Source organism: Bacillus sp. CPT56D-587-MTF, from assembly GCF_058792335.1.
The window spans coordinates 1-83,506 of sequence record NZ_JBYTEF010000004.1; the positions used below are offsets into that span (position 1 = coordinate 1).

General features: G+C 34.3%; 72 protein-coding genes and 21 pseudogenes. 45 read left to right on the forward strand and 48 right to left on the reverse strand.

Translation table 11 applies throughout. The features are described 5' to 3' along the window. Window positions 1-55 precede the first annotated feature (55 nt). From AC3WVZ_RS32080 to AC3WVZ_RS32090, 3 genes and pseudogenes are all read right to left on the reverse strand, one after another. Window positions 56-481, reverse strand: coding sequence for a GIY-YIG nuclease family protein (locus AC3WVZ_RS32080; protein ID WP_078187649.1), 426 nt, complete (start codon window positions 479-481; stop codon window positions 56-58). Continuing rightward, entirely contained in the window at window positions 456-1,004 is a 549-nt protein-coding gene (locus tag AC3WVZ_RS32085) for a hypothetical protein (protein ID WP_078187648.1), read from the reverse strand. The genes AC3WVZ_RS32080 and AC3WVZ_RS32085 overlap by 26 nt, the downstream gene beginning before the upstream one ends. A 240-nt stretch (window positions 1,005-1,244) precedes the next feature. After that, window positions 1,245-1,826, reverse strand: a pseudogene (locus AC3WVZ_RS32090) (Rpn family recombination-promoting nuclease/putative transposase); the annotation flags it as partial. A gap of 88 nt (window positions 1,827-1,914) precedes the next feature. Here AC3WVZ_RS32090 and AC3WVZ_RS32095 point away from each other — a divergent pair. Continuing rightward, a pseudogene (locus AC3WVZ_RS32095) lies at window positions 1,915-2,622 on the forward strand (IS6 family transposase). Between the two features lie 294 nt (window positions 2,623-2,916). On the opposite strand, the gene AC3WVZ_RS32100 reads toward AC3WVZ_RS32095, so the two are convergent. Next, on the reverse strand, window positions 2,917-3,315 hold the full coding sequence (locus tag AC3WVZ_RS32100; RefSeq protein ID WP_233936978.1) for a hypothetical protein: 399 nt from the start codon (window positions 3,313-3,315) through the stop codon (window positions 2,917-2,919). A 107-nt stretch (window positions 3,316-3,422) separates the two neighbouring features. Then, entirely contained in the window at window positions 3,423-3,722 is a 300-nt protein-coding gene (locus AC3WVZ_RS32105) for a hypothetical protein (RefSeq protein ID WP_233936979.1), read from the reverse strand. Between the two features lie 163 nt (window positions 3,723-3,885). Here AC3WVZ_RS32105 and AC3WVZ_RS32110 point away from each other — a divergent pair, with 163 nt between their 5' ends. From AC3WVZ_RS32110 to AC3WVZ_RS32125, 4 genes and pseudogenes are all read left to right on the forward strand, one after another. Continuing rightward, complete coding sequence (locus AC3WVZ_RS32110; protein ID WP_233936980.1) at window positions 3,886-4,608, forward strand: IS6 family transposase; 723 nt, start codon at window positions 3,886-3,888, stop codon at window positions 4,606-4,608. Between the two features lie 57 nt (window positions 4,609-4,665). Continuing rightward, window positions 4,666-6,069: an IS66 family transposase gene (tnpC, locus tag AC3WVZ_RS32115; protein ID WP_100910632.1), complete on the forward strand. Its 1,404-nt coding sequence runs from the start codon at window positions 4,666-4,668 to the stop codon at window positions 6,067-6,069. Window positions 6,070-6,501: 432 nt separating this feature from the next. Further along, window positions 6,502-6,978: pseudogene (locus AC3WVZ_RS32120) on the forward strand (DUF4158 domain-containing protein); the annotation flags it as partial. Between the two features lie 251 nt (window positions 6,979-7,229). After that, a complete protein-coding gene (locus AC3WVZ_RS32125) occupies window positions 7,230-7,445 on the forward strand; it encodes a hypothetical protein (RefSeq protein ID WP_139362556.1) in 216 nt (71 codons plus the stop codon). Here the strand turns inward: AC3WVZ_RS32125 and AC3WVZ_RS32130 are convergent. From AC3WVZ_RS32130 to tnpC (AC3WVZ_RS32150), 5 genes and pseudogenes are all read right to left on the reverse strand, one after another. Then, window positions 7,442-8,109 (reverse strand): annotated as a pseudogene (locus AC3WVZ_RS32130) (IS6 family transposase). The gene AC3WVZ_RS32125 and the pseudogene AC3WVZ_RS32130 overlap by 4 nt on opposite strands. Before the next feature lie 191 nt (window positions 8,110-8,300). Then, window positions 8,301-9,140, reverse strand: a complete 840-nt coding sequence (locus AC3WVZ_RS32135; protein ID WP_176116703.1) for a PA14 domain-containing protein — start codon at window positions 9,138-9,140, stop codon at window positions 8,301-8,303. A gap of 349 nt (window positions 9,141-9,489) precedes the next feature. Next, window positions 9,490-10,839: pseudogene (locus AC3WVZ_RS32140) on the reverse strand (IS4 family transposase); the annotation flags it as partial. Between the two features lie 53 nt (window positions 10,840-10,892). Further along, window positions 10,893-10,997: pseudogene (locus AC3WVZ_RS32145) on the reverse strand (IS6 family transposase); the annotation flags it as partial. 325 nt (window positions 10,998-11,322) lie between these two features. Continuing rightward, window positions 11,323-12,726, reverse strand: a complete 1,404-nt coding sequence (gene tnpC, locus AC3WVZ_RS32150) for an IS66 family transposase (protein WP_100910632.1) — start codon at window positions 12,724-12,726, stop codon at window positions 11,323-11,325. 373 nt (window positions 12,727-13,099) lie between these two features. Here tnpC (AC3WVZ_RS32150) and AC3WVZ_RS32155 point away from each other — a divergent pair, with 373 nt between their 5' ends. Then, the gene (locus tag AC3WVZ_RS32155) at window positions 13,100-13,201 is read left to right on the forward strand and encodes an SEC-C metal-binding domain-containing protein (RefSeq protein WP_233937012.1); all 102 of its coding nucleotides are present in this window, start codon (window positions 13,100-13,102) and stop codon (window positions 13,199-13,201) included. Between the two features lie 14 nt (window positions 13,202-13,215). Here the strand turns inward: AC3WVZ_RS32155 and AC3WVZ_RS32160 are convergent. Together AC3WVZ_RS32160 and AC3WVZ_RS32165 are read right to left on the reverse strand one after the other, a co-directional pair. Then, a pseudogene (locus AC3WVZ_RS32160) lies at window positions 13,216-14,277 on the reverse strand (DUF4158 domain-containing protein); the annotation flags it as partial. A 92-nt stretch (window positions 14,278-14,369) separates the two neighbouring features. Beyond that, window positions 14,370-14,846, reverse strand: a pseudogene (locus AC3WVZ_RS32165) (DUF4158 domain-containing protein); the annotation flags it as partial. Window positions 14,847-15,107: 261 nt separating this feature from the next. Between AC3WVZ_RS32165 and AC3WVZ_RS32170 the strand changes: the two are divergent. Continuing rightward, on the forward strand, window positions 15,108-15,494 hold the full coding sequence (locus AC3WVZ_RS32170) for a GntR family transcriptional regulator (RefSeq protein WP_233936983.1): 387 nt from the start codon (window positions 15,108-15,110) through the stop codon (window positions 15,492-15,494). 118 nt (window positions 15,495-15,612) lie between these two features. On the opposite strand, the gene yknW is transcribed toward AC3WVZ_RS32170, so the two are convergent. From yknW to AC3WVZ_RS32200, 6 genes are all read right to left on the reverse strand, one after another. Continuing rightward, window positions 15,613-16,287: a YknW family membrane protein gene (gene yknW, locus AC3WVZ_RS32175; RefSeq protein ID WP_233936985.1), complete on the reverse strand. Its 675-nt coding sequence runs from the start codon at window positions 16,285-16,287 to the stop codon at window positions 15,613-15,615. Between the two features lie 70 nt (window positions 16,288-16,357). After that, complete coding sequence (locus AC3WVZ_RS32180; protein ID WP_233936986.1) at window positions 16,358-17,548, reverse strand: ABC transporter permease; 1,191 nt, start codon at window positions 17,546-17,548, stop codon at window positions 16,358-16,360. After that, complete coding sequence (locus AC3WVZ_RS32185) at window positions 17,545-18,225, reverse strand: ABC transporter ATP-binding protein (RefSeq protein ID WP_233936987.1); 681 nt, start codon at window positions 18,223-18,225, stop codon at window positions 17,545-17,547. Before AC3WVZ_RS32185 ends, AC3WVZ_RS32180 begins: the two co-directional genes overlap by 4 nt. Beyond that, complete coding sequence (locus AC3WVZ_RS32190) at window positions 18,222-19,400, reverse strand: efflux RND transporter periplasmic adaptor subunit (protein WP_233936989.1); 1,179 nt, start codon at window positions 19,398-19,400, stop codon at window positions 18,222-18,224. The genes AC3WVZ_RS32185 and AC3WVZ_RS32190 overlap by 4 nt, the downstream gene beginning before the upstream one ends. 63 nt (window positions 19,401-19,463) lie before the next feature. After that, window positions 19,464-20,981: a PH domain-containing protein gene (locus tag AC3WVZ_RS32195; protein WP_233936990.1), complete on the reverse strand. Its 1,518-nt coding sequence runs from the start codon at window positions 20,979-20,981 to the stop codon at window positions 19,464-19,466. 20 nt (window positions 20,982-21,001) lie between these two features. Next, window positions 21,002-21,493: a PH domain-containing protein gene (locus AC3WVZ_RS32200; protein WP_233936991.1), complete on the reverse strand. Its 492-nt coding sequence runs from the start codon at window positions 21,491-21,493 to the stop codon at window positions 21,002-21,004. A 247-nt stretch (window positions 21,494-21,740) separates the two neighbouring features. Between AC3WVZ_RS32200 and AC3WVZ_RS32205 the strand changes: the two genes are divergently transcribed. Genes AC3WVZ_RS32205 through AC3WVZ_RS32215 form a run of 3 tightly spaced genes read left to right on the forward strand, consistent with a single transcriptional unit; the run spans window position 21,741 to window position 22,265 of the window. Next, window positions 21,741-21,887, forward strand: coding sequence for an aureocin A53 family class IId bacteriocin (locus tag AC3WVZ_RS32205; protein ID WP_046945355.1), 147 nt, complete (start codon window positions 21,741-21,743; stop codon window positions 21,885-21,887). 42 nt (window positions 21,888-21,929) lie between these two features. Further along, window positions 21,930-22,076, forward strand: coding sequence for an aureocin A53 family class IId bacteriocin (locus AC3WVZ_RS32210; RefSeq protein WP_046945355.1), 147 nt, complete (start codon window positions 21,930-21,932; stop codon window positions 22,074-22,076). 42 nt (window positions 22,077-22,118) lie between these two features. Next, entirely contained in the window at window positions 22,119-22,265 is a 147-nt protein-coding gene (locus AC3WVZ_RS32215) for an aureocin A53 family class IId bacteriocin (RefSeq protein ID WP_233936993.1), read from the forward strand. Window positions 22,266-22,570: 305 nt separating this feature from the next. Here the strand turns inward: AC3WVZ_RS32215 and AC3WVZ_RS32220 are convergent, their stop codons facing one another. Continuing rightward, window positions 22,571-22,864, reverse strand: a complete 294-nt coding sequence (locus tag AC3WVZ_RS32220) for a hypothetical protein (protein ID WP_233936994.1) — start codon at window positions 22,862-22,864, stop codon at window positions 22,571-22,573. Further along, entirely contained in the window at window positions 22,864-23,163 is a 300-nt protein-coding gene (locus AC3WVZ_RS32225; protein ID WP_046945618.1) for a DUF2089 family protein, read from the reverse strand. The genes AC3WVZ_RS32220 and AC3WVZ_RS32225 overlap by 1 nt, the downstream gene beginning before the upstream one ends. A gap of 184 nt (window positions 23,164-23,347) precedes the next feature. Here AC3WVZ_RS32225 and AC3WVZ_RS32230 point away from each other — a divergent pair. From AC3WVZ_RS32230 to AC3WVZ_RS32240, 3 genes and pseudogenes are all read left to right on the forward strand, one after another. After that, window positions 23,348-23,569, forward strand: a pseudogene (locus AC3WVZ_RS32230) (IS6 family transposase); the annotation flags it as partial. A gap of 357 nt (window positions 23,570-23,926) precedes the next feature. Continuing rightward, complete coding sequence (locus tag AC3WVZ_RS32235) at window positions 23,927-24,634, forward strand: IS6 family transposase (RefSeq protein ID WP_233936150.1); 708 nt, start codon at window positions 23,927-23,929, stop codon at window positions 24,632-24,634. Between the two features lie 381 nt (window positions 24,635-25,015). Then, entirely contained in the window at window positions 25,016-26,029 is a 1,014-nt protein-coding gene (locus AC3WVZ_RS32240; RefSeq protein ID WP_233936996.1) for a Replicase RepFR55, read from the forward strand. Between the two features lie 635 nt (window positions 26,030-26,664). Here AC3WVZ_RS32240 and AC3WVZ_RS32245 read toward each other — a convergent pair. Beyond that, a complete protein-coding gene (locus tag AC3WVZ_RS32245) occupies window positions 26,665-27,276 on the reverse strand; it encodes a MerR family transcriptional regulator (RefSeq protein WP_233936997.1) in 612 nt (203 codons plus the stop codon). Window positions 27,277-27,678: 402 nt separating this feature from the next. On the opposite strand from AC3WVZ_RS32245, the gene AC3WVZ_RS32250 reads away from it, so the two are divergent. Together AC3WVZ_RS32250 and AC3WVZ_RS32255 are read left to right on the forward strand one after the other, a co-directional pair. Then, on the forward strand, window positions 27,679-28,881 hold the full coding sequence (locus AC3WVZ_RS32250; RefSeq protein ID WP_233936998.1) for a ParM/StbA family protein: 1,203 nt from the start codon (window positions 27,679-27,681) through the stop codon (window positions 28,879-28,881). A gap of 9 nt (window positions 28,882-28,890) precedes the next feature. Further along, the gene (locus AC3WVZ_RS32255; protein ID WP_233937000.1) at window positions 28,891-29,361 is read left to right on the forward strand and encodes a hypothetical protein; all 471 of its coding nucleotides are present in this window, start codon (window positions 28,891-28,893) and stop codon (window positions 29,359-29,361) included. A 349-nt stretch (window positions 29,362-29,710) separates the two neighbouring features. Here the strand turns inward: AC3WVZ_RS32255 and AC3WVZ_RS32260 are convergent, their stop codons facing one another. Further along, window positions 29,711-30,418, reverse strand: a complete 708-nt coding sequence (locus AC3WVZ_RS32260) for an IS6 family transposase (protein ID WP_233935413.1) — start codon at window positions 30,416-30,418, stop codon at window positions 29,711-29,713. A gap of 37 nt (window positions 30,419-30,455) precedes the next feature. On the opposite strand from AC3WVZ_RS32260, the gene AC3WVZ_RS32265 reads away from it, so the two are divergent. After that, complete coding sequence (locus AC3WVZ_RS32265; protein WP_233937001.1) at window positions 30,456-31,088, forward strand: tyrosine-type recombinase/integrase; 633 nt, start codon at window positions 30,456-30,458, stop codon at window positions 31,086-31,088. A gap of 72 nt (window positions 31,089-31,160) precedes the next feature. On the opposite strand, the pseudogene AC3WVZ_RS32270 reads toward AC3WVZ_RS32265, so the two are convergent. Then, window positions 31,161-31,562, reverse strand: a pseudogene (locus AC3WVZ_RS32270) (IS4 family transposase); the annotation flags it as partial. Between the two features lie 373 nt (window positions 31,563-31,935). On the opposite strand from AC3WVZ_RS32270, the gene AC3WVZ_RS32275 reads away from it, so the two are divergent. The 3 genes from AC3WVZ_RS32275 to AC3WVZ_RS32285 all read left to right on the forward strand — a co-directional run bounded on the left by AC3WVZ_RS32275 (window position 31,936) and on the right by AC3WVZ_RS32285 (window position 34,987). Beyond that, a complete protein-coding gene (locus AC3WVZ_RS32275; protein ID WP_233937003.1) occupies window positions 31,936-32,709 on the forward strand; it encodes an ABC transporter ATP-binding protein in 774 nt (257 codons plus the stop codon). A 4-nt stretch (window positions 32,710-32,713) separates the two neighbouring features. Further along, window positions 32,714-34,570 carry an FtsX-like permease family protein gene (locus tag AC3WVZ_RS32280; RefSeq protein WP_233937004.1) on the forward strand — a complete coding sequence of 619 codons (1,857 nt, stop codon included), beginning with the start codon at window positions 32,714-32,716 and terminating at the stop codon, window positions 34,568-34,570. A 180-nt stretch (window positions 34,571-34,750) separates the two neighbouring features. Next, window positions 34,751-34,987, forward strand: coding sequence for a YxeA family protein (locus AC3WVZ_RS32285; protein ID WP_233937006.1), 237 nt, complete (start codon window positions 34,751-34,753; stop codon window positions 34,985-34,987). 519 nt (window positions 34,988-35,506) lie between these two features. Here the strand turns inward: AC3WVZ_RS32285 and AC3WVZ_RS32290 are convergent. Continuing rightward, window positions 35,507-36,313: a peptidylprolyl isomerase gene (locus AC3WVZ_RS32290; protein WP_425594325.1), complete on the reverse strand. Its 807-nt coding sequence runs from the start codon at window positions 36,311-36,313 to the stop codon at window positions 35,507-35,509. A gap of 663 nt (window positions 36,314-36,976) precedes the next feature. On the opposite strand from AC3WVZ_RS32290, the gene AC3WVZ_RS32295 reads away from it, so the two are divergent. The 4 genes and pseudogenes from AC3WVZ_RS32295 to AC3WVZ_RS32310 all read left to right on the forward strand — a co-directional run. Then, on the forward strand, window positions 36,977-37,684 hold the full coding sequence (locus tag AC3WVZ_RS32295; protein WP_233937010.1) for an IS6 family transposase: 708 nt from the start codon (window positions 36,977-36,979) through the stop codon (window positions 37,682-37,684). Window positions 37,685-38,127: 443 nt separating this feature from the next. Further along, window positions 38,128-39,531, forward strand: a complete 1,404-nt coding sequence (gene tnpC / locus AC3WVZ_RS32300; protein ID WP_100910632.1) for an IS66 family transposase — start codon at window positions 38,128-38,130, stop codon at window positions 39,529-39,531. A 54-nt stretch (window positions 39,532-39,585) separates the two neighbouring features. Then, window positions 39,586-41,045, forward strand: a pseudogene (locus tag AC3WVZ_RS32305) (IS4 family transposase). 175 nt (window positions 41,046-41,220) lie between these two features. Then, a pseudogene (locus AC3WVZ_RS32310) lies at window positions 41,221-41,520 on the forward strand (ATP-binding protein); the annotation flags it as partial. 54 nt (window positions 41,521-41,574) lie between these two features. Here AC3WVZ_RS32310 and AC3WVZ_RS32315 read toward each other — a convergent pair. Next, entirely contained in the window at window positions 41,575-42,282 is a 708-nt protein-coding gene (locus AC3WVZ_RS32315; protein WP_233935413.1) for an IS6 family transposase, read from the reverse strand. Window positions 42,283-42,497: 215 nt separating this feature from the next. Between AC3WVZ_RS32315 and AC3WVZ_RS32320 the strand changes: the two genes are divergently transcribed. Both AC3WVZ_RS32320 and AC3WVZ_RS32325 read left to right on the forward strand, forming a co-directional pair. Next, the gene (locus tag AC3WVZ_RS32320) at window positions 42,498-43,652 is read left to right on the forward strand and encodes an FtsK/SpoIIIE domain-containing protein (RefSeq protein ID WP_233936966.1); all 1,155 of its coding nucleotides are present in this window, start codon (window positions 42,498-42,500) and stop codon (window positions 43,650-43,652) included. Next, window positions 43,591-44,208 carry a replication-relaxation family protein gene (locus tag AC3WVZ_RS32325; protein ID WP_197263296.1) on the forward strand — a complete coding sequence of 206 codons (618 nt, stop codon included), beginning with the start codon at window positions 43,591-43,593 and terminating at the stop codon, window positions 44,206-44,208. Before AC3WVZ_RS32320 ends, AC3WVZ_RS32325 begins: the two co-directional genes overlap by 62 nt. 9 nt (window positions 44,209-44,217) lie before the next feature. Here the strand turns inward: AC3WVZ_RS32325 and AC3WVZ_RS32330 are convergent, their stop codons facing one another. The 4 genes from AC3WVZ_RS32330 to AC3WVZ_RS32345 form a co-directional block, all read right to left on the reverse strand. Next, on the reverse strand, window positions 44,218-44,448 hold the full coding sequence (locus AC3WVZ_RS32330) for a helix-turn-helix domain-containing protein (RefSeq protein WP_016099630.1): 231 nt from the start codon (window positions 44,446-44,448) through the stop codon (window positions 44,218-44,220). 866 nt (window positions 44,449-45,314) lie between these two features. Then, complete coding sequence (locus AC3WVZ_RS32335) at window positions 45,315-45,536, reverse strand: hypothetical protein (RefSeq protein WP_065486452.1); 222 nt, start codon at window positions 45,534-45,536, stop codon at window positions 45,315-45,317. A 271-nt stretch (window positions 45,537-45,807) separates the two neighbouring features. Then, window positions 45,808-45,936 carry a hypothetical protein gene (locus tag AC3WVZ_RS32340; protein ID WP_282082078.1) on the reverse strand — a complete coding sequence of 43 codons (129 nt, stop codon included), beginning with the start codon at window positions 45,934-45,936 and terminating at the stop codon, window positions 45,808-45,810. A gap of 75 nt (window positions 45,937-46,011) precedes the next feature. Beyond that, window positions 46,012-46,239 carry a helix-turn-helix domain-containing protein gene (locus AC3WVZ_RS32345; RefSeq protein ID WP_000999223.1) on the reverse strand — a complete coding sequence of 76 codons (228 nt, stop codon included), beginning with the start codon at window positions 46,237-46,239 and terminating at the stop codon, window positions 46,012-46,014. 401 nt (window positions 46,240-46,640) lie between these two features. On the opposite strand from AC3WVZ_RS32345, the gene AC3WVZ_RS32350 reads away from it, so the two are divergent. After that, a complete protein-coding gene (locus AC3WVZ_RS32350; protein WP_065486456.1) occupies window positions 46,641-46,970 on the forward strand; it encodes a hypothetical protein in 330 nt (109 codons plus the stop codon). A 189-nt stretch (window positions 46,971-47,159) separates the two neighbouring features. Here AC3WVZ_RS32350 and AC3WVZ_RS32355 read toward each other — a convergent pair whose 3' ends face one another. Further along, window positions 47,160-47,702 (reverse strand): hypothetical protein, encoded by a 543-nt coding sequence (locus AC3WVZ_RS32355; RefSeq protein ID WP_000136353.1) that lies wholly within the window; start codon window positions 47,700-47,702, stop codon window positions 47,160-47,162. Between the two features lie 241 nt (window positions 47,703-47,943). Between AC3WVZ_RS32355 and AC3WVZ_RS32360 the strand changes: the two genes are divergently transcribed. Further along, on the forward strand, window positions 47,944-48,537 hold the full coding sequence (locus tag AC3WVZ_RS32360) for a methyltransferase (RefSeq protein WP_233937013.1): 594 nt from the start codon (window positions 47,944-47,946) through the stop codon (window positions 48,535-48,537). Window positions 48,538-49,126: 589 nt separating this feature from the next. On the opposite strand, the pseudogene AC3WVZ_RS32365 reads toward AC3WVZ_RS32360, so the two are convergent. Both AC3WVZ_RS32365 and AC3WVZ_RS32370 read right to left on the reverse strand, forming a co-directional pair. Then, window positions 49,127-49,414 (reverse strand): annotated as a pseudogene (locus AC3WVZ_RS32365) (recombinase family protein); the annotation flags it as partial. A 129-nt stretch (window positions 49,415-49,543) separates the two neighbouring features. Beyond that, window positions 49,544-50,062: pseudogene (locus tag AC3WVZ_RS32370) on the reverse strand (transposase); the annotation flags it as partial. A 103-nt stretch (window positions 50,063-50,165) separates the two neighbouring features. Between AC3WVZ_RS32370 and tnpC (AC3WVZ_RS32375) the strand changes: the two are divergent. After that, on the forward strand, window positions 50,166-51,569 hold the full coding sequence (gene tnpC, locus AC3WVZ_RS32375; RefSeq protein ID WP_100910632.1) for an IS66 family transposase: 1,404 nt from the start codon (window positions 50,166-50,168) through the stop codon (window positions 51,567-51,569). 70 nt (window positions 51,570-51,639) lie between these two features. Here the strand turns inward: tnpC (AC3WVZ_RS32375) and AC3WVZ_RS32380 are convergent. Then, window positions 51,640-52,608: pseudogene (locus AC3WVZ_RS32380) on the reverse strand (IS4 family transposase); the annotation flags it as partial. A gap of 164 nt (window positions 52,609-52,772) precedes the next feature. Between AC3WVZ_RS32380 and AC3WVZ_RS32385 the strand changes: the two are divergent. From AC3WVZ_RS32385 to AC3WVZ_RS32410, 6 genes and pseudogenes are all read left to right on the forward strand, one after another. Next, window positions 52,773-53,024: pseudogene (locus AC3WVZ_RS32385) on the forward strand (transposase domain-containing protein); the annotation flags it as partial. A gap of 412 nt (window positions 53,025-53,436) precedes the next feature. After that, the gene (locus AC3WVZ_RS32390; protein WP_233936967.1) at window positions 53,437-56,292 is read left to right on the forward strand and encodes a TOTE conflict system archaeo-eukaryotic primase domain-containing protein; all 2,856 of its coding nucleotides are present in this window, start codon (window positions 53,437-53,439) and stop codon (window positions 56,290-56,292) included. A gap of 412 nt (window positions 56,293-56,704) precedes the next feature. Then, complete coding sequence (locus AC3WVZ_RS32395) at window positions 56,705-57,271, forward strand: plasmid pRiA4b ORF-3 family protein (protein ID WP_100910717.1); 567 nt, start codon at window positions 56,705-56,707, stop codon at window positions 57,269-57,271. A gap of 233 nt (window positions 57,272-57,504) precedes the next feature. Then, on the forward strand, window positions 57,505-58,056 hold the full coding sequence (locus AC3WVZ_RS32400) for a recombinase family protein (RefSeq protein ID WP_006923900.1): 552 nt from the start codon (window positions 57,505-57,507) through the stop codon (window positions 58,054-58,056). Window positions 58,057-58,068: 12 nt separating this feature from the next. Continuing rightward, window positions 58,069-61,050 (forward strand): Tn3 family transposase, encoded by a 2,982-nt coding sequence (locus AC3WVZ_RS32405; protein ID WP_233936968.1) that lies wholly within the window; start codon window positions 58,069-58,071, stop codon window positions 61,048-61,050. 96 nt (window positions 61,051-61,146) lie between these two features. Beyond that, window positions 61,147-61,608, forward strand: a pseudogene (locus AC3WVZ_RS32410) (IS6 family transposase); the annotation flags it as partial. A gap of 63 nt (window positions 61,609-61,671) precedes the next feature. Here the strand turns inward: AC3WVZ_RS32410 and AC3WVZ_RS32415 are convergent. The 3 genes and pseudogenes from AC3WVZ_RS32415 to AC3WVZ_RS32425 all read right to left on the reverse strand — a co-directional run. Next, window positions 61,672-62,271: pseudogene (locus AC3WVZ_RS32415) on the reverse strand (reverse transcriptase domain-containing protein); the annotation flags it as partial. Window positions 62,272-62,897: 626 nt separating this feature from the next. Continuing rightward, window positions 62,898-64,607 (reverse strand): annotated as a pseudogene (locus AC3WVZ_RS32420) (SpaA isopeptide-forming pilin-related protein); the annotation flags it as partial. 137 nt (window positions 64,608-64,744) lie between these two features. Then, window positions 64,745-64,960: a helix-turn-helix domain-containing protein gene (locus AC3WVZ_RS32425; protein ID WP_233936969.1), complete on the reverse strand. Its 216-nt coding sequence runs from the start codon at window positions 64,958-64,960 to the stop codon at window positions 64,745-64,747. A gap of 164 nt (window positions 64,961-65,124) precedes the next feature. Between AC3WVZ_RS32425 and AC3WVZ_RS32430 the strand changes: the two genes are divergently transcribed. Together AC3WVZ_RS32430 and AC3WVZ_RS32435 are read left to right on the forward strand one after the other, a co-directional pair. Then, the gene (locus tag AC3WVZ_RS32430) at window positions 65,125-65,622 is read left to right on the forward strand and encodes a helix-turn-helix domain-containing protein (protein ID WP_233936971.1); all 498 of its coding nucleotides are present in this window, start codon (window positions 65,125-65,127) and stop codon (window positions 65,620-65,622) included. 130 nt (window positions 65,623-65,752) lie between these two features. Continuing rightward, window positions 65,753-66,460 (forward strand): IS6 family transposase, encoded by a 708-nt coding sequence (locus AC3WVZ_RS32435; protein WP_233936150.1) that lies wholly within the window; start codon window positions 65,753-65,755, stop codon window positions 66,458-66,460. 93 nt (window positions 66,461-66,553) lie between these two features. On the opposite strand, the pseudogene AC3WVZ_RS32440 reads toward AC3WVZ_RS32435, so the two are convergent. Next, window positions 66,554-66,913: pseudogene (locus AC3WVZ_RS32440) on the reverse strand (recombinase family protein); the annotation flags it as partial. Between the two features lie 386 nt (window positions 66,914-67,299). Between AC3WVZ_RS32440 and AC3WVZ_RS32445 the strand changes: the two are divergent. From AC3WVZ_RS32445 to AC3WVZ_RS32455, 3 genes are all read left to right on the forward strand, one after another. Continuing rightward, window positions 67,300-67,515, forward strand: coding sequence for a hypothetical protein (locus AC3WVZ_RS32445; protein WP_078188144.1), 216 nt, complete (start codon window positions 67,300-67,302; stop codon window positions 67,513-67,515). Between the two features lie 148 nt (window positions 67,516-67,663). Beyond that, window positions 67,664-67,999, forward strand: a complete 336-nt coding sequence (locus AC3WVZ_RS32450; protein WP_176116748.1) for a hypothetical protein — start codon at window positions 67,664-67,666, stop codon at window positions 67,997-67,999. Between the two features lie 142 nt (window positions 68,000-68,141). Next, the gene (locus AC3WVZ_RS32455) at window positions 68,142-68,429 is read left to right on the forward strand and encodes a hypothetical protein (RefSeq protein WP_078188146.1); all 288 of its coding nucleotides are present in this window, start codon (window positions 68,142-68,144) and stop codon (window positions 68,427-68,429) included. 46 nt (window positions 68,430-68,475) lie between these two features. On the opposite strand, the gene AC3WVZ_RS32460 is transcribed toward AC3WVZ_RS32455, so the two are convergent. The 3 genes from AC3WVZ_RS32460 to AC3WVZ_RS32470 form a co-directional block, all read right to left on the reverse strand. Then, window positions 68,476-69,393 carry an Rpn family recombination-promoting nuclease/putative transposase gene (locus AC3WVZ_RS32460; protein ID WP_100910707.1) on the reverse strand — a complete coding sequence of 306 codons (918 nt, stop codon included), beginning with the start codon at window positions 69,391-69,393 and terminating at the stop codon, window positions 68,476-68,478. Window positions 69,394-69,827: 434 nt separating this feature from the next. Continuing rightward, on the reverse strand, window positions 69,828-70,136 hold the full coding sequence (locus AC3WVZ_RS32465) for a 50S ribosomal protein L7ae (RefSeq protein ID WP_098806372.1): 309 nt from the start codon (window positions 70,134-70,136) through the stop codon (window positions 69,828-69,830). A 68-nt stretch (window positions 70,137-70,204) separates the two neighbouring features. Further along, entirely contained in the window at window positions 70,205-70,507 is a 303-nt protein-coding gene (locus AC3WVZ_RS32470; protein WP_078188149.1) for an ArsR/SmtB family transcription factor, read from the reverse strand. A 154-nt stretch (window positions 70,508-70,661) separates the two neighbouring features. Here AC3WVZ_RS32470 and AC3WVZ_RS32475 point away from each other — a divergent pair, with 154 nt between their 5' ends. After that, window positions 70,662-70,937, forward strand: a complete 276-nt coding sequence (locus AC3WVZ_RS32475; RefSeq protein ID WP_078188150.1) for an HU family DNA-binding protein — start codon at window positions 70,662-70,664, stop codon at window positions 70,935-70,937. A 65-nt stretch (window positions 70,938-71,002) separates the two neighbouring features. On the opposite strand, the gene hfq (AC3WVZ_RS32480) is transcribed toward AC3WVZ_RS32475, so the two are convergent. Beyond that, window positions 71,003-71,236 (reverse strand): RNA chaperone Hfq, encoded by a 234-nt coding sequence (gene hfq / locus AC3WVZ_RS32480; protein WP_078188151.1) that lies wholly within the window; start codon window positions 71,234-71,236, stop codon window positions 71,003-71,005. Window positions 71,237-71,258: 22 nt separating this feature from the next. Then, entirely contained in the window at window positions 71,259-71,540 is a 282-nt protein-coding gene (locus AC3WVZ_RS32485; RefSeq protein WP_078188152.1) for an AbrB/MazE/SpoVT family DNA-binding domain-containing protein, read from the reverse strand. A gap of 147 nt (window positions 71,541-71,687) precedes the next feature. Here AC3WVZ_RS32485 and AC3WVZ_RS32490 point away from each other — a divergent pair, with 147 nt between their 5' ends. Further along, on the forward strand, window positions 71,688-71,816 hold the full coding sequence (locus AC3WVZ_RS32490) for an aspartyl-phosphate phosphatase Spo0E family protein (protein WP_233937015.1): 129 nt from the start codon (window positions 71,688-71,690) through the stop codon (window positions 71,814-71,816). A 477-nt stretch (window positions 71,817-72,293) separates the two neighbouring features. On the opposite strand, the gene AC3WVZ_RS32495 is transcribed toward AC3WVZ_RS32490, so the two are convergent. Continuing rightward, on the reverse strand, window positions 72,294-72,650 hold the full coding sequence (locus tag AC3WVZ_RS32495; RefSeq protein ID WP_000788501.1) for a hypothetical protein: 357 nt from the start codon (window positions 72,648-72,650) through the stop codon (window positions 72,294-72,296). A gap of 328 nt (window positions 72,651-72,978) precedes the next feature. Between AC3WVZ_RS32495 and AC3WVZ_RS32500 the strand changes: the two genes are divergently transcribed. Continuing rightward, entirely contained in the window at window positions 72,979-73,686 is a 708-nt protein-coding gene (locus tag AC3WVZ_RS32500; protein WP_100910607.1) for an IS6 family transposase, read from the forward strand. 202 nt (window positions 73,687-73,888) lie between these two features. Here AC3WVZ_RS32500 and AC3WVZ_RS32505 read toward each other — a convergent pair whose 3' ends face one another. Continuing rightward, window positions 73,889-76,117 carry an MMPL family transporter gene (locus tag AC3WVZ_RS32505; RefSeq protein WP_078188088.1) on the reverse strand — a complete coding sequence of 743 codons (2,229 nt, stop codon included), beginning with the start codon at window positions 76,115-76,117 and terminating at the stop codon, window positions 73,889-73,891. Window positions 76,118-76,242: 125 nt separating this feature from the next. On the opposite strand from AC3WVZ_RS32505, the gene AC3WVZ_RS32510 reads away from it, so the two are divergent. Together AC3WVZ_RS32510 and tnpC (AC3WVZ_RS32515) are read left to right on the forward strand one after the other, a co-directional pair. Beyond that, the gene (locus tag AC3WVZ_RS32510) at window positions 76,243-76,860 is read left to right on the forward strand and encodes a TetR/AcrR family transcriptional regulator (RefSeq protein ID WP_233936973.1); all 618 of its coding nucleotides are present in this window, start codon (window positions 76,243-76,245) and stop codon (window positions 76,858-76,860) included. A 334-nt stretch (window positions 76,861-77,194) separates the two neighbouring features. Then, a pseudogene (gene tnpC / locus AC3WVZ_RS32515) lies at window positions 77,195-78,067 on the forward strand (IS66 family transposase); the annotation flags it as partial. A 45-nt stretch (window positions 78,068-78,112) separates the two neighbouring features. Here tnpC (AC3WVZ_RS32515) and AC3WVZ_RS32520 read toward each other — a convergent pair. After that, window positions 78,113-78,820, reverse strand: coding sequence for an IS6 family transposase (locus AC3WVZ_RS32520; RefSeq protein WP_100910607.1), 708 nt, complete (start codon window positions 78,818-78,820; stop codon window positions 78,113-78,115). Between the two features lie 824 nt (window positions 78,821-79,644). Here AC3WVZ_RS32520 and AC3WVZ_RS32525 point away from each other — a divergent pair. Next, the gene (locus AC3WVZ_RS32525) at window positions 79,645-80,784 is read left to right on the forward strand and encodes a Ger(x)C family spore germination protein (RefSeq protein ID WP_078187653.1); all 1,140 of its coding nucleotides are present in this window, start codon (window positions 79,645-79,647) and stop codon (window positions 80,782-80,784) included. A gap of 537 nt (window positions 80,785-81,321) precedes the next feature. On the opposite strand, the gene hfq (AC3WVZ_RS32530) is transcribed toward AC3WVZ_RS32525, so the two are convergent. The 3 genes from hfq (AC3WVZ_RS32530) to AC3WVZ_RS32540 form a co-directional block, all read right to left on the reverse strand. After that, window positions 81,322-81,510, reverse strand: coding sequence for an RNA chaperone Hfq (gene hfq / locus AC3WVZ_RS32530; protein WP_078187652.1), 189 nt, complete (start codon window positions 81,508-81,510; stop codon window positions 81,322-81,324). After that, window positions 81,507-82,292: a hypothetical protein gene (locus AC3WVZ_RS32535; RefSeq protein ID WP_233936976.1), complete on the reverse strand. Its 786-nt coding sequence runs from the start codon at window positions 82,290-82,292 to the stop codon at window positions 81,507-81,509. Before AC3WVZ_RS32535 ends, hfq (AC3WVZ_RS32530) begins: the two co-directional genes overlap by 4 nt. 509 nt (window positions 82,293-82,801) lie before the next feature. Next, window positions 82,802-83,386: a recombinase family protein gene (locus tag AC3WVZ_RS32540; RefSeq protein ID WP_078187650.1), complete on the reverse strand. Its 585-nt coding sequence runs from the start codon at window positions 83,384-83,386 to the stop codon at window positions 82,802-82,804. Between the last annotated feature and the right edge of the window lie 120 nt (window positions 83,387-83,506).

Here is an 83,506-nt window from a genome sequence, read left to right on the forward strand (position 1 = left end):
TTTAGGGAATCTACCGAGCTAATATACCTTTTGGAGGGGTTGGGCAAAAATCCCCTTATTCCATTCTCATTCTTTTTTCCTGGAAGGATTTAATGTACTGTGTATTTAACAAAGGCTTGTAATCCCTTATCAATTGTTTTTCAATTAAGTTAGTATATTCATACGTATAAGATCCTATCTCAAAATAAATTAGTACAAAATTTATTAGTCCTCTTCTTGCATAAAAACGTGTTGTAGGTTCATATCCTTTTAAATGATAAAGCATCCTATCACGAACTTTTGATGATTTACCTATATAAAGTGGTGTATTAGGGTAATGAGCTTTTGATTCAAACAATACATATACTGCGTTACAATTCATGTGCAAATTATCTTTAATATCACAGGCATCAATAAACAAATGCGGATACATGAATTCTTCTTTCTCTTCAAAAAAACCACGTTCTTTTGGGTCTCTATACAATATAAATTTGTCCTTCATTACAATACGCTCCTTCTCCTAAAAGGGTTTTCCATTTACTCAAAGCAGGATTAATTTCAAAGAAGAATTTATGCAACATGTCTCTCGCTTGGATGTTATCTTTGCTAATGCTGGTGTTAATTTCTCTGGCATGTATGACAACCCCTTGATTGTTATAAAAACAGACTCTAACTAAATACATACCCCATTGTATTTTTAGTATTGAAGTAATATATGAAAAATCTTGAACGGGGATTAAGAAGCATTCATCTTCAGTATGTTGGTCATATCTTTGCATTAGCTTGACACTTAGCATCTGCTTTTTCAATCCAATAAAAACGGTCCCTTCTGCAGGATTCCAGAAGGGATTTTCAAAATCATCTACTAATCTTTCAGTGATAATATTTCCAGACAAAGTAATTTCTGTTTTCCAGTCTTTATATATATCACTTTTAACATCAGTAATGGAAAACGCAAAAAAAGAATCGTCAAGTTTATTATATTGAATAGATAAAATACAACGTTTTGCAATATTATCCTTCAAGAGTATTCTCTCCTTTTAATTTTTTTACGATATCTAATGTTATTTCCATTTAATACGTAAAACTTACATACTTTAACTCTATAAGGTTACGGCAACGATTCTTTCCTTTTGGAGCCACAGAAGAAAAATGAGGAGTATAATTGATGAATCTTTGTTTTCTTATATAAAATTAAAGCCCTCTTATAGAAAGAGAGCTTTAACAATATTTGTAAGGGTAAAATAAATTGCTATATAAAAAAATTACGTCCCCAAGAATCGTTGTATTTCGGTTTCTTGTAATCCAGTAAGTTTTGCAATATCTTTTATGGATACACCATTTTTATGCATTCCACGAATTAACTGCATCTTTCCTTCCTCTTTTCCTTCCTCACGAGCATGTGCTAATTTCGCTTGTTCATCAAATAATACCTTTTCCCTGGCTTCATAAGCTAATCGGAAAGAACTGTTTTGACTCATGTCTTCCCACTTGTTCATGGCCTTTTGTAACATCGGATCTTGTTTCATCGCAATATCCTCCAATGTGTGAGTCAAATGCTCATCCTCATGTGCTGGTAGCAATAACAGCCATCGAGCGAATTCATTTTCCCACGGATTAATTTTTTCTTCCCTCCATTGCTGCAGTAACTTTGGAATCTCAATGAAGTGAATCTCCAAATCATTAAGTAATACTTGTTTTTGTTGTTGACTCCAAAATTGACCAACTGTATGCAGATCTTCATAATCTGGAAACAGATAAAAATCTAATAAGTTAATCGCAATTGTTTTACGAAGAGAACGATACGGTATTCCCTTTTCAATTTGAGATGTATACAATTTTGGGTTCTGGTGCAAAAAAGTTAGGTTAATTGCAAGTAATCTTCTAATTTGGGACATACTGATACGATTACTCTACAAAAGGGATGTGATCAGTATGAAAAAGGACAATTTGTTTAAATGGAAGCATTACCAACCAGATATAATTTTATTAACTGTACGTTGGTACCTACGGTACAATCTAAGTTTTCGAGATTTGGTGGAAATGATGGAAGAAAGAGGATTATCTTTAGCTCATACAACGATTATGCGCTGGGTCCATCAATACGGACCGGAACTGGATAAACGTATCCGATGTCATTTGAAACAAACAAATGATTCATGGCGAGTGGATGAAACGTATATAAAAGTAAAGGGGCAATGAATGTATTTATACCGTGCGGTTGATTCTGAAGGAAATACGATTGACTTCAATCTTAGTAAAACTAGAAATCATAAGGCTGCAAAGCGATTCTTTAAGAAAGCTTTGCAATCTTTTCATGCCTCAAAACCTCGTACAATTACAATTGATAAAAATCCTGCTTATCCAGTTGCTATCACCAAATTAAAGAACGAGAAAAAAGTGCCGTTAGGCACTCAAATTCGGCAGATAAAATATCTAAATAACGTAGTGGAGCAAGACCATCGCTTCATTAAAAAACGTGTACGCTCTATGTTAGGTTTTAAATCTTTTGGCACAGCTACATGTATGCTTGCGGGAGTAGAAGCCATGCACATGATAAAAAAAGAACAGGTGGATTTACAGAATCAGTCTGTTCGCAATCAAAAAGAATTTATTCATCAATTATTTGGATTCACAGCGTAAAGAATGATTCCAGTAGGAATCCTCATTATTTTTTGGGAATGTATCCTTTATTTGCACCAGAACCACATTTGAAGCATGTCAATTAAACTGTATATGTTTTTGAAATGTTTATTATAAAAAGAAATTAAAATCCTTTATTTATAAGGGTTTTATCACTAAATTTCTTGCTATTCCCCCATCTCGAGGCGATGGGCAAAGAAACCCTTTTTATAATCATCAAAGATTTCAAAAGAAATTAAACAACCTGAGTCCATATAAATATAGAACTCAGGTTGCGTAATCTGCGCTTTTTAATTACACACTTTTCTTGTGTGATCCAGGTGTTACTGTGAAGTAATATTTTGAGCCTTCATATGCGTAATTTGTATTTGCTAATCCAGCTATACGTGGAGCATTATCGTATTGTAGTTCTTGCGACCCCACAATAGATGATAATCCTTTACCAGGTAACAGTGTATAATCTGACTGTATTTTGTATACAGCCGCCGCATAATCATTATACTTATAGTCAGGGTTATCTACTCTTGATATATCAAATTTAACTTGCGAACTCGTTTGTTTTGTAACATTTACAGTATGCTGAAAACTAGCTGTTAAACTGGCGCTAATCTCTGAAGTAACATCTGCAACAAGAGGAACAACCGACACTTTTATCCCCATCTTCCATCCAGCTGTTGTTGCGAATCCAAACATATTCGTTGTTGATACACCCGAAGTTAACGTTTGATTATAACCGAATGCAGCTGCATCATTCTGCAGACCCGAAGCATCTGGAAGCAGTTTATAGTTTGTTTCTCGTTTTAGTTTACTTGTGCCGTTCCATGATCTGGAATTGGATTATATGGATTTTCTGGGAGTAATGGAAGACCTGGGTCCACATCACCATCCGTATCAAATTTAGTAAGTTTGTTTTTATACACAGGAGTCATCTTACCATTTTCCATTTGGTAACCTTGAATCAATCCCTCCTGTGATGATGAAACATCAGCTTTTTGTGTTTCCGCTGCAAAAGATGTGGCCGGTGTAACCGCAATCGCTGACATACTTAACATACTTGTAAGCGGTATAATAGTAGCTAACTTTTTATAACGTTTTCGCAATATAAACTCCTCCGTTTCTATGTATGGATAAAGTAGGATACTAGTAACCTACTTACTTAAGTATAAAGGGGGAATCTGGTGCAAAAAAATTAGGTTAATTGCAAGTAATCTTCTAATTTTGGACATACTGATACGATTACTCTGCAAAAGGGATGTGATCAGTATGAAAAAGGACAATTTGTTTAAATGGAAGCATTACCAACCAGATATAATTTTATTAACTGTACGTTGGTACCTACGGTACAATCTAAGTTTTCGAGATTTGGTGGAAATGATGGAAGAAAGAGGATTATCCTTAGCACATACAACGATTATGCGCTGGGTCCATCAATACGGACCGGAACTGGATAAACGGATCCGATGTCATCTTAAACAAACAAATGATTCATGGCGAGTGGATGAAACGTATATAAAAGTAAAAGGGCAATGGATGTATTTATACCGTGCGGTTGATTCTGAGGGAAATACGATTGACTTCAATCTTAGTAAAACTAGAAATCATAAGGCTGCAAAGCGATTCTTTAAGAAAGCTTTGCAATCTTTTCATGCCTCAAAACCTCGTACAATTACAATTGATAAAAATCCTGCTTATCCAGTTGCTATCACCAAATTAAAGAACGAGAAAAAAGTGCCGTTAGGCACTCAAATTCGGCAGATAAAATATCTAAATAACGTAGTGGAGCAAGACCATCGATTCATTAAAAAACGTGTACGCTCTATGTTAGGATTTAAATCTTTTGGCACCGCTACATGTATACTTGCAGGAGTAGAAGCCATGCATATGATAAAAAAAGAACAGGTTGATTTACGGGATCAGTCTGTTCAAAATCAAAAATTATTTGTAACTACTCAGCCACCTTTCGGTGTCTTTTTTAAATTTTACTAGTTTCATATGCCTCCCATTTGTAAATACTGAGTATATCAAACAGGGGAGGTGAATCTTATGGTCGATCGAAAAATTATTTTAGATACATATAAAAAAGGACCTGAAGCTGTTATTTCTTTATTTGAAGAAACATTTTCTAAGTTAGAAAAACGTATACAAGAACTAGAAAATGCTTCAAAAAAAAACTCCAAAAATAGTCATAAGCCACCTTCTACAGATGGTTTGGGTAAGCCCGTTACAAAAAGTTTGCGCAAACCGTCTCATCGTCAAACGGGTGGCCAGTTGGGCCACAAGGGACATACTCTTGGTTTGACAGCGACTCCAGATCATACGATTACACATTCTCCTACATATTGTACTTGTTGTCATACTTCCTTGAACCACGAGCCTGTAAAAGGGTATCGCATTCGCCAAGTGTATGACTTACCACCTATTCAGATCGAAGTGACAGAACATAAAGTAGAACAGAAAGAATGCCCACATTGCCATTCTATCCAAGAAGCCCAATTTCCTTCGACAGTATCTCGTCCTGTTCAATATGGTCCAAATATAAAAAGACTGATTCCCTATTTAACGCATTATCAATGCATTTCTTTGAAGCGAACAAAAGAATTCTTTCAGGATTGTTTTGGACATTCTATAAGCGAAGGAACCCTGGTAAATCATACACAGGCTTTCGCTTCTCAATTGCAGCCATTCATAAAAGAAGTAAAGGAAAAGATTCTGCAGTCTCCTGTTGTCCATTTTGATGAAACTGGTATGCGTGTAGAAAACAAAACACAATGGTTACATACTGCCAGTACACCGGAGGTGACATTGCAACATATTCATCAAAAACGTGGAAAAGAAGCAATGGATGCTGGAGAAATCTTGCCATCTTTTTCTGGAATTGCGATGCATGATGGTTGGAAATCGTATGATGCGTATACAGATTGTCGTCACGTTTTATGTAATGCCCATCTCTTACGAGATTTACAAGGAATTATAGATAGTACTGGAGAACAATGGGCACAACAGATGCAGAAATTTCTAACGCAAGCGTTGACGATGAAAAAGCAATCCGAAGGTACCATGCCAAAAGCGACGCAAAAGAATCTGTTTATTATGTATCAATCCATATTGAAAGAACAACAGATTCTTTCCACGAAACAAAAGAAGAAAGGAAAGCAGACGCCTTCTCAAAATTTATGGAATCGCTTCGTCAAGTATTCTGACAGAATTCTAGCGTTTTTAGAACATCCAGCCATTCCATTTGATAACAATCAAGCAGAACGGGATATTCGGATGACGAAAGTAAAACAGAAAGTGTCTGGGACTTTCCGAAGTAAGAAAGGCGCAGAATCTTTTTGTCAGATACGAAGCTTTATGAGTACCATGAAAAAACAAAAACAATCGGTCTTACAAGCGATAAACCAAGTCATAGAAACTAGAACGGTTCCTTGGAATAACACGACTTCATAAGAGAATTTCTCTATTTGGCATAGATTCTTTCTCTGATTGGAGTATTTTCTTTTCATGTTTTCGAATCGGAAACATGTATTTGGCCTGTTTTTTTATTTGAAGAAGCTGAGTAGTTACAAGAATTTATTCATCAATTATTTGGATTAACAGCGTAAAGAATAATTCCAATAGGAATCCTCATTATTTCTTGGGAACGTATCCTTTCTTTGCACCAGAACCTAAAGGGGAAACTGTATATTGCCTCCCTCATAATGGGCTTTTACAAAGGTAATATTGAGGTGTCGCCACAGTACTATCAGGCTGTAGTGACAGGGTAGCTGCTCTAGTCCGCAGGATTTTTTCCAGTAATAGTAAAACAGGGTGTTCTTGAAGGCTATGCTCTCTCTCAATTATACTATTTATTAAATAAACGTAATGAGATGAGGGGAAATATTGAAAAAAAGTTGGACTGAAGAAGAATTATTAGAGAACTATATGCTGTTACCAAATGAACGTCATTTAGTATTGAGTAAAAAAACAAACGCCAATCGGCTGGGATTTGCTGTCTTACTAAAATATTTTCAAAAGGAAGCTCGTTTTCCAAGCGAAAAACAAGATATCTCGAAAGATATTGTTCAACATTTAGCACATCAAATACATGCGTTACCTGAAGATTTTTTTGAACATTATAGATGGGGCGGAAAAGAAAGAAGTTATACAGATCATCGAAAAATCATTCGTGATCTCTTTGGTTTCAGAGAGATCACTTCAAAAGATAATCTCCAATTGATACAATGGCTAAAAGAACAAGTACAACTTACACATGATATGGAAGATTTATCTGATCAAGCTTATCGCAAATGGAAAGTAGAACCACCTTCTAAAGGTAGTTTAAAACGAATGATTCATTCCGCTATTGATACGTATGAGGGGTAGAACCAGCATCTCCAAGTAAAACGGACATTTTTAAATATTCAGAAAATTATCATGACTATTAAAGTGGTTTCACTTTTAGCTCAAACGTCTAAATGATTTAATCATTCAAAGTAACAACTTAATTTTAGATATTGCCATGCCATATCCTCTTGAAAAGATGCACTAACAAAAAGTGTCACAGAACTATTATTCTGTGACACTTTTTGTTAAAATAAGACTGAATATAATAAAAAAAGAGGTTAAGTTTGAAAAAAAGTGACATAGAACTTGAAGTGTTTGGAACGTATCTTTTGGAACAAGGTAAACGAGAAATTACAGTTGAAGATTATAAACGGCATATTCAAAATTCTCATTCTTGGTTAGTACATGAAAATGATTCTGGTGCAAATACAGTGAGATATGAAAAAAAGAAAAAGATTCCTAGCGGAATGGAACTTTATGCTGTTAAACCAAAGATTTAATTGATAAAATACATTTGCTTTTGGACAGACCTCCCCCCTTGGGGGGTTTGTCCTTTTTTGATCATATGCATAGCTTCTATTCCAGCAATCATTTTTGTAGCTGTTTGCAAGGATTTCAATCCAAACATATTCCGAATCCGTTTTTTGATAAATCGATGATCTTGCTCAATGATATGGTTTAAATATTTTTTCACACGAAGTGGTATACATTTCTCTTCCTTTAGTTCACGTATCGCAACAGGGTAGGCCTTATCTCCATCAGCAGTTATCGAACGAGGCTTTGTGGCATGACAAAGAAGCCAAGGCTTTCTTTAGAAAACGCTTGGCAGCCTTCGCATCTCGTTTACGACTTAAATAAAAATCAATCGTATTTCCCTCAGAATCAACCGCACGGTATAAATACCTTCATTGCCCTTTTACTTTTATATATGATTCATCTGCTCGATATGAATCATTTGTTTAAGATGACGTCGGATACGTTTATCCAGTTCCGGTCCGTATTGATGGACCCAGCGCATAATCGTTGTATGAGCTAGGGATAATCCTCGTTCTTCATTTCCACCAGGTCTCGAAAACTTAGATTGTGCCGTAGGTACCAACGTACAGTTAATACAATGATATCCAGTTGATAATGCTTCCATTTAAACAAAGTGTCCCTTTTCATACTGATCACACACCTTTTGTAGAGTAATACTATCAGTATGTCCAAGGTTTAAAGTTTCATTGCACAAATATTATATTTTTTGCACCAGATCCTTATATCATGTATATATAAATCATTTTCCATGTTTAGTTTTCATATTATTACCGATTCACTCAAGGATGCCGGTTTATAGGAACCTTCGTGTTTTCAAATTACTTAGAGTATAAACTATCACTTGAAATTTGTTGTTCAGGTCCATTATTAATAGACCATAATAATTCCATTATACTTGCACCAGGTCCATTGAAGTACTCTATTTTAATATTATATAATTCATCTTTATTTAAAGAAATAGATCGGCTAGTATGTTTTGTTTTTGACATTACATTGTAATCATCAATTACAGCTTCATCATTAATATAGACACGTACACCATCATCAGAATTGGTAATAATTTTATATTCCCCTGTTTGAGGCGCTTTAATTTTTCCAGTCCAGCGAATTGAAAAATTTTCTGGGACTTTTCCTAATGCGTCGGGTAAATCGCTAATAGTAATATTTTTGTCTACACGTTCCATTACTTTATTATTAAAAAATACCCCTGTATAGTATTCTCCTAATAAACCATGCTCTACTTGAGGTGGTGTTTCACTTTTCACCAACCCTGCATTTAAATTTTTTAAATTATTTTGAGTTACAGTTATGTATTTCGTTAATCCATCACTACCAAAATAAGGACTGGTTCCAAAAAAGCGATAATTTTGTGGAACGTTTACTTTCGCATAGTACTTCCCATCGGCCACATCACCAAAAGAATACTTCCCTTGTGAATCCGTTGTAGAGCTTTTCATTAAAGATCCATTAATCGTAAATAAATCCATTTTAATATTGCCAATTCCGGATTCCCCTTCATCCATCTTCCCATTTTTGTTTTTATCTTCCCAGACCACACCTGTATTTTCAGCAGCATATGTTGGCGTAGTCATCACATATTGACTACTTAATAGTGTGGTAGATAATAGTGTTCCATACATGATTTTGTTTAATTTCATAAAATGATTCCTCCCAAAGTTACTTTTCATTGACTTACTAAAGATAACGAATCCGGAAGGTTCTAACAAACATAAAAATAACTTTAGGGAAAGGTCATATTTTATATTTTGATGACATGAACATAGGATTTTTTGAAAAAGAGGGCTTTATTTTATTCAAAAAATGTCATTACATGCTTCCCTCGGTTATGGTACAAAACAGTGAAATAGGCCTCACGATACATGCCCATCAACTTAAGAGAACAAATAAACTGAAATTCCCTTCAAAAGGGTTATAAACTGTTCAACAGATTGATTGTTCTTAAAAATCCGCATACTAAATAAACTCTAACGAGTTTTATTTTTAAAATTATGCAGCTTTCTTTTGTTCCCTAGCTATATTATACTCATAATGGACACCCATGATATCAAAGACAGTTTTCTTCTCATATCTGTGAGATTTCCGCCCGTTTTTCTCTAGAAGGTGGAACAGGTGAACCAGAAGCTTTGTTATCTCTTGGGTGTTTTGTATGGCTTGATAGAGGAGAAATAGGTGATCTTGAATCATTCCAATCGCTTTATATTCACTTAATTCTTTTTGCTTCTTCTGTAACAAAAGTTGGCGCATTTTAAACATGGTAGAAGAACATAAGAAAATAGCAATCAGTTTCCCGTATAAATGGCACTCTATTCGTTCTTGTTTAACCGTGCGACAATGATCTATATGAAACAATGATTTCCACGTTTTAAAAACTATTTCTATCTGCCAACGTAAAGAGTATAGTTCATGGACTTGCTTCATCGAAACCCACTCCCACGGAGTGTTAGTTACATATACATTCAACCCAGATAATATTTTACTTTTTTTCGAATATGGTTTTCCTTTTTTCTTTTCACTTTCCATTTGTTTTTTTCGTCGTTCTCGTAATTGTTTTTCTGTTAGACGATACAGAACGAGTCGGGCAAACAAAACTTTTTGATCTCCTACATAAACATTACCTACTTCATAAGTTTCACCAGGTAACAAGCGCTCCATCATCATTTGCAAGTTGATTTTTACATATTCTGTCTGTTTTTTGAGTGCACCATTATGAAAAAATGTAGGATTAGGATTTTTGATATATACATTTGAATTTAACTTTAAGCGTGAAATAAAATATGTTCCCCGTTGATCCATTTGATCTAAATCCTCTAATGAAAAATACCCTAAATCACGAATACATAAATCGCCTGGTCGTAACGTATCTAAACATTCTGTGCCGAATGTTTTATCATTATTTTTTCCAGGCCCCACTTGAAAATTAAGAAATTGTCCACTATGTAAATCATATTCTAATTGAATTTTGATTCCAGCTGTTTGCGCACATCCACCTGAACCAGGGTATATATGCTCCAACGTATTAGGTACCTGAAACATGGTGGCATCCATGATGCGAATGCGTTGAAAATGAGCAAGAAGTTGATTAGAAATGTGAGTCTGTTCACAGATTTTTTGTTGTAATAACAAAGAAAAGATATGTTTTAAAAATAACACTGATTTTTCATTAAATCGTTTATTTAAGCCCTCCGGGCTAAGTACAGTACCTGTAACTGCATGAAGCCTACTACATAATCGGACTAAAGAATCACTGGCCACCCTTTGGCTAATCCAAATACAAATGGTAGCTAAATCTGCCCCTGAAAATTTGCGTTTTCTTTTTACAAATTTCGATTCTGGTGCAAAGAAAGGATACGTTCCCAAGAAATAATGAGGATTCCTATTGGAATCATTCTTTACGCTGTTAATCCAAATAATTGATGAATAAATTCTTTTTGATTTTGAACAGACTGATTCCGTAAATCAACCTGTTCTTTTTTTATCATATGCATGGCTTCTAGGGGTAGTGAGACGGTTCATGCTCTAGTCCGTCAGATGATTTACATAAAATAGAAAAAACCTACTGTTTCAAAGTAGGTTCAATTTATCTAACATTCTTGTTCGAGATGGGTTTGTATACAGTAATGTAGTGTGTATATTAGAATGACCGGCTATATGTGCCACTTCATGTACATCAAAACCATTTTCCAGTGCGTGTGAACAAAAATAGTAACTACTCAGCTTCTTCAAATAAAAAAACAGGCCAAATACATGTTTCCGATTCGAAAACATGAAAAGAAAATACTCCAATCAGAGAAAGAATCTATGCCAAATAGAGAAATTCTCTTATGAAGTCGTGTTATTCCAAGGAACCGTTCTAGTTTCTATGACTTGGTTTATCGCTTGTAAGACCGATTGTTTTTGTTTTTTCATGGTACTCATAAAGCTTCGTATCTGACAAAAAGATTCTGCGCCTTTCTTACTTCGGAAAGTCCCAGACACTTTCTGTTTTACTTTCGTCATCCGAATATCCCGTTCTGCTTGATTGTTATCAAATGGAATGGCTGGATGTTCTAAAAACGCTAGAATTCTGTCAGAATACTTGACGAAGCGATTCCATAAATTTTGAGAAGGCGTCTGCTTTCCTTTCTTCTTTTGTTTCGTGGAAAGAATCTGTTGTTCTTTCAATATGGATTGATACATAATAAACAGATTCTTTTGCGTCGCTTTTGGCATGGTACCTTCGGATTGCTTTTTCATCGTCAACGCTTGCGTTAGAAATTTCTGCATCTGTTGTGCCCATTGTTCTCCAGTACTATCTATAATTCCTTGTAAATCTCGTAAGAGATGGGCATTACATAAAACGTGACGACAATCTGTATACGCATCATACGATTTCCAACCATCATGCATCGCAATTCCAGAAAAAGATGGCAAGATTTCTCCAGCATCCATTGCTTCTTTTCCACGTTTTTGATGAATATGTTGCAATGTCACCTCCGGTGTACTGGCAGTATGTAACCATTGTGTTTTGTTTTCTACACGCATACCAGTTTCATCAAAATGGACAACAGGAGACTGCAGAATCTTTTCCTTTACTTCTTTTATGAATGGCTGCAATTGAGAAGCGAAAGCCTGTGTATGATTTACCAGGGTTCCTTCGCTTATAGAATGTCCAAAACAATCCTGAAAGAATTCTTTTGTTCGCTTCAAAGAAATGCATTGATAATGCGTTAAATAGGGAATCAGTCTTTTTATATTTGGACCATATTGAACAGGACGAGATACTGTCGAAGGAAATTGGGCTTCTTGGATAGAATGGCAATGTGGGCATTCTTTCTGTTCTACTTTATGTTCTGTCACTTCGATCTGAATAGGTGGTAAGTCATACACTTGGCGAATGCGATACCCTTTTACAGGCTCGTGGTTCAAGGAAGTATGACAACAAGTACAATATGTAGGAGAATGTGTAATCGTATGATCTGGAGTCGCTGTCAAACCAAGAGTATGTCCCTTGTGGCCCAACTGGCCACCCGTTTGACGATGAGACGGTTTGCGCAAACTTTTTGTAACGGGCTTACCCAAACCATCTGTAGAAGGTGGCTTATGACTATTTTTGGAGTTTTTTTTTGAAGCATTTTCTAGTTCTTGTATACGTTTTTCTAACTTAGAAAATGTTTCTTCAAATAAAGAAATAACAGCTTCAGGTCCTTTTTTATATGTATCTAAAATAATTTTTCGATCGACCATAAGATTCACCTCCCCTGTTTGATATACTCAGTATTTACAAATGGGAGGCATATGAAACTAGTAAAATTTAAAAAAGACACCGAAAGGTGGCTGAGTAGTTACCGAAATTCTTTAAAATTTGATAATTTTTTCATCGATTCGCCTCCGATTTACTTTATATTTTATAAAATAGAGATAAAAAGAAAAGAGGCGAATGCTTATGTATCCATTAGGTTCAGAGAATAATCCGATTATGATCAAAGTAAGAACAAGAGCACAAGCAGAAAAAATAGCAACGATTTGTGATGAATATGATTTTTATTACATGATTAGTTTAGAATTAAATGAAGATTTAACTGATTTGAAAAAAGCAATTAAAGGACGCACACGTCCAATGAATATATATAATCCATGTGCTTGTAACAGTGGAAAGAAATATAAGTTCTGTTGTATGAACAAGGAAATAGAGTTAGGTATCTTCTTTTTCTTAGCTTGATGGCGATGTTGCCGTACCCCAAATAAGGTATCTTGAATAATCCCTTCGGGATGTTCTACAGTTGCTTTTAATAAGTTTATAATATGTTTATTTTTTCCTTTTACCCGTTCCAATTCTGCAATGGCTTCTTTCCGAGTTGTATTTTTAGCTCTATTTTTGATTTTAAGTGTAATTTCATCTAATAAATCTGCTAAAGAATCAATGACTTTCCCATATTGGTGTGAAAAAAGGATAGCTAATAATGTATAACGAATGTAGGACGGATGTGCACGTAATTCCGTTACAGTTTCTGTTGCTGCGCGGAAACGATATTTCTTTTCTAACTTTGGAGGTAAATGCTGAAATAGTCTAGGAGGAATTTCTAATTGTTGGATGGCTAACAGTTTTTTTAATTCTGTTTCCATAGTATTTACACTCGGTTTACATGCAGACGATAAAAGATATAGAAAAGATAACTGATTTGAATTTGTTTTTTCATACATGATGTCTACAATTTCTAAATCCTCATTTGATTGCACATCTAATAATGCATCTAATCGACAACAAGTTTCAGCGGATAAATGTTCGGAAATTGTATAATATAAATCTTTCTCATACGTATCAATAGCGGAATGAATCATTCGTTTTAAACTACCTTTAGAAGGTGGTTCTACTTTCCATTTGCGAAATAAATGATAAGCTTGATCAGATAAATCTTCCATATCATGTGTAAGTTGTACTTGTTCTTTTAGCCATTGTATCAATTGGAGATTATCTTTTGAAGTGATCTCTCTGAAACCCAAGAAATCACGAATGATTTTTCGATGATCTGTATAACTTCTTTCTTTTCCGCCCCATCTATAATGTTCAAAAAAATCTTCAGGTAACGCATCTATTTGATGTGCTAAATGTTGAACAATATCTTTCGAGATATCTTGTTTTTCGCTTGGAAAACGAGCTTCCTTTTGAAAATATTTTAGTAAGACAGCAAATCCCAGCCGATTGACGTTTGTTTTTTTACTCAATACTAAATGACGTTCATTTGGTAACAGCATATAGTTCTCTAATAATTCTTCTTCAGTCCAACTTTTTTTCAATATTTCCCCTCATCTCATTACGTTTATTTAATAAATAGTATAATTGAGAGAGAACATAACCTTCAAGAACACCCTGTTTTACTATTACTGGGAAAAGTCCTGCGGACTAGAGCAGCTACCCTGTCACTAAGCCCAATAGAAGGAGGTTCTACTTTCCACTTACGAAAGAGATAATACACTTGATTTATTAAGTAATCGGTATCATGAGTAAAGGCAATTTGTTCTTTTAACCATGGTTCCAGCCGCTCTCCTTCTGTATGAGTAAACTCTTTAAACTGAAAAAAATCTCGAATTTGTTTTCTATGGTAAGTATAGTTTCTTTCTTCTGATCCCCAACGATACTCATCAAATAAATTTGAAGAGAGGTTAAGTTGTTTTGCGATATATTCAATCACTGCTTTTGGAACATCACTTTTCTTTATTGGGAATCTAGCTTCATGCTGAAAATACTTCAATAGAACAGTAAAACCAAGACGACTGGCACCCGTCTTATTACCAATAAGTTTGCGCTCGATGTCAACCAAAATAAAATGTTCTAGTAGTTCATCTTCTGTCCAATTCTTCTTCATGCCTGTCTCTCCCTTTATATAGAATAGCTATCTATACTTTTAGTTTAGGGAAAAACAAACAATAAAAAAAGCCGAAATTGGCTTCACTTTGATATATACGAATAGCTACTTTGCGGTCTACAGCAAGAACCCTGTGACTAAGCCTATTTTGCAAAAGTTTAGCTTACTTTCAAAAACTTTGCAACAAAACCCTAATTTTTTCTCTTTTTTCTTAAAATTATTATATTATATAATTAACGAATTAATTCTGGGGGTAAAAAAATGAGAAATGATTTTTCACCTAATATACCAGTGTACATACAGATAGTAGAGTACATAAAAATGGAAATTATATCTAGACGCTGGTCAACAGGCAGCAAAATTCCTACTGTACGCGAATTAGCTACTACATTACAAGTCAATCAAAATACGATCCAACATGCATTTCAAGAGCTAGAAAAAGACGAGATTATTATAACGCGTAGAGGAATGGGAAGATATGTAACCACTAAGGAAGATAAGATTAAAAAACTTCTTAACCAAATGATAAAAGAGTTAATTGATAATTTTATAAATAACATGAAAAACTTAAATTTTAATGAAGAGACGATTCTTATAAGTCTCCAGTCTGCATTATATATAGATAATTTAAAAGCATTAAATAAATAATATATGAAAACATCTCTATTTCATTCACTTTTAACCGGTGAATGAAATAGAGATGTTTTTTTACAATTTATATAATATTACTTTATGCTTATCCATGCTATTTTAATAGCAATTCAACTTAAAACTTTGGCATCATACCACCAAATGCTCCAAAAGCTACTGAGAAAATAAAGAAGATGATTGCAACTACCGTTGCCTGTTTTTTGCTTAATCCTGCTGTAATATGTAATCCTAATGCAGATATAACTAAAGACCATATTGTAAAGACTTCAAATGATTTCATAGCACCATGTAAAACGTCATTAAATGAAGTTAGTAAAGGACCTAGCCCAGTATACATTTCTTCTCCTGTTTCTCCAATAATAATAGCCAAAAGACCATTTGTAAATAAACCAAGTGTGGTAATAACACTTCCATATACTGAAATTGCTAATAATTTTTTAAAAGGTGTATCGTTGTTCATAAACATCATAAACACTTTATAAATAGCTGTAGTAATAAAAGCCCCTATTATAAAACCAATAGCGCCTGTAAAAAATCCACTCCCTAATTGCCAAACTAAAGGAATATCTAAACCTAACTCTGCATTTACTTTTTTACCTTCTGGAGACATAATATATGCATATGTATTAATTAGGTATACAATACCAGTTAAAGTTGCTAATAGCCAAAAACTTTTCAAAATAGCGTTACTATTTTTTATTCTTTCAAATTGCATACTTGGAGATGTTATCACTCCAAATAATGATGGTTTTTCACCAGTAAGTTCTTTATTTTCAATATTTAACTCCATTTTATAGCCTCCTTGTATTTACATAATATCCTCTATTAAACAGTTCGCGCCGCATTATTATACATGCAACCTATTCATATCGAAGTGCTTCAATTGGATCCAATTTCGCAGCTTTATTTGCAGGAATTAACCCAAAAATAATACCAAGTGTCATAGAGAACAATACCCCACCTACGACAACTTCCCATGAAACAAGTGGTGGCCATTTCGCAAAGATAGACACAATATAAGCTCCCGAGTAACCAAGGGCAATTCCAATTAATCCGCCAATAAGCGTTACCATAACGGATTCAATTAAGAATTGTAGTAATATTTTACTGCGTGTTGCCCCAAGTGCTTTACGTACTCCTATTTCACGTGTGCGCTCTGTTACTGATACAAGCATAATATTCATAACACCAATTCCACCAACCACTAAGGAAATACCAGCAATACCACCAATAATCATAGTCATAATATTTGTCATTTGAGAAATCCCATCTTGAATTTCTTTTAAATTTGTTACTTCATATTTTCCTGTAAACTCGCTTGGTTTGCGGTTATTTAATACCTCAGCCGCTTTTTTTCCTGCTATTTCTAAATTATCGACATTTTTTGCTTGCACGGACATTTCTTGAATTTCCTCTTTTCCATATAAGGTTGGCCATAGTGTAATTGGAATTAGCGCTTCTGAAGCTTCCATTCCCATAAAATCATTATCTGATTTATATACACCAATGATTTGTATTGGTTGGCCCCTAATTCCAATGATTTTACCAACAGGATTTTGCTTTTTGAATACTTTCTTTTTCATTCCTGTGCTAATCATGACCACATTATTTCCTTGGGTAATATCAGACTCTTGTAATGAGCGACCTTTTAATACTTTTACTTGATTAACATTAAAATATTGGTTATCTAATCCTGTAATAGTTACCATTTCTTTTTTATCTTCAATATCCAGAGTTTCCATACTAGAATTTGTTGTAAGAATATGTGCCACTTCTGGAATATTTTGCACCTCATAAATGTCTTCCTCAGTTAGCTTAGGTTGTTCTGTTTCAAATAGATTATTAACATCTGGAGTGTAATGAATAGGAACAACATTATTCCCCTTACCAGCAAATACTGATTTTAATGTAGCTTCCCCACCCTGTCCAATCGCAACGACAGTAATAATAGAACCAACGCCGATAATAATACCAAGCATCGTCAATGCAGATCGTAGTTTATGAGCCATAATAGAAGATAGGGCAATTTTTATACTATCTAGTAAACTCATACTGCACACCTTCTATCTTCTGTAATTTTTCCATCTCGCAGTACAATGCGCCGAGATGAATAATCTGCTACTTCCTCTTCGTGCGTAACCATAACAATTGTTGTACCTTCTGCATTAATCTTCGTAAAAATATCCATAACTTGCTCACCAGACTTCGTATCAAGCGCACCAGTCGGCTCATCAGCCAGAATGAACGTTGGATTATTCGCAATCGCTCTTGCAATTGCGACACGCTGCTTCTGTCCACCTGACAATTCGTTCGGTAAATGATGCACGCGGTCTGCTAATCCGACTTTACCTAACGCCTCTAAAACACGCTTGCGACGCTCTGCTTTCTTTATGCCACCATATACGAGCGGGAGTTCAACATTTTCAACTGCCGAAAGACGCGGAAGCAAGTTAAAATGCTGAAACACAAAACCGATATATTCATTACGAATTAAAGCAAGCTTTGACTCGTCTGCTGTTAAGATATTCACATCATTCAGCATATATTCGCCTTCTGTTGGACGATCTAAACAACCGATAATATTCATAAGCGTTGATTTACCAGAACCAGACGGTCCCATAATCGAAACGAACTCGCCGCTCTGAATCGTTAAACTAATACCGTGCAAAATCGGCACTGCCAATTTTCCTTGATAATACGTTTTAGCAATATGATTTAACGTAATCATTTCTCTTTCACTTCCATTCCGTCATACATATCGTCGGAAGGATTTTTAACCACCTTTTGCCCCACTGTTACGCCTTCTACAACCTCTGTCCAGTCTCCATCAGTAGAACCTTTTTTCACATTTTGTTTACGAAGCTTTCCTTTTTCTTCAACATAAACAAATGCATCATCGTCTTTTTCTACAATGCTCTTAGTCGGAACAGCAATCATCTTCTTATTCTCTAAATTTACTTGCAGAGAAACGTGATAACCTGGAGATAAACCATCTTGACTATCAAGGCTTGCTTTATATGTATATTGAGACATATTTTGCGTCGCTTCACCTATACCGCCTGCTTGCGCCATCTCTGCACTCGTTGGGAATTCACTTACTTCTGTAATCTTACCTGTCCACTTCTTCTTATTATATGCTTTCGCAGTAACAGTAAATGTTTGATCCTTTTGAATTTGTGACTTTTGAAGCTCAGTTAACGTCCCTTGAATTTGGAACGGATCTTTAGATGCCACTTGTAAGAAGGCTTTCCCTTGCCCACCTAACGCTTGAGATGAACTTTGCGCTGCATCTTTATCTAACTTTTGAATAACACCAGCAAAATTACTATAAATAGTAAGCTCTTTCTGCTTTTTATTTAACTCTTTTTTCTGCAACTTTCCTTTTTCTTTCTCAAGATCAGTTGTCTTTTGTGCTATCTCTAACTCACTTACTTGCTCTTCCATCGGATCTGTTACTTCTTTCCCAGCTCCGCTATCTTTCGCTTTCTTAATTTCTTTCTTCAGCGAATCGATCTTCTTTTTCCCTTGATCATAACGCATATCTGCCATCTTCTGATCAAGCTCAGCTTGCTTCATTTGAAGATTAATCTCTTCATTATCATAAGAGAATAACTTCGCGCCTTTCTCTACCTCTTGTCCTTCTTTTACCTCAATATCTTTCACTTTCCCTTTGGCCGGATCCGCATAAAAACTTTCAATATTCCCAGGTTTCACCTGACCAGAAATTAACTTCGTATTATTCAGATTTCGCTCCGTTACCTTCTCAAAACTTACAACATCAGCAGATGTTGATGCCCCCTTCTTCTTCCCTTGCATTACAAAAATATTGACTGCTGCTACAATAACAATTAACGCAACAACTCCAACACTAATCCATTTTTTTGTATCTACATTTGTAAACATAGAGGTTGTTCTCCTTTTGTATATAATCCGAATTTTACATTTGATACATTCAAAAATTTCAGGTTATTTCATTTCTTGTGTGCTAACTTTCTTTTTTAGATATTGCATATTATTTCCATACCAAAAGTAGCATTGTCTAGCTACATCTGTTGGTATATCTAGGATTTTTGTTTTCTTAACTGGTTTAGCACGAGTTGAAGATTGAAGCGTAACAAGACCAAATAGACGCTGCAACCCAGACTCTGATATTTTCAATTCTTCAATATTTTTTCGATTTGTTATAAATAAATTTGTTGAAAATCCTCCTCGTTGTAGTTGAATGAGTTCTTCATTAAGCTTGTAACCACTGTAAAAGCCACTCAATATTTGTGATGTATTTGTCAGTACGAATAATATTATCGGGATATACCAAAGCTCTGACCACAAATAATAAGTAACTATTGTACCTATAATCCAAATGTAACTTATCCGTAACATCTTTATAAAAATAGTATATTTCGGGATACTAATCATTCTTTTATCGATTTTAAATGTGGGTAAAATCTCAGGAATTAGTGATAAAGCTCTATTTTTATCTATAAGTGGAAAAAGGGTTTTTACAGTTCTCAGTTCCTTTTCTTCCATATCAGTAATGCTTATAATATTAACTTGTACTAAGCCAAACCATCTCTTTAATATATTTGTATTAATGTTAATAGCTTGGATTTTCTCCTTTGGAATTGAAAATTCAGTCTCATTAAATACACCGGTTCTAATAAAAATTCGATGTTGATCAGAAGAAACTTCAAAATTTCCATATTGAATATACGTTTTAAATAGCCCGTAGGCCAATGACATTATTAAAAGAATAAAAATTCCAAACCCCATTAGAATCCATGATTTCTCAAAAAATGAGGTGATTTCATTTATATAGCCATCTATAGAAATGAAATCATTTATATTAGAATAAACTTCTTGAATTAACGGAATCAGTAAAAGTAATTTAAGTGACATAAATGATTTAACCCAAATTTCTTTAGGTGCCATTTTATAGTGTTTGTTTCTTGAAAAATCTTTGGATTTTATTAATTCGATCTTCTGTATCTTTAGTTCATTTTCTTTTTTTGGACTACAACCAATATGTCCTAAATGCTCCTGTATCCGTATAGATTCCTCATAAGTTATCATTTCAAGTTTAATAGAAGATTTTTTTTCATTCGAACCAGTTTCCAGTAAGAGAGATGTCAACCAAAATAATCGATGAAAGAAATGTGTATTCTGACTAACACCATGGATACGCTCTAATGGAATAAAACGATTTTCTTTAATAAACCGTCCCTCATAAATGTACATCCCTTTATCTGTAAATACATACTTAAAATGTTTCCACTCAAGAAATATTGAAACAAAATTATAAATTAAATAAACTACCACTGCTATTACACCTAAAGTCTTAAAAGTCGGATTAGAATTTGAACTTATAAAAATAGCAAAAAAAATAATCCATAGAATAAGTTCTTTTATAGATTTAAACATGGAAAATAGCATCCATAACGGATGCATTCGCTGAGCTATTTGTTCATACGATACTTCTTGTTTCATTGTATTATAGCCCCCTTATTTTACTCATTTACTTCATTGATTCCAGCTAAATATGCAATTTTCTCTCTTAATTCTGTTGCCTTTTTTTCAGAGATAGCAGGTATTTCATGCTCTGAAGCCATTGTACCTATTTGCATCGTTGATAAGCCAAACTTTCTTAATATTGGTCCCTGATTCGTATTTACATACTGTACTTTCGCCATTGGTATTATTAAATGAGTTCTCATGAATAGTCCTCCATGTTTTAATTGAATATAATTTTCATCAATTTCATAACGCCATGTTCTTTGTCGATATATAGGTATTATGGATAATTCAAATATGGAAGAAATAACAAGTAAGGCGATTATAATATAACAAATGATACCTACCCAGGCTTTCCAAGCATAATAATTCTGTAAAAATAAAAGAATTCCTAATATACAAAGTGTAGTAGTATAAGTAATTGCATCACCTATTCTCCATACCTTTATTGCATTTGGCGAGATTTTTTGCTGTGGTTCTTTTATCATTTCAAAGTCAATCCCCTTCTTTGATGATTAAATAAAACTAGTCTTCCTGTTCTGAATTTTTTTAAAACCAATGTTCCCTTTAATAATTATACTTAAAAATATTTCCATGTATAGATATTTTATTGCAAAATTCATAAAAAATATAATATAAAGTTTTTTCTGAAAATAACATTGACATAATTTATAGATTCAGATATATTTATAATCGCGAAAGCATTCATTAAAAATTTCATAGGAGGTGTAACACATGCTTGCATTCTTAAAGCTTGTAGCTAAGCTAGGACCTAAAGCTGCTAAATGGGCTTGGGCTAATAAAGGTAAAGTTTTAGGCTGGATTAGAGATGGACTAGCTATTGACTGGATTATCAATAAAATTAACGACATTGTAAACTAAGTATTCTGGAGTTCTGAATTATTATAGTAGGAGGTATAACACATGCTTGCATTTTTAAAACTTGTAGCTAAACTAGGACCTAAAGCTGCTAAATGGGCTTGGGCTAATAAAGGTAAAGTTTTAGGCTGGATTAGAGATGGACTAGCTATTGACTGGATTATCAATAAAATTAACGACATTGTAAACTAAGTATTCTGGAGTTCTGAATTATTATAGTAGGAGGTATAACACATGCTTGCATTTTTAAAACTTGTAGCTAAACTAGGACCTAAAGCTGCTAAATGGGCTTGGGCTAATAAAAGTAGAGTTTTAGGTTGGATTAGAGATGGTATGGCTATTGATTGGATCATCAACAAAATTAATGACATTGTAAACTGAGTGATGTAATTACATATTGTAATTAATTTTAAAAGGATAGGATCTAGAGTTCTATCCTTTTATTAATTATAATAAGTATCAATTTCCATACCTTATTTCAACAAACCGTTTATTCTACACCAGCCTCTAAAAGCCCACTAGCATTAGAAGTATTATAACATCCATCAAAACTACTTTATAGAGTCCTCTACTACATATATTTTTCAATCTGAAATTTTCTAAGTTTAATGATTTGAATATTTATCAAAAATCCTAATACTTAATTATAAGTGAATAAAAACTCATACTTTTTAATTCTAAGTCTTTTATTTCATATCTTTTGTTTTCATTCTGTCTAATTCTTTTTTTTGCTTATTTTTCAAATCTTCTCTCCCCTTAATCCAAATTCCTAATAAAATAGCTAATCCACCTAAAATAATAATAATAAATATAAGTGTATTTCCTTTGACAGTTAGCACCTCAGTTACCCCTAGATATAAGAGCGTTATCACATATAAAATAGGTAAACATAGTCCCCAATAAACATTTTCTCTTCTTGATAAAAAGTATTGAAGTCCAATTAATAAAATCGCAATTAAAAATCCATATAGGCGAAACATTAATTATCCCCTCTTTCATTTTTATATTTTTCAATTATCAATTTTGCATCTTCTAAATTAATACGATCTTCAATGGAAAGTTTTTTGATAAAGGTAATGAACTCTTCATCTTCATCAGTATCATTTACTTTTATTTTTTGAATTAACTTATCTACCCGTACCCTCACTGTAGGATAAGAAACATCATAAATTTTTGCTATTTCTTTCAAAGATCCGGAATGTAAAATGAAATTTTTAATAAATTCAATATCCTCATTCTCTAAATTCAATAGCCAATTCGGAATCTTTTTAAAATCCATAACCTTCAGCTCCTTTAATTATATTTTAACATAGTTAAATAAAAAATCAATTTTATTTTTAATAAAATTGATTTTTTATTTAACTTTATTTATTTTTGTGTTTTAAAACTTCTTAAACCAGTTCTGTTGCAAAGTTTTTGAAAGTAAGCTAAACTTTTGCAAAATAGAGTGAGGAGCATCGAAAATGAGATGTTTTAAAGGGAAACAATTCAAGAAAGATATTATTTTAGTAGCCGTCGGCTACTATTGTCGTTTTTCTTGAATCTACCGTGACGTATCTAAAATTCTAAAAAAACATGGTGTATCAGTTCATCCTACAACCATCATGCGCTGGGTACATGAATATGGAAATCTAATCTATCAATTTTGGAAGAAGAAAAACAAATCAAGACTGCACGCTTGGCATTATAAATTTATTTTTAGAAATTTCAATAGTTACACCACGTCCATCTTCACTTTCTTTTACGACTTTAAACTGAAGACCCAATTTCGGAAGAACTTTGTCTGTATAATTAGTAACTACTCAGCTTCTTCAAATAAAAAAACAGGCCAAATACATGTTTCCGATTCGAAAACATGAAAAGAAAATACTCCAATCAGAGAAAGAATCTATGCCAAATAGAGAAATTCTCTTATGAAGTCGTGTTATTCCAAGGAACCGTTCTAGTTTCGGTTCTGGTGCAAAAAAATTAGGTTAATTGTAAGTAATCTTCTAATTTTGGACATACTGATACGATTACTCTGCAAAAGGGATGTGATCAGTATGAAAAAGGACAATTTGTTTAAATGGAAGCATTACCAACCAGATATAATTTTATTAACTGTACGTTGGTACCTACGGTACAATCTAAGTTTTCGAGATTTGGTGGAAATGATGGAAGAAAGAGGATTATCCTTAGCACATACAACGATTATGCGCTGGGTCCATCAATACGGACCGGAACTGGATAAACGGATCCGATGTCATCTTAAACAAACAAATGATTCATGGCGAGTGGATGAAACGTATATAAAAGTAAAAGGGCAATGGATGTATTTATACCGTGCGGTTGATTCTGAGGGAAATACGATTGACTTCAATCTTAGTAAAACTAGAAATCATAAGGCTGCAAAGCGATTCTTTAAGAAAGCTTTGCAATCTTTTCATGCCTCAAAACCTCGTACAATTACAATTGATAAAAATCCTGCTTATCCAGTTGCTATCACCAAATTAAAGAACGAGAAAAAAGTGCCGTTAGGCACTCAAATTCGGCAGATAAAATATCTAAATAACGTAGTGGAGCAAGACCATCGATTCATTAAAAAACGTGTACGCTCTATGTTAGGATTTAAATCTTTTGGCACCGCTACATGTATACTTGCAGGAGTAGAAGCCATGCATATGATAAAAAAAGAACAGGTTGATTTACGGGATCAGTCTGTTCAAAATCAAAAAGAATTTATTCATCAATTATTTGGATTAACAGCGTAAAGAATGATTCCAATAGGAATCCTCATTATTTCTTGGGAACGTATCCTTTCTTTGCACCAGAACCGTATTTACTTTAAATAAAACCATAACTATTATTGATATCCTTCAATAATAGTTATACAATAGAACATATACATAAAAACAACTACAATATAGTAAAAAAAACAAAAAATAAACCCTACCGCACACATTTTTAATTGGCATATCACTTTGGCGGGTGAACCAATTAAAAATCCGAATGAAGTAGGGGGTTTATCTTTTATAATCATACATGCTACATAACCATTATAGCATGTAAAAATTATAATGTGAATAAAAAACCTCTACTTTTCCAACGTTTTTCTGTGCATTTGCGGTGGTAAAAAATAGGAGGTTTTTTCCGTGTTGTTACAAAACTTTTTGCTCAGCCGAGCAAAACGAGAACTATCCCCTCAATTATATCGTATCCCTAAGTGCAAGACGGGAGCTATCAATAAAGCAGTCAAAAGTGTAATCAAAGATATTGATAGTATTCTATTTAAATATGAAGGCAAAACTACAAAAGAATACTTCGAGAAAACGCCACGCCGATATGAAGCACTTGAAACCGTGCTTTCCTATCTTGTTCAGGAGGGATTTTCCCAAGTTAGACAAGAGCAAATTAGCCAAAAATCGGGTATTTCTGTACCACTAATCAACTTTATTCTGAAATGGCTAGAAGATCTGGAAGTATGCCATCAAATTAAAACCAGACGTCACAATAAAATTGCGCCGTCTATCTACATTTTAAGTCTACATAATAATTACTTGAAAATTATTGAGTATTTTAAGCAAAAATGGGCATTAACAATCAATATTTTTGCTACATTTACAGAGTTTTTGTCAAAGAAAATAAATAAAAAACAAAAGAAAGATTCAAATAATAGCGAAGATACCCCAATTTCTACATGTCATGGATTCGATTTATTTACACCTGTTGAAGTAGAACCTGAAGAAAAAGAAAATGAGGAACAAGAAACGAATTCTGACGAAGATAAAAAATTGGAAACTAGCTTACAAGAAATACTGGCAGCAAGATTACAAGAAATGAATGATTTTATGAGTGAAGATCAGAAGAAGCTTTATCTCTACATGTTAAGTAAAGATACAAATATTACTGAAAAAGATGCTTATACAATTGCATTGCGTATGCCACCAGACGTAGATCGGGAGGTAAGAAAGACTTTTGAGGAGTGTGTACGCCATTTTGAGCATACTCAATCAGATGTAAGTACTCCTGCGCATTTCATAGTGATGTACACAAATAAACTCCATGCGTATAGGAAAATACGCATGGAGAAGTATAAAAAAGATAGGGAGTCTAGAGTAGACATTGACTTTAAGAAGTTCAAAGAAATGCTAGATCCTAACTCTTAACTTTTATTTCTCACAGCAAAATAAGAACCATGTAGCCTTGTTCAAAAAAATTGAAGCTAACAAGGCTTTTTGTCATGCAATCATAATTTACATTTTAAAAATCTATTAATCTTATTATTAAACTTCAAGGTATCAGGGACGTTTTCAGCAAAAAAATACGTAAAATTTATCATAGAGTAGTAGATGAATTTTATTAGTAATTAAACAAGGAATTAAATAAGAAGAAATCTCTAAGTCCTTGTGAGAGTAAAGATAAAACCCCTAAAATAAATCCTAATGTATTTAATGTTTTTATTTCTTATAAACAAGATTTAATAATAAGAGTATCCTATATTCTTATTATATTTTAGTTTTAAAAATAAAGTGAAAAATATCATTTTAAGGTATCCTAAGAATTTTAGGGAAATCTGTAACCCCTTGTAACTACATTTGAAATTTTTAGGGACGTTTGACCATTTTTAATAAAATGTAGCGAATATTATTATACAAAGAAATAGCCATGCCCTTGGATTCGCCTTTTATTCCTGTTTCCTGACTTTATAAAGCTTCAAACGTCCAAAGACAACCCCAGAGGATAAGAATCGCTCTTCTGAGGCCACCTCTGTTAGTTTGAATGCAGGTTAGAATGTATATAATTACCGTTTAAACAACTTGGTCAGCCAATTATTCTTATGTTGATTAGAGAATTTCTTAGTTTCTAAAGTTTCCTGGATCTGAATTAGTAAATTCTCATCCCTTTTCATAGCGTTCATATCAATTTCATGTAACTGCTGTTTAACATTAGTCTCATGTTTGTTTAGCTGTTCAACTAATTGTTTATTAACTTCAAGTAAATATGAATTTTGCTGTTTAATACTTTGAAACTCATTATTTTGCTCATGCAATACTTGGACTAATATTTCTACTGCTTTGTTCATATTAGCGAATTTTTCTTCAAATTTGTTTAAATCTTCATTTGTTATAAGGGAAGAAACTGTTGCTAATTCTTCTGATCCTGTATCGTCTATTTCTATTACACGTGGGAATTCGATATTTAATATTCTTCTAACATCTTGTTTAGTATGTCCTTCTTCTAACAGGTGTTTAGCACGTATTAATAGCTTTATAACTGATTTTTCATATTTCCTGCCTCTTCCACCACCTTTCACCACAATAAATTCGTTAAAATCATTCAAGTATCGATAGATACTTGTTTCAGATATACCTGTTTGTATAGAAAGATCACTTACAGATAATAGTTCTTCCAAATTTCCACCACCTATCACCACTTCTTACTATGAACCACCCAACGTCATCCACCACCACTCACCACATTCTTCCCACTTCCCACCAAGTACTATATACTCTGTTTCTTCCTATTACCCTTTAGCACCTTCTATGACCTTGCTATCTGAATACGAGCTCTAAAATTGCCTCTTTTTTATATCAATTAATACAGAAAAAAGAAACTTCAGAGTGATACCTATTAAATACCTTTTTACAACTAATGAGGTATTTTTCATTCATTAGATACAAAAAAGATACCTAAAATATAATTAAATTATTGCTATTAAGGTACCTAAGTTATATAATGTAGTTAAGAGGTATTTTAAAGGTATTAAATAGGTATCGTAAAGGTGCTTTAAATATAAAAAGGGAGATGTTGTTTAATGAATATGCATTTTTATCTAAAAGCGGATATCGGAAATAATAAAGTGAAGTTTAAGGTAGATAATGAAGTAGAAAAAGTACAAAGTGTATATAAAAGGCTGTTCACTCCAATTGCTCCTAGTGAAACAAACATTGAAAAATGTGTTGTTAACTTGCTAGATGAATTGAATGTACATATTACAAGTTCTTCAATTAAAAGAAGTGGCCAATTTTTAGTTGGTGAAAGAGCGATGAAGTTTGGAAAAGATGTAAAGTCCATGGATATTAGCGAAGGTGGTAAGTATATTGATGATCTTCCTATTATTCATACAATTAGTATCACTGCTGCTAAAGCAATTCAGAAGGCATATAATGATACAAAAGAACTGCCTGAAGCACTGGATGTAAAAGTGGATTTAATTACTGCTATTCCAGCAAGTGAATGGAATCCTGAACGTGCTCGAATTTTACAAGAACGCTTTTTAAAGGGAACACATATTACGATTGTTGACGTTGCTGAAAAGAAAGTCACAGTAAAAATTAAGTTTAATGATGCAAAAGTAACTCGTGAGGGTATTCCACCGTTATACTTAATGTTAAAGGCTATTCGTGAAAAGAAATTAGATATGTTTAAACAATATGTTGATTTCTGTAAAAATGATCTTAAATACAATGAAGAAAAACTTAATAATTTGCTAACTGAAGCGATATTTTCACGTAAAAAAATTTTACATGCGGACATTGGGGATGGAACGACAGAGTACATCTATACAGTTGGTGTGAATCCTAATAGCGACGCTTGCACAGGTGAAAAACGAGGTGTAGGTCATGCGATTAAAGAAGCTATTAGATTACTACAAGTTGATAAACCAGGGATAGGTGAATTAACAAGACAACAATTTAGCGAGATACTTCAAGATAAAGAACATAATTTCCATACAGAAGCGAAATCATTCTTTTATGAAACTCGATTTGTTCAAGCTGAAAATATCTTACAAGATATTAAAAATAAATACAGAGAAAATACGGCAAGCGAAGCTCAAGTCATTGCTGTATATGGTGGTGGATCTGTTGGATTTAAAGAAGATTTATATGACGAACTAGCTACCTTCTGTAAGATGAATAAGTTAGAGTTACTATGGATTCCAGCAGAGTATGCAATTGACATGAACATTGAAGGTATGGATGTACTTGTTAATGAAGTGTTGACTAAGCAAGGATAGGTGAAATAAGTGAAAAAAAGACCAGAACAATATGGATGGAAATTAAAGAAAATAGAAGATGAAGGTTTTTGGAAATGGTATGAAGCACAAGATAATATAAACGACTCGTTAATTGCACTGGTACACTTTTTTACAAAGGAATATGGTATACGGGATGTAAAAGACTTTGATATTCAAGAGCAAATGCATCGTTCACTGTTTCTAAAAGAAGAATTTTATCATGATTTAAAAATGATTAAAAATTTAGTGAAAGAAAGCAAAGCTCATATTAGTGGGAATTCTTATGATATGTTAGATGAGAAAAAAGAAGTTGCGTTAAAAAATGCAAGTGAAATAAATGAGAATCAGAGTACGAAAATGGAAGTTTCACATGCGAATTTAAACGAACACAATCTTACTCAAAAAGATGATAAAAATTCGGATGAATCTAAAGTGGAAAAGGATATTTTTGGTGATGTAGATCAGAATTCTATATTCTAAACATCTCTATAGATTTAATCTTTGTCGAAAAATCAGATATAAAGGGAACTAACAGAGTAACATCCGAGTGGGAGAAATCAAAGGAAGCAAAACGACAACAATTTGCATAATGACATGATGGAGTGCTTACTTTTTATAGAAGGCACTCCTTTTTATATTTTTCACAAAAAGGATAAATAGAGGTGATTATTGATGATTTCAATAGCTAATGGAAGTCGATGGTTGAAGATTTTAAAATCATTAGGATATTATACAATAGTATTGGGAGTAAGTGTAAGTATATTGGGTTCTGGTGCAAAGAAAGGATACGTTCCCAAGAAATAATGAGGATTCCTATTGGAATCATTCTTTACGCTGTTAATCCAAATAATTGATGAATAAATTCTTTTTGATTTTGAACAGACTGATCCCGTAAATCAACCTGTTCTTTTTTTATCATATGCATGGCTTCTACTCCTGCAAGTATACATGTAGCGGTGCCAAAAGATTTAAATCCTAACATAGAGCGTACACGTTTTTTAATGAATCGATGGTCTTGCTCCACTACGTTATTTAGATATTTTATCTGCCGAATTTGAGTGCCTAACGGCACTTTTTTCTCGCTCTTTAATTTAGTGATGGCAACTGGATAAGCAGGATTTTTATCAATTGTGATTGTACGAGGTTTTGAGACATGAAAAGACTGCAAAGCCTTTTTAAAGAATCGCTTTGCAGCCTTATGATTTCTAGTTTTACTGAGATAGAAGTCAATCGTATTTCCTTCAGAATCAACCGCACGGTATAAATACATCCATTGCCCTTTTACTTTTATATACGTTTCATCCACTCGCCATGAATCATTTGTTTGTTTAAGATGACGTCGGATCCGTTGATCCAGTTCCGGTCCGTATTGATGGACCCAGCGCATAATCGTTGTATGAGCTAAAGATAATCCTCTTTCTTCCATCATTTCCACCAAATCTCGAAAACTTAGATTGTACCGTAGGTACCAACGTACAGTTAATAAAATTATATCTGGTTGGTAATGCTTCCATTTAAACAAATTGTCCTTTTTCATACTGATCACATCCCTTTTGTAGAGTAATCGTATCAGTATGTCCAAAATTAGAAGATTACTTGCAATTAACCTAATTTTTTGCACCAGAACCAAATTAGCAGCCCTTCAAAAATATAATGAGTTTCTTATTACAATTGGTGTTCAGAATGAACTTGTTATTTCAAAAAATATGAAAAAGAAAATCCAACAAGATTATGCTTTAGTCATATTATTAATGCATACAGGGTGTAGAATTAGCGAAGCTTTACAAATTGACTTACAGCAAGACTTGTATCTTTCTTCATCAGAATTAGTTATTCGTTCTGGGAAAGGCGATAAACAACGAACTGTTTTATTAAATCAAAAAGTGATACAAGCATTAAAAAACTATTTAGTAGAAAGAAACGTACACAAATATAAAAAAAGTCCTTATTTGTTTGTATCAAATAAAGGGCCCAAATTAAGCCGAATGACTGTAAACGACATGTTTAAAAAATATAGTAAATTAGCAGGATTAGCGACAAACTTAAAGCCACATGATCTAAGACATTATTTTTGTTCACACGCACTGGAAAATGGTTTTGATGTACATGAAGTGGCACATATAGCCGGTCATTCTAATATACATACTACATTACTGTATACAAACCCATCTCGAACAAAAATGTTAGATAAATTGAACCTACTTTGAAATAGTAGGTTTTTTCTGTTTTATGTAAATCATCTGACGGACTAGAGCACGAACCGTCTCACTACCCCTATAGGGTACTTGAAACATAGTGGCATCCATGATGCGAATACGTTTAAAATGCGCAAAAAGTTGGCTAGAAATGTGAGTTTGTTCACAGAGTTTTTGTTGTAACAACAAAGAAAAGATATGTTTTAAAAATAACACTGATTTTTCGTTAAATCGTTTATTTAAGCCCTCAGGGCTAAGTACAGTACCTGTAACTGCGTGAAGTCTACTACATAATCGTACTAAAGGATCACTGGCCACCCTTTGACTAATCCAAATACAAATGGTAGCTAAATCTGATCCCGAAAATTTGCGTTTTCTCTTTACAAACTTCATCTCTCTTGCTAGTTCTTCCAAAAATCAGGGTGTGATATAGCGCTGTAATTCTTCCGCAAATGGTTGCAACTCCTCTTGAATCGAGAGATTCATAAAAAACGTCACCCTTTCTCATTTATATTATGTAAGAAAGAATAACGTTTTTTTGTACTTGGGGGTAGTAAAAAGCCTTAAGTTGATGGGCATGGCCTCACGATACCATTTCGGGAAAATTGTACGTTTAGACACAATTTAGACAAAACTATCTATTTCCTTACTTTTAAGGAAATAGATAGTTTTTTATTTATATATATCGGTTGAAGAGTTTTTGTTACCTATACTTTGATTGAAAAAAATAATAATCATTAACGGCTTACAACATTGTAAGGTAGATGTAAGAATAATCAATATCTTTATTCAAGTATAATAGCTAAACTAACAATATATGAATCCACCTGAGATTATATTACACATGGGAGGTAACTTTATGACTAAAACTGTATTACATGTAAATAAAGTAAAAAAGGTATATGGTAAAAAAGGTGAAAATCAATCCCAAGCTTTAAAAGACGTATCTTTTTCCATAGAAGAAGGAGAATTTGTTGGAATCATGGGCCCTTCAGGTTCAGGGAAAACAACATTATTAAACGTGATTTCTACTTTAGATCAAGCAACAGAAGGTAGTATTACCATCTCTGGAATTGATATCACCAAGATGAAAGCGAATGAACTCTCTGACTTTCGATCTCAAAAATTAGGATTTATCTTTCAAGATTTCAACTTACTTGAAAATCTATCAGTTTATGAAAACATTGCATTGCCACTCTCTCTTCAAGGGAGATCCTCTCGCGAAATTAAGGATAAAGTTCAAGATGTAACGAGTATATTAGGAATTACTTCTATTCTTTCCAAATACCCTACTGAAATATCCGGTGGACAAAAGCAACGAACTGCTGCGGCCCGTGCACTTGTTCATAATCCTGCTATGATTTTAGCAGATGAACCCACAGGAGCCCTCGATTCTAAAAATGCAACAAGTCTATTAGAAGCCATGCAACAGTTAAATACTGAACAGGATGTATCTATTATGATGGTGACACATGATCCTTATAGTGCGAGTTATTGTAGGCGGATTTTATTTATTCAAGATGGAGAGTTATATAAGCAAATTCATCGAAGTGATACACGAGAAGTTTTCTATAAAGAAATTTTAGATGTATTAGCTACACTTGGTACATCTTCAAAAGAAATGGAGATATAACATCATGTTGCTTAAACTTTCTATTTCCAGTATACGAAAAATGATGAAAGATTATATCGTGTTATTAATTGGCTTAGTCATTTCTATTTCTATTTTTTATATGTTTCAAACGTTGGCGATGAATACAGAATTTACAAAACATAATAGTATTATCGGTTCCATTGCACTGACATTTCAAATTGGATCTATTTTACTTATGTTTGTTTCTTTCTTTTATATTTTCTATGCGAATTCTTTCCTACTTTCCTTACGTCGTAAAGAATTGGGAATGTATTTGATATTAGGTGCAAAGAAAAATAAAATTAGTCTCTTACTGTTTTTTGAAACATTAGGTATGGGATTTTTAGCAATCATTTTAGGAAGTATGTTAGGGATTCTCCTTTCAAAACTAGTGAGCTTCCTATTAATGAAACAATTAGAGATTTCTCTAGAAGGATACCAAGCCTTTTACCTACCCGCCTGGAGTAAAACCTGTTTCTTTTTTTGCATATTATTTTTCCTTACTTCTATAATCAATGCGATTCGTTTATCTTTGAAAACAGAGTTACATTTAATTCGTACAGAACAAACGATAGACCGTATGCCAACAAAAGGTCTTACTACAGTATTATTAGTTATAATAGGGATAACTGGAATTGGAGTGGGTTATTATTTGGTTATGGGGCCTGGGATTAAAAAAGTTTCAGATATTCAAATACCTCTTTTCACCATTACAGTAGGAACATATTTACTATTTGTCTCTCTTTTACCCATATTAGTAAATGCATTGAAAAAAACAAGATTAAATGAAAGGTATATCAACGCTTTTACTTTTGCCCAATTACGATTTCGCGTTAATAATTTAGCAAAAATGCTTGGAACGGTTACAATGTTAATCGGGCTTGGAGTTGGCGCTATGGCTGGTAGTATGTCCTTGCAACAAAATGCAGAATTAAGAGCAAATAAAACGCAAGTATATGATATTACAATTTTGAATCCAGAACATGCAGATTATGAAGCATTGGAAAACATGAAAATAACAGAAAAAAATCAATATCGTTATAAGAGTAATAATCAAGCGATTTATTATTTAAAGGATGATCTTGTTGCTCATCCACCGCTTACATTTTTGAATCAAGAAGAAAATCAGCCACATCGTATTACAGAAAAGCTTCCGGCGGAAGCCTATAGTATGTTTAATGGCAAGCGAAACAACCAAATGTACAAGACGTTACCATCAGAGTGGAGCCGAGCAATGGCGTTTGAATTTCGGATAAATATGCAAATATTTGATCAGAAACCAGTTTATATCGTAGATCAAAAGCATTATACATCCATTTCTGGGTCAGAGCGTGTATTTTTAGTAGCTAAAGTAGATGATTTTCTAAAATATAAAAAAGAATTGAAAGAGATAGATACTCGCCACCAAAACCAGTTACCTACCTCTCAGAAAGAGGAGCCCTTGTTAACAAAGTACGGTATATATGAAGGGATGCTTGCTTTCTCGAAAGGAACCGTATTTATGGGAGTCTTCTTAGGTATTGCATTTTTAGCGATGATGGCAAGTTGTTTGATGTTTAAAATCCTTTCTGGAGCTACCAGGGATATAGAACGCTATCACATGCTTCGTAAAATAGGTGTGCGTAAAGAATTACTTACAAAATCTATATATAAAGAGCTTGGCAGCATCTTTGTATTTCCAGCTATTTTGGGATTGATACATGTTTTAGTCGGAATGAAAGTTTTTGCATATGTAGCCATTTTTACAGATCCCTATATTAATATTTGGGTCCCAATTGCTATCTTTCTCATTATCTATACGATATATTATTGGATTACTGTGCAACTGTATAAAAGAATTGTATTTCCAAAACAACTATAATAAATCCTATGAAATATGAAAAAACAGAATCGGATTAAGAAATGGTATTAAACAACAAGAATATAGTCAAATGAATATATATACGGAGGAATAAAAATATGAAAAAATATATAAGTATACTTACATTGGTAACCATTTTGACTACGTTAATAGCTGGATGTAGACAAGTAAATGGTTTATATGAAAAAGCAACAGCATCCAACCACCAAAGAATATAAATTAGACGCTTATAATGAGGATGGGGAAAAGGCTAAAATTACTTTTACTGTGTCAGAAGAACAAAAGTCCCCTGTGTTTCTTCGTATTCACGTATTAAAATCAAAAGATCCTGATGAAAATCATTTCGTTAAGGATTACGAAACAGTAAAAGAAACCGAACTACCTGAGAAAGTGAAAGAGAAAATAAAAGGTAATTAAAGAATAGCGATTATTTCGTATAAAAAAGTAACCTGTGCGTAATAGGTTACTTTTTTATATGGTGTACAGAAAATTGTATATTTCTGTACACTTTATTTTTTAGTAAAAAACTGATATCTTTACCTGTCACAAAAACGTCCATTTTTGTGACAAGTGAAATTTTAAATATTTGCTATAAAAAAATAAAAATGAATCCCAAACATGTTTGGATTCATTTTTTAATAGTACATAACTAAATTAACTTATACAATACACCGGTTAATACACAATTGGTATATTTTGTCTTATTCCCCTTTTTCGGGGGATGGGCAAAGAAACCCTATATTTGGCATGCTTTTTTGTCTGAAGAAGCTGAGTAGTTACCAATTATTTTTATAAAATTGAATAATTAAGGTGATAACATGTTATAATATAAGAGAAATAAACACTCCTACTTATTTATAAGGCAAATAAGTAGCTATTATTTCACAGTATGTACCAAAAAAAGACCCTAATAGGGTCTTTTTTTGGTACATATTTCTATTTTTTTGATTCTTTAAATGTATCTTTTAAATCTTTATCTGTTACTTTTATATCAGCTTTTTTTAATAAATCCTCAATAAATTTTTGCTGCCATTGTTGATCTTGTAAGCGTTTGGTTTCTAATTCTTTACGAATTCTTTCTTTTTCTTCTGCAAAAGGTTTTAATTCTTTTTTCTCTGTTACCTTAATAATATGATATCCATAAGAGGACTTTACCGGATCACTTACTTGTCCTACTTCTAATTTATAAGCCGCTTCTTCAAATTTAGAATCCATTTCACCTGGACCAAACTCGGGTAATTCGCCTCCTTTTTCTTTTGAACCAGGATCCTCTGAATATTGTTTGGCTAGTGTAGCAAAATCTTCCCCATTATTTAATTTTTCTTTTATTTCTTTTGCTGTATTTTCATCTTTAACTAAAATATGACTTACTTTCAATTTTGGTTTGTAGTTTTCTTTAAGATCTTTTTCTGTAATGGATGCTTTAATACCTTTTTCAAGAGCGATTTGGGGTTTCATTTGTTCTTTTAATGCATTTTCATCTTTAAGGCCAGATTGTGCCAATGCTGATTTGAAATTATCTCCCATCTGTTCTTTTAATTCTTTTACTTTTTTAGTTGCTTCTTCATCAGAAACTTTGTACTTATCCAGTAAAACCTTATTCAGCATCATTTGGTGTAATGCTGTTTTTCCATACGTTTTCTTTAATTCTTTTTCTAAATCGGTTTGTGTGACATTTCCTGCTTTTGATGTTGCAACATTTTCTGAGGAACCACATGCGGATAATAATAAAATGCTACTCATTACCGCACCAATAAAAATACGTCGTTTATTCAAGAGATTATACCTCACTTTACAAATTAATTTATAATTCAGTATAGCAAAAAAATATAAACTTGCATATCTCATCTACACGATGTTGAATAGTTAAGGGCATATACATTGCTATCAAGGTAAATGCGTACAATGATAAGTATAGGGGTGTGGAGTTTTGTTGCTCAAATTAATAGGTAGAACCAGCATCTCCGAGCACACCGATAATTTCGCAATTTTCTGAATATTTTTATTGGCACCTTATATATTTTCGTTACAGAATGAGCATTCTGTGTCACTTATTAACTTAAATCATAAAAAAATGATACTAATTTAATGGATTAACATCTTAAAAAAATGACATAGAACTCAAAAACTTGAATTTCAAGCTCCAAAAACATGAAAAATACCTGTAAATTATCTGTAAATTACAAAAATATTGATTCGCTCGAAGATGGTGGGTTTACGCCTATTAACAATAAGTGCACTTAAAGTTAATACACAAAATAATAAATTTGTTTTGCTTCTAAATCAATAATAGCCCCTACTTCAAGTAGAAAATCGGTTCTGGTGCAAAAAATTAGGTTAATTGCAAGTAATCTTCTAATTTTGGACATACTGATACGATTACTCTACAAAAGGGATGTGATCAGTATGAAAAAGGACAATTTGTTTAAATGGAAGCATTACCAACCAGATATAATTTTATTAACTGTACGTTGGTACCTACGGTACAATCTAAGTTTTCGAGATTTTGTGGAAATGATGGAAGAAAGAGGATTATCTTTAGCTCATACAACGATTATGCGCTGGGTCCATCAATACGGACCGGAACTGGATCAACGGATCCGACGTCATCTTAAACAAACAAATGATTCATGGCGAGTGGATGAAACGTATATAAAAGTAAAAGGGCAATGGATGTATTTATACCGTGCGGTTGATTCTGAAGGAAATACGATTGACTTCTATCTCAGTAAAACTAGAAATCATAAGGCTGCAAAGCGATTCTTTAAAAAGGCTTTGCAGTCTTTTCATGTCTCAAAACCTCGTACAATCACAATTGATAAAAATCCTGCTTATCCAGTTGCCATCACTAAATTAAAGAGCGAGAAAAAAGTGCCGTTAGGCACTCAAATTCGGCAGATAAAATATCTAAATAACGTAGTGGAGCAAGACCATCGATTCATTAAAAAACGTGTACGCTCTATGTTAGGATTTAAATCTTTTGGCACCGCTACATGTATACTTGCAGGAGTAGAAACCATGCATATGATAAAAAAAGAACAGGTTGATTTACGGGATCAGTCTGTTCAAAATCAAAAAGAATTTATTCATCAATTATTTGGATTAACAGCGTAAAGAATGATTCCAATAGGAATCCTCATTATTTCTTGGGAACGTATCCTTTCTTTGCACCAGAACCATAAAACGAAGCCAGCTATAAGTAGCTTGCAAACTGCGGATGCAGCCTTTGGCCTGCGCAAAACCACACCTATTAAAGTAGAAACACGACAAGGAAATGTAGATTCTCCTGCGGAAGAAGGAGTGTCTACTTTTAGTGATCAAAATAATTATAGTAACTACTCAGCCACCTTTCGGTGTCTTTTTTAAATTTTACTAGTTTCATATGCCTCCCATTTGTAAATACTGAGTATATCAAACAGGGGAGGTGAATCTTATGGTCGATCGAAAAATTATTTGTAACTACTCAGCCACCTTTCGGTGTCTTTTTTAAATTTTACTAGTTTCATATGCCTCCCATTTGTAAATACTGAGTATATCAAACAGGGGAGGTGAATCTTATGGTCGATCGAAAAATTATTTTAGATACATATAAAAAAGGACCTGAAGCTGTTATTTCTTTATTTGAAGAAACATTTTCTAAGTTAGAAAAACGTATACAAGAACTAGAAAATGCTTCAAAAAAAAACTCCAAAAATAGTCATAAGCCACCTTCTACAGATGGTTTGGGTAAGCCCGTTACAAAAAGTTTGCGCAAACCGTCTCATCGTCAAACGGGTGGCCAGTTGGGCCACAAGGGACATACTCTTGGTTTGACAGCGACTCCAGATCATACGATTACACATTCTCCTACATATTGTACTTGTTGTCATACTTCCTTGAACCACGAGCCTGTAAAAGGGTATCGCATTCGCCAAGTGTATGACTTACCACCTATTCAGATCGAAGTGACAGAACATAAAGTAGAACAGAAAGAATGCCCACATTGCCATTCTATCCAAGAAGCCCAATTTCCTTCGACAGTATCTCGTCCTGTTCAATATGGTCCAAATATAAAAAGACTGATTCCCTATTTAACGCATTATCAATGCATTTCTTTGAAGCGAACAAAAGAATTCTTTCAGGATTGTTTTGGACATTCTATAAGCGAAGGAACCCTGGTAAATCATACACAGGCTTTCGCTTCTCAATTGCAGCCATTCATAAAAGAAGTAAAGGAAAAGATTCTGCAGTCTCCTGTTGTCCATTTTGATGAAACTGGTATGCGTGTAGAAAACAAAACACAATGGTTACATACTGCCAGTACACCGGAGGTGACATTGCAACATATTCATCAAAAACGTGGAAAAGAAGCAATGGATGCTGGAGAAATCTTGCCATCTTTTTCTGGAATTGCGATGCATGATGGTTGGAAATCGTATGATGCGTATACAGATTGTCGTCACGTTTTATGTAATGCCCATCTCTTACGAGATTTACAAGGAATTATAGATAGTACTGGAGAACAATGGGCACAACAGATGCAGAAATTTCTAACGCAAGCGTTGACGATGAAAAAGCAATCCGAAGGTACCATGCCAAAAGCGACGCAAAAGAATCTGTTTATTATGTATCAATCCATATTGAAAGAACAACAGATTCTTTCCACGAAACAAAAGAAGAAAGGAAAGCAGACGCCTTCTCAAAATTTATGGAATCGCTTCGTCAAGTATTCTGACAGAATTCTAGCGTTTTTAGAACATCCAGCCATTCCATTTGATAACAATCAAGCAGAACGGGATATTCGGATGACGAAAGTAAAACAGAAAGTGTCTGGGACTTTCCGAAGTAAGAAAGGCGCAGAATCTTTTTGTCAGATACGAAGCTTTATGAGTACCATGAAAAAACAAAAACAATCGGTCTTACAAGCGATAAACCAAGTCATAGAAACTAGAACGGTTCCTTGGAATAACACGACTTCATAAGAGAATTTCTCTATTTGGCATAGATTCTTTCTCTGATTGGAGTATTTTCTTTTCATGTTTTCGAATCGGAAACATGTATTTGGCCTGTTTTTTTATTTGAAGAAGCTGAGTAGTTACGAATTTCGTTTACTTGCAAAGGAATTACAACGTGTATTTTCATCAAACTTTTTAACACATTTGGCCAAAGAAACGCAGTTTGTTCAACGTACAAGTAAATTTAAAGCACAAGACTTAGCTGCTCTATGTATAGGAATGGGACAAGATATTGCTAGTATTCCCTGACACGACTATGTGGTGTTTTAGAATCGGAAACAGGTGTCCTCATCAGTCCGGAAGGACTAAATATAAGATTAAATGAAAAAGCAGTAGAATTTTTACGTTCGCTTTTCTCGTAATTATTACAAAAACAATTAGTAACCACTATATCGCTACCCTCTTCTTTTTCTGAATACTTTCGGCGTATTCGTATTTTAGATGCCACTACATTTCAAATTTCAGATCAACTCGCAGCCGTTTATCCTGGTTCAGGCGGAAGTGGAAAAGCTTCTGGATTGAAAATACAATTAGAATATGATTTACTGAGTGGTCAATTTTTACATGTTGCATTGGGACCTGCGAAAGAAAATGATGTGAATTACGGAAAAGAAGTTCAACCTACCGTTGATTTACAAGATCTTTGTATACGGGATTTAGGTTATTTTAGTTTGAACGATTTAGATGGCATTCAACAAAAAGGAGCCTACTATTTATCTCGGCTTAAAATGAATACAAAACTGTTTCAAAAAAATGAAGAGGTCCCCATTTTTAAAAATGGAGCGAGTAAGAAAAAATATCAATATACCATGATTGATTTAGAAGCGATTATGGAACAGTTACAACCAGGGGAACTATATGAAATTCCTGTTGTTTATGTTGGGCGTGATTATTTACTGCCTGTAAGAGCTGTGATTTATAGGCTTACTCCAGATCAGGAGGCGCAACGTAGAAAGGATCGAGCATACAAGGAAAAAAAGAAAAATATAACGTTTAGTGATAGAACAAAAAAATTACAAGGTATCAATGTATACATTACGAATATTCCATCGGAATATGTTTCTAAAGAAGCCATTCATGACTTCTACTCTCTTCGTTGGCAAATCGAAATTATCTTTAAAACTTGGAAATCTATTTTTCGCATTCATTCCAATACAAATGTGAAGAAAGAACGATTAGAATGCCACATCTATGGAAAATTAATTGCACTTTTACTCTCTTCTACTGTCATGTTTCAAATGAGACAAATATTATTGGTGAAAAAACAAAAAGAATTAAGTGAATGGAAAGCTATGTATATGATTCATGATTATTTCCGCGTATTGTATCGACAAATACAAGATCAATCAAAACAATTGATGGCCAGTTTTCTTCGATTATTTCACCTACTTGATAAAAATGGACAAAAATCACATCGTTATCGGAAGAAAACGGTATTTGATATTTTAGGTATTGTATATGAACAGCATATAAAACCATAAAATACATACACTTTTTAAAATCGTAGCCCGTTAGGGTTATTTTGTATGTACTTTTTTATAAAAGTTTCTAATCTTGGATAAGAGATACCCCAGATTCCATAGTCGGAGAGGAATTTATACGTATTTGTGTAAGTTCCATTTCCTTAGCTTGATGGCGATGATGCCGTACCCCATTATGATACAACGAAATCTGCAAGATGCCTGTAAATCACTGCATTTAAGCTATATTGTGGATCATTATGATGAAATATCTTTTGAAACCAAAGAACAATTTCTGCGTGATATTTTCAATATAGAGATTGAATCTCGTCAAACGAAAAAAGTAGCAAACTTAATCAAGAAAGCGAAATTTCGAGAATTAAAATGGCTCAAGAATTATGAATGGAGCGAACAAATTCATCTGCCATCTACAACGAGTCAAGAGCACATTTGTGAATTGCGATTTTTTGAAGGGAAACAAAATCTGGTTCTGGTGCAAAGAAAGGATACGTTCCCAAGAAATAATGAGGATTCCTATTGGAATCATTCTTTACGCTGTTAATCCAAATAATTGATGAATAAATTCTTTTTGATTTTGAACAGACTGATCCCGTAAATCAACCTGTTCTTTTTTTATCATATGCATGGCTTCTACTCCTGCAAGTATACATGTAGCGGTGCCAAAAGATTTAAATCCTAACATAGAGCGTACACGTTTTTTAATGAATCGATGGTCTTGCTCCACTACGTTATTTAGATATTTTATCTGCCGAATTTGAGTGCCTAACGGCACTTTTTTCTCGCTCTTTAATTTAGTGATGGCAACTGGATAAGCAGGATTTTTATCAATTGTGATTGTACGAGGTTTTGAGACATGAAAAGACTGCAAAGCCTTTTTAAAGAATCGCTTTGCAGCCTTATGATTTCTAGTTTTACTGAGATAGAAGTCAATCGTATTTCCTTCAGAATCAACCGCACGGTATAAATACATCCATTGCCCTTTTACTTTTATATACGTTTCATCCACTCGCCATGAATCATTTGTTTGTTTAAGATGACGTCGGATCCGTTGATCCAGTTCCGGTCCGTATTGATGGACCCAGCGCATAATCGTTGTATGAGCTAAAGATAATCCTCTTTCTTCCATCATTTCCACCAAATCTCGAAAACTTAGATTGTACCGTAGGTACCAACGTACAGTTAATAAAATTATATCTGGTTGGTAATGCTTCCATTTAAACAAATTGTCCTTTTTCATACTGATCACATCCCTTTTGTAGAGTAATCGTATCAGTATGTCCAAAATTAGAAGATTACTTGCAATTAACCTAATTTTTTGCACCAGAACCAAAAACCTTGTATTTTTCATTTCAAAAATACAACTTAATAATATCTGAAATATGTCAATTAAACTGTATATGTTTTGACATATTTATTTTAAAAAGAAATTGAAATCCTTTATTTATAAGGGTTTTGCCACTATTTTTTTGCTATTCCCCCTTTTCGAGGGGATGGGCAAAAACACCCAAAATCAAAGCATTTTTTGAAATTACAAAAGTGTGTGTACAACATAAAGGAGAAATGCAGTACCCCGTATTTTTGAAACAAACAGATGATGATATTAGTACAACGTTTGTCTATCGGCTGCCATTAGGTGTGCCGAGTCAGCTCATACAGAAGTTAGCGCAAGTATTAGAGGAAGGGTTGTATAAACCCGTTATGATTTCCTTTCAACAACGGGAGCTGTTTATACGGGTATTCCAGCAATGCATTCCTGAAAAATGGCATTGGTCCAATGAATTGTTACGAGAGAAGACATGGAACGTCATCATGGGAAGAGCGTTAGATCGAATGATTTATCATGATTTTGAAAAAACACCGCATATGTGCGTGAGTGGGATGACTCGTTTTGGCAAGACAGTTTTTCTCAAAAATATGATGACCAGCTTAATTTTACAGCAACCCAGTCATGTGAAATTCTATGTGATTGACTTAAAAGAAGGATTGGAATTCAGCCCTTACAAGGACTTGGCACAAGTAGAAGAAGTGGCGGAGAATCCCATGCAAGCATTTGATATGTTGACACGAATTCGTGAAAAGATGGTGGAACAGGTAGTACGCATGAAAGAATCTTATTTTACCAACATTGTAGATACACCAATCAAAGAACGCTATTTCATTATAGTTGATGAATCAGCGAACTTGTGTCCAACACAGGGATTGCCAAAACAAAAGAGAGATATGCTCTATATGTGTCAAGAAATGTTATCGGAAATAGCGAGGATTGGCGGAGCATTGGGGTTTCGCCTGATTTTTTGTACCCAGTACCCGACTTCTGATACATTACCGAGACAAATAAAACAAAACAGCGACGCCAAGATTGGATTCCGCTTACCGACCGTAGTGGCTTCACAGGTGGCAATAGATGAAAGTGGATTAGAAGAACTTCCATCCATACCAGGGCGAGCACTTTTCAAAATAGATCGTGTAGAAGAAATTCAAGTGCCTTATCTGTCCAATAAAGAAATGTGGAATGCATTAAAACAGTATAAGGTGGTGAAACAAATTGAAACATCAAAAACTAAAACAAAAAGCGAGACAAATCGAGATTTTATCGAGTTTAAGTAAATTGGAATTTGCGTCTAGACGACAGTTGCAAGCCATTCATTGTCTAGGTAGCATTCGGAATGCCAATCGTATTCTGAAGGATTTACGCTCCTACTGTCATGTGACTTCGCACAACCGAGAGTATGTGTATTACCTCAATAAAAAAGGGATGGCATTGCTCGGCATACAGGCGAAAGAACGAAAAAGGAAGCATCAATTAGAACATATTTTATTGCGAAATGAAGCATGGATGTGGTTAGATTTTCCTGATTGGAAAACAGAGCAAGTCATCACTCTGCGCTATCAAGGAGAAGAAAAAACAATTGTTCCAGACGCATTTTTCACAAAAGACAATGTTCCTCACTTTGTAGAAGTAGACCGGCTACAGCATATGAAGGTAAATGAGAAAAAAATACAGTATTATGCTTATTTAACTAACATTTATCAGAAACAACAACAAATTAAGCCCATCATCATCTTTTGTACGATATCTGACTGTAGGGAGAAGCAATTAATGAATTATGCGCTGAAACATAATGTGTATGTACAGACGTATTTGCTACAAGATGTGATATAAAAGGTGAGACTAAAGCCAAAAATCACTATAGTCTACATTTTTATTTGTTAATTTTTTTAAAGCTAAAAGAACTCTCTTACCATTTTTAAAGGATGGATGGAAAGCATCACCTTTACACAAACGACTAATAGTAGATTTACTCAGACCACTCATTTCTGAAACTTCTTTTTGAGTTAATTTATGATGATCTAAAAATTTTCCAAATTTACTTCTAGGCTTATTAATAAAAAACCAATTCAATGGAATCACCTCGAAAATATAAATTTATTATCATCAGCTTGTCCATAAGTTTCAGTTTTTAAAACTTCCTAAAAATTTGGAATGAATTACAATTAAGTTCATAGAATAATAAAGAAGCAATCTAAGAAAGGTGTAATTATTTTGTGGAATATAGCATACATATTAATAGCTACAAGTTGCGACTACACTGAAGTATAAATTGCAACTTGTTGCAAAGGGTATGCTAGTAAAATAAAAAAGCGAAAACTCTTACTCTCGCAAGGAGTTTCGCTTTTTGTATGAATTGAGGAATTGGAGATGGTTAAGAAGAAAACAAATAATTTCACGTACCATAATGTAAAAACATGTAAAATAAAAGGGGGATATCTGAAATAAGGGGTTTTCTCTATCATCCTGTCGATATTTGCTGTATACTAGGGAAGATTAATTAATATGACTTCCAATATGCGGAGTTTAACATGTTTCACTTTTTTCATAGTAACAGCTTCAACAAAAATTAAAATCCCTATGGAAAGCAGGTATATCATACTGGCGTTGTATGGTATACCTGCTTTTTTTTAGTATAGGTAAGCGTAGCAAGGCGCACAGTCTTGGCAACGGAATGGCTATAGAATGAGAGAGTAGTGGCGAGAGGTGTAAAGGGAATCCCCTTGAGATTCACATGCATGTTTCATGCGATTCCAAGGGGATTTTGTGTAGGGATACATGATGAATTTTCCAGTATTCCTCTATATGAGTATATGATATAATCAAGGTGTTCCGTATATTACATTATATTGAACACCCATAGCAAATGCCTATAAGCAGGAGGCATTTTTTCTTATTTTTCCCTTCAGATAAGCTAACGACCTGAAGGGTTTTTATCGTTAGAAAAGGGACAGTTGGATGGGTTCGTGTTCTTCTTTTTCTTGATTTGTACAAGAGATATGTCGATTGTATCCCTTCCCTAATCTTCGCTGCATTTCATCATCTAGTAATTGAATCGCACGCTCTTGTGAGGCTGTATACATGACCACTTCTTGTGTCGGGTATATTTCTCCACTTGGTGCTACGATGGTATAAGAAAGTGTATAGGCACTAATTTTCAAAAAAACGCCTCCTTATTGCGCATAATAGTGAATGCAATAGAATACATACGTGATGAGGACACCTACAAATATGATACCGTATAATTTTAATCCGATCAGTGCGCATTTAGAAAAAATAGATAATCTTTTTTTTAGAAATGTAAATAAAACACCAGCCAAGAATAAGACAACAGAACCACTTATGAGAAAACTAATCAATATTTTCACCTCTTTTTTTGTGTATGCTGTATGATCGGTTATAGTTCTGTTACAACCATCAATTCCAAACCATTCACACAGTGACACAGTGCGTAATATTTGTGGTAAGTAGCTTATTTTTTGGCGTCTGAGGTGTCTGTTGTGGTCTTTCAGAATGTGATACAATAGCTTCATCATTTTTAATTTGTAAAGCGTTTGACATATTTGTCATCCTTTCTGAATGGAAATGATATTGTGGAAAGTCCTCGCAGTCTTGGTGGGTGCTGAGGGCTTTCTATTACTTTCTTTTTTCTTTACCATAAAGACGTTCCATCGCTTCAACAGTGAATAAATATTCTCCACGTTTGTTTCCGGGTTTCAGGAAATACTTAATTAATCCTTGTGTTTTTAACTCGTCGATTATAGGACTATTTTTAATCCGCATTCGTAAGGTGGATTCGTTAATATTCCATCGATAGCTTGCTTCGTTAGTGGTCATAACATCTTGTAGTTTCATGTCATTCATATGCATCTCCTATCTGTTGTAAAGGTCTAATGTCCTCCTTTTCCTATATTATAGGTCTATTGTAATGACTTATAAGTCAATTGTAAATTGATATTTTCAAAAAATTATATTTTTAATTGAACGAACTTGAATATCGAGATAAAATAATGCAATGTGACAAAATGTTCAAACAGAAATGGAGAGAGGCATCGCATGTATCCCAAATGGATTGACAAAATGGCATTTTCAAAAACACATCAAGAGTTATTAATTCAGTTGTATAGAAAGCAAATCACACGAAGAGAATATGATTCTTTGGTGAATGAGCTATATGTTTTAGAAACAAAGGGGATCTCAAAATAAAACATAAAAAAATTATTTTGAGAAGTTTTTGATATGGAAATAGAATGGAGTGAACTGTAATGAGGGGCAATAAAAAAGAAGAGCAAATACAGAAATTCATACTTATGCAAGAAGAAATCCGGCTATGGATTCAATATGTATTTCAGCAATGGGAGAGCAAGAAACAAGAACAGCACAATTCATTTCCGAAATTAGCATATATAGAGACAGTAGCATTTGAAAGCTCAGAATCATATCAAGAAATAAAAAGACTTTCTGTAGGAATGGTGCGGGAGATGAAAACATATAAAAGAGAAAAATTATTGCTACAAATAACGGAATTGCATCAACATATGCAAAGCATTGTGTCAGCTGTCCTAGAAACGATACAAAAATATTCTGCATCCTAATTAATATATATGGTGATATCCCATTTGAAAAAGTATTGTAAGTGAACAGTAAGTAATAAAAAAGAGTAGCTAATAATGGCTACTCAAAATGGAATACATATTATGGATGATTAACAGTTTTCTCATACAAGCTGTACTTTATACAAAAGGTTAAGAACATTATAGGTGGTTTGTATCCTTTGTCTGTTTTTATTTTAAGCATGTTGTTTCAATTTGGATCGAGAACTGGTATTGCTCGTGTGATTCTTCTTCTAACAAAGTAGCGAGCGCTTGTAATTGGTGAATGACTTTCTGTTTTGATTTACGGCCTGTATAGTGGATATGAAAGGATTCTGGAATAGAAGGCTCTATCGGTGCTGACGGAATTGTTGTCGGTTTAGTTTCTGAAATCACGGGCACATCTTGCATTGGGATGGTTGATGGGAGTGTTTGCGTTTGAGCTGGTTCGGTGGAATGAGTATATTCTAGAGTGTTAGGTGTATCTTCTTTGGGAGTAGTTTTTTCTTTTCCTTTTCGTTTTGCCTGCATGTGCCCTTGGGTCGTAATTTCATGTTTTTTATACAAATCATAGAGTTTATTTTTATAGGTTCCTAATCCTTCTAAGATTTCTTTGATTGAAAAGTGCTCTTTCCAATATTGTAGTCGCATCTTTTGTTCTTCCACAGGTAGTGCTTCTAAAGAAGCCAAAGGCAAGAATGTGTTGAGTTCCTCAATTTTTACGATTTCTGTCAATGAAAATCACTCCTCTTAAAAATTGATATGGTGTACAAATTCTATATGAGGACAAAATCTCCTTTGGAAAAGAATGAGTGAGTCAAAAATTAAAAATCTTTTCTTATAGCGTATGAAATATATTTTTAAATTTCAGAATATTTACTTTTAATTTATTTCCTGCTGTGATATGATGTTTCCAACCCTTTTGTATGACATGATTTGACACGTTTCGCAAATAAAAGGGGAAAAGAGGAGGAATATAAGTATGAAACCGTATCAGGTAATCAGTGCTACAGCTTTAGCAGCAATGTTAGTAACAGGTTCATCCACATTCGCATTTGCTGCCGAAAAAGAAACGACCACACAACAAGTCGTAGAAGCATCTCATGTATTCTCACCCCATTTTATTGAACAAACGAAAAATCTAGATGCTATTCCTATGAATAATCTCGATAAAGCGGTTCAAGCAGCTTTGTTAGGACCTGAAATTAAAAAATTAAAAGTATTTGACCATGAATTTAATGTGAAACCAGCTTACATTTCGAAACTAGGCAATCAAACTGTCGTAAATGGTCAAATTTCACATCATTTAAGTTTTCGTTTAGATGATCAAGTCTATTATCGTTTTGTAAAAGAAGATGGGGTAATCAAAAATTTAGAAATTAAAATCGATCGTGGTGGATGGACAAAAATTACAGCACCTATTGGTGCAATCATTGCTCAATATTTTGGCGTTCCGATTACACCAGATCTCCTATCACAAATTGGCCAACAATTAGGAGCTTTAACAGATGGAAAATGGGAATATGCTTCGGAAGCGATTGTTGCCGCAATTGGTTTATATGTAGAATAAACGGTATTAATTACTTTTATATTATTTCATAACAAAAAGGTGGGTTTTACCCAAGAACTACCTTCTTGTTTCTCATATAGTTCGAAAAGTGTGGAATGGAGATATGTAAAGTTACATATGACAAACGCACCATCAATCGTATAAGATAAAGCAAATATGGCAAAAAGAAAAAGTTTCAAAGGGGAGGAATTGAGATGTCAATTGCAATCGCAGTCTTAACATTCATTGGGGGCGTTGCTCCATTAGTTACACAATTGTTAAAAGCATTTATGTAGTATATCGTTTCTAACATGTTGAAAACGTGATAGAATATGATTGTCTGTTATTTGTTTTCATTCATTTGCCCCTTTGGGGCTTTTTTATATAAAAAATAAACACCACATCCGCGGTGTTTAAGGAGAAGATCATCTGAATTTAGTAAAAGTATTAGCATCTTTTATTTTACAGGAAATTATATATATTGGTATTGAGAAAGTTATTCTCTAAATTCGAGATAACAAGCAATACATGCAACGATTATCCCCATAATGAGATAACCAATAGAATATCTATGCCAAGTACAAACATGATGTTTCTTCCCATCTATTGGTTATTTTGCTAGTTGAGTTTCATATTCTTTTACTAATTTATAGAAAGAAGAACGTTTAATTTTATATTTTTTCATCGCTCCCACCGCTGTAATGTTTCCATCGTGCCATTCTTCGTAGGCTTTGATGAATTGTTCGGTAATCTGTACAGGCAGTCTGCCTAACTGTTTCCCTTGCTTCTTTGCAAGTGCGATTCCTTCTGCTTGTCGTTGTTTAATATCATTCCTTTCTTTTTCTGCAAAAGCAGATAGTATGGTAAGGGTCGCTTTTTGTACAGCCTGTTGAATGACACATGCCCATCAACTTAAGAGAACAAATAAACTGAAATTCCCTTCAAAAGGGTTATAAACTGTTCAACAGATTGATTGTTCTTAAAAATCCGCATGCGAAATAAACTCTAACGAGTTTTGTTTTTTAAATTATGCAGCTTTCTTTTGTGCTCTAGCTATACTATACTCATAATGGACACCCATGATATCAAAGACAGTTTTCTTCTCATATCTGTGAGATTTCCGCCCGTTTTTCTCTAGAAGGTGGAACAGGTGAACCAGAAACTTTGTTATCTCTTGGGTGTTTTGTATGGCTTGATAGAGGAGAAATAGATGATCTTGAATCATTCCAATCGCTTTATATTCACTTAATTCTTTTTGCTTCTTCTGTAACAAAAGTTGGCGCATTTTAAACATGGTAGAAGAACATAAGAAAATAGCAATCAGTTTCCCGTATAAATGGCACTCTATTCGTTCTTGTTTAACAGTGCGACAATGATCTATATGAAACAATGATTTCCACGTTTTAAAAACTATTTCTATCTGCCAACGTAAAGAGTATAGTTCATGGACTTGCTTCATCGAAACCCACTCCCACGGAGTGTTAGTTACATATACATTCAACCCAGATAATATTTTACTTTTTTTCGAATATGGTTTTCCTTTTTTCGTAACTACTCAGCCACCTTTCGGTGTCTTTTTTAAATTTTACTAGTTTCATATGCCTCCCATTTGTAAATACTGAGTATATCAAACAGGGGAGGTGAATCTTATGGTCGATCGAAAAATTATTTTAGATACATATAAAAAAGGACCTGAAGCTGTTATTTCTTTATTTGAAGAAACATTTTCTAAGTTAGAAAAACGTATACAAGAACTAGAAAATGCTTCAAAAAAAAACTCCAAAAATAGTCATAAGCCACCTTCTACAGATGGTTTGGGTAAGCCCGTTACAAAAAGTTTGCGCAAACCGTCTCATCGTCAAACGGGTGGCCAGTTGGGCCACAAGGGACATACTCTTGGTTTGACAGCGACTCCAGATCATACGATTACACATTCTCCTACATATTGTACTTGTTGTCATACTTCCTTGAACCACGAGCCTGTAAAAGGGTATCGCATTCGCCAAGTGTATGACTTACCACCTATTCAGATCGAAGTGACAGAACATAAAGTAGAACAGAAAGAATGCCCACATTGCCATTCTATCCAAGAAGCCCAATTTCCTTCGACAGTATCTCGTCCTGTTCAATATGGTCCAAATATAAAAAGACTGATTCCCTATTTAACGCATTATCAATGCATTTCTTTGAAGCGAACAAAAGAATTCTTTCAGGATTGTTTTGGACATTCTATAAGCGAAGGAACCCTGGTAAATCATACACAGGCTTTCGCTTCTCAATTGCAGCCATTCATAAAAGAAGTAAAGGAAAAGATTCTGCAGTCTCCTGTTGTCCATTTTGATGAAACTGGTATGCGTGTAGAAAACAAAACACAATGGTTACATACTGCCAGTACACCGGAGGTGACATTGCAACATATTCATCAAAAACGTGGAAAAGAAGCAATGGATGCTGGAGAAATCTTGCCATCTTTTTCTGGAATTGCGATGCATGATGGTTGGAAATCGTATGATGCGTATACAGATTGTCGTCACGTTTTATGTAATGCCCATCTCTTACGAGATTTACAAGGAATTATAGATAGTACTGGAGAACAATGGGCACAACAGATGCAGAAATTTCTAACGCAAGCGTTGACGATGAAAAAGCAATCCGAAGGTACCATGCCAAAAGCGACGCAAAAGAATCTGTTTATTATGTATCAATCCATATTGAAAGAACAACAGATTCTTTCCACGAAACAAAAGAAGAAAGGAAAGCAGACGCCTTCTCAAAATTTATGGAATCGCTTCGTCAAGTATTCTGACAGAATTCTAGCGTTTTTAGAACATCCAGCCATTCCATTTGATAACAATCAAGCAGAACGGGATATTCGGATGACGAAAGTAAAACAGAAAGTGTCTGGGACTTTCCGAAGTAAGAAAGGCGCAGAATCTTTTTGTCAGATACGAAGCTTTATGAGTACCATGAAAAAACAAAAACAATCGGTCTTACAAGCGATAAACCAAGTCATAGAAACTAGAACGGTTCCTTGGAATAACACGACTTCATAAGAGAATTTCTCTATTTGGCATAGATTCTTTCTCTGATTGGAGTATTTTCTTTTCATGTTTTCGAATCGGAAACATGTATTTGGCCTGTTTTTTTATTTGAAGAAGCTGAGTAGTTACCTTTTTTCTTTTCACTTTCCATTTGTTTTTTTCGTCGTTCTCGTAATTGTTTTTCTGTTAGACGATACAGAACGAGTCGGGCAAACAAAACTTTTTGATCTCCTACATAAACATTACCTACTTCATAAGTTTCACCAGGTAACAAGCGCTCCATCATCATTTGCAAGTTGATTTTTACATATTCTGTCTGTTTTTTGAGTGCACCATTATGAAAAAATGTAGGATTAGGATTTTTGATATATACATTTGAATTTAACTTTAAGCGTGAAATAAAATATGTTCCCCGTTGATCCATTTGATCTAAATCCTCTAATGAAAAATACCCTAAATCACGAATACATAAATCGCCTGGTCGTAACGTATCTAAACATTCTGTGCCGAATGTTTTATCATTATTTTTTCCAGGCCCCACTTGAAAATTAAGAAATTGTCCACTATGTAAATCATATTCTAATTGAATTTTGATTCCAGCTGTTTGCGCACATCCACCTGAACCAGGGTATATATGCTCCAACGTATTAGGTACCTGAAACATGGTGGCATCCATGATGCGAATGCGTTGAAAATGAGCAAGAAGTTGATTAGAAATGTGAGTCTGTTCACAGATTTTTTGTTGTAATAACAAAGAAAAGATATGTTTTAAAAATAACACTGATTTTTCATTAAATCGTTTATTTAAGCCCTCCGGGCTAAGTACAGTACCTGTAACTGCATGAAGCCTACTACATAATCGGACTAAAGAATCACTGGCCACCCTTTGGCTAATCCAAATACAAATGGTAGCTAAATCTGCCCCTGAAAATTTGCGTTTTCTTTTTACAAATTTCATCTCTCTTGCTAGTTCTTCCAAAAAATCAGGTGTGATATAGCGCTGTAATTCTTCTGCAAATGGTTGTAACTCCTCTTGAAGCAAGAGATTCATAAAAAACGTCACCCTTTCTCATAGATTATTAAGAAAGAATAACGTTTTTTTGTACTTTGGGGTAGTAAAAAGGGTTCTGGTGCAAAAAAATTAGGTTAATTGTAAGTAATCTTCTAATTTTGGACATACTGATACGATTACTCTGCAAAAGGGATGTGATCAGTATGAAAAAGGACAATTTGTTTAAATGGAAGCATTACCAACCAGATATAATTTTATTAACTGTACGTTGGTACCTACGGTACAATCTAAGTTTTCGAGATTTGGTGGAAATGATGGAAGAAAGAGGATTATCCTTAGCACATACAACGATTATGCGCTGGGTCCATCAATACGGACCGGAACTGGATAAACGGATCCGATGTCATCTTAAACAAACAAATGATTCATGGCGAGTGGATGAAACGTATATAAAAGGCATCACCATACCATTTCGGGAAAATTGTACGTTTAGACACAATTTGGACACATATCAACGAATTCCTCGTAAAGTCACCAGATTTTAAATTCCTTCGTTACATCTTACATTTGCTAGCGATAAAAGATGTATAATCCCCGTAGCATAAACTCTATCCGAAACGGCATATAACTTTTAAAATTATAATTTTCTAAACAACTAAACCATTATAGCCCAAGGGCAAGGTATTACATACCGCCAGCGTTTACTAAAATATTCAGTGTAAATACATATTAAATGTGTAGTAGAAATTGGACAGTTCTATGTTTTGGGTTTGTATCATTCATCTATAATAAGAACTATAGCTTAAATTAACTTTTTCTTAAAAAGTAGTTACTTTGAGAATGTATTTATGAAGGAGTTTTATTTATATGGTACTTCAAATAGGAAAAAACTACACAATGAAAAATGGAAACGAAGTTCATTTGTTACGTATTTATCAAGATTTCTTTTCTGAAGAAGAGTTTGTTGTAATTAAGCAGGCAGAACAAGTCTTTATTTCAAGAAGATTTGAATTTGAAGCACATATTACGGATGAAAGTAAACGTGTAAAAAGAAGTAATCAAGAAAAAATTTATTTATATCGTTCTTACTTCCGTGGACGTGATACGATGGTTGCTACAAGTTTTACAAATTCCGAAGGAAAAAGGGTTTATTATCCTTGGTGCTTATCACGTAAAAAATACCCTTGTCCTAAAGTGAAAAAATCAACTTTTCCCTGTGTGAACTGTAAAGTTCAAAAATTCCAGTCGATTACAGATAAAATTATTTGGAATCATTTACGTGGCGTAGATCAGGAGGGACGGGAAGCTTTTTATGGTATGTATCCAATGATGGATGATAATCGAGTGTATTTTTTGGCTATCGATTTTGACAAAAAGGATTGGCGGCAATCCGTTAAAGCAATGGTAAATTCTGCAGAATATTTCGAAGTAAATCCACTCTTAGAAATTTCTCAGTCAGGAAATGGATGTCACATGTGGTTCTTTTTTGAAGAAGCGCTCGAGGCAAGGATAGCACGAAATTTTGGGAAAGCTTTGCTGAAATATTCGATGTTAGAGAATCCTGAGCTATCTTTTGACTCTTATGATCGTATGTTTCCGAATCAAAATGAACTCTCTGTTGGTGGTTTTGGAAATTTAATTGCTTTGCCGTTACAAGGAAGTCGAGTCAAAAAGGGATGTAGTCGCTTTATTGATAAAAAATTCAACTTAATTGAAGATGTGTGGGGCGCTCTAGAAAAAACCCCCAAGTTATCAATGATTGTTTTGAAAAAGGTGACTGCCATAATCGAAAAAAAATTGCCTGTAAAATATTATGAATCCAGCACCTCAGATGTAGTGGAAGAACTTTGTTTATTTAAACTTTCCGAGCAAGAAAATCTTATTTTTGAAAAGCCTCTTCGAATAATCGTTACTAGTCATTTAAGCATTCAAAAAGCAGATTTAACAAGTGAAGAGATTGTTCAATTGAAATTTTTAGCTACTTTTCATAACAAAGCATTCTACACAGCGCAAAGAAAACGACTTTCGACAAAAGATATTCCACGAGTTATCAGCTTGGTAGAAATAGATAAAGAGACAATCCTTTTACCGAGAGGATTGAAAGATAAAGTGAAACAGTTATTTCCAAATGTTGAATTTTCATATGAATTCGAGGAAGGAAAAATCATTGACGTCCAATTTGTGGGTGATCTTTATCCTAAACAACAGCAAGCACTTCATGCTGTAGAAGAAAAAGATATGGGGATTTTATGTGCAGGAACAGGTTTTGGAAAAACAATTGTTGCGGCCAAATTAATCGCTGATAAAAAGGTAAGCACCTTAATCTTAGTCCATAATACAAATTTAGCTGGACAGTGGAAATCTCAATTAGAGCATTTTTTAAAGATTAATGACGAGCCCTTTGTGGAACTAACAGAGAAGGGTAGAAAAAAAAGAAAATCTAAAGTAGGCAGAATTTATGGTGGAAAAGAAAATCGTAGTGGCTTAATAGATATTGGTTTATTTCAAACAGTAACAAGATATGAAAACTTACAAAATTTGTTACAGGATTATGGAATGATTATTGTGGATGAAGCGCATCATGTAGCAGCAAAAACTTTTGAAGATGTTATGAAACAAGTAGCGAGCAAATATGTTTACGGATTGACTGCCACACCACAGCGAGAGGATGGTCTAGAAAATATTATATTTATGCGTTTAGGAGAAATAAGTTATACTGCGGAAAAAGAAATCCCAAAGCACATTGAACAAAAATTATTTATTCGCTTTACTTCTTTAGGTGAGCAAATGGCAACTATCACTAATCAAACCATTCATGAAAATTACGAGATGATGATAGAGTCAAAAGATAGAAATCAGCAAATTATTTCTGATATTTTGAGCAACTTAAAAGATAATAGACATATAATCGTACTTTCAAGATATATCAAACATATTGATTTGTTAAAAAATGAATTGGAACGAAGAAATGTAACGGCTCCAATTTATATTCTGAATAGCAAAATGAAAAACAAACAACTACGTGAAGAATTAGCAAATCTGAAACAAGAAGGAAAGCCATTTGTACTATTGACTACAGGAAGTTATGCAGGAGAAGGATTTGATTTGCCAGCATTAGATACATTATTATTGGTAATGCCTATTTCAAGTAAGGGAAACTTGCAGCAGTATTTAGGCAGGTTATTACGTAATCTAGATGAAAAAGAGGACCTCCGTGTCTATGATTATATAGACTATGCGATTCCGATGATGTATCGCATGTATCAAAAGCGACTTCGAACATATAAAAAGCTAGGATATCACCTGTTTGAAGATGAACATACAGAACTTTGTAAGAGTAATTTATTTAGTGAGGGATATGAATCGATTTTACAGAAAGATTTAGCAAATGCACAGCAAAAAATTTTATTGATTATGCCGCATCTTAGTAAGTCTATAATCGAATTTTTGAACGCAGTTAATTTTGTAAGAGGCATTGAGCGGACTTTATTTTTACCCGAAGCAATGATGGGAGATTTAAAATCTCGACAATATGTAGACAAACTGATGGCTATTGGCTATCGAATTATTTTTAAGTGTAATATTCATCAAACCTTTGTAGTCATTGATGGAAACCTGGTCTGGCTGGTGCCGAATCAAGCAAGACAAAAAAATAATGAACTAGCATTAAGAATGTATTCTTCAGAAATAGCAAAACGATTACAAGAACGTTTGGAACAATGATTTTGTAAACATAACAAACATTTTGGCTCAATCAGACACTAATTTAGCTGTTATTAAAATTGTTGTGATGATTACTCATTTAACATTAAAATATGAAAGTGACACAATCGAAAAGTATTATATTAAAAATGGGATACATTTACAATAGGGGTGCTTGACAAGTTTGGACGTAATTTTGATGTTTATTTCCAAAAGATATGATAGGCACTACGCGGATTTATTTAATTTCAATCTTCTAATGAAGAGCAACCTAAATCATAAATACATACATCGGAGGATCGTAATACATTTAACCAATCTGTACTGAATGCTTTATCATTATTTTTTGTTTTTATTTAAAAATTAAGAAATTAGATATGTACCTTATATTTCATATGAAGCATGGGATATCTAAATGAGGGAGGAAACAAAAATGAAATGTTATCAATTACATTTGGAATTAGTGGGGTGTCCTTTCCCTATTTGGAGAAAAGTTATTTTACCTGCGAAATTAACTTTTGATGATTTACATGATGTGATTCAATGCTTATTTCAGTGGGAGCACCAACATTTATTTGAATTCACTGTTGGAAAATATGCTATATCGGATCCGCCTGATTCGAGCATTTCTTTTGCTATGTTGGAACAGACAACACCATCCCGAATGCTACGTGCTCATAGAACCATGCTACTTGAACAAATCAAAAAGAAGGGTCAAATCTTTCAATATGTATATGACTTTGGAGACCATTGGTTGCTCCAGATTCAAGTTGAAGATGTACTCGATCAAAATTCTGATGAAATAACATGCATCGGAGGAGAAAATGCAGCCCCTTTAGAGGATATTGGAGGTATTCCAGGTTATCTTGAATTTTTAGAAGCAATAAAAGATCCTTCACATCCACAACATAAAATGTATGCGGAATGGGACTTACTGAATTTTGATCCTTATTTCTTCGATATACAAGAAGTGAATAAAGGATTAACCTATTGTGATTGAATCATAAGTAAATGATCGTTTCCTTTATATCGATTTGAAAAAGGACCTGATTTTTTTCTATGTAAAAGATTAGGTCTTTTTTCGTGTACAGAAAATTGTATATTTCTGTACACTTTATTTTTTAGTAAAAAACACTACATTTTTTCCTATTATCGTGTCCATAAACAGTGTACAATTATGTATGTTCAGATATCTATCTAAAATTAAATTATTGAACAGGGAGAGACTACAAATTGAAAATTGGTTATGTTCGTGTATCAACTGTAGATCAAAATTTGGATTTACAAATAGATGCTTTAAAGGCGTATGGATGTGATGAAATATTTGAAGACAAGTTGAGTGGCATCGCTGGAAAAAGGCCCGGCCTTGAAAAGGCTCTTCAATATGTGAGACCTGGTGATTCTTTGGTAGTCTGGCGACTCGATCGTTTAGGAAGAACGATGCATCATCTTATCCAAATTGTAAATGAATTAAATGAACAGGGCGTTAGTTTCTATAGTGTACAAGAAAATATCACGATGGATCGCTCTAGCGCTACAGGACAATTAATGTTTCACTTATTTGCTTCTTTTGCAGAATTTGAAAGAAACCTCATTCGTGAACGGACAGAGGCGGGAAGAATTGCCGCAAGGGCTCGGGGACGTTTTGGTGGAAGACCTGAAAAGTTAGGAGAAAAAGAACAACAAATGATACAAACACTCGTGTCTAAGAAAACCCCCATTAAAGATATTGCGCAAATATTAAAGATTTCTCGTACAACCGTGTATCGTTATTTACATAAATAGGAGGAAGTTCAGATGGCGACGAGAGAAGTTCTGACTCAAACGCAACGAGAATACTTTTATGAATTACCAGACCAGATGAGTGAACGAGAGCGGATACGATACTACACTTTATCGGAAGAAGATATACAAATCATCCGTCAACAACGCGGCGCAACGAATCAATTAGGTTTTGCGGTTCAATTGGCTTATTTACGATTTCCTGGTCGGCCATTCGCTTCTGAAGAAAAAATATCCGATTTTCTTGTTTCTTTGCTTGCAAAAAGATTAGGAATCGTGCCTGCAGCTATACATAAGTATGCGAAAATTCGCGATACAACAAGGCGAGAACACATCAGCAAAACTCGAAAACATTTTGGATTCCGATCTTTTACCTTACGAGAATATCGAGAGTTAGCAAATTGGCTTCTTCCAACTGTTATGGGAACCGAGAAAGGCCTGGTTTTGGTTGACCTTTTAATACAAGAAATGCGAAAAAGAAAAATCATTCTTCCTGCCATGTATGCCATAGAACATTTAGTTTGGGCGGTATGTGAACGTGCAGAAAAGCGAACGTTTAAAAAGTTAACAAAAGCGTTATCTCCACAACAACTTTTACAATTAGACCAGCTATTAACAAAGTCTGCAGACAAACATATTACAAGTTTATCCTGGTTACGAAAACCACCTGGAACGGTTTCACTTAAAAATTTTCATAAAATATTAGACCGCATTCAATTTATTCAAAAGCTCGCATTACCATTAGAAAACGGACAAGAGATTCACCAAAATAGATTACTACAATTAGCTAGGGAAGGCTCTCGGTATTCCACCCAACATTTGTCTCGGTTCCATTCTCTGAAACGTTATGCAACTTTAATGGCATTTTTAATTCATATTTATGCTTTTTTAATTGACCAAGGTTTATATGTAAATGAAAAGTTACTTGGGCGCATGTTTAAACGAGGAGAAAAAATACATAACGATTCGTTTCAAAATGACGGAAAATTAATTAATGAGAAAATCCGCTTATTTGCAAAACTGGGGAAGGTTTTAATTGAAGCAAAAGAAACCGAGCAAGACCCTTTTGTATCTTTACAAGCTGTTATACCATGGGACCAATTTGTTCATTCGGTAGAACAAGCGGAAGCGTTGACGAGGCCTGCAGAATTCGATTATTTAGAATTACTGGATACCTATTATGGACAATTTCGCAAGTTTGCCCCGCGACTTTTACAGATTTATACGTTTCAATCTTCTGGTATCACCCAAACATTATGTGAAGCACTTGAAATCTTAAAGGAACTGAATACATCCAAGAAAAGAAAAGTTCCTGAATGTGCTCCCCTGGATTTTATAAAATCCAAATGGTTGAAACATGTTTTAAAAGAAGATGGCATTGACCGTCATTACTATGAATTTAGTGTATGGACAGAATTATGTAATCACCTTCGTTCGGGAGATATATGGGTACCAGGAAGTAAACAATACAAAAACTTTGATGAGTACTTATTACCGGCACAAACCTGGGAAGAAATCAAAAGGAAACAACAAATCCCGTTGTCTATTGCTACAAATGTAGAGGAGTATATACAAAATCGATGCGGATTGATGCAAGACCAATTAACAATGGTAAATCAACTCATTCGAAACCAAGAATTATCGGATGTTTCTGTTTATGGAGGTCACATCCACATTCCATCTTTAAAAAAGGATGTTCCAGACGATGTGGCAGATCTTACAAGGGCTATTTATGATGTATTACCCCGTATTAAACTGACCGAACTATTGGTAGAAGTAGATTCTTGGACCCATTTTAGTCAACAGTTTGTACATCTTCATACGAAAACGGGGCCAAAAGATGAAACTGCATTATTTGCGGCTATTTTAGCCGAGGGGATTAATCTTGGATTAAGTAAAATGGCTGATGCATGTCCTGCTATTACCTATACACAACTTGCTTGGATAGCAGATTGGTATATCAGTGATGAAAATTACACAAAAGCTCTGGGAGTCTTATCAAATTTTCAACGGCAAAATAGGCATGCTACCTATTGGGGCACTGGAACCACTTCTTCTTCAGATGGGCAATATTTTCGGTCAAGTGGTGCTTCTAGTCCATTAGCTCAAGTGAATGCCAAACATGGAAGAGATCCTGGTCTAAACTTCTATACTCATATTTCAGATCAATATGATCCTTTTTATGCCCAAGTCATTAGTTCTTTTGAGGAAGCGCCTCATATTATAGACGGATTATTATATCATGAAGCCGATACTAGAATTGAAGAACATTATACGGATGCGGCTGGATTTGTAGACCATGTATTTGGTATGTGTCATATGTTAGGGTTTCGATTCTCTCCGAGAATTAAAAGTATAGATAAGACGAAAATTTATACAATCGATAAACCTTCCTACTATCCAGAGCTAAACTTTATGATTGGCGGCACCATACAAATAAAACATATACGAGACAACTGGGATGCATTATTAAGGTTAATTAGTTCTGTGCAAAATGGAACGGTTACTGCATCTCTTATTTTAAAAAAGTTAGCATCTTATCCACGGCAAAATAGTTTAGCGGTGGCATTACGAGAAATTGGACGTATAGAAAGAACATTATATACATTAGAATGGCTGCAAGACCCTGCACTGAGAAGGCGCGTTCAAGTGGGACTCAATAAAGGGGAAGCGAAACATTCACTTGCACGAGCCGTATGTTTTCATCGATTAGGAGAAATACGTGATCGTTCTTATGAAGATCAGTTGCATCGAGTGAATGGTCTTCAGTTATTAATTTCTGTAATTGTCATTTGGAATACAGTGTATATTGAAAAGGCGATAGAATTATTACGCTCGCAAGGAATGGAAATTCCAGAAGAATATGTGCAACACATTTCTCCATTAGGTTGGGAACATATTGCATTAACAGGTGATTATATCTGGGATGTACAGCAAAAGAAATCGATTCATCATTTAAGACCTTTACGAACAAAATATGCAAGAAATAGATACTAACACCCATTACCGATTCCCTATGTAAATACGGAATCGGTAAAAATGTGTCCAATTTGTGTCTAAACGTACAATTTTCCCGAAATGGTATCGTGAGGCCTAAAAGTAAAAGGGCAATGGATGTATTTATACCGTGCGGTTGATTCTGAGGGAAATACGATTGACTTCAATCTTAGTAAAACTAGAAATCATAAGGCTGCAAAGCGATTCTTTAAGAAAGCTTTGCAATCTTTTCATGCCTCAAAACCTCGTACAATTACAATTGATAAAAATCCTGCTTATCCAGTTGCTATCACCAAATTAAAGAACGAGAAAAAAGTGCCGTTAGGCACTCAAATTCGGCAGATAAAATATCTAAATAACGTAGTGGAGCAAGACCATCGATTCATTAAAAAACGTGTACGCTCTATGTTAGGATTTAAATCTTTTGGCACCGCTACATGTATACTTGCAGGAGTAGAAGCCATGCATATGATAAAAAAAGAACAGGTTGATTTACGGGATCAGTCTGTTCAAAATCAAAAAGAATTTATTCATCAATTATTTGGATTAACAGCGTAAAGAATGATTCCAATAGGAATCCTCATTATTTCTTGGGAACGTATCCTTTCTTTGCACCAGAACCCAATTTTCCATATACCCAGCTCTCAGAAACTTCCAGATTAGGTTAATAAATTTTTCATCCTTAATATTTCTACGCAATAGTTTAATGAGTATATGGTGATGAATATGGTCGAAAAAACTTTTGATATCTCCTTCAATAAACCATTTGACTCCATTGAAGGTATTTTTACACTGCATTAAAGCAGTGTGGCAGCTTTTATTTGGACGAAATCCGTGAGAAGATGTAGAGAAATACTTCTCGTAAATAGCTTCAAGTATGTTTTTTACTATTTCTTGTATAAGCTTATCCTCAAATGAAGGTATTCCCAATGGCCGTTTATTTCCATTTCTTTTAGGAATATATACTCGTTTAACCGGTGTAGGCTGATACGTTTGTGCTTTAAGCTGGCTAATTAACTCAGCAATTCGGTCCACATTCATTCCATCTATCGTTTTGTCATTTACTCCCGCTGTAAGATTCCCTTCTTTCGCATACATCTTCTGATAGGCCAAATAATAAAATTCTGGGTTATAGAGATTGCGATATAACTTTTCAAATACGTAATGCTCTTTTGTTGCATGGGAAGATAGATTATCTAAAACTATTTTTGGATTTCTCATAGCGTCTCACACACTTTCCAATTTTGTTTTAAGATAGAATAGGCTGTTTCCCTTCGCCATGTATTAGGCTTTCCCCAACTCAGACTACTACGAAAACTCCGTTACCTTGTCAATTTTTCATGAGTCACACTTCTTGGCAGTGCCTTGAAGTCATTCTCAATAGCCTGTAATAATATTAGGCATTTTGATTTAGGTAATCCCCGTTTATCACTTTAACAACTGGCTTTCTACAATATCGGGTGTGACTTTCGCCTTTTTCCTCTTATGGAGGATGGGTGGTCCTGGATCACTAGGATTAAGAACGCGGACGGTATTCTTTTCCCTGCATAGAGTTTGGTTCCAACTCTATTGGGACCATGTAACGTTTCTAACTATCTTTCGCTACTAGCGACATTATACTCCCTCAGGCTATCATTCAAGCAGTTTAGCTTTCATCCTTGTTTGTAGTATTTCACCTTGCTCTTCAGTCTTGACGGGATAGTTCGCCAACTTAGAGCTTTATCAACATGCTATTGTCCCCTTCCGATTTCTCTTTCAGGTTAGTTGATTGATGATAGGGTATACATGTGATCTTTCCCTACATTAGTGCCACCTAATGATTTGTTAAAGCGACCCTACGGGCGCACATTCGCTACATCTACCTTTGTTATTTCTAAAGAGCCTATAATACCTTTATTTTTTGCGGTTAATTCTATTGTCTTCCCATTCTCGGAAATGTTAAAAGGAATTGGTTCTTTTGTAAGTACATAACCTGTTGGTGCTTGTTTTTCAATAAACGCATAAGATCCAAACGGTAGATTATTTACTTGAATCAAACCGTTTTTATCAGTCTTGTGTTCACTGATTTTCTTCCCTTTACTGTCCTGAAGAATAAATGTTGCACCTTCTAGTTTTTTATCAGGATTTTCTCCGTCTACTTTGAGAAGTTGCACATTCCCTTTCACTTCTTTATTTTCAACAGTAAATGAAAGTGTTTTTCCTTGCTCTTTAATCTGAAATGGGTACTTTGTTTTATTGATAAGGTATCCTTCTACACCTTTCGTTTCAACAAAATAGTACTGTCCATATGGAAGGTCCTTTACTTGAGCAATTCCCTGCTCATTTGTAACGGTTTTAGTGACTTCTTTTCCATCCGCTGTATGTACCGCGAACTCTACTTTCGGAAGAGTTTTTCCACTGTCACTTAGCTTTTTAATCTCGATGTTTCCTTTTACTTTCGTATTCGCTACAGTGATTGTTGCGACCTCACCTGTTTTCACTTCAATCTTTTGAGGTTGGTCATTCAGTACATAACCAGTCGGTGCTTTCACTTCTTTCAGGGTATAATTCCCGATTTCTAAACCAGAAAGGCTTGCTGTACCCTGCTCATTTGTAGTCATTGTGCCAACTTTTTCATTTGCATTGTTCATGACTTCAAATACAGCACCTTGTAGCAATTCCTTTTGCTCTCCTACTTTTATAACTTTTAATCCACCAAGGGATTTCCAGTTTACCTGTAGATCAGCACTCACTTTTTCCTCATTTTTTTCTAATAGTACTGTTGCATCTTGGACTTTATCAGTTCCTTGATAAGCGACTGCCTGCAACTTAGAAAGGTTAGAAGTTATTTTTAAGGAAAAATTGCCAGTCTGAGAGGATTTCGGTATCAAAATACGGAATTGTTCCCCTAAATTGAATTTTTGTTTTGTTTCTCCATTTGTTGAAACAACTTTTGTTCCATTTGGTGCATTCGCTAGTTGAACTGTAAACACACCATTCTTAGCGTTACTTTCAATTTGATACACTGTCGTTTCAAAGTACTCACCGTTTAATTTTGCTTCTTGATTGTCTGTTGGTGTTACATTCATGTACATTTCTTGTGTTTCCTGGCTTGCATTTGCCCCATCAATGATTGTTTTTACGGCTTTTGCAACATTCGCATTCTTATGTTGAACTTCACTAATGTCAATTTGACCTAATGATGCCCAAACACTAAGCTGGGTCGCATAATGCGCCTCTTTCCAATCGGAAACACCTAATTCTTCAGGACTCTTTTGCGGATATCCATTTAGAAGAACTTTATATACAATATCATCTGTACGCCCCATCTCTGGAAGGTCATTGCCATTGGGACTGAGTTTTCCATACGTTAAGCAATAAGCAATTTGACCATTGGCATTCTTCAGTAGTTCTGTCCGTAGGTCTTTCCCATACATGGGACTAAAACTCCAATTCATTTCGTATTTCTCATGATTGATGACTTCAGCGCTTGCTTTTGTAAGTGGAAATACAAAATTCAGAACAACAAGAAGCATACTCATGACAATGAGTAACGTTTGATACGATCGTTTCAACATGACTTAACAGCTCCCTCATATTATGCAGTTTTCAAGGATCAATAATTGTGAATCATTAATTCTATTTGAATTACTAATTTTTTTTACTATAATGAATCTAGAAAGTTAATTAAATTACATCTTTTTGTAATTAAACACTATATAGTAGTTACTTCATCGCGAACCCTATAGTAAGTCGGTATAAAAAAATACTCTACAGGTTTATTGAAAATAGCGGAGATTTTTTCTGCTCGCTCTGCGTTCACTCCAGATTTCCCTTTTTCAATAGCGTGTAACACTTGGGGTTTAATGTGTATCTTTTGGTAAATTTTTTCTAAAGAAAGTGATTTATTCACTCTTTCTCGGTATAACATAGTTAATTCAACCTCCTTTCTTTCGATTTAACTACATTGTACATCGCTTAAAAAGCGAAATCAACTATAAATTAGTGTTTTTTTCGAAAATATAATCTAAATTAGTTTGAGATTAACTACTTTAGATTATATTTTAGGAATATTAATCAGAAAGGACTTGAAAAATGAGTATTTTTGGAGCTCGAGTAAAAACATTACGCTTAGATCGCGGATGGAGTATGAAACAATTGGGAGAGGAAATTAGTAAATTATCTGGATCTCCCTTACCTCAAACAACTGTAAGTAATTGGGAAAATAAAGGTTCAGAACCTCCTTATAATATTCTAGTTTTTACATCTACAGCATTAGAAGTAAGTACAGATTATTTACTTGGCAAAACTGATGAACTACAATTTGAACAGCATGCTTTAAAAGATGCTGTACTAACACGTCCTGATTGCACAGATGATGTTGCAAACATAGATAACAATAGCAATTCATCTTTGCAATCCTTAATTCAAGATTTAAAACAAGAAATAAATAATTTACCTATAACTAAAAAAGAGTCAATAGATAGCGATTTAAAGGAATACTTAGAATTCTTAGAGTTTAAACAAGAGAAATTGTTAACTGATTTTAAAACATTTTCAAAATACATTAAATATCAAATAAAAAATCTCTAGTAATAACTAGAGATTTTTAAAATTCATATGGTATTTACGGTTCTGGTGCAAAAAAATTAGGTTAATTGTAAGTAATCTTCTAATTTTGGACATACTGATACGATTACTCTGCAAAAGGGATGTGATCAGTATGAAAAAGGACAATTTGTTTAAATGGAAGCATTACCAACCAGATATAATTTTATTAACTGTACGTTGGTACCTACGGTACAATCTAAGTTTTCGAGATTTGGTGGAAATGATGGAAGAAAGAGGATTATCCTTAGCACATACAACGATTATGCGCTGGGTCCATCAATACGGACCGGAACTGGATAAACGGATCCGATGTCATCTTAAACAAACAAATGATTCATGGCGAGTGGATGAAACGTATATAAAAGTAAAAGGGCAATGGATGTATTTATACCGTGCGGTTGATTCTGAGGGAAATACGATTGACTTCAATCTTAGTAAAACTAGAAATCATAAGGCTGCAAAGCGATTCTTTAAGAAAGCTTTGCAATCTTTTCATGCCTCAAAACCTCGTACAATTACAATTGATAAAAATCCTGCTTATCCAGTTGCTATCACCAAATTAAAGAACGAGAAAAAAGTGCCGTTAGGCACTCAAATTCGGCAGATAAAATATCTAAATAACGTAGTGGAGCAAGACCATCGATTCATTAAAAAACGTGTACGCTCTATGTTAGGATTTAAATCTTTTGGCACCGCTACATGTATACTTGCAGGAGTAGAAGCCATGCATATGATAAAAAAAGAACAGGTTGATTTACGGGATCAGTCTGTTCAAAATCAAAAAGAATTTATTCATCAATTATTTGGATTAACAGCGTAAAGAATGATTCCAATAGGAATCCTCATTATTTCTTGGGAACGTATCCTTTCTTTGCACCAGAACCGTAAAAAGCCTTAAGTTGATGGGCATGTGTTGAATGACATCATTCGTACTTTCTCCATTATAATTCACATTAATAAAAGGTTCTTTAATAAATTGTAAGTTAATTCGCTGTTGCTCGTAATATCTAAATTCTTCTAGCACATCATTCATGCTACGACCTAATCTTGTTAAGGAATCAAAAATAATTGTATCGCCCGTACGAGCTAAGCGTTTTAACATTTGATAATTTTCTCTCTTCATATTTTTTCCAGACTGCTTATCTATAAAAATATCCCAATCTTCTATTCCAAAGTGTTTCATATTTTCGATCTGACGTTCTTCATTTTGGTCTTTACTGGAAACTCTGACATATCCAAATTTTTTATATTGCAAGTTTTTCACCTCGAACACAATTATAGCTTACTTTTATCTGTAAAGGTATATAAAGATTAAAGACATCTGTAAAATAGGAATACAACTTTTACAGATGTGATTTTCCCTATGTTTCTATGTATCTGCAAAAGTACACCTTTACGAACTGTTAAATAAAAAAGAACAGACTATTGAAATAGTCTGCCCATAGGTAAAAGATGAAATGAAAGTTACGCAAATATATAGTATAATAAATTTCTAAATAATAAAAGGTATTAACAAAAAAAGAACGGTTCTATTGGCATAGTCCGTCCTTCGAGAAGGGAATAATGACAGTTATTCTTCTTAAGTATACTTAATAAAACAGAAAATTCAATCTATTATATATTGAGAAAATATTCATCTTCTGAAATAAGGTGGTTGTTATGAATAAAGGCGATGCCATTTTAAGATTGCTATCAGAAATTAAGTTGGAACTTAAGGAAGTAAAAGAACAGGTGGAACAAATGCAAATAAAGTTAGATACATTCAAACAACAAAGTCAAGTGAAGAACAAAGTAGAGCAAAAGAAACAAAAAACAAAGATAAACGCTGATAAAAAAGATAAGCAATATTGGAAATATCCAGCTAAAATGAAATAACAAATTGAACAGTGCCTTCCCATGATATATAATGAGTATGCACCATTCTTTTATTCAGTTGTGGGAATGCGAGAATGATACAACCGTAGACGTCTCTTATTTCCTCCTATACTTTCCACACATGAAATGTAAAGGAGTGCTTGTGTATATGATTTTTTTATATCGATTTGACGTAAAGGAGAATCATATTCATTTTGTTTTAAATGAACAAATCGCTGCTGATATGCTTCCGCAATATGATGTCCTGTTGAAACCATTAGTGACATTTTTAGCTGAAACGTTACAATTGTATTGCTCGTTAAGTGAGCAACCCACTTTGTTAACAAGTAAAATACAGGACAGCGGTGAAATAGAAGTAATGTCAAATCAAGAATTAGGACAATGTATAGATGGATATATAAAAGACCGCATGATTTTGAAAAATGGCAAACGAATTGCCGATATTTTAATGGAAATTCGGAATGCTCATACCATATACCACTAAACTTAGAGGACTAGTTATAGATGTGAAAATATTCAATTATAAAATGAATAGAACAGAATGCTTTTTTATTTTTCCATAGTAACATGAAAAAATAGAAGTAAGTTGGATACACATAGATATAGAAGACAGGAGAGGGGTTATAGTGGACAAATCATGGTCTGGAAATTCTACACAATTATTACAAGAAATTGATTGGAAAATGAGCCGAATTGAGTCTATCCTTCAGCAGGTTTCTGTCGACGGATTAATAGAAGAAGCATATGAGATTCACGAGATGCTTATAAAAGTGTCCCAGTTATTGCTCATCTTACAACAAGACCTCAAAATGACACCACTGGCAAAAGGACTAAGTTTACAACTCCAAAGTATACAGGAACAGTACAATCGATTGTTTAGTAAGGGAGAAATATCTCTAGACATTTCAGAATAATCTGACAATAACAGAGAGACATCTCATGCGATGGGATGTCTCTCTGTTATTGTTCCAAAATATGGCGTACTTCCGACATATCCATATTGGTAAACTTCGAAATATCTTCTATATCCATGCCATTTTTATGCATGCCTCGGATAAGTTGGATTTTTCCTTCTTGAATCCCTTCTTCTTTCCCAACTTTTTTCCCTTTTTCCATACCTTCTTCTATACCAACCTCACGAGCATGTGCTAATTTCGCTTGTTCATCAAATAACACTTTTTCACGTGCTTCATATGCGAGACGGAAAGAGCTACTCTGACTCATATTTTCCCATTTGTGGATTGCCTTCTGTAACATTGGATCTTGTTTCATGGCGATATCCTCCAACGTGTGGGTTAAATGTTCATCTTCGTGCGCTGGTAGTAAAAGTAACCAACGAGCGAATTCATTTTCCCACGGATTAATTTTTTCTTCTCTCCATTGTCTTACTAGCTTTGGAATCTCGATGAAATGTATTTCTAGGTCTTCAAGTAACACTTCCTTCTGTTGCCTGCTCCAAAATTGTCCGACTGTATGCATATCATCATAATGAGGAAAGAGCTTAAAATCTAATAGATTGATGGCAATCGTTTTTCGCAAAGAGCGGTAAGGCATACCCTGCTCTAATTGGGATGTATATAACTTACTCCAATAATACAGGGAGCGTTTCACAATTTCTTGTGTATTTCGCAACTGAATTTCAATATTAACTTTTGTTTCATCTTGAAGTGTCGCTAATATATCTAGTATGGATAATTTATCTTCTTCGTATTCTTTATGGAGGTGTGGGTCTTCAATTTTTAGCGATACTATCGGTATAGATAAGGATTCATGCAAGATTGCATTTAAAAAAGAAATCAGTAATTCCTCTTGTCCCTGTACACCAAATAATTGCTTAAAAGCATAATCAACTCGTAAATTCACTAAAGGTTGATTCATAGAGTGAGTCACCTTTCTTATTTCGTATTCTGTCTTTTTTGTTATTCCCCTTTTTCGGGGGAATGGGCAAAGAAAGTATATATCTATTGTAGCGGAGGAAGGAGAGAAGAAGCAACCTTTGTTTTGGGTGTTTTATTTTATTCTTTTTATTATGATACGTGAAATTTTATAAACCTCTTGTATATGCACTTATTCTCACTGATTTATATCCCTTTCTACCTGAAATATTTACTATCCATCTTTTCATCCCCTTATCTATTCGGATGGATGCTTTTTATCTTTCAAGACCTAAATTGTGTTCGGCGCTTTCTTCTCTTTCGTTATAGAGGAATCTGAGCATTCGTTTTTTATCACCCTCGGCTAATAAATTGGATTCAATTGTCATTTATTAGGTGATATTCAAGTGAACAGAACATTATCCTGTACATCCTGAATTACATGTGAATCGTCAAATGGGCCGAACAGTAATACACCGCTCGTTGCTTCAACTCTTCGTACGTGCATAATCTTTGTTTCTCAAATAATTTCGGATGTTTCTGTCTATAGTATTGGAACAATTCTTCTCCATTATTTCGTATACGATACCGACGCGTTTCTCTAATTGTACCTGGGATTTCTTCCGGATCAAATTGTCCTAGAATTTGTAATGCTTGTGAAGAGGGAATTTCTTTCCCTGTCACATAGGCATGGATAAAAATGATTTCTTTTATTGTGATATACGTGTAATATAAATTCCCACCCATAGAAGCCCCCTCTTCTCGTTTTATTTTTATATCCGTACATAACTAGGCAGATACACGAAACTAGCTGTTTAGCCCATCAGTACGTAAAGCGCTTGTTTCACTTGTTTATCGTCCACTCGATAAAATACTTCTGTTCCTTTGCGTTCATGTGATAACACTTTATGATTTCTCATTTTATGGAGATGTTGTGAAACCGTAGATTGCGGCAATGTTAAAATCTGTTGTAATTCGGTCACATTTAAAGTCTGTTTCCTGACTAATTGATGTACAATTTGTAGACGGACAGGATGTGCCAATACTCTCAGTATTTCCGCACCTCGTTCGAGTTCATAATCAAGATCGTTGAGCTCCATATAAAAAACATTTGTCATCTTCTTTCGCCTCATTCTTTGTTCAGGGTATTTTCTTATATACACGTGTTTTCATTCGCAAAGAATCTAACATGTTACACGTACAAACTATCTTGCACCGTTCTCTTTCTCCCCTTATACTAAAATAAATACAATTTACAATAAGAGGTGCTATATGAATAAAACAGAATTAATTACGCAAGTAGCAGTCAAAACAGGACTAAAAAAATCACATGCCAGTTTAACTGTAGATACCCTATTAGAATCCATTCAACACGTGTTGCAAAATGGTGACAATGTCCAACTAATTGGATTTGGGACATTCGAGGTCCGAGAACGTGCTGCACGAGAAGGACGGAATCCAAGTACGGGAGAATCTCTTATCATTCCTGCGAAAAAAGCACCTGCCTTTAAAGCCGGTAAACAATTAAAAGAAGCAGTAAACAACTAAATATGTATCTGTCTGTCTATCTATCAGACTACAGAAGCATGAAATCATTGGGATTCATGCTTTTTTTATAATCGAATCGTTGAAATCGCATGTTTATAAATCAGATGATTTTTATCATCGAATTCTACCAAAATAGAAAATGCATCATATTCTTTTACAATTCCTTTCATATGAAATCCATTGATTAAAATCAAAGAAGTGACCTTCTTCTTTTGTATGACTTCTTGTAATAACCGTTCCTGCATCGATACGGTATTTCTAGCTCTTTCTTTTAAAATAGGTTGTGATTTTTTCTCCATCCTGCATTCCCCCCTCGTATTCTCAAACTCTTTCCAGATACTGTTCTAATTCCTCCAGAAGCTGTTTCGCTCCTTCTGGACTCAACGTCAGCTGTCCGTCCGCTAGTTTGATGTTCTGGGAAGAAATTTCTCCTGTTACAAGACACGTACCGTCCGATTTATATTTCTGTAAAATGACACTTTCCTCTTCTACAAATATTTCTATGGCATCTTTTTCGTGGATATCAAGCGTACGCCTTGTTTCCCTTGGTATCACAATCCGTCCTAACTGGTCTATTCTTCGTACGATCCCTGTTGATTTCATCCTTCTGTTTTTCTCCTTTTCAAATAGAATATTTTCTCTCTTGTTACCGTTTTTATTCGGGTGAAATGTATGTATACTTTATAACATATTGTTTACAACACGGGAAGCTATTCATGTCTACATCCTATATTTCCTATTTACCAAAAAATTAAGAAGAAACAAGAAACACTTCGGAAATTAACAAAACTATATGGATTCACACATCCGTTAGTGGTCGCCTATAATCAAGAATTAGATCCATTAGTCGTTCTTGCCATGCGCTACCTTTCCTCTTGATGAAGGAGAAATTCGAATTCTTTATACACATGTCTCCTCTATTTTACCATACTTTTTCATAGAATGGTTTTTATAACCATTTTCGCATAAAATTTTTCTTTTTGTACATCCTAACATGACAATCCCATCCTACTACTGTTATTTGCACCAAAACTACATCTGTTTCGTTGGATTGTCATTGCTTATTTTTCCTTAACTCCATTCAAAATGAGGGCAAGACATGTCAAATATACATCGTTTTGTCCTTATTTTATGATTTCTCTCAAAAATAAAATGGAATACATCACCTAGAAAACGTATAAAAAAAACAGATTTCACATATAGTAAAAACAGCAATTCCATCCTACATCTATAACAATTGTATACCGATTATCTGACACAATCGACATTGGAATTGCGCTTTCTCCCGAAAGGCTTACGGACACAGAAAGACGTACTGTATTTCAGTACGTCTTTTCTCATACATCCCTATTTACCTTAACAAATCGGCGTTCCGATTCTTTCATTTTTTAATCGAATCTGTTCCTCTTCTTCGATTCTTCTGTTTTCTAACTCACTTTCTAATTTCCGATACCACTTTCCCTTTTTACGTGTGAAATACGTCTTTACTTCTACATACGGTATCCAAATATCACGTGCCTGCATTCGTTCCATCACACTATCTATCATATACTCTTCTTCAAAGCGTTTAGGTTTTCGCAAATACACGGCGATAAAACCTCGATATTCTTCTTGTAGCCATTCTGCGATCAAATTCTTCTGATTCTGCTTCAAACGTGACCATTTCTTGTTCGTTTGGAGAATTTGACCATTCACGATATCATGATTTTTCATCGTTCTCCCTCACTTTTCTCACCGTTATTTATTCTTTTATTATACCATATTCTCATTTTTTTCAATGACAGACTATGCAACTATACCCCAAAAGGCTAACAGTTCCGCAAGGAACAGGTCGTATTTTCTTCCGTTTCTCTTCAGAAAATCTCCACCTTTGGAGAGGGCCACTTCACCTTGTTTCGCAGCCCTCTCCATCCTTGCCCAACTCTTTTCGGCACGTCAACGTATCGTTGCGGTTCTGGTGCAAAAAAGCGAAATGATTTGAAAATGCTCTTTCAAACTTGGCAATACTGGTGCTATTACTAAAAAAAGGTGTGTGATCAGTATGGAAAAAGAAAATATATTCAAATGGAAACAGTATCAGCCTGATATCATTGTATTAACCGTACGTTGGTACCTGCGGTACAACTTAAGTCTTCGTGATTTAGTGGAAATGATGGAGGAAAGAGGATTATTCTTAGTACATACAACAATTATGCGATGGGTGCATCAATATGGACCAGAATTAAATGAGCGTATTCGAAAACATTTGAAACCAACCAATGATTCTTGGCGTGTGGATGAAACATACATCAAAATCAAAGGAGAGAAAATGTACTTATATCGCGCGATTGATTCTGAAGGAAACACGATTGATTTTTATTTAAGTCGTAAAAGAGATGCGAAGGCTGCCAAACGTTTTCTAAAGAAAGCCTTGGCTTCTGTTCATGCCACAAAACCTCGTTCGATAACTGCTGATGGCGATAAAGCCTATCCTGTTGCAGTACGTGAACTAAAGGAAGAAAAGTGTATACCACACGGTATACCACTTCGTGTAAAAAAATACTTAAACAATATCATTGAGCAAGATCATCGGTTTATCAAAAAACGGATTCGGAATATGCTAGGATTGAAATCATTCCCTACAGCTATAAAAATGATTACTGGAATAGAAGCTATGCATATGATCAAAAAAGGACAAACTCTCCAAGGGGAGAAGTCTGTCCAAAAGCAGATATATCTTATCAATGAACTCTTTGGTTTAACAGCATAAAGTTCCATTCCGTTAGGAATCTTCTATTCTTTTTTCACATTCCACTATTGTTGCACCAGAACCCTATTAAATAAGTAGCTCAATTAATCTTTCATTCAACTGGCACTTTTATCTGCCAAACACTATTTATTTCTTTATCATTTTAAAAACATTTTAACCAAGGGAAATAAAAATTCCCTTGGTTATTAATTTTATTATATGATCAACCATCTAATTTTTTTGTTTCTTTCTTCTTCCAAAGCTTTCCTGGCCAAAATGCAAATCGTCCTAGAACCACTGTAATAGCAGGGACAAGAAGCGGCCTTACAATGAATGTATCTAATAGTACCCCTATTGCCGTAACAAGACCAAATTGAACAAGTACTTGAATCGGTAAAGTAGCTAACACCGCAAATGTTCCAGCTAAAATTAAACCAGCAGACGTAATAACGCTACCTGTTTGAACAACTCCGTTTTTGACTGCTTCAAGGTGTGGCTGGCTTCTTTTATTCTTCCATATTTCAGAAACCATAAATATATTATAGTCCTCTCCTAACGCTACCAAGAATACAAATGAATATAGAGGGATTGCTCCTTGTATTGCGGGAGCATCCATACCATAGTGAAGTAATAGCCAGCCTGCTCCTAATGCAGAGAAGAAAGATAATACAACTGTTAAAATTAAATAAATCATTGCAACAATAGAACGCAGGTACACAAGTAATAATAATGCGATAATACCAATCATAACAGGGATAATTACATCTTGATCACGCTCGGTAGTTTGTTTTGTATCATATAATGAAGCTGTCTCTCCCCCAATCCATATATGATTCTCAGCATTATTTATTTCAGATTTTTTCAGCATTTGTTTCAAACTTTTCCTTAACTCAGGGATTTTATTCATGCCTTCAATTGAATATGGATTTTCTTGTAAGGAAACCTCATACATTTGTAATTGACTATTGTATTTCCCTTTTATAGGTTCCGTTACTTGATCTACAAAAGAAAGTTTTTTTAATTCTGTTGTGACAGGTATGTCCTGCTCTTTTGTATCAACAACAATTTGTACTGGTGCTAATTCTCCAGGTGAAAAATGATCTGATATTAAATCAAATCCCTCACGTGATGGCATGTCTTTAGGAAATGATTCTAATAAATCGTACGTAAAATGAATTCGTGGAACAAAAGATGCCAAGCCACCCAATAGAAATAGTGTCAGCAGAATAATAGTCCACGGTTTACGTATCACAAGGTCTCCAAGTTTTCTGCTCAGAAGTCCTTTCGATTCCTTTACCTTAATCACTTTCTTTTTCTTCCTAGCACGTTCTCCATTCATCTCATTCGTTCTTGGTATGAACGGAAAAAATGCTACTCTTCCCAAAATAGCTAATAATGCTGGTAAAAGCGTCAATGAGGCAACCCCCATAAGAAACACAGCCACACTAAATGGCACTGCAAATCTATGGAAAGAACCAATATGAGCAAGTAAAAGGGTACCCAATCCAACTACCACTGTAAGAGCGCTCATGATAATTGCGCCACCCGATTCTTTAATAGCAAGTTGCAGCGCTTTAAATTTATTTCGTTCTACTAATAAAAACGCTCTATATCTCGAAATAAGAAATAAACAATAATCAGTACCGGCTCCAAATAAAAGTACAGTCATAATTGAAATTCCTTGTGCATCAGCGGTAATCCATCCTTTATCTGCTAAAAAGCCTAAAGTTGGACTAATTACCCCATAAGCAAATCCAACTACAATTAAAGGTAAGATTGCTAAAAGTGGTGAGCGATACAGAAGAATAAGTAAAACTAGAACAAGTAACACTGTTGCAACTAGTAATTTCACATCAGCCTGACTGAATAAGCTTACTGCATCAGTCTGAATACCAACTGGCCCTGAAAGACGAACATGCAGACCAGAATCAGAAATGTCTCTTTTAAAAGGATCATCTGCCAAAGTATTCTTTATAACACGCTGCAATTCATTCATATTCTCTTGAAGAATAGCTGTTCCTGCTGTTGTGTTGAAAAATACAGGAGTTACAAGAGATGTACCATCTTCTGAAACACTCTTTGCTAATGCTTGCTGTGGTATGGTATCAAATGGTGGTAACATTGATTGATCTTTTAATGGTGTATTTTTAAGTTGTTTGTAAGTATCTTGAATTGCCTTAAAGTCATTTTCTTTCAAACCCTTGTCTCTATGCCAAACGATAAGAGCAGGGTTTCCAGCATCATTAGGAAACTCTTTTTTAATTAAACGACTAGCTTGTTGTGATATAGCATTTTTAGGAAGGTTTGGAGCTGTCTCATCCTCAACGGTATTAACTGCTGGCCATGTAAATGATAAAACAAGGGTTAATAAGACCCATACCAAAATAGTAATCCACCTTGCTTTTGGTCCCCCAACCAATTTCCCCCAAGTATATAGAGAATGCTTTTTCATTGTAATCCACCTTTCTAACTAAACTTTTTTCATTAATTATATATACTAGTTAGTTAATTAATCAAGAACTATTAGGTTAATATGCTATAATAGTTGTAACTTCGAAAAGTCAGGAGCGAACACAATTGGAACAAAAACTGCGTCCTCTGGGAAGACCACGTCAAAATAAGAATACACTCCCTACAAAAAATAAAATTGTAAATACTGCCACAAAATTATTTTTAAGCAAAGGATATCAACTTGTTTCTATGGATGATGTTGCTAAAGAATGTGACGTGACAAAAGCAACTGTTTACTATTATTATGCTACTAAGGCTGATCTTTTTACGGATACAATGGTTCAAATGATGTTTCGAATTAGAGAAAATATGTATAGGATTCTTTCAACAAATAAGCCTCTTAAAGAACGCTTACTTGATGTTGCAAAAATCCATTTAACCACTACAATGGACATTGATATAAAAAGCTTTATGAGGGATGCAAAGATTTCCCTGTCTGATACGTACTTAAAACAAATGCAAGATGCAGAAGATAAAATGTATGAAGTATTGGCACAAACCATAGATAAATCAATAAAAGAAGGAGAAATCCCTAAAAATCACTCGCTTTTAAGTGCCCATGCCTTTGTTGCTTTGCTGTACGTTAGAGGATACAGAGATGTTAATCAAAAGCCCCTAATCCCTAATATAGAAGATTTTGCAAAACAACTTGTTGATTTTTATTGGACTGGATTAAGTAAGTAGGAATGCTTCATGATGATCTTTTCTATAATACTCTCCTTTATCTATTTAAAAAAAGCGTCTTGTATTTCACAGGCGCTCTTTTTTATCAATAACAATTCATTTCGGTACAATTTTAATTAATTCCTCTATTATTATTTAAGATTTTAATTCTTCAAATCCATAAACCAACACTTTTTATCATTTGAAAAATAATTAATCAACTTGCAAGAACGAACTTTATGATAACTATCTTGTAACTACTCAGCCACCTTTCGGTGTCTTTTTTAAATTTTACTAGTTTCATATGCCTCCCATTTGTAAATACTGAGTATATCAAACAGGGGAGGTGAATCTTATGGTCGATCGAAAAATTATTTTAGATACATATAAAAAAGGACCTGAAGCTGTTATTTCTTTATTTGAAGAAACATTTTCTAAGTTAGAAAAACGTATACAAGAACTAGAAAATGCTTCAAAAAAAAACTCCAAAAATAGTCATAAGCCACCTTCTACAGATGGTTTGGGTAAGCCCGTTACAAAAAGTTTGCGCAAACCGTCTCATCGTCAAACGGGTGGCCAGTTGGGCCACAAGGGACATACTCTTGGTTTGACAGCGACTCCAGATCATACGATTACACATTCTCCTACATATTGTACTTGTTGTCATACTTCCTTGAACCACGAGCCTGTAAAAGGGTATCGCATTCGCCAAGTGTATGACTTACCACCTATTCAGATCGAAGTGACAGAACATAAAGTAGAACAGAAAGAATGCCCACATTGCCATTCTATCCAAGAAGCCCAATTTCCTTCGACAGTATCTCGTCCTGTTCAATATGGTCCAAATATAAAAAGACTGATTCCCTATTTAACGCATTATCAATGCATTTCTTTGAAGCGAACAAAAGAATTCTTTCAGGATTGTTTTGGACATTCTATAAGCGAAGGAACCCTGGTAAATCATACACAGGCTTTCGCTTCTCAATTGCAGCCATTCATAAAAGAAGTAAAGGAAAAGATTCTGCAGTCTCCTGTTGTCCATTTTGATGAAACTGGTATGCGTGTAGAAAACAAAACACAATGGTTACATACTGCCAGTACACCGGAGGTGACATTGCAACATATTCATCAAAAACGTGGAAAAGAAGCAATGGATGCTGGAGAAATCTTGCCATCTTTTTCTGGAATTGCGATGCATGATGGTTGGAAAGGTTCTGGTGCAACAATAGTGGAATGTGAAAAAAGAATAGAAGATTCCTAACGGAATGGAACTTTATGCTGTTAAACCAAAGAGTTCATTGATAAGATATATCTGCTTTTGGACAGACTTCTCCCCTTGGAGAGTTTGTCCTTTTTTGATCATATGCATAGCTTCTATTCCAGTAATCATTTTTATAGCTGTAGGGAATGATTTCAATCCTAGCATATTCCGAATCCGTTTTTTGATAAACCGATGATCTTGCTCAATGATATTGTTTAAGTATTTTTTTACACGAAGTGGTATACCGTGTGGTATACACTTTTCTTCCTTTAGTTCACGTACTGCAACAGGATAGGCTTTATCGCCATCAGCAGTTATCGAACGAGGTTTTGTGGCATGAACAGAAGCCAAGGCTTTCTTTAGAAAACGTTTGGCAGCCTTCGCATCTCTTTTACGACTTAAATAAAAATCAATCGTGTTTCCTTCAGAATCAATCGCGCGATATAAGTACATTTTCTCTCCTTTGATTTTGATGTATGTTTCATCCACACGCCAAGAATCATTGGTTGGTTTCAAATGTTTTCGAATACGCTCATTTAATTCTGGTCCATATTGATGCACCCATCGCATAATTGTTGTATGTACTAAGAATAATCCTCTTTCCTCCATCATTTCCACTAAATCACGAAGACTTAAGTTGTACCGCAGGTACCAACGTACGGTTAATACAATGATATCAGGCTGATACTGTTTCCATTTGAATATATTTTCTTTTTCCATACTGATCACACACCTTTTTTTAGTAATAGCACCAGTATTGCCAAGTTTGAAAGAGCATTTTCAAATCATTTCGCTTTTTTGCACCAGAACCCTATAAGCTGTGGTAAGCTGTCATTTGGAAGATTGAGCGAATGCGCTCAATCTTTTTTCATATTTGTTACTATCCTATGGTTCAATTGCAATATATGGCGAATACAAACTGACTATCAAGGGGATTTCTTTGATGGTAAATTGTTGATGTATCAACTATAGAGGACTTCTATCCCGACCTTTATATTTTAAACAAACGTTTGATTCGGCATCCTTCGTACGAAATCCATACGGATTCGCTACAATTCGTCAATATTTGTATACATTTTTTGAGAAAGGAATTCTGTATGTATAAATCTAATTTCGTTGCTTTCTTACTATTCATGATCTCTTTTTCTTGTTACGTCATCTATGTAACCAAAAACCCGCTCTATTTGCATCCAGTCGTATTATTGTCTATTATGTTGATTACAATTGTAGGTGTCATTTTGTTGAGCGATTTTTATGATACAACTTATATGAAATATATACTTCTCATGGGATTGTTTCTGTATCTCATTCTTATATGTAGTACAATGCTAAACATCATATGAGTGTGGGTGTACAATAATATACCAATAATTTTTTACTTGAATCCCTTTACATTGGCCCCATAGGATAGGTGACAAATACAATCACTCCATTTTTATTGTCTGAACCAATTCTATGTGCGTCATATTTTTATTTTCTTACATATTTATATTTCAAACAACACACGCTAGTATACATACCAATTCTTAACAGAAGGAGTGTATATGAAAGCGATTCTGAAACTCATTTTTGCAGGTTCCCTTCTTTGTCTATTATGTGCGTGTGCGGAACGAAGAGAAATCGAAGAATTAGGATTTGTTGTTGGTGCTGCCTATGATCAATCCTCACATGCGGCCATTAAAGGCACCTATCAAATGGTATTACCCAATACATTCAGTGCTTCCGAACGTGGCACAGCTACACAAAAAAATTATATTAATCTAAGTTCTACAGGAGAAAGTATTTTTGCACATTTCCGCATGATTGCAAAGAAAATTAGTCGTCCTTTATTTTTCCCACACATACAAGTCATTATTTTTTCTGAAGAAGTATTACGAACACCCTATATGTTACAAAATATTTTGGATGTATATACACGTGATGAAGCGATGAGAAGAAATATTCGGCTATTTGTGGCTAAGGGTCGTGCAGCACATATTTTAGCTCAAAACGCAGGTCCTGAATATTTACCTGCAAAATATATTTGGATGCTATCGGAACATACACAAAAAAATGCACAAATGATAGAGAAAAAGCGAATTGGCGATATTCACAGTAAAATCATCGCAAAGAAAAGTTTTGTCCTTCCCGTTGTATTTCGTACAAAACAAGGCGTAGAATTAAGTGGCTCTGCCTTATTTAAAGGTACCGATAATCGCTTGGTTGCAATGTTAAACGCACAAGATACTGCCGCCTTACAGTATATGACTAGCTCAAAAGTAAGAGGGATTGTTACTGTTCCGATGAACAAACAACGTATTACCTATGAGTTTCATCGTGTACACCAACGCATGGAACTCGATGTGACAAACCCCACGCACCCTAAGGTCGATATATATGTGAAATTAGATGGAAAAATTGCGGAGATGCATTCCTCTCTAGCTCACCAATATTCCATGAAACAGCTCCAGCAGGTATTAGCAAACGAAATGAAAAAACAACTACAAACGACAACCAAACGTCTACAAACACAATATAAATTAGATGTCATCGGAATTGAAGACAAGTACCAACGACAAGACTTCAAAAAATGGAAAGAAATAGAGAATGATTGGGAGAATGGCAAACAATATTTCTCTACCTGTCAAATTCGTATTCATGTACAGCCTCAGATTACACAATCTGGATCGACATTGCCAAAATAGTACATATAGAACTTAGCTATCATGTATCTTTTATTAAATGGAAGATACTCCAGTTCGTGAATATCATGCATTTCAACATTTTGTAGAAATCGAACTATCGAAATTCCAACAAAAGTTATTCCTACAATTAGCACTTAAAAGAGGATGTTCAGCAAGAAAGATGGCCTATACCGTATTGCATTTTCTGCTGAAGACAAAGTAAAAGAATCCTACAATAAACGCAGGATTCCTTTACCAGGTATTTTGTTGACAAATGAGCAATTCAGGGGAATGGAGTCTTTCACCACTCAATTCCCTTTTTTATGTTATAACACTCTGGAATGAGATTTCAATAATAATACGAAAGAGAGATAGGAATAATCCTATCTCTCTTTCGTACAAGGGTTTCGATGACAGAAAACTCATACAGCTCATACTCTATTTTAAATTAATAAGACAGAAAATTCAATTTCATTGTTAATTTCTCAATGAGAATCCTTATGAAGGGTTCTTTTTTTCATAATATATAATCTAATCCCTGCAATAACTATGTATTTTTTATACAGCTACGGTCGATATAGCCTGTTTATATATCAATTGTTGTTTACCATCAACATTAATTAAAATTGTAAACCTATTCACCGCAATAATTTGTCCAGTTACTCTAAAACCCTTCAATAAGATAATTGTAACTTCTTTTTTAGCTTCTATTACTTGCTGATATACTTCATCTTGAATAGTAATCATTTGGATCGTTGCAACTCCTTTACTTTTTTAGAATCATTCATGGCTTCTAAAAAAGCATATTCTTTTGCAGTCATTTCAACGGTTGGACAATACTCGGTTTTTGATAATTTATGAAGTAACGTAAGATTTTTACTTAATTTTTCTATCATGTCATCTAATGTAATTTGATTCGTACCGTATCCAATCACTGAGTTCAAAAATACATCTAACCCTATGAGACTTGGTTCAATGAGAGAAACAATCTCTTGTACTTTTGGCAATATGGCCGTTTCATAACGTTCTTTAAAGGATTCTAAATCATCTGGCGTTGGTTCATTAGAACAGAATTTTTTAAATGCTACCACACGAATATCATTCCGCAATTCCTCAATACGTGTTTGATAAAACTCCAGGTCAAATCCCTCTTTATCCGCAACATCAAAATGAAGCTCTGTTTGTGATCTACGCTTTTTTTTGTAAAAATCCATAAGGAGTTGTTCTTTTGAGTTAAACATCATAACAAAGACAGTACGTTCTAAATTCGTAACTTTATTTACAACACTGAGTGTCTCATCTAATATGTTTGCTCGCGTTTCATCATCTAATTTTCTAACAGATGAAAGAACGAGGGTTTTTATATTCTCAAGTGAATCGGAGTTGATAATGTGTTGAAGAGAAACTTGAGCTATATCCGGTAAACAAGGATCTGTTGTTCTATCCAGAAGAAACATATCCTTAATTGCGCGGATTGTATTTTTGATTTCTTTTTGAGCCTGTCGAATTTTTTCAATGCTCTGATCCACATAGTGTGGTTATTTTAAACGGGTAAAAATAAATTCACGTCTTTCTTCAAAATGTTGCTGTAAAAGTGACATAGCTGTTTTCCCCTCTCTAGTTTTCTGAATTGATTAAACTTTCCTTTTATATTTTATCATTAAATTTTATGGATTTGTGGACAGTAGCAAAGTTTATTTAAATAGACAAATTTTGAAAGTGCATATCAGACAATCAGAATCGAATATTCTTTACCAAGGTAGTTATCAAAGTGAATATCAAGTTCATAACCAAAGAATCTATCATGATAGTACTATCAAAAGAAATCACTCATTCCTGTATATTTTTAGGCACTTTTGAATTTTGTTTATAAAGAGGGAGGAACTGAAATGAACAACAAGATGGGGTTTCTTGCCCATCCCCTCCAAAAGGTACATTAAGGATTTATTCCATAAAAGGAAATGTCTCTGAATCAGTCTGCCCTACTCGATTCAGAGACATTTTAGTGATTATATTCGTAAGAATAGATACAGCGAAGTTAAGATTCTTTCATTAGCCCACGTTTTTCAATCTCACGATATAATGTTGATTTTGTTACAGTCGTCTTTTTCTCGATTTGCTTAATCGTGTACTTTCTCGTTTTCCAAAGATCAATGGCATGATCTACTAAATCCTTGTTTTTTCCTTTACGTCCAAACTTTACTCCATGTTCCCTCGCTCTGAGTTTACCGGCCATCGTCCGCTCACGAATGAAATTACGTTCCATTTCCGCGAACAGCCCCAACAGCGTAATCATTGCTTTGGTCATAATATCGTTGTTCCGGCGTGTGTCAATCCCGTCAGATATGCAAACGAGATGAATCCCCCTCTTAGTAAATGATTCGTAGGTCTTCAACACATCAGATATGGATCGTCCCATTCGATCTAATTTGTAACCAACCACAGTATCACCGGGTTGCACTACTTCTAGTAACTGCTTAAATTCTGTACGGTCATTCACATTCTTACCTGATATCTTTTCACAAAATAGCTTATCGACACCATATCGTTGTAATTCTTCGATTTGTATTTCTAAATCTTGATGTGCAGCTGACACGCGAGCATATCCATAAACATTCCCCATTTAAATTCCTCTTTCCTGTAGATTTTCTCTTGATTATAACCTTGCATTTAGGGAGAATAAATAGGGAACGTTCTAGACTAGGAAAATGGGGATTCCTAAAGGATTCCCTAAATTTCAGAT

Excerpts from the sequence above, each read along its gene's own strand:
- AC3WVZ_RS32395 (WP_100910717.1), top strand. The coding sequence starts at position 56,705 with ATGAAATGTTATCAATTACATTTGGAATTAGTGGGGTGTCCTTTCCCT.
- AC3WVZ_RS32505 (WP_078188088.1), bottom strand. The coding sequence starts at position 76,117 with ATGAAAAAGCATTCTCTATATACTTGGGGGAAATTGGTTGGGGGACCA.
- AC3WVZ_RS32475 (WP_078188150.1), top strand. The coding sequence starts at position 70,662 with ATGAATAAAACAGAATTAATTACGCAAGTAGCAGTCAAAACAGGACTA.
- hfq (WP_078187652.1), bottom strand. The coding sequence starts at position 81,510 with ATGATTACTATTCAAGATGAAGTATATCAGCAAGTAATAGAAGCTAAA.
- AC3WVZ_RS32345 (WP_000999223.1), bottom strand. The coding sequence starts at position 46,239 with ATGAATGACATGAAACTACAAGATGTTATGACCACTAACGAAGCAAGC.
- AC3WVZ_RS32220 (WP_233936994.1), bottom strand. The coding sequence starts at position 22,864 with ATGTTTCGCCTATATGGATTTTTAATTGCGATTTTATTAATTGGACTT.
- AC3WVZ_RS32460 (WP_100910707.1), bottom strand. The coding sequence starts at position 69,393 with ATGAATCAACCTTTAGTGAATTTACGAGTTGATTATGCTTTTAAGCAA.
- AC3WVZ_RS32425 (WP_233936969.1), bottom strand. The coding sequence starts at position 64,960 with ATGTTATACCGAGAAAGAGTGAATAAATCACTTTCTTTAGAAAAAATT.
- AC3WVZ_RS32260 (WP_233935413.1), bottom strand. The coding sequence starts at position 30,418 with ATGAAAAAGGACAATTTGTTTAAATGGAAGCATTACCAACCAGATATA.
- AC3WVZ_RS32405 (WP_233936968.1), top strand. The coding sequence starts at position 58,069 with ATGGCGACGAGAGAAGTTCTGACTCAAACGCAACGAGAATACTTTTAT.
- AC3WVZ_RS32205 (WP_046945355.1), top strand. The coding sequence starts at position 21,741 with ATGCTTGCATTCTTAAAGCTTGTAGCTAAGCTAGGACCTAAAGCTGCT.
- AC3WVZ_RS32195 (WP_233936990.1), bottom strand. The coding sequence starts at position 20,981 with ATGAAACAAGAAGTATCGTATGAACAAATAGCTCAGCGAATGCATCCG.
- AC3WVZ_RS32525 (WP_078187653.1), top strand. The coding sequence starts at position 79,645 with ATGAAAGCGATTCTGAAACTCATTTTTGCAGGTTCCCTTCTTTGTCTA.
- AC3WVZ_RS32465 (WP_098806372.1), bottom strand. The coding sequence starts at position 70,136 with ATGGGTGGGAATTTATATTACACGTATATCACAATAAAAGAAATCATT.
- AC3WVZ_RS32520 (WP_100910607.1), bottom strand. The coding sequence starts at position 78,820 with ATGGAAAAAGAAAATATATTCAAATGGAAACAGTATCAGCCTGATATC.
- AC3WVZ_RS32180 (WP_233936986.1), bottom strand. The coding sequence starts at position 17,548 with ATGAGTTTACTAGATAGTATAAAAATTGCCCTATCTTCTATTATGGCT.
- hfq (WP_078188151.1), bottom strand. The coding sequence starts at position 71,236 with ATGGAGAAAAAATCACAACCTATTTTAAAAGAAAGAGCTAGAAATACC.
- AC3WVZ_RS32185 (WP_233936987.1), bottom strand. The coding sequence starts at position 18,225 with ATGATTACGTTAAATCATATTGCTAAAACGTATTATCAAGGAAAATTG.
- AC3WVZ_RS32340 (WP_282082078.1), bottom strand. The coding sequence starts at position 45,936 with ATGTCAAACGCTTTACAAATTAAAAATGATGAAGCTATTGTATCACAT.
- AC3WVZ_RS32275 (WP_233937003.1), top strand. The coding sequence starts at position 31,936 with ATGACTAAAACTGTATTACATGTAAATAAAGTAAAAAAGGTATATGGT.
- AC3WVZ_RS32100 (WP_233936978.1), bottom strand. The coding sequence starts at position 3,315 with ATGTTTGGATTCGCAACAACAGCTGGATGGAAGATGGGGATAAAAGTG.
- AC3WVZ_RS32200 (WP_233936991.1), bottom strand. The coding sequence starts at position 21,493 with ATGATAAAAGAACCACAGCAAAAAATCTCGCCAAATGCAATAAAGGTA.
- AC3WVZ_RS32495 (WP_000788501.1), bottom strand. The coding sequence starts at position 72,650 with ATGAAAAATCATGATATCGTGAATGGTCAAATTCTCCAAACGAACAAG.
- AC3WVZ_RS32485 (WP_078188152.1), bottom strand. The coding sequence starts at position 71,540 with ATGAAATCAACAGGGATCGTACGAAGAATAGACCAGTTAGGACGGATT.
- AC3WVZ_RS32445 (WP_078188144.1), top strand. The coding sequence starts at position 67,300 with ATGAATAAAGGCGATGCCATTTTAAGATTGCTATCAGAAATTAAGTTG.
- AC3WVZ_RS32285 (WP_233937006.1), top strand. The coding sequence starts at position 34,751 with ATGAAAAAGCAACAGCATCCAACCACCAAAGAATATAAATTAGACGCT.
- AC3WVZ_RS32540 (WP_078187650.1), bottom strand. The coding sequence starts at position 83,386 with ATGGGGAATGTTTATGGATATGCTCGCGTGTCAGCTGCACATCAAGAT.
- AC3WVZ_RS32190 (WP_233936989.1), bottom strand. The coding sequence starts at position 19,400 with ATGTTTACAAATGTAGATACAAAAAAATGGATTAGTGTTGGAGTTGTT.
- AC3WVZ_RS32295 (WP_233937010.1), top strand. The coding sequence starts at position 36,977 with ATGAAAAAGGACAATTTGTTTAAATGGAAGCATTACCAACCAGATATA.
- AC3WVZ_RS32290 (WP_425594325.1), bottom strand. The coding sequence starts at position 36,313 with ATGAGTAGCATTTTATTATTATCCGCATGTGGTTCCTCAGAAAATGTT.
- AC3WVZ_RS32280 (WP_233937004.1), top strand. The coding sequence starts at position 32,714 with ATGTTGCTTAAACTTTCTATTTCCAGTATACGAAAAATGATGAAAGAT.
- AC3WVZ_RS32450 (WP_176116748.1), top strand. The coding sequence starts at position 67,664 with ATGATTTTTTTATATCGATTTGACGTAAAGGAGAATCATATTCATTTT.
- AC3WVZ_RS32110 (WP_233936980.1), top strand. The coding sequence starts at position 3,886 with ATGAAAAAGGACAATTTGTTTAAATGGAAGCATTACCAACCAGATATA.
- AC3WVZ_RS32470 (WP_078188149.1), bottom strand. The coding sequence starts at position 70,507 with ATGACAAATGTTTTTTATATGGAGCTCAACGATCTTGATTATGAACTC.
- AC3WVZ_RS32225 (WP_046945618.1), bottom strand. The coding sequence starts at position 23,163 with ATGGATTTTAAAAAGATTCCGAATTGGCTATTGAATTTAGAGAATGAG.
- AC3WVZ_RS32080 (WP_078187649.1), bottom strand. The coding sequence starts at position 481 with ATGAAGGACAAATTTATATTGTATAGAGACCCAAAAGAACGTGGTTTT.
- AC3WVZ_RS32235 (WP_233936150.1), top strand. The coding sequence starts at position 23,927 with ATGAAAAAGGACAATTTGTTTAAATGGAAGCATTACCAACCAGATATA.
- AC3WVZ_RS32435 (WP_233936150.1), top strand. The coding sequence starts at position 65,753 with ATGAAAAAGGACAATTTGTTTAAATGGAAGCATTACCAACCAGATATA.
- tnpC (WP_100910632.1), top strand. The coding sequence starts at position 50,166 with ATGGTCGATCGAAAAATTATTTTAGATACATATAAAAAAGGACCTGAA.
- tnpC (WP_100910632.1), top strand. The coding sequence starts at position 4,666 with ATGGTCGATCGAAAAATTATTTTAGATACATATAAAAAAGGACCTGAA.
- tnpC (WP_100910632.1), bottom strand. The coding sequence starts at position 12,726 with ATGGTCGATCGAAAAATTATTTTAGATACATATAAAAAAGGACCTGAA.
- AC3WVZ_RS32215 (WP_233936993.1), top strand. The coding sequence starts at position 22,119 with ATGCTTGCATTTTTAAAACTTGTAGCTAAACTAGGACCTAAAGCTGCT.
- AC3WVZ_RS32170 (WP_233936983.1), top strand. The coding sequence starts at position 15,108 with ATGAGAAATGATTTTTCACCTAATATACCAGTGTACATACAGATAGTA.
- AC3WVZ_RS32210 (WP_046945355.1), top strand. The coding sequence starts at position 21,930 with ATGCTTGCATTTTTAAAACTTGTAGCTAAACTAGGACCTAAAGCTGCT.
- AC3WVZ_RS32390 (WP_233936967.1), top strand. The coding sequence starts at position 53,437 with ATGGTACTTCAAATAGGAAAAAACTACACAATGAAAAATGGAAACGAA.
- AC3WVZ_RS32265 (WP_233937001.1), top strand. The coding sequence starts at position 30,456 with ATGTCCAAAATTAGAAGATTACTTGCAATTAACCTAATTTTTTGCACC.
- tnpC (WP_100910632.1), top strand. The coding sequence starts at position 38,128 with ATGGTCGATCGAAAAATTATTTTAGATACATATAAAAAAGGACCTGAA.
- AC3WVZ_RS32135 (WP_176116703.1), bottom strand. The coding sequence starts at position 9,140 with ATGAAATTAAACAAAATCATGTATGGAACACTATTATCTACCACACTA.
- AC3WVZ_RS32155 (WP_233937012.1), top strand. The coding sequence starts at position 13,100 with ATGAATATATATAATCCATGTGCTTGTAACAGTGGAAAGAAATATAAG.
- AC3WVZ_RS32350 (WP_065486456.1), top strand. The coding sequence starts at position 46,641 with ATGAGGGGCAATAAAAAAGAAGAGCAAATACAGAAATTCATACTTATG.
- AC3WVZ_RS32250 (WP_233936998.1), top strand. The coding sequence starts at position 27,679 with ATGAATATGCATTTTTATCTAAAAGCGGATATCGGAAATAATAAAGTG.
- AC3WVZ_RS32315 (WP_233935413.1), bottom strand. The coding sequence starts at position 42,282 with ATGAAAAAGGACAATTTGTTTAAATGGAAGCATTACCAACCAGATATA.
- AC3WVZ_RS32500 (WP_100910607.1), top strand. The coding sequence starts at position 72,979 with ATGGAAAAAGAAAATATATTCAAATGGAAACAGTATCAGCCTGATATC.
- yknW (WP_233936985.1), bottom strand. The coding sequence starts at position 16,287 with ATGGAGTTAAATATTGAAAATAAAGAACTTACTGGTGAAAAACCATCA.
- AC3WVZ_RS32430 (WP_233936971.1), top strand. The coding sequence starts at position 65,125 with ATGAGTATTTTTGGAGCTCGAGTAAAAACATTACGCTTAGATCGCGGA.